Source organism: Streptomyces sp. NPDC050315 (assembly GCF_040655775.1).
In the GTDB taxonomy this organism is placed as follows: Bacteria; Actinomycetota; Actinomycetes; order Streptomycetales; family Streptomycetaceae; genus Streptomyces.
The window spans coordinates 568,689-680,525 of the sequence record NZ_JBFAKN010000005.1; the positions used below are offsets into that span (position 1 = coordinate 568,689).

Annotated in this window: 105 protein-coding genes and 1 riboswitch (1 of these 106 cut by a window edge); of the genes, 61 read left to right on the forward strand and 44 right to left on the reverse strand. The window is 71.7% G+C overall.

The window, feature by feature from the left end:
• Positions 1-54: 54 nt before the first annotated feature.
• Genes AB0I82_RS21525 through AB0I82_RS21535 form a run of 3 tightly spaced genes read left to right on the forward strand, consistent with a single transcriptional unit; the run spans position 55 to position 3,694 of the window.
• On the forward strand, positions 55-360 hold the full coding sequence (locus AB0I82_RS21525) for an SHOCT domain-containing protein (RefSeq protein ID WP_363259087.1): 306 nt from the start codon (positions 55-57) through the stop codon (positions 358-360).
• The gene (locus tag AB0I82_RS21530; protein ID WP_363258917.1) at positions 357-1,127 is read left to right on the forward strand and encodes an ABC transporter ATP-binding protein; all 771 of its coding nucleotides are present in this window, start codon (positions 357-359) and stop codon (positions 1,125-1,127) included. The genes AB0I82_RS21525 and AB0I82_RS21530 overlap by 4 nt, the downstream gene beginning before the upstream one ends.
• Positions 1,128-1,138: 11 nt before the next feature.
• A complete protein-coding gene (locus AB0I82_RS21535; protein ID WP_363259088.1) occupies positions 1,139-3,694 on the forward strand; it encodes an FtsX-like permease family protein in 2,556 nt (851 codons plus the stop codon).
• A gap of 119 nt (positions 3,695-3,813) precedes the next feature.
• Here the strand turns inward: AB0I82_RS21535 and AB0I82_RS21540 are convergent, their stop codons facing one another.
• Together AB0I82_RS21540 and AB0I82_RS21545 are read right to left on the reverse strand one after the other, a co-directional pair.
• Positions 3,814-4,323 carry an ATP-binding protein gene (locus AB0I82_RS21540; RefSeq protein ID WP_363258918.1) on the reverse strand — a complete coding sequence of 170 codons (510 nt, stop codon included), beginning with the start codon at positions 4,321-4,323 and terminating at the stop codon, positions 3,814-3,816.
• Between the two features lie 309 nt (positions 4,324-4,632).
• Positions 4,633-4,917, reverse strand: coding sequence for a hypothetical protein (locus AB0I82_RS21545; RefSeq protein ID WP_363258919.1), 285 nt, complete (start codon positions 4,915-4,917; stop codon positions 4,633-4,635).
• A gap of 337 nt (positions 4,918-5,254) precedes the next feature.
• Here AB0I82_RS21545 and AB0I82_RS21550 point away from each other — a divergent pair, with 337 nt between their 5' ends.
• Positions 5,255-6,352: a PLP-dependent cysteine synthase family protein gene (locus AB0I82_RS21550; protein WP_363259089.1), complete on the forward strand. Its 1,098-nt coding sequence runs from the start codon at positions 5,255-5,257 to the stop codon at positions 6,350-6,352.
• 99 nt (positions 6,353-6,451) lie between these two features.
• Here AB0I82_RS21550 and AB0I82_RS21555 read toward each other — a convergent pair whose 3' ends face one another.
• Both AB0I82_RS21555 and AB0I82_RS21560 read right to left on the reverse strand, forming a co-directional pair.
• A complete protein-coding gene (locus AB0I82_RS21555; protein ID WP_363258920.1) occupies positions 6,452-6,925 on the reverse strand; it encodes an SRPBCC family protein in 474 nt (157 codons plus the stop codon).
• Positions 6,926-7,009: 84 nt separating this feature from the next.
• Positions 7,010-7,852 carry a DeoR/GlpR family DNA-binding transcription regulator gene (locus tag AB0I82_RS21560; RefSeq protein ID WP_363258921.1) on the reverse strand — a complete coding sequence of 281 codons (843 nt, stop codon included), beginning with the start codon at positions 7,850-7,852 and terminating at the stop codon, positions 7,010-7,012.
• A gap of 318 nt (positions 7,853-8,170) precedes the next feature.
• Here AB0I82_RS21560 and AB0I82_RS21565 point away from each other — a divergent pair, with 318 nt between their 5' ends.
• Entirely contained in the window at positions 8,171-10,486 is a 2,316-nt protein-coding gene (locus AB0I82_RS21565) for a hypothetical protein (RefSeq protein ID WP_363259090.1), read from the forward strand.
• On the opposite strand, the gene AB0I82_RS21570 is transcribed toward AB0I82_RS21565, so the two are convergent.
• The 6 genes from AB0I82_RS21570 to AB0I82_RS21595 all read right to left on the reverse strand — a co-directional run bounded on the left by AB0I82_RS21570 (position 10,456) and on the right by AB0I82_RS21595 (position 16,783).
• A complete protein-coding gene (locus AB0I82_RS21570) occupies positions 10,456-12,897 on the reverse strand; it encodes a right-handed parallel beta-helix repeat-containing protein (protein WP_363258922.1) in 2,442 nt (813 codons plus the stop codon). The two genes, AB0I82_RS21565 and AB0I82_RS21570, sit on opposite strands and share 31 nt — an antisense overlap.
• 199 nt (positions 12,898-13,096) lie before the next feature.
• A complete protein-coding gene (locus AB0I82_RS21575; protein WP_363258923.1) occupies positions 13,097-13,690 on the reverse strand; it encodes a hypothetical protein in 594 nt (197 codons plus the stop codon).
• Between the two features lie 270 nt (positions 13,691-13,960).
• Positions 13,961-14,401 carry an ATP-binding protein gene (locus tag AB0I82_RS21580; RefSeq protein WP_363259091.1) on the reverse strand — a complete coding sequence of 147 codons (441 nt, stop codon included), beginning with the start codon at positions 14,399-14,401 and terminating at the stop codon, positions 13,961-13,963.
• On the reverse strand, positions 14,398-15,294 hold the full coding sequence (locus tag AB0I82_RS21585) for an MEDS domain-containing protein (RefSeq protein WP_363258924.1): 897 nt from the start codon (positions 15,292-15,294) through the stop codon (positions 14,398-14,400). The genes AB0I82_RS21580 and AB0I82_RS21585 overlap by 4 nt, the downstream gene beginning before the upstream one ends.
• A gap of 157 nt (positions 15,295-15,451) precedes the next feature.
• On the reverse strand, positions 15,452-16,276 hold the full coding sequence (locus AB0I82_RS21590) for an MOSC N-terminal beta barrel domain-containing protein (RefSeq protein ID WP_363258925.1): 825 nt from the start codon (positions 16,274-16,276) through the stop codon (positions 15,452-15,454).
• A gap of 66 nt (positions 16,277-16,342) precedes the next feature.
• Entirely contained in the window at positions 16,343-16,783 is a 441-nt protein-coding gene (locus AB0I82_RS21595) for a DUF6643 family protein (protein WP_363258926.1), read from the reverse strand.
• 260 nt (positions 16,784-17,043) lie between these two features.
• Here AB0I82_RS21595 and AB0I82_RS21600 point away from each other — a divergent pair, with 260 nt between their 5' ends.
• The gene (locus AB0I82_RS21600) at positions 17,044-18,318 is read left to right on the forward strand and encodes a TerD family protein (protein ID WP_363258927.1); all 1,275 of its coding nucleotides are present in this window, start codon (positions 17,044-17,046) and stop codon (positions 18,316-18,318) included.
• Between the two features lie 7 nt (positions 18,319-18,325).
• Here the strand turns inward: AB0I82_RS21600 and AB0I82_RS21605 are convergent, their stop codons facing one another.
• Positions 18,326-19,594 carry a glycosyltransferase gene (locus tag AB0I82_RS21605; RefSeq protein WP_363258928.1) on the reverse strand — a complete coding sequence of 423 codons (1,269 nt, stop codon included), beginning with the start codon at positions 19,592-19,594 and terminating at the stop codon, positions 18,326-18,328.
• A 95-nt stretch (positions 19,595-19,689) separates the two neighbouring features.
• Between AB0I82_RS21605 and AB0I82_RS21610 the strand changes: the two genes are divergently transcribed.
• From AB0I82_RS21610 to AB0I82_RS21620, 3 genes are all read left to right on the forward strand, one after another.
• On the forward strand, positions 19,690-20,502 hold the full coding sequence (locus AB0I82_RS21610; RefSeq protein WP_363258929.1) for an aspartate/glutamate racemase family protein: 813 nt from the start codon (positions 19,690-19,692) through the stop codon (positions 20,500-20,502).
• Between the two features lie 222 nt (positions 20,503-20,724).
• Positions 20,725-21,396 carry a hypothetical protein gene (locus AB0I82_RS21615; RefSeq protein WP_363258930.1) on the forward strand — a complete coding sequence of 224 codons (672 nt, stop codon included), beginning with the start codon at positions 20,725-20,727 and terminating at the stop codon, positions 21,394-21,396.
• A 94-nt stretch (positions 21,397-21,490) separates the two neighbouring features.
• Entirely contained in the window at positions 21,491-21,970 is a 480-nt protein-coding gene (locus AB0I82_RS21620; RefSeq protein ID WP_363258931.1) for an NUDIX domain-containing protein, read from the forward strand.
• 38 nt (positions 21,971-22,008) lie between these two features.
• Here AB0I82_RS21620 and AB0I82_RS21625 read toward each other — a convergent pair whose 3' ends face one another.
• On the reverse strand, positions 22,009-23,232 hold the full coding sequence (locus AB0I82_RS21625) for an acyltransferase family protein (protein ID WP_363258932.1): 1,224 nt from the start codon (positions 23,230-23,232) through the stop codon (positions 22,009-22,011).
• A gap of 168 nt (positions 23,233-23,400) precedes the next feature.
• The gene (locus tag AB0I82_RS21630; protein ID WP_363258933.1) at positions 23,401-23,985 is read right to left on the reverse strand and encodes a carbonic anhydrase; all 585 of its coding nucleotides are present in this window, start codon (positions 23,983-23,985) and stop codon (positions 23,401-23,403) included.
• A 326-nt stretch (positions 23,986-24,311) separates the two neighbouring features.
• On the opposite strand from AB0I82_RS21630, the gene AB0I82_RS21635 reads away from it, so the two are divergent.
• Positions 24,312-24,695 (forward strand): BlaI/MecI/CopY family transcriptional regulator, encoded by a 384-nt coding sequence (locus AB0I82_RS21635; protein ID WP_363258934.1) that lies wholly within the window; start codon positions 24,312-24,314, stop codon positions 24,693-24,695.
• 9 nt (positions 24,696-24,704) lie between these two features.
• Positions 24,705-25,670, forward strand: a complete 966-nt coding sequence (locus tag AB0I82_RS21640; protein WP_363258935.1) for a M56 family metallopeptidase — start codon at positions 24,705-24,707, stop codon at positions 25,668-25,670.
• Between the two features lie 35 nt (positions 25,671-25,705).
• Here AB0I82_RS21640 and AB0I82_RS21645 read toward each other — a convergent pair whose 3' ends face one another.
• The 6 genes from AB0I82_RS21645 to AB0I82_RS21670 all read right to left on the reverse strand — a co-directional run bounded on the left by AB0I82_RS21645 (position 25,706) and on the right by AB0I82_RS21670 (position 32,158).
• A complete protein-coding gene (locus AB0I82_RS21645) occupies positions 25,706-27,010 on the reverse strand; it encodes an MFS transporter (protein WP_363258936.1) in 1,305 nt (434 codons plus the stop codon).
• 95 nt (positions 27,011-27,105) lie between these two features.
• Positions 27,106-27,882 (reverse strand): SDR family oxidoreductase, encoded by a 777-nt coding sequence (locus AB0I82_RS21650; protein WP_363258937.1) that lies wholly within the window; start codon positions 27,880-27,882, stop codon positions 27,106-27,108.
• Between the two features lie 58 nt (positions 27,883-27,940).
• Entirely contained in the window at positions 27,941-28,729 is a 789-nt protein-coding gene (locus AB0I82_RS21655; RefSeq protein ID WP_363258938.1) for a glucose 1-dehydrogenase, read from the reverse strand.
• Positions 28,730-28,776: 47 nt separating this feature from the next.
• Positions 28,777-30,294: an FGGY family carbohydrate kinase gene (locus tag AB0I82_RS21660; protein WP_363258939.1), complete on the reverse strand. Its 1,518-nt coding sequence runs from the start codon at positions 30,292-30,294 to the stop codon at positions 28,777-28,779.
• Positions 30,291-31,265, reverse strand: a complete 975-nt coding sequence (locus AB0I82_RS21665; protein WP_363258940.1) for a transketolase C-terminal domain-containing protein — start codon at positions 31,263-31,265, stop codon at positions 30,291-30,293. Before AB0I82_RS21665 ends, AB0I82_RS21660 begins: the two co-directional genes overlap by 4 nt.
• On the reverse strand, positions 31,262-32,158 hold the full coding sequence (locus AB0I82_RS21670; protein WP_363258941.1) for a transketolase: 897 nt from the start codon (positions 32,156-32,158) through the stop codon (positions 31,262-31,264). The genes AB0I82_RS21665 and AB0I82_RS21670 overlap by 4 nt, the downstream gene beginning before the upstream one ends.
• Positions 32,159-32,311: 153 nt before the next feature.
• Between AB0I82_RS21670 and AB0I82_RS21675 the strand changes: the two genes are divergently transcribed.
• Positions 32,312-33,265 (forward strand): sugar-binding transcriptional regulator, encoded by a 954-nt coding sequence (locus tag AB0I82_RS21675; protein WP_363258942.1) that lies wholly within the window; start codon positions 32,312-32,314, stop codon positions 33,263-33,265.
• Positions 33,266-33,271: 6 nt separating this feature from the next.
• Here AB0I82_RS21675 and AB0I82_RS21680 read toward each other — a convergent pair whose 3' ends face one another.
• Together AB0I82_RS21680 and AB0I82_RS21685 are read right to left on the reverse strand one after the other, a co-directional pair.
• A complete protein-coding gene (locus tag AB0I82_RS21680; protein ID WP_363258943.1) occupies positions 33,272-33,661 on the reverse strand; it encodes a VOC family protein in 390 nt (129 codons plus the stop codon).
• Positions 33,662-33,711: 50 nt separating this feature from the next.
• On the reverse strand, positions 33,712-34,293 hold the full coding sequence (locus AB0I82_RS21685) for an XRE family transcriptional regulator (RefSeq protein ID WP_363258944.1): 582 nt from the start codon (positions 34,291-34,293) through the stop codon (positions 33,712-33,714).
• Positions 34,294-34,410: 117 nt separating this feature from the next.
• Between AB0I82_RS21685 and AB0I82_RS21690 the strand changes: the two genes are divergently transcribed.
• From AB0I82_RS21690 to crcB, 11 genes are all read left to right on the forward strand, one after another.
• On the forward strand, positions 34,411-35,247 hold the full coding sequence (locus AB0I82_RS21690; RefSeq protein WP_363258945.1) for a DMT family transporter: 837 nt from the start codon (positions 34,411-34,413) through the stop codon (positions 35,245-35,247).
• Positions 35,248-35,292: 45 nt separating this feature from the next.
• A complete protein-coding gene (locus AB0I82_RS21695) occupies positions 35,293-35,940 on the forward strand; it encodes an FMN-binding negative transcriptional regulator (RefSeq protein WP_363258946.1) in 648 nt (215 codons plus the stop codon).
• Between the two features lie 47 nt (positions 35,941-35,987).
• The gene (locus tag AB0I82_RS21700) at positions 35,988-36,695 is read left to right on the forward strand and encodes a phenylalanine--tRNA ligase beta subunit-related protein (protein WP_363258947.1); all 708 of its coding nucleotides are present in this window, start codon (positions 35,988-35,990) and stop codon (positions 36,693-36,695) included.
• A gap of 159 nt (positions 36,696-36,854) precedes the next feature.
• A complete protein-coding gene (locus AB0I82_RS21705; protein ID WP_363258948.1) occupies positions 36,855-40,325 on the forward strand; it encodes a phosphodiester glycosidase family protein in 3,471 nt (1,156 codons plus the stop codon).
• A 106-nt stretch (positions 40,326-40,431) separates the two neighbouring features.
• Positions 40,432-41,538, forward strand: a complete 1,107-nt coding sequence (locus AB0I82_RS21710; RefSeq protein WP_363258949.1) for a YihY/virulence factor BrkB family protein — start codon at positions 40,432-40,434, stop codon at positions 41,536-41,538.
• 172 nt (positions 41,539-41,710) lie between these two features.
• Positions 41,711-42,088 (forward strand): phage holin family protein, encoded by a 378-nt coding sequence (locus AB0I82_RS21715; RefSeq protein WP_363259092.1) that lies wholly within the window; start codon positions 41,711-41,713, stop codon positions 42,086-42,088.
• A complete protein-coding gene (locus AB0I82_RS21720; RefSeq protein ID WP_363258950.1) occupies positions 42,078-42,497 on the forward strand; it encodes a DUF3618 domain-containing protein in 420 nt (139 codons plus the stop codon). The genes AB0I82_RS21715 and AB0I82_RS21720 overlap by 11 nt, the downstream gene beginning before the upstream one ends.
• A complete protein-coding gene (locus AB0I82_RS21725) occupies positions 42,494-42,760 on the forward strand; it encodes a DUF4235 domain-containing protein (protein ID WP_363258951.1) in 267 nt (88 codons plus the stop codon). The genes AB0I82_RS21720 and AB0I82_RS21725 overlap by 4 nt, the downstream gene beginning before the upstream one ends.
• A 125-nt stretch (positions 42,761-42,885) precedes the next feature.
• Positions 42,886-43,077, forward strand: coding sequence for a DUF6381 family protein (locus AB0I82_RS21730; protein WP_363258952.1), 192 nt, complete (start codon positions 42,886-42,888; stop codon positions 43,075-43,077).
• Positions 43,078-43,170: 93 nt separating this feature from the next.
• Positions 43,171-43,656, forward strand: coding sequence for a CrcB family protein (locus tag AB0I82_RS21735; protein ID WP_363258953.1), 486 nt, complete (start codon positions 43,171-43,173; stop codon positions 43,654-43,656).
• The gene (gene crcB / locus AB0I82_RS21740) at positions 43,653-44,027 is read left to right on the forward strand and encodes a fluoride efflux transporter CrcB (RefSeq protein ID WP_363258954.1); all 375 of its coding nucleotides are present in this window, start codon (positions 43,653-43,655) and stop codon (positions 44,025-44,027) included. The genes AB0I82_RS21735 and crcB overlap by 4 nt, the downstream gene beginning before the upstream one ends.
• Before the next feature lie 27 nt (positions 44,028-44,054).
• Here the strand turns inward: crcB and AB0I82_RS21745 are convergent, their stop codons facing one another.
• Entirely contained in the window at positions 44,055-46,112 is a 2,058-nt protein-coding gene (locus tag AB0I82_RS21745) for a phosphocholine-specific phospholipase C (protein WP_363258955.1), read from the reverse strand.
• 307 nt (positions 46,113-46,419) lie between these two features.
• Here AB0I82_RS21745 and ctaD point away from each other — a divergent pair, with 307 nt between their 5' ends.
• The 3 genes from ctaD (at position 46,420) to AB0I82_RS21760 (ending at position 49,331) form a co-directional block, all read left to right on the forward strand.
• A complete protein-coding gene (gene ctaD / locus AB0I82_RS21750) occupies positions 46,420-48,078 on the forward strand; it encodes a cytochrome c oxidase subunit I (protein ID WP_363259093.1) in 1,659 nt (552 codons plus the stop codon).
• On the forward strand, positions 48,075-48,461 hold the full coding sequence (locus AB0I82_RS21755; RefSeq protein ID WP_363258956.1) for a cytochrome c oxidase subunit 4: 387 nt from the start codon (positions 48,075-48,077) through the stop codon (positions 48,459-48,461). Before ctaD ends, AB0I82_RS21755 begins: the two co-directional genes overlap by 4 nt.
• Before the next feature lie 49 nt (positions 48,462-48,510).
• Positions 48,511-49,331, forward strand: a protein-coding gene (locus AB0I82_RS21760) for an IS5 family transposase (protein WP_363258957.1) whose coding sequence is annotated in 2 segments (ribosomal slippage) — positions 48,511-48,858 and positions 48,861-49,331 — 819 coding nt in all. Because the reading frame shifts where the segments join, the coding sequence is not laid out codon by codon here.
• Here the strand turns inward: AB0I82_RS21760 and AB0I82_RS21765 are convergent.
• Positions 49,321-49,674, reverse strand: coding sequence for a hypothetical protein (locus AB0I82_RS21765; RefSeq protein ID WP_363258958.1), 354 nt, complete (start codon positions 49,672-49,674; stop codon positions 49,321-49,323). The two genes, AB0I82_RS21760 and AB0I82_RS21765, sit on opposite strands and share 11 nt — an antisense overlap.
• A gap of 376 nt (positions 49,675-50,050) precedes the next feature.
• Between AB0I82_RS21765 and AB0I82_RS21770 the strand changes: the two genes are divergently transcribed.
• From AB0I82_RS21770 to AB0I82_RS21790, 5 genes are all read left to right on the forward strand, one after another.
• A complete protein-coding gene (locus AB0I82_RS21770) occupies positions 50,051-50,644 on the forward strand; it encodes a TetR/AcrR family transcriptional regulator (RefSeq protein WP_363258959.1) in 594 nt (197 codons plus the stop codon).
• A 258-nt stretch (positions 50,645-50,902) separates the two neighbouring features.
• Positions 50,903-51,154 (forward strand): hypothetical protein, encoded by a 252-nt coding sequence (locus tag AB0I82_RS21775; RefSeq protein ID WP_363258961.1) that lies wholly within the window; start codon positions 50,903-50,905, stop codon positions 51,152-51,154.
• Positions 51,155-51,240: 86 nt separating this feature from the next.
• Positions 51,241-51,942: a nitroreductase gene (locus tag AB0I82_RS21780; protein WP_363258962.1), complete on the forward strand. Its 702-nt coding sequence runs from the start codon at positions 51,241-51,243 to the stop codon at positions 51,940-51,942.
• A 185-nt stretch (positions 51,943-52,127) separates the two neighbouring features.
• Positions 52,128-52,616 carry a flavin reductase family protein gene (locus AB0I82_RS21785; RefSeq protein ID WP_363258964.1) on the forward strand — a complete coding sequence of 163 codons (489 nt, stop codon included), beginning with the start codon at positions 52,128-52,130 and terminating at the stop codon, positions 52,614-52,616.
• A gap of 371 nt (positions 52,617-52,987) precedes the next feature.
• Positions 52,988-54,313 carry an NtaA/DmoA family FMN-dependent monooxygenase gene (locus AB0I82_RS21790; RefSeq protein WP_363258966.1) on the forward strand — a complete coding sequence of 442 codons (1,326 nt, stop codon included), beginning with the start codon at positions 52,988-52,990 and terminating at the stop codon, positions 54,311-54,313.
• A 217-nt stretch (positions 54,314-54,530) separates the two neighbouring features.
• Here the strand turns inward: AB0I82_RS21790 and AB0I82_RS21795 are convergent, their stop codons facing one another.
• Both AB0I82_RS21795 and AB0I82_RS21800 read right to left on the reverse strand, forming a co-directional pair.
• Positions 54,531-56,168 carry a ubiquinol-cytochrome c reductase cytochrome b subunit gene (locus AB0I82_RS21795; protein WP_363258968.1) on the reverse strand — a complete coding sequence of 546 codons (1,638 nt, stop codon included), beginning with the start codon at positions 56,166-56,168 and terminating at the stop codon, positions 54,531-54,533.
• 199 nt (positions 56,169-56,367) lie between these two features.
• Positions 56,368-56,709, reverse strand: coding sequence for a DUF6479 family protein (locus tag AB0I82_RS21800; RefSeq protein WP_363258970.1), 342 nt, complete (start codon positions 56,707-56,709; stop codon positions 56,368-56,370).
• A 365-nt stretch (positions 56,710-57,074) separates the two neighbouring features.
• Between AB0I82_RS21800 and AB0I82_RS21805 the strand changes: the two genes are divergently transcribed.
• The 4 genes from AB0I82_RS21805 to AB0I82_RS21820 are packed head-to-tail and all read left to right on the forward strand — an operon-like array spanning position 57,075 to position 59,842.
• Positions 57,075-57,863 (forward strand): SigB/SigF/SigG family RNA polymerase sigma factor, encoded by a 789-nt coding sequence (locus AB0I82_RS21805; RefSeq protein ID WP_363258971.1) that lies wholly within the window; start codon positions 57,075-57,077, stop codon positions 57,861-57,863.
• A gap of 55 nt (positions 57,864-57,918) precedes the next feature.
• Complete coding sequence (locus AB0I82_RS21810; protein WP_363258972.1) at positions 57,919-58,932, forward strand: iron-containing redox enzyme family protein; 1,014 nt, start codon at positions 57,919-57,921, stop codon at positions 58,930-58,932.
• A gap of 51 nt (positions 58,933-58,983) precedes the next feature.
• Entirely contained in the window at positions 58,984-59,637 is a 654-nt protein-coding gene (locus tag AB0I82_RS21815) for a HemK2/MTQ2 family protein methyltransferase (RefSeq protein ID WP_363258973.1), read from the forward strand.
• Positions 59,618-59,842: a CDGSH iron-sulfur domain-containing protein gene (locus AB0I82_RS21820; RefSeq protein ID WP_363258974.1), complete on the forward strand. Its 225-nt coding sequence runs from the start codon at positions 59,618-59,620 to the stop codon at positions 59,840-59,842. The genes AB0I82_RS21815 and AB0I82_RS21820 overlap by 20 nt, the downstream gene beginning before the upstream one ends.
• 54 nt (positions 59,843-59,896) lie before the next feature.
• On the opposite strand, the gene AB0I82_RS21825 is transcribed toward AB0I82_RS21820, so the two are convergent.
• Entirely contained in the window at positions 59,897-62,002 is a 2,106-nt protein-coding gene (locus AB0I82_RS21825; protein WP_363258975.1) for a catalase, read from the reverse strand.
• A gap of 389 nt (positions 62,003-62,391) precedes the next feature.
• On the opposite strand from AB0I82_RS21825, the gene AB0I82_RS21830 reads away from it, so the two are divergent.
• From AB0I82_RS21830 to AB0I82_RS21845, 4 genes are all read left to right on the forward strand, one after another.
• Complete coding sequence (locus tag AB0I82_RS21830; RefSeq protein ID WP_363258976.1) at positions 62,392-63,528, forward strand: Vms1/Ankzf1 family peptidyl-tRNA hydrolase; 1,137 nt, start codon at positions 62,392-62,394, stop codon at positions 63,526-63,528.
• 472 nt (positions 63,529-64,000) lie between these two features.
• Positions 64,001-65,005: an SDR family oxidoreductase gene (locus AB0I82_RS21835; RefSeq protein ID WP_363258977.1), complete on the forward strand. Its 1,005-nt coding sequence runs from the start codon at positions 64,001-64,003 to the stop codon at positions 65,003-65,005.
• A 12-nt stretch (positions 65,006-65,017) separates the two neighbouring features.
• A complete protein-coding gene (locus tag AB0I82_RS21840) occupies positions 65,018-65,974 on the forward strand; it encodes a TIGR03557 family F420-dependent LLM class oxidoreductase (protein WP_363258979.1) in 957 nt (318 codons plus the stop codon).
• Between the two features lie 224 nt (positions 65,975-66,198).
• A complete protein-coding gene (locus tag AB0I82_RS21845) occupies positions 66,199-66,543 on the forward strand; it encodes a hypothetical protein (protein WP_363258980.1) in 345 nt (114 codons plus the stop codon).
• Positions 66,544-66,616: 73 nt separating this feature from the next.
• On the opposite strand, the gene AB0I82_RS21850 is transcribed toward AB0I82_RS21845, so the two are convergent.
• Complete coding sequence (locus AB0I82_RS21850) at positions 66,617-67,489, reverse strand: polysaccharide deacetylase family protein (protein ID WP_363258981.1); 873 nt, start codon at positions 67,487-67,489, stop codon at positions 66,617-66,619.
• 360 nt (positions 67,490-67,849) lie between these two features.
• On the opposite strand from AB0I82_RS21850, the gene AB0I82_RS21855 reads away from it, so the two are divergent.
• The 4 genes from AB0I82_RS21855 to AB0I82_RS21870 all read left to right on the forward strand — a co-directional run bounded on the left by AB0I82_RS21855 (position 67,850) and on the right by AB0I82_RS21870 (position 72,548).
• A complete protein-coding gene (locus tag AB0I82_RS21855) occupies positions 67,850-69,385 on the forward strand; it encodes a putative glycoside hydrolase (RefSeq protein WP_363258982.1) in 1,536 nt (511 codons plus the stop codon).
• 63 nt (positions 69,386-69,448) lie between these two features.
• Positions 69,449-69,557, forward strand: a riboswitch (cobalamin riboswitch).
• Positions 69,558-69,694: 137 nt separating this feature from the next.
• Positions 69,695-70,777, forward strand: coding sequence for an iron ABC transporter permease (locus tag AB0I82_RS21860; RefSeq protein WP_363259094.1), 1,083 nt, complete (start codon positions 69,695-69,697; stop codon positions 70,775-70,777).
• Positions 70,777-71,556, forward strand: a complete 780-nt coding sequence (locus tag AB0I82_RS21865; protein WP_363258983.1) for an ABC transporter ATP-binding protein — start codon at positions 70,777-70,779, stop codon at positions 71,554-71,556. The genes AB0I82_RS21860 and AB0I82_RS21865 overlap by 1 nt, the downstream gene beginning before the upstream one ends.
• A gap of 2 nt (positions 71,557-71,558) precedes the next feature.
• On the forward strand, positions 71,559-72,548 hold the full coding sequence (locus AB0I82_RS21870; RefSeq protein WP_363258984.1) for an ABC transporter substrate-binding protein: 990 nt from the start codon (positions 71,559-71,561) through the stop codon (positions 72,546-72,548).
• A gap of 74 nt (positions 72,549-72,622) precedes the next feature.
• Here AB0I82_RS21870 and AB0I82_RS21875 read toward each other — a convergent pair whose 3' ends face one another.
• Together AB0I82_RS21875 and AB0I82_RS21880 are read right to left on the reverse strand one after the other, a co-directional pair.
• Positions 72,623-74,065, reverse strand: a complete 1,443-nt coding sequence (locus AB0I82_RS21875) for an MFS transporter (RefSeq protein ID WP_363258985.1) — start codon at positions 74,063-74,065, stop codon at positions 72,623-72,625.
• A complete protein-coding gene (locus AB0I82_RS21880) occupies positions 74,062-75,048 on the reverse strand; it encodes a nucleoside hydrolase (protein ID WP_363258986.1) in 987 nt (328 codons plus the stop codon). Before AB0I82_RS21880 ends, AB0I82_RS21875 begins: the two co-directional genes overlap by 4 nt.
• Before the next feature lie 225 nt (positions 75,049-75,273).
• On the opposite strand from AB0I82_RS21880, the gene AB0I82_RS21885 reads away from it, so the two are divergent.
• From AB0I82_RS21885 to AB0I82_RS21915, 7 genes are all read left to right on the forward strand, one after another.
• Positions 75,274-76,278 (forward strand): LacI family DNA-binding transcriptional regulator, encoded by a 1,005-nt coding sequence (locus AB0I82_RS21885; RefSeq protein ID WP_363258987.1) that lies wholly within the window; start codon positions 75,274-75,276, stop codon positions 76,276-76,278.
• 86 nt (positions 76,279-76,364) lie between these two features.
• Positions 76,365-76,760: a hypothetical protein gene (locus AB0I82_RS21890; RefSeq protein WP_363258988.1), complete on the forward strand. Its 396-nt coding sequence runs from the start codon at positions 76,365-76,367 to the stop codon at positions 76,758-76,760.
• A gap of 448 nt (positions 76,761-77,208) precedes the next feature.
• A complete protein-coding gene (locus AB0I82_RS21895; protein ID WP_223736544.1) occupies positions 77,209-77,436 on the forward strand; it encodes a type A2 lantipeptide in 228 nt (75 codons plus the stop codon).
• Between the two features lie 321 nt (positions 77,437-77,757).
• Positions 77,758-78,564, forward strand: coding sequence for an HlyD family efflux transporter periplasmic adaptor subunit (locus AB0I82_RS21900; RefSeq protein ID WP_363258989.1), 807 nt, complete (start codon positions 77,758-77,760; stop codon positions 78,562-78,564).
• Positions 78,561-80,840, forward strand: coding sequence for an NHLP family bacteriocin export ABC transporter peptidase/permease/ATPase subunit (locus tag AB0I82_RS21905; protein ID WP_363258990.1), 2,280 nt, complete (start codon positions 78,561-78,563; stop codon positions 80,838-80,840). The genes AB0I82_RS21900 and AB0I82_RS21905 overlap by 4 nt, the downstream gene beginning before the upstream one ends.
• A gap of 1 nt (position 80,841) precedes the next feature.
• Positions 80,842-83,727, forward strand: coding sequence for an NHLP bacteriocin export ABC transporter permease/ATPase subunit (locus tag AB0I82_RS21910; protein ID WP_363258991.1), 2,886 nt, complete (start codon positions 80,842-80,844; stop codon positions 83,725-83,727).
• 73 nt (positions 83,728-83,800) lie between these two features.
• Entirely contained in the window at positions 83,801-84,463 is a 663-nt protein-coding gene (locus AB0I82_RS21915) for a trimeric intracellular cation channel family protein (RefSeq protein WP_363258992.1), read from the forward strand.
• A 6-nt stretch (positions 84,464-84,469) separates the two neighbouring features.
• Here the strand turns inward: AB0I82_RS21915 and AB0I82_RS21920 are convergent, their stop codons facing one another.
• Positions 84,470-85,207, reverse strand: coding sequence for a hypothetical protein (locus AB0I82_RS21920; protein ID WP_363258993.1), 738 nt, complete (start codon positions 85,205-85,207; stop codon positions 84,470-84,472).
• A gap of 92 nt (positions 85,208-85,299) precedes the next feature.
• On the opposite strand from AB0I82_RS21920, the gene AB0I82_RS21925 reads away from it, so the two are divergent.
• A complete protein-coding gene (locus tag AB0I82_RS21925; RefSeq protein ID WP_363258994.1) occupies positions 85,300-86,667 on the forward strand; it encodes an aminotransferase class III-fold pyridoxal phosphate-dependent enzyme in 1,368 nt (455 codons plus the stop codon).
• Here the strand turns inward: AB0I82_RS21925 and AB0I82_RS21930 are convergent.
• The 4 genes from AB0I82_RS21930 to AB0I82_RS21945 form a co-directional block, all read right to left on the reverse strand.
• Positions 86,662-88,467 (reverse strand): TIM barrel protein, encoded by a 1,806-nt coding sequence (locus tag AB0I82_RS21930; protein WP_363258995.1) that lies wholly within the window; start codon positions 88,465-88,467, stop codon positions 86,662-86,664. The two genes, AB0I82_RS21925 and AB0I82_RS21930, sit on opposite strands and share 6 nt — an antisense overlap.
• A gap of 10 nt (positions 88,468-88,477) precedes the next feature.
• Entirely contained in the window at positions 88,478-89,347 is an 870-nt protein-coding gene (locus AB0I82_RS21935) for a shikimate dehydrogenase (protein ID WP_363258996.1), read from the reverse strand.
• Between the two features lie 116 nt (positions 89,348-89,463).
• Positions 89,464-90,825 (reverse strand): MFS transporter, encoded by a 1,362-nt coding sequence (locus AB0I82_RS21940; RefSeq protein ID WP_363258997.1) that lies wholly within the window; start codon positions 90,823-90,825, stop codon positions 89,464-89,466.
• A 172-nt stretch (positions 90,826-90,997) separates the two neighbouring features.
• Positions 90,998-91,660, reverse strand: a complete 663-nt coding sequence (locus AB0I82_RS21945) for a TetR/AcrR family transcriptional regulator (RefSeq protein WP_363258998.1) — start codon at positions 91,658-91,660, stop codon at positions 90,998-91,000.
• 156 nt (positions 91,661-91,816) lie between these two features.
• Between AB0I82_RS21945 and AB0I82_RS21950 the strand changes: the two genes are divergently transcribed.
• The gene (locus tag AB0I82_RS21950) at positions 91,817-93,163 is read left to right on the forward strand and encodes an acyltransferase (protein WP_363258999.1); all 1,347 of its coding nucleotides are present in this window, start codon (positions 91,817-91,819) and stop codon (positions 93,161-93,163) included.
• Positions 93,164-93,223: 60 nt separating this feature from the next.
• Here the strand turns inward: AB0I82_RS21950 and AB0I82_RS21955 are convergent, their stop codons facing one another.
• The 7 genes from AB0I82_RS21955 to AB0I82_RS21985 are packed head-to-tail and all read right to left on the reverse strand — an operon-like array spanning position 93,224 to position 98,616.
• Positions 93,224-94,030 carry an alpha/beta fold hydrolase gene (locus AB0I82_RS21955; RefSeq protein WP_363259000.1) on the reverse strand — a complete coding sequence of 269 codons (807 nt, stop codon included), beginning with the start codon at positions 94,028-94,030 and terminating at the stop codon, positions 93,224-93,226.
• Complete coding sequence (locus tag AB0I82_RS21960) at positions 94,027-94,674, reverse strand: CoA transferase subunit B (RefSeq protein WP_363259001.1); 648 nt, start codon at positions 94,672-94,674, stop codon at positions 94,027-94,029. The genes AB0I82_RS21955 and AB0I82_RS21960 overlap by 4 nt, the downstream gene beginning before the upstream one ends.
• Complete coding sequence (locus AB0I82_RS21965; RefSeq protein WP_363259002.1) at positions 94,674-95,429, reverse strand: CoA transferase subunit A; 756 nt, start codon at positions 95,427-95,429, stop codon at positions 94,674-94,676. The genes AB0I82_RS21960 and AB0I82_RS21965 overlap by 1 nt, the downstream gene beginning before the upstream one ends.
• A gap of 11 nt (positions 95,430-95,440) precedes the next feature.
• On the reverse strand, positions 95,441-95,722 hold the full coding sequence (gene catC / locus AB0I82_RS21970; protein WP_363259003.1) for a muconolactone Delta-isomerase: 282 nt from the start codon (positions 95,720-95,722) through the stop codon (positions 95,441-95,443).
• Between the two features lie 2 nt (positions 95,723-95,724).
• A complete protein-coding gene (gene catA, locus AB0I82_RS21975; protein WP_363259004.1) occupies positions 95,725-96,585 on the reverse strand; it encodes a catechol 1,2-dioxygenase in 861 nt (286 codons plus the stop codon).
• A 17-nt stretch (positions 96,586-96,602) separates the two neighbouring features.
• Positions 96,603-97,706 carry an enolase C-terminal domain-like protein gene (locus AB0I82_RS21980; protein WP_363259005.1) on the reverse strand — a complete coding sequence of 368 codons (1,104 nt, stop codon included), beginning with the start codon at positions 97,704-97,706 and terminating at the stop codon, positions 96,603-96,605.
• Positions 97,687-98,616, reverse strand: a complete 930-nt coding sequence (locus tag AB0I82_RS21985) for a LysR substrate-binding domain-containing protein (RefSeq protein ID WP_363259006.1) — start codon at positions 98,614-98,616, stop codon at positions 97,687-97,689. Before AB0I82_RS21985 ends, AB0I82_RS21980 begins: the two co-directional genes overlap by 20 nt.
• Positions 98,617-98,849: 233 nt before the next feature.
• Between AB0I82_RS21985 and benA the strand changes: the two genes are divergently transcribed.
• The 8 genes from benA (at position 98,850) to AB0I82_RS22025 (ending at position 108,999) form a co-directional block, all read left to right on the forward strand.
• The gene (gene benA, locus AB0I82_RS21990) at positions 98,850-100,232 is read left to right on the forward strand and encodes a benzoate 1,2-dioxygenase large subunit (RefSeq protein ID WP_363259007.1); all 1,383 of its coding nucleotides are present in this window, start codon (positions 98,850-98,852) and stop codon (positions 100,230-100,232) included.
• Positions 100,233-100,245: 13 nt separating this feature from the next.
• Positions 100,246-100,749, forward strand: coding sequence for a benzoate 1,2-dioxygenase small subunit (gene benB, locus AB0I82_RS21995; protein WP_363259008.1), 504 nt, complete (start codon positions 100,246-100,248; stop codon positions 100,747-100,749).
• Positions 100,750-100,777: 28 nt separating this feature from the next.
• Complete coding sequence (benC, locus tag AB0I82_RS22000; protein ID WP_363259009.1) at positions 100,778-101,788, forward strand: benzoate 1,2-dioxygenase electron transfer component BenC; 1,011 nt, start codon at positions 100,778-100,780, stop codon at positions 101,786-101,788.
• The gene (locus AB0I82_RS22005; protein WP_363259010.1) at positions 101,785-102,576 is read left to right on the forward strand and encodes a 1,6-dihydroxycyclohexa-2,4-diene-1-carboxylate dehydrogenase; all 792 of its coding nucleotides are present in this window, start codon (positions 101,785-101,787) and stop codon (positions 102,574-102,576) included. Before benC ends, AB0I82_RS22005 begins: the two co-directional genes overlap by 4 nt.
• Positions 102,577-102,606: 30 nt before the next feature.
• Positions 102,607-105,357, forward strand: a complete 2,751-nt coding sequence (locus AB0I82_RS22010; RefSeq protein WP_363259011.1) for an AAA family ATPase — start codon at positions 102,607-102,609, stop codon at positions 105,355-105,357.
• A 50-nt stretch (positions 105,358-105,407) separates the two neighbouring features.
• Entirely contained in the window at positions 105,408-106,040 is a 633-nt protein-coding gene (locus AB0I82_RS22015) for an alpha-ketoglutarate-dependent dioxygenase AlkB (RefSeq protein ID WP_363259012.1), read from the forward strand.
• 83 nt (positions 106,041-106,123) lie between these two features.
• Positions 106,124-106,918: a 3-hydroxybutyrate dehydrogenase gene (locus tag AB0I82_RS22020; protein WP_363259013.1), complete on the forward strand. Its 795-nt coding sequence runs from the start codon at positions 106,124-106,126 to the stop codon at positions 106,916-106,918.
• Between the two features lie 62 nt (positions 106,919-106,980).
• The gene (locus AB0I82_RS22025) at positions 106,981-108,999 is read left to right on the forward strand and encodes a helix-turn-helix domain-containing protein (RefSeq protein ID WP_363259014.1); all 2,019 of its coding nucleotides are present in this window, start codon (positions 106,981-106,983) and stop codon (positions 108,997-108,999) included.
• Between the two features lie 172 nt (positions 109,000-109,171).
• Here the strand turns inward: AB0I82_RS22025 and AB0I82_RS22030 are convergent, their stop codons facing one another.
• A complete protein-coding gene (locus AB0I82_RS22030; protein WP_363259015.1) occupies positions 109,172-110,539 on the reverse strand; it encodes an MFS transporter in 1,368 nt (455 codons plus the stop codon).
• Positions 110,540-110,830: 291 nt separating this feature from the next.
• On the opposite strand from AB0I82_RS22030, the gene AB0I82_RS22035 reads away from it, so the two are divergent.
• A complete protein-coding gene (locus AB0I82_RS22035) occupies positions 110,831-111,214 on the forward strand; it encodes a hypothetical protein (RefSeq protein WP_363259016.1) in 384 nt (127 codons plus the stop codon).
• Between the two features lie 9 nt (positions 111,215-111,223).
• Here the strand turns inward: AB0I82_RS22035 and AB0I82_RS22040 are convergent, their stop codons facing one another.
• Complete coding sequence (locus AB0I82_RS22040) at positions 111,224-111,718, reverse strand: MaoC family dehydratase (protein ID WP_363259017.1); 495 nt, start codon at positions 111,716-111,718, stop codon at positions 111,224-111,226.
• Between the two features lie 73 nt (positions 111,719-111,791).
• A protein-coding gene (locus AB0I82_RS22045) for a PTS fructose transporter subunit IIA (protein WP_363259018.1) crosses the window boundary here: on the reverse strand, positions 111,792-111,837 show its end. It continues 389 nt past the right edge of the window; the window shows 46 of its 435 coding nt (coding positions 390-435); the start codon falls outside the window, past its right edge — the gene reads right to left on this strand; the stop codon is at positions 111,792-111,794.

Below are 111,837 nucleotides of genomic sequence, written 5' to 3' on the forward strand. Positions count from 1 at the left end.
GATCAGGCTCGAAGTGAACGCCGAAACAGCGTGACCTTCGAGGAGCTGATCATCATGGACGTCCTGGCAACACCTTGGTCCGGCGGCGGTCCCGGGCCGTGGATCCTGTTCTTCCCGCTGCTGTGGGCGGTCGCCGTCATTGGTGTGGTCACCTTGCTGCGGCGCACCGTATGGCGCGGGCGGGGCCTCTGGCAGCGGCCCGGCGCGGCCGCTCCTACCGGTGCCGACCCGTCGCCCCTCTCCGTACTCGGCCACCGGTTCGCCTCCGGTGAGATCGACGAGGACGAGTACTGGCGGCGGCTCTCCGTCCTGGAGGAGCAGTTCGGGACGCACCGCAAGGGCAAGGGAGGCGCGGCGTGAGTGTCCCCGCTGCCCGGGTCGTGGACGCCGTGAAGGTCTACGGGGCGGGCGATGCCGAGGTGCGCGCGCTGGACGGGGTGAGCGTCGACTTCCCCGCCGGCCGCTTCACCGCGATCATGGGCCCCTCCGGGTCCGGGAAGTCGACGCTCATGCACTGCGCGGCCGGCCTGGACACGCTCACCTCGGGTTCGGCGGCCATCGCAGGCACCGAACTGACCGGGCTGGACGACCGGCGGCTGACGCTGCTGCGCCGGGAGCGCGTCGGCTTCGTCTTCCAGGCGTTCAACCTGCTGCCGACGCTCACCGTGGCGGAGAACATCACCCTGCCGCGGGACCTGGCGGGCGCGGCGGGCGACGCCGAATGGACCGACGCGCTCATCGATGTCGTGGGGCTGCGCGACCGGCTGCACCACAGGCCCAGCGAGCTGTCCGGAGGACAGCAGCAGCGGGTCGCGGTCGCCCGGGCGTTCGCGGGCCGGCCGGAGGTCGTCTTCGCGGACGAGCCCACCGGCAACCTCGACTCGCGCTCCGGTGCCGAAGTGCTGGAGCTGCTGGGCCGGGCGGTGCGCACGATGGGCCGTACGGTCGTCATGGTCACCCACGACCCGGTCGCCGCCGCGCACGCCGACGACGTGATCTTCCTCGCCGACGGGCGGCTGGTGGACCGGATGGCCGGGCCGACCGCCGACGGAGTACTCGACCGCATCAAGGAGCTGGACCGCAAGGCGGCGAGCACCCGGAGCGCGCAGGAAGGGGTGGCGACGTGACCGCGTACCGGGTGCGCACCTCCTTGCGCCTCGCCCGTACATCGCTCCGCACCCGTAAGCGGCGATTCGCGGGCACCTTCACCGCCGTGCTGCTCGCCGTCGCGTTCCTCAGTGGCACGCTCGTCATGGGGGACACCCTGCGCGCCAGTTTCGACAGCCTGTTCGGCAGTGCGACGGCCGGTACGGACGCGGTGGTGCGCAGCGCGGACGTCATCGCCGTCTCCGGAGGCGGCCAGGGGACCCGGGAGCCGGTCGCGGCCTCGGCCGTCCGGGAGATCGAGAAGGTACCGGGCGTCGCCGCTGCCGTGCCCGTAGTCCAGGGCGCGGGGCAGCTCGTCGGCAAGGACGGCGAACCCGTGGGCGGCCAGGGGCCGCCGACCACGGCCGGGAACTGGATCACCGACCCGCAGCTGAACGCCTATCAGCTCGTCGCAGGGCGCGCCCCGAAGGCGCACGGCGAGGCCGTCGTCAACGAGAGCGCGGCGAAGGCCGGAGGGCTGCGCATCGGGGACACGACCGTGCTGCGCACCCCGGACCCGCTGCGGATCACCGTCGTCGGCCTGGCCGCCTTCGGCGGCGAGAGCGGCATGGGCCAGGCCACGTACACCGGCCTGACCCGGGCCGACGCTGAGCGGTACCTTGCTCCGGAGCCGGGGCTGGCGGCCACGATCCAGGTACGGGCCGACGACGGCGTCGGCCAGCAGCAACTCGTCGACCGGCTCGGCCCCGTACTGCCCAAGGGCGCCGAGGCGATCACCGGCCAGCAGTCGGCGGAGGAGAACCTGGACACCGTCACGGGCGCGTTCCTGACCCTGTTCACGACCCTGCTGCTGGTCTTCGCGGGCATCGCCGTGCTGGTCGCCGTGTTCTCGATCCACAACACCTTCGCCATCGTCTGGGCCCAGCGAACCCGCGAGAACGCCCTCCTGAGGACGCTGGGAGCCACCCGCGGGCAAGTCGCCGGGGCCTCGCTCACGGAGGCCGCAGCGGTCGCCCTGGCGGCGTCGCTGGCCGGTCTGCCGGCCGGCATCGGGATCGCCGCGGGGCTGCAGGCGCTCTTCCCCGCCCTCGGGTTCCCCTTCCCGGACGGTCCCTTGGCCATCAGCGCGCTCTCGATGGTGCTGCCGCTCGCCGTCGGCGTCGCGGTCTGCATGGGCTCCGCGCTGCTGCCCGCCGTACGGGCCGGACGCACCGCCCCGATGGCCGCGCTGCGCGACGTCGCCGTGGATGCCTCGGGCGCGTCCACCGGACGTGCCGTACTGGGGGCCGTTCTCGGGGTGGCCGGTATCGCGCTCACGGTGGTGGGCGCGGTCGGCACGCCCGACATCCTGCTCACCGGGACCGGCGCGGCCCTCACCGTGGCCGCGTTCGTCGTCCTCGGCCCCGTGGCGGCCTCGTACGCGGTACGGGCGCTGGGCGGGCCGCTCAGGCGGCTGCGCGGCGTCACCGGCGCCCTGGCCCAGCGCAACGCGCTGCGGTCGCCCAGGCGGACCGCGGCGACCGCCACCGCCCTGATGATCGGCGTCGCGGTGGTCGGTGTCTTCACGGTCTTCGCCGCCTCGCTGCGGACGACGATGGACCGGGCCGTGGACCGGGCGTTCGCGGGCGATGTCGCGGTGAGCACGCCGGCGTTCGGGTCCGGGGGCAGCGGCCTGAGCCCGCGGCTCGCGCCGGTGCTGGACCGGCTGCCCGAGGTGGACACGGCACTCGGGCTGGGCCGCGGAGTGGCCCGGGTGGACGGGGCCGGGCGCCAGTTGACGGTCACCGACCCCGCGCGGCTGCCTGCTGTGCTGGACCTGGGCGGCGTGGAGGGCTCGCTCGCGGATCTCGGGCCGGCCGGTCTGGCCGTCTCCAAGGACGAGGCGGAGAAGCGGCACTGGAGTACTGGCAGCACCGTGCGGCTCGGCTTCACGGACGGCGACCGGCGCACGTTCACCGTACGCGCCGTCTACAACGAGAACGGGCTCGCGGGCGACTACGTGGTCAGCCGCGCCGCCTGGGAGCCGCATCGCGTCCAGGACGCCGACACGGTCGTGGCCGTCACCTTGAAGGACGGGGTGTCACTCGATACGGGCAAGGCGGCGGTGGACAAGGTGGCGCGGGCGTACGGCGCCCCCGAGGTGCAGACCCGCGCCGAGTACGCCGAGTCCTCCGCGAGCGGCATCGACCAGATGCTCACGCTCGTCTACGCGCTCCTCGCGCTGGCCGTCGTCATCGCCCTGCTGGGCATCGCCAACACGCTCACCCTGGCGCTGCACGAACGGACCAGGGAACTGGGGCTGCTGCGGGCGGTCGGGCAGAGCCGGGCGCAGCTGCGGGCCATGGTGCGCTGGGAGTCGGTCCTGGTCGCCGCCTTCGGTACGGCGGGCGGGCTGCTGCTGGGCGGCTTCCTGGGCTGGGCGCTGGTCCGCGCTTCGGACAGCGCGGGCAACAGCGCCTTCACGCTGCCACCTGAGCAGCTGGCCGTGGTGGCACTGGTGGGCGTGACAGCGGGCGCACTGGCAGGGCTGCGGCCGGCCCGCCGCGCGGCCCGGCTGGACGTCCTGCGGGCGATCGCCACGGAGTGAGCCCTACGGACGGGCGCAGCTCTCGGCCATACGGACAGGGGCAGCTCGCGTCCATACAGGCGGGCGCAGCTCGTGTCCGTACGGACGGCTGAGCGCCCGGCCCCTCGGGGACCGGGCGCTCAGCCCACTCGTGCGCCGCGTGCGGGTGCGCGCACTCCGCTGCTCGCTTCGGCGCGCTCCGTCTCCGGCGGTTCCGGCAGACATGTGAGCGCGTGGCCCGGCTCCTCGAGGCCACGGGTGAGCGCCGGGAGCGTGAACCACACGACCTTGCCGGTGTCCTCCGGGCGGGCGCCCCAGCTCTCGCTCAGCTCCGCGATCAGGGTCAGCCCGCGGCCCCCGGTATCCAGAGGCCCGGCCACCGCGGGCTTCGGCAGCCGGGGATCGAGATCGCGCACCGACACCGTCAACTGGTCCAGCAGGACCGACAGTTCGACCGTGCACTGCTTGCTGGGCAGGGCGTGCTGGTGGACGTTGGCCAGCAGCTCCGTCACCCCGAGCGTCGCGGGGTCGATCAAGGCGTCGAGGCGCCAGTAACGAAGCTGTGCCGATACGATTCTGCGCATCTGGCCGATGCGTGCCGGCAGGGCTTGGAGCTCCACCGCGCAGTGCCTGCTGGGCTGCCTGATCACGACCGCGACTCCCCTGATGAGGCCGGGCGCGCCCGCCGCTACGGAAACGCGAGGACCGGGTCCGGCGATGTCCCGTTCACCTCGAGTCACCAGTGGCGAACTCTCGGTGATGCGAGTCAGTCCAGGGTCGGCCCGCTCCCGTACTCCCGCAACCGCAGAGGGTCCGCAACCCCAGCGCGTCCCACCGGTCTTCACCCGAATGCAGTCGCCGTGCCGCCGACCGCCGACCCGTACGGTCCCCGCGCCGGCTCCTGTACGGTCCGCAGGCGCGGCCGTCCGGGCGTATCCGTCCGTCGCTCCGGTACGGCGTCAGGTGCGGGCGCCGGCGGCCCGGACGGCGTCCAGGAAGCGCTCGGGGGCGCCCATGGTCAAGGAGTAGCGATGGCCGTTGAGCGTGGCGAACGCGCGGTCACGGGCCAGCAGCCACGGCCGGTGGGCCTGGACCGACGTCAGCGGTGCGCTGTCGATCTCCGTGCCGTAGCTCGTCAGCAGTGCCAGCCTGCCGTCCTTGATGATGACCTGACCCGCTCGGGTCAGCGACCGCAGCCAGCGCTCGATGCGCACACCGGTCGCGTTGAACTCCGGCTCCCTCATGGAGCACCGCCTCCTCACGCACCTGGCGACGGGAAAGGCCCGCGCCCTTCCTGAAGTCTGCCCGGATCGCGGCCCGGGCACCAGTTCCCCTGGTCGCGAGCCTGCGAACACCAGTACCCCGAGGGCTCCTTGGGGGTTCTCAAAGGGTCGTTTATGCAGGTGAGGAGCGTGTGGCGGATGGTTATGATCGAGCTGGGCCCGGCGGTCACGGCGGGCCGGGACGACCGCGAGGAGCACGTCGATGAGTACCGCACAGCACACGGACGGGCGGGACGACGGCCTCGCGGGTGCCGGCGACCGGTCCTGCGACCTCCCGGCGCCCCCCGGGGGCGCGCCCCTGCCGACCCTTGATGTCGACCGCACCGACCCCGATTACCGTGGCTGGCTCAAGGAAGCCGTGCGCAAGGTCCAGGCGGACGCCAACCGCAGCGCCGACACCCACCTGCTGCGCTTCCCGCTGCCCGAGCAGTGGGGCATCGATCTGTACCTGAAGGACGAGTCGACGCATCCCACCGGCAGCCTGAAGCACCGCCTCGCCCGCTCCCTCTTCCTCTACGGGCTGTGCAACGGCTGGATCCGCCCCGGCAAGCCGGTCATCGAGGCGTCCAGCGGCTCCACCGCCGTCTCCGAGGCGTACTTTGCGAAGCTCATCGGGGTGCCGTTCATCGCGGTGATGCCCGCGACGACCAGCCGCGAGAAGACCCGCCTGATCGAGTTCCACGGCGGCACCTGCCACCTGGTCGCCGACCCGCGGACCGTGTACGACGTCTCCGCCCGGCTCGCGGCCGAGACCGGCGGGCACTACATGGACCAGTTCACCTACGCCGAGCGGGCCACGGACTGGCGCGGCAACAACAACATCGCCGAATCGATCTTCCAGCAGCTGCGCCTGGAGCGGTACCCGGACCCGGCATGGATCGTGGCCACCGCGGGCACCGGCGGTACCTCGGCGACCATCGCCCGCTACGTGCACTACATGCAGCGCGACACCCGGGTGTGCGTCGCCGACCCGGAGAACAGCTGTTTCTTCGACGGCTGGCTGAACGGCGACGCCGAGACGGACTGCCGCACCGCCTCCCGTATCGAGGGCATCGGGCGGCCGCGGATGGAGCCCAGCTTCGTGCCCGGCGCGATCGACCGGATGATGAAGGTGCCGGACGCGGCGAGCGTGGCGGCCGTACGGGCGCTGGAGACCGCCATCGGGCGCAAGGCGGGCGGCTCGACGGGCACGGGGCTGTGGAGCGCGCTGAAGATCGTCTCCGAGATGGTCGCCGCGGACCGTACGGGCTCGGTGGTCACACTTCTGTGCGACCCCGGCGACCGTTACCTCGACAAGTACTACTCCGACGCCTGGCTGGCCGAGCAGGGGCTGGACATCACGCCGTACGCCCGGACCCTGGAGACCTTCCTCGCCGAGGGCACCTGGCCGGCGTGAGGCGCCCGCTGCGGGGCTCGCCGGCGGCCGGACCGCCCGAGCCCCGACGCGTCGCTCACACGCCGCTGAGGCGCCGCTCAGCCGTCGCCGAGGCGCCGTTCACACGCCGACGAGGCGCCGGTCCAGCTGCCGCATCGAGTCGCGGAACACGCGGCCCAGCATCGGGCGGCTCAGCTGCATCAGCGAGCGGAACGGCGCCGGGCCGTCGGCGGCGAACGTCCAGCGCACGAGCGTGCCGCCGGGCGCCGGAGTGAGCCGCCAGTCCTCCAGAAGGGCGCGCAGGCCCGGCGCGTTGGTCTCGTCGACGCGGTAGGCGTAGTGCTCGGGGCGCTCGGCGGCCAGGATGCTCTCGAGGAAGCGGGTGCCGCCCGTCAGCCGGACCGAGCGGCCCTTCCCGCCGTCGGTCGGGGTGATCCGCGAGACCCCGGTGAACCATACGCACCAGGAGCCGACGTCGTCCGCGAGCGCGGCGTACACCGCTTCGGGGGGCGCGGAGAGCTCGGCCGCGAAGACCATCCGCAGCGGCGCGGACTCGGCGAAGTCGAGCCCGACAGGGCTCAGTCGGTGCGTCATGGGACGAGCACCCCCTACACACAGTGATGGGATCAGGACCGACCGTCGAACAATCCGGCGTCGCACACCATAGCTGGGGCCTCGTCAGATGTCTGCGTCGTCTTCCGGCTCACCGGCCACCACCAGCCGCGGGGGCAACTCCGCGAACTCCGCCCGGACGTGCGCCGGCAGACCGGGATCGGTGACCAGCACGTCCACCTGGTCCAGCGAAGCGAACGAACTCAGGCCCACGGTCCCCCACTTCGTGTGGTCCGCGACCACCACGACCCGCCGCGCCGACCGCACGAAGTGGCGGTTGGTCTCCGCCTCGGCGAGATTCGGCGTCGACAGCCCGGCCTCGACGGATATGCCGTGCACCCCGAGGAAGAGCGCATCGAAGTGCAGCGAGCGGATCGCGGCGTCGGCCACCGGGCCGACCAGCGTGTCCGAGGGCGTACGAACGCCGCCTGTGAGCACGACTGTCGCCGCTCCGGGGCGCGGGCCGCCGGAGCCGGCCGCCGCCCGCTGCGCGGCGTAGAACACATCGGCCACCCGGACCGAATTCGTCACCACGGTCAGGTCCGGCACGTCCAGCAGCTGATGGGCCAGCGCGAACGCCGTCGTGCCGCCCGCCAGCGCGATCGCGCTGCCCGGGGCCGCCATCTGGGCCGCCGCCTCGGCGATGGCCTCCTTCGCCGACAGCTCCAGAGAGGACTTGGCCTCGAACCCCGGTTCGTGCGCGCTCGGCTCGCTCACGGGGACGGCGCCGCCGTGCACCTTCTCCACGACGCCCTGGCGGGCCAGCGCGTCCAGGTCCCGACGGACCGTCATGTCCGAGACGCTCAGCTTGCGGGTCAGCTCATTGACGCGGACACCGCCGCGGCGCCGCACTTCGTCGAGGATCAGGGCACGCCGCTGCTCGGCGAGGAGGTTCTGGTTGTCACTCACCCGGCCTGTCCCTTCGTCCCGGCTCACGGCGCGCCCCAGGTCACAAGAGCGCTGCTGTTCGGGGACATCCTCGCACGAGGCACTGACAGTGACTGCCCGGACCGTGTGGGGTGGATGCAGCGCTCCGGCGGGCAAGAAAGAATCCGGGACGCACATCGACGTACGGACATCGGGGGAAGCACAGTGGACACTACGTACCGGTCCTCACCCGCAGCCACGACGGATCCGGGCGGAGACGAGGGCGCCGCCGCGCACAGACCACGCCGGATCGCTCTCGAACTGCTGGTGCACGGTGTCGGCGGCACCACACCTGCGGAGATGCTCGACGACCCCCGGGTCGTGCGCGTCACCGGTGACGACACCGCCGCCATCTACCGCCGCGCCACGGACGCGTACGCCGAGGAGCGCCCCGTTGAGGAGCGCGACGGCGACCCCGAGGAGCCGGTCCGCGAGGCGTACTGCTGGTCCAACCTCACCTCGGGCAACGGCAGCCGCGCCCTCTGGCTGATCCTGCTGCCCTTCATGGTCGCGAACCTCGCGCACTGGATGCGCCCCGCGGCCCCGCGCGGCCACCCTGCCCAGCGCCTCTACGACGTCCTCGTACGCATCCTGGCGCTCACCCTCACGGTGCTGCTCGCCGCCGGTGCCTGCGAGGTGGCGCTGGACCTGCTCGCCTGGCAGTGCGCGGGCAGCCTCTCGTGCTCGGCGGACCGCTCCTGGCTCGGTTTCCTCAGCACCGCGCACGACGGCTGGTGGAGCCTGCCGGGCCGCCGCCTCGTCGTCGCGAGCGCCTTTCCGCTGCTTCTCGTGGGCCTGCTGTGGTGGCTCTCGCACCGCACCTGGAGCGCGTACGAGTCCGCTTCACCGCCGCCGCGCCGCCCCGGCACCTCCCGCGACACGCCGCCCTCCGAGCGCCCCACGCTGTGCCTGGACGGCTTCTGGTACGGCCGCCGGGTCGTCGCCCGGCTGCGTTCCGCGCACGCCGCGGCGGGGCTGCTCACCATCGCCACCGCGCTGCTCCTGACCGCGCACGACGCCGACGGTCGGCCCGGCTCCGACGCGTGGCTGCGCTGGACCGGGTACGCGCTGGCCACGCTGGTCGCCGCCCTTGCGGTACTCAGCGTGGTCATCGTCTGCCGCACCGCGCGCAGCGAGGCGGAGCCCGACGTGGAGACCGACCGGCCGATCGTCAGGTGCCTCCCGTACGCCGCGCTCGGCGCCCTGGCCCTGACGGCCCTGCACACCGGCTGGGTGCGCCCCGGCTGGACCTCCGCCGGGCATCTCCCGGGCGACGGCATCTTCGGGGTGCTCGCCGTCCTCCAGGGCGCGCTGGTCGTCGGGCTGCTGCTGACTGCTCAGGTGCTCCAGCGGGCCGCGCGGGGCACGGAGCGCACCGCGCTCGCGGGCCTGGCCGGCGCGTCCGTGGCGCTGCTGGCCTGCGCACTGGGCGGCGTGTTCACCGGGGGAGTGGCGCAGCGCACCGCCGACTGGCTGGACCGCGGTGCCACCCCGGGCGACGCGCACGCCCCGATGGCGGGCCCGCCCGTACTGCTCTCCTGGCAGGCATCGGTCATCCCGGTGCTGCTGATCGTCGTCGTATTGCTGGTCGTCGCGGCCGGCTTCCAGGTGCTCGCCGTCCGCCGCCAGGTCCTCTCCGACATCCCCGGGCTGTACGAGGACGAGGAGAAGCCCGACGCGCAGCGCACCAAGGGCATCGCCGGCACCATTGCCCGCGCGGGGCTCACCGACCGGGCGCCGGTGCTGATCGGCGTGATCACGGCCGTCACCTTCGTGCTCGGCACGGGTGCGGTGCTCGGTGCCCGGCTCACGGGCCTGCCGCCCGGCCGGGCGCTGGACGGCGCGCCCGCCTTCGTGGACGCCGTCGCCGAAACGGCACAGGCGCTCGGCTCCTGGCTGATGGGCGCCGGCGTCGTCCTCCTGCTGGCCATGGGGCGCCGCGCCTACAAGGACGCCTCGGCCCGCCGCACCATCGGCATACTCTGGGACGTCGGCACCTTCTGGCCGCGCGCCGCGCACCCCTTCGCGCCTCCGTGCTACGCCGAGCGGGCCGTCCCGGACCTGACCTGGCGGATGGCCACCTGGACCGAGACCCACGACGGGCGCCTGGTCCTCTCCGGGCACTCGCAGGGCAGCGTCCTCGCGGCCGCCGCCGTCTGGCAGCTGGACCCGGTGACGCGCAGCCGGGTCGCGCTGCTCACGTACGGGTCGCCGCTGGAGCGGCTGTACGGACGCTGGTTCCCGGCGTTCTTCGGGCCCGCCGCGCTCACCGGGCTGCACCGCGAGATGGGCGCCTGGCGCAACCTGTGGCGGTTCACCGACCCCATCGGCGGCCCGGTCCGCCTCACTTGTGAGGACGGTGCGGCGATCGACCGGGGGCCGCTGCGCGACCCGCTGGTCTTCGGGCGCACCCTCCAGTACCCGCTGCCCGCCCAGACCCTCGGGCACGGCGACTACCAGGCCGACCCGGAGTTCGGCACGGCCCGCGCCGAACTCCTCGCCCATCTGGCGCCCGGGATACCGCAGCAACCAGGCGAGCCGGACGCCGAGCGGGACGCCGGCCCCGGAGAGCGGCCCGCCGCTTCTCAGGGCAGCGCCGGCAGGTCCTCGGAGTAGAGGTGCGTGAGGTCGTCGGTGCTCGGGTCGGGGAGCTGCGCCACCCGGCCCGCGTGCCGTTCGACCATCGCCTCGAACGTCTGCCGGGCGGTGCGCCCGTTGCCGAACGACGGCCCCTTCGGGAGCTCGGTGAAGTACTTCAGCAGCGCCTCGGAGGTGCCGTCGGCGAGGTGGTACTCCTGCTCCTCGGCCTGCTGCCCGACGATGCGCAGCAGCTCCTCGGGGTCGTAGTCGCCGAACCTGATGGTCCGCGAGAAGCGGGAGGCGACACCGGGGTTGACCGCGAGGAAGCGCTCCATCTCGGCGGTGTAGCCCGCCACGATGACCACCACCGCCTCCCGGTGGTCCTCCATCAGCTTCACCAGGGTGTCGATCGCCTCGCGCCCGAAGTCGCGCCCGGAGTCCTCCGGGGACAGCGCGTACGCCTCGTCGATGAAGAGCACCCCGCCGCGCGCCCGGTCGAACGCCTCCTGGGTACGGATGGCCGTCGACCCGATGTGCTCACCGACCAGGTCCACCCGGGAGACCTCCACGAGGTGGCCGCGCTCCAGTACGCCCAGTGACGCCAGGATCTCGCCGTACAGCCGCGCGACGGTGGTCTTGCCCGTGCCGGGTGAGCCGGTGAAGACCAGATGGCGGCGGACCGAGGCGGCCTTCAGGCCCGCCTGCTGCCGGCGCCGCCCCACCTCGATCATGTTGATCAGGCTGCGCACCTCGCGCTTGACGCTGTCCAGGCCGACGAGCGTGTCCAGTTCGCCGAGGACCTCGTCCGACGGTCGGGTGTCCGGGACCGGCTCGGCGGCTGCCTGAGGCGGCGTGGGCGGCGCGGGGACGCCGCCCAGCAGCCCGGCCGTGCCCGCGGGCTGCGCGGCCGTCACAGGCGCCGCAGCGGCCGCCGGCGAGGGCGCGCCGGACGGGGCCGCCGCGGCCGCCGGCTGGGGCATCCGGCTCTCGTCGCTGGTGCAGTCCACCGCCGTCGGCCCGTCCTCGGCGAACTCGTAACCGCCGCGCGCGCACCGCTCCGTACGGCACCGTGTCAGCGTCGTACGGCAGCCGTCGATCACATGGAAGCCGTAGCCGGAACTGCCCGTGACCCGGCAGTTGTGGAAGGTGCCGCGGCCCTCGGCGGACACGTAGAAGCCCGCTTCGGCCGGCGTGCTGACCGTGCACCGCTCGACGTTCGGGTCGGCGCCCTTGGTGACGATCACGCCCGTCTGGGTGTCCTCGATCGTGCAGCCCGAGAGCGTGCCGCCGCTGCCGTGGTCGCGGAACCACGCGCCGGTCGCGGCCTCCCGGATGCGGCAGTCGTCGAGCTGTACGGTCGCGCCGTCGCTGACCGAAACGGCGGTGTTCCGTACCTGCGCGAGATCGGAATCGACCACATCCGCCCGCGAGCCGCGATCCAGCACGAAGAGCGCGTCCGGCACGTCGTGCACCCGGGTCGAGTCCAGGACGGCCGTCGCGCCGTCGCTCACCCACACCGCCGGGTAGTCGCCCGTACTGTCGTGGATCTCGCACTGGTTGGCGTCCACCCGGGTGCCCGGGTCCCATACGGACAGGCCGTTGCGCCCGAAGTGCCGCACCCGGCTCCGGGTCAGCGTCAGCACCGAACGCGACCTCAGGTCCAGCGCGTTCTCCGGTATGTCGTGGATGTCGCAGTCGGCGACCGTGAGCACCGCGTCCGTGTCCAGAGTGACGCCGTCCGCCGAAGTGCGGTGCACCGTGCACTCGGTGAGGTGCCCGGTGGCGCGCGAGGCGACCTGCACGCCCGCGCCCTTGATCTCGTACAGCTCGCAGCCGACCGCCTCGACCGCGCTGCCCTCGCCGTTCACCGCCAGGCCGGCGCCGCTCGTGTGGTGCACCCGGCAGCGCTCCAGCCGTGGATGCGCCCCGCCGCGCACCGCCACGCCCGTCTGTCCGGCAGCCAGTACCTCGCACTCCTCGAAGACGCCGCCCGCCCCGTCCAGCACGCTGATGCCCACGCCGCCCGGATTGTCGACCGTGCAGCGCCGCACCGTGGGCCGGGCGCCGCCCCGCACCTCGATGCCGGTCGCGGACCGCGTCACCACGCGCAGCCCCGTGAGCTCCGGTGCGCCGTCCTCCACCAGGAGTGCGGGCGCCGCCGAGTCCTGCGCCTCCACGTGCAGGTCCTGCAGGGTCGCCGAGGCCCGTACGGTCAGCGCCACGCCGTCGGCGGGCGCGATCCGCACCGAGCCGCGCGCCCCGTCGGGCCCGCGCAGCGTCACCGCCCGGCACAGCACGAGGTTCTCCCGGTACGTGCCCGCCGCGACGGTCAGCACATCGCCGTCCCCGGCTGCTTCGAGGGCGGCGGCCAGGGAGCTGTACTCCCCTGTGCGACGCCGCCAGCGCGACGTCCCGGAGTGCGTGACCTGGACCGAGCCCTGTGCCATGGCGATGTCGTGTCCCCACCTCGTGCGGCTGATTCCGGCCCGCGGTGGTACGCGCGGATATGTCCGCGTACGGGCTGCGCAGGCCCCAGCCGATCGGCTGGCTGCACCACCGTAGCGCGCTCGGCGTACGGCAGTTGACGTGGTTGGTACCTCGTCCTACGGGCGGTGGCGCACTCCGCGCCCTGTGGGCGGCGCGTGCTCAGCTGCCGGCGCCGGCCCGTCCCCAGTCCTGGCCCGCGCGCTCCCACGCCTCGTCCCAGCGGCGGTACCGGTGGTGCATCAGCCGCCACAGCACCAGCCTGCGGCCGCCCTCGACCGCGGCGCCGGCCAGCGCCGCCGCGCCCAGGCCGGCGAGCACCGCGTGGGAGTTCGCCGTCGAGATGTCCATCGGACGGGGCATGACCCGGCCGCGGCCGTCGGTCCAGATCCGGAAGCGGTCGCCGGGCACCACCGGACGCGGCGCCGCGACGATCCCGATGTGCCGGCTGCCGTCCACGCCGCGCCAATTGGCCAGAACCTTGCGGTGCGCGTCGCGCTGTGTGGCCGTCTCGGGGTCGGGGTCCACGGGGGGATGCGGCAGCAGCCGGTCCACCTGGACCCGCACCAGGTGCCGTTGGGCGTGCTGGGTCCGTACGGTGTCCCGGAGCGTGTCACCGGCCGTCCGGGCGGTCGCCCAGCCGGCGGCCGAGGCCCCGAACGCGATCAGGAGGGCGGCGCCCAGCGCCAGCCACGCCTCGGCGAGATCGGTCCTGCGCCGCAGCGGATTGCGCCGCCAACGCCACAGTCCACTCATCGCTCGCACGGTCCGGCACCCCCTTCCGTGTCCGTAACTACCTCATTGCGGGCCCTTCATGCGCGGTGTTCATGAAGCGCGAGCAAAATCACGGACTCGTACGGACCGCCACTCTATCGCCGCCGCGTGCACCTGCCGCGGGCCGCCATGGGTGATGGGTGCGCGGCGGAGAGGCCGGGAGAGGGCCGCCGGCGTGCGCGAGGTGGCCTGGGGTGCCGGAGGTCGTTCAAGAGCGTCCAGCGGCCGTCCAGGGGCCTTCCCGCGGGTGTTTCAGTGGACCCGTACCGCCAGTGTGACCACCGCGCCGGCCGCCGCGCCCGCGGCGATCGTCAGCCGGTCGGCGACCAGCCGCGCCATCCACAGCCCACGCCCCGTGGGCGCGCCGTCCAGGCCCGGCAGCAGCTCGGGGATCACGGCCTCCGTGAAGCCCGGGCCCGAGTCGATGACCAGGCACTCCAGTTCGTCGCCGACCCGGCGCAGGACCAGCCGGCCGCTGCCGCCCGCGTGCTCGACGGCGTTACCGGCCACCTCGTCCACCGCCAGCACGAACTCCCCGCGCCGCGGCTCGGCCAGGCCCTCACGGGCCGCGCACTCCTCGACGAGCAGCCGCACCTGCGGGAGCAGCCGGGCGGTGAAGCGCCGCTGCAGCAGGTACTTGACGCTCGGTTCGTCGTCGGCGCCGCCCTGGGAACGAGCGGACTCGGGGATCAGCACGGTCGCGTCACCTCCGACAGCGTCAGCCGCGAAATCGATGCCGCTCCCAGCCGCTGGAGCGTGCGGAGCTGTACCGGGTCGCCCCGGACCTCGACCCGGGAGAGGCCGTTCGCCCCCTGGACGAGCGTGAGCAGGCCCGCGGCGCAGCCGACCGACAGGAAGTGCAGCCGGCTCAGGTCGAGGGTGAGTCTGCCCGCAGCCGCGGCCTGCGCCAGGGCGAGCTCCAGGGCGGTGAGGAACGGCTGCTTCGTCGCGGCGTCGGCCTCACCGACGAAGCGCAGCGCGCCGTCCGGTGCCCGCTCCGAGTGCAGCGCGCCGAGCTGTTCAAGGAGGTTGCGGGGGTGCGCCTCAGCCATGGCGGTCAGCACCTCCGGCGCGAACCAGCGCCGGTCGTACGCGCAGATCTCGCTGTACGGGCGGCCCTTGAAGAGATCGTCGGCGTTCGACTCGCGGTGCATCATCGTGTGCACGTCCGCGCCGAGGTCCGGCACCCAGTGCATGTCGATGAACGCCCGCAGGCCCGTGTACCCCTCCGCGACGGCCTGCGCGGTCTCCTCGCGCAGCCGGCTCCACTGCCGGTCGGCCGTGAAGGCCGGGTCGGGACTGATGAGCCGGCGCATGCTGCTGAGCACCAACTGGCCCCTGATACGGGCCGTCGCCGTCGTGCGGTTGGGGAAGTCCAGCCGCGCCAGGACCTCTTCCTCGGGCAGGCCGGGGCGCGGGAAGACGATCACCCGCTCGCCGCGGGCCAGGCCGAGCCGGGTGAAGGCCGTGAGGACGTCCCAGCGGATCTCGTCGTCGTCGTAACTGACGAAAGCGTGATCGCCGGGGCGCATCTGATGCACCGGGATGACGCGGTCGCGCGTCGAGTCCCCGGCAGGAATGGGCACGTGAATCTCCCTGTCGCCACCGCAATGCGGTCACCTTATGCAGCCCGGACAGGGCCCCGCAACGCGCTGGACGGGGGCAGCACCGCCGGGACGGCGGGAGCGGGGCGCGGCGGTGCGCGGAAACGGGGTGGCGGCTGCGTAAGAACACGTGCTGACGTCAGCTCAGGACCTCGAAGGGGTCGCCGGCACGGAGTGTGCCGCGCGACTCCGGTATGAGGTTCTGCCCGAACACCAGGTCGTCGCCGAAGCGGCGGTGGCGGGCGAGCGTGCGCAGCGGCTCCTTGCCGCGCTCGGCGGTGCGCTGGTCGGTGGTGGTCACCACGCAGCGGCCGGACGGCTTGGCGACCCGGAAGGTGATCTCGCCGATCCGCACCCGCTGCCAGCCGTCCTCGGCCCAGGGGGCGGTGCCCTCGATGACGACGTTCGGCCGGAAGCGGTCCATGGGCAGCGGGCCCTCGTCGGCGTGGTCGCCCTGGGCGATGAGGGAGTTGAGCGCGTCCAGCGAGGACGACGTGGTGAGCAGCAGCGGGAAGGCGTCGGCGAAGCTCACCGTGTCACCGGGCTGCGCGAAGTCCTGGTCCACGGACCGGCGCACGGCCGGGTCGTCCATGTGAACCAGCGTGACCTCGGTGCCCAGGTACGTACTGAACCACTCGGCGGCCTCCGCGGACGCGGGCACGGCGTCCACCTTGTCCCGCCAGACCTGCACCGGCACGGTCGCGCCGGGGGCAGGAACCTCCACGGACAGGTCCTGCATCCCCGGCGCGCTGAGCCCGATTCCCCCGTCGGGCCGCGCCTCCGCGACGGCCAGCGCCAGCCGCGGCCGGGACCGCTGCGTGACATGCCGCCGCTCCTCGTCGACCAGCAGCCAGCGCCGGTCCCCGGCCAGGCCCCATGGCTCCACGGCGGCCGAGCCGGGGGAGGTCCCCGCAAGAGACTTCACCGGATACAGCTGGAGGGCACGGAGGCGCGAGTTCGGCATGTGCCCATCCTGCCAGCCGGGTCGGACATTTGACCGGGCGGCCGGACACTTGGCCGAGCGGGCGGGTCAGTAGCCCCGCGGATGCTGCGGGCGGCCGTACGGATCCTCGTACGGAGCGGGGCGCGGCGCGACCGGGGCCGCCGGGCGCATCGCTTCGTACCCCGTGCTCATCGGGCGCCGCGGCTGCTGCTGGCCCGGGTAGCCCTGAGGGCCGGCGGCCTGCTGCGGGATGTAGGGCGTGGGCGCGGACTGCATCGGAGCCTGCTGGCCCGGGTAGCCGTGCTGGGCGGGAGCCGCGGAGGGGCCGGAGGGGAGCGCGGGCAGCGCCGGAAGGGCCGGCGACGAGTAGGACGAGGAGGACGAGCCGACGTCGTAAGGGGGCTGGACCCTGATCGGCGCGATCTGGGGTGTGCCGCGCTCGGCGACGAGGCTGTCGTAGATCGGGGTGTCCGGGAAGGAAGGCGAAGCGTAGTAGCCGCCGCCGTAGGTAGAGCGGGGGGAGGTCATGCCTCTTAAGTTAAGCCCACGATGTGCTGGTTGGGGAGCCTGAAAAGAGGGTTGTTTTACGTGTCGGTAGTGGTTGCGGTTCACCAATGTGAGCGAACTTGGGAAAATCGGTCGCCAACGCCCGTTTGAATCGTGTAAAGGGCGGCTCACTGGGAGGTGAAATCTTGCCTTCTCCGAGGCGTCCAAGGGCCGTCGGGAACCCCCTAGGTTGGGAGGGCGACGCGCCGCGAAGCGGGAGCGCGAATCCGAAGGAGGCGGCCATGTCGATGCCCAAGGGGGGCAACGCTCCGGTGGATGCCGGAGCGGTACGGATCGAGCTGAGCTGGCGCACCGGAAGCGGCGTCCCGGACGTGGACGCCTCGGCGCTGCTGCTGAGCGGCGGGAAGGTGCGCGACGACGGCGACTTCGTGTTCTACAACCAGCCGGTGCACGCTTCGGGCGCCGTGCGCCACGAGGGCAAGCGGGCCGAGCACGGTACGGGGGCCGACACCCTCTCCGTCGACCTCGCCACCGTGGAGCCGGCGGTCGAGCGGGTGATCATCGCGGCCTCGGCGGAGGGCGGAACGTTCGGGCAGGTACCCGGGCTGAGCGTCCGCGTCCTCGACGCGGCGGCCGGCGACGAGCTCGTACGGTTCGACAGCCAGGACGCCACCGTGGAGACCGCCTTCGTCCTCGGCGAGCTCTACCGGCGGCAGGGCGGCTGGAAGTTCCGCGCGGTCGGCCAGGGCTACGACAGCGGGCTCGCCGGGCTGGCCACGGACTACGGGATCAGCGTGGACGACCCTGGTACGACACCCGCGGCACCGGCGCACGATGCGTCTCAAGGTCAACCCGGTGCGTCAACTCCCGCGCCCCCGGCGCACGGCACAGGCGCGCCCGCCCCCGCCCCAGTACGCCTGTCGAAAGTCACCCTGACGAAGGAGGCGCCCGCCGTTTCGCTGACGAAGCAAGGGGGCACCTCGGGCGCGATGCGGGTGAACCTCAACTGGCAGACCCGCCCGGCGCCCTCGGGATCGGGGTGGGGCCGCAAGCTCAGCCGGGCGCTCGCCGGCCCCGCGGCCCTCGACCTCGACCTGTGCGCGCTGTACGAGCTGACCGACGGCAGCAAGGGCGTCGTACAGGCCCTGGGCAACGCCTTCGGGTCCCTGGACGCCCCGCCGTACATCCACCTCGACGGCGACGACCGCACCGGCGCCGTGGCCGCCGGCGAGAACCTCACGGTCAACCTCGACCACCAGCGCCTCATCAAGCGGATCCTGTTCTTCGTCACCATCTACGAAGGCGCGCGCAGCTTCGCCGACCTGAACGCCACGGTCACCCTCACCCCGCAGCGCGGCGCCCCCGTCGACTTCTCCCTCGACGAGTGCACCGTCCCGTCCAACGTCTGCGCCCTGGCGCTGCTCATCAACACCGGCAGCGATCTGGTCGTCCAGCGCGAGGCCCGCTATCTCGTCCCCGAGCGGGGCTTCAGCCCGCAGCGCACGGTGGACCAGGCGTACGGGTGGGGGATGCGGTGGGCACCGGGACGGAAGTAGGGCGCGCTCACGCGCCCTCGGACGCCTCTCCTGGGGCGGTGGCCCCCGCGCCCGTAGGCGGCGCCCCGTATGTCCGCCCCTTCCAGGCGGCGCCGCGCCCCCGGTAGTGCTGCACGGCCGAATCGACCGTCATCAGGAGGTACAGCAGTGCGGTGAACGGCAGCAGGGGCGCGGTCCACGGCGGCTGCCCGTAGTAGCGCAGCATCGGCAGGTACGTCCCGGCCATTACGGCCCACGCCGCGCCCCCCAGGAGCGCGGTCGGCGCGCTGCCGCCCACCGCGCCCGTGATCAGCGCGACGGGCGGCACCAGGTAGACCAGCGCGAGGCCCAGCACCGTGCCCGCCAACAGCAACGGGCTGTGCAGGAGTTGCGCGTACGCGCTGCGCGCCACCATCCGCCAGAGGTCGGCCAGGCGCGGGTACGGGCGCACGCTGTCCACGTGGTCGGCGAGTCCCAGCCAGATCCGCCCCGTGGACGGCCCCGCCCGGCCCCCGGAGCGCTTGACGGCGCGGGCCAGTGTCACGTCGTCGATCACCGCGTGCCGGATGCTCGCCGGAATCCCGGCCCGCTCGGCGGCGTCCCGGCGCAGCAGTACGCAGCCGCCCGCCGCCGCTGCGGTGCGCGCGCCCGGCCGGTTGACCCAGCGGAACGGGTACAGCTGCCCGAAGAAGTACACGAACGCCGGGACGATCAGCCGCTCCCAGAAGTCCGAAACCCGCAGTCGCGCCATCTGCGACACCAGGTCCAGATCGGCCGCGCGGGCGGCGGAGACGAGCGCGCGCAGGCTGTCCGGCCCGTGCGCGATGTCGGCGTCGGTCAGCAGCAGGTACTCCGCGTCCGTACGCTCCCGGGCGAGCGCCATGCCGTGCCGGACGGCCCAGAGCTTGCCGGTCCAGCCCGGGGCCGGCTCGCCGGGCGAGGTCACGGTCAGCGGCAGCCCGCCGTGCTCGGCGGCCAGCGTCCGGGCCAGCTCCCCGGTCCCGTCCGTACTGCCGTCGTCGACGAGGAAGACCTCGACCCGTCCCGGATACGCCTGCGCCAGCACGGACGGCAGACTCACCGGCAGTACCTCGGCCTCGTCCCGCGCGGGGACGACGACGGCCACGGAGGGCCAGGGCGCGGACGCCTCGGGGAGTCCCTGTGCGGGCCCTGGGCGGCCGTTCGGCGGCCGTTGCGCCGTGCCGGGTGGCAGGCGCACGTCCGTCCGCCAGAAGAAGCCCTGGCCCGCCAGGAGCCAGATCCACGCCACCAGAGACGCCCCAGTGATCCACGCCATCACAGCCACTCCGGCAGTCTGCCCCATGGCGCGGCGGGCCCCGGGGAACCGGCCCGGTGCGGCCCGTACCGGGGCCCGCTGAGTAAGGTGTCCGGGTGAAGATCGCACTCATGGACTCCGGCGCGGGTCTGCTCGCGGCCGCCGCGGCCGTGCGGCGGCTGCGCCCCGACGCGGGCCTCGTCCTCTCCTGCGACCCCGACGGTATGCCCTGGGGCCCGCGTACCCCCGCCGACCTCACGGAGCGCGCGCTCGCCGTCGCCAGGAACGCGGCGGCGCACAAGCCGGACGCCCTGATCGTCGCCTGCAACACCGCCTCCGTCCACGCGCTGCCCACCCTGCGCGCCGAGCTGGAGCCGGACCTGCCGGTCATCGGGACCGTCCCCGCGATCAAGCCGGCGGCGGCCGGCGGTGGCCCCGTGGCGATCTGGGCCACGCCCGCCACGACCGGCAGCCCGTACCAGCGCGGCCTCATCCAGGCCTTCGCGGCGGACATCGACGTCGCCGAGGTGCCCTGTCCGGGCCTTGCGGACGCGGTCGAGACGGCCGACGACGCGGCCATCGCCGCCGCGGTCGCCGCCGCCGCGGCGCTCACCCCACCGGACGTACGGACCGTCGTCCTCGGCTGCACGCACTACGAGCTGGTCGCCGACCGCATCAGGGAGGCGCTGCAGCGCCCGGAGGGGCCGGCGCTCACGCTGCTCGGTTCGGCCGAGGCCGTCGCCGCCCAGGCGCTCCGCCGCATCGATGCCCAGCCGGCGCCCGCGGCCACGCCCAGCGGCGAGCTGACCGTGATCCTCAGTGGGCGCACCGCCGCGCTTCCGGAGGCGGCGCTCGCCTATGAAGAGGGCAGGCTGCTCTCCGGTATCCCCGCGACCGGTGAACCGGCGGCCGCGGGACCGGCCTACTAGGAGGCGACCCCGGAGCCGCGCCGCAACGGAGTCGGCCCTCAGAGCCGCGGCGCAACGGAGTCGGCCAGGGTCGCGGCGCAACGGAGTCGGCCCGTTACGGAACGCCTCATTCGAACGATCGGCTCCGTCTCTGAACGGGCAGTCGGCGGCTCCTGTCTCATGCGTCACAGAGAGTCGCGCTGCCCGCTGCCGGGCGGAGCCGGTACGCGTACGCTGCCAAGCATGAGGGACCACCCCCAGGAGGGGGCAGCAGCCCCCGACAGCAGTGACGCCCGCCCGGCACGGCACGCCGAGCACGGTGACGGCGGTGCGCCCGCCCCCGACCGGCCGTCCGCAGGGCCTCATGACGCGCGGGACGACTCACCGTGCGCCTCCGTGCCCGAGGTGTGGCACGGGCGCGCGACCAATCGCCTCCAGTGGCTCCTGGCCGCCATCGGCGCGGCCTGTATGGCCCTGGGCATCGAGCTGGCGGTCGACAATGCCTGGTCGGCGGGGCTCGCACCCCTGGTGATGGCCGTCGTCGGCTGTGTCGCCGCCGGCCTGCTCGTCCTCTTCGGCACGCTCGCCTTCGTGCACGTCGCCGTACGGGTCGACAAGGACTGCCTGGAAGTGCGCTGCGGGCACATGGGCCTGCCGCGCCGCCGCATCCCGCTCTCGCACGTCGTCGACGTCGACTTCGCGCCCCGCGTCACGCCCTGCCACTGGGGCGGCTGGGGCTACCGCTGGCGCCCGGAACAGGGCACGGGGGTGATCGTGCGCCGCGGTGAGGCGGTGATCCTGCGGCTCGGCGACGGCCGCACCTTCACCGTCACCGTCGACGACGCGGAGGCCGCTGTGCGCTGCATCCGCGCCCGCCTCGGCCTCCAGTCGAAGCCGGCCCGCGGGGCGGCGTAGCCGGAGGGCGCGGCCCTGCTCCCGAAGGGGCGCGCAGCCGCAATGCCCCGGAAGCGTTTCGTCCCCTCCCGGGGTGCTCGCTAGGGTGCGGGGCATGGCTACACCCGACTTCATCCGCGAAATCCGCGCGACCGCCGGCCACCAGCTGCTCTGGATGCCCGGTGTCAGCGCCATCGTCTTCGACGACGAGGGCCGGGTGCTGCTGGGACGCCGCGTCGACAACGGCCGCTGGTCGATCATCGGCGGCATCCCCGAGCCGGGCGAGCAGCCCGCCGCCACCGCCGTACGCGAAGTCCACGAGGAAACCGCCGTCCACTGCGTCCCCGAGCGCCTCCTCCTGGTCGAGGCGCTGGAGCCGGTCACGTACCCCAACGGCGACCGCTGCCAGTTCATGGACATCTGCTTCCTGTGCCGCGCCACCGGCGGTGAGGCGCGGGTGAACGACGACGAGTCGCTGGAGGTGGGCTGGTTCGAGCTGGACGCGCTGCCTCCGATGGAGGACTTCGCCGTCAGCCGGATCAAGCAGGCCACGGAGGAAGCGCCGACCTGGTTCGCGGGCATCGGCCAGGGCTGAGAGCCGGTGTCCGAGGACCGCTCGACCCGGCCGGGCGCTCACCGGATGAAGCGTGCCGGTTTCGTCGCGGCGTGCAGTACGTATTCCAGCGGACCGCGCCGGAACAGCCGGGTCCATACGACAGCCAGCAGCATCGTGACCGCGAAGAACAGGAAGAGCTCCCGCAGCGAGCCCGGCAGCTCGTCCTTCCACACGGCCCGGATGACCAGGATGTGCAGGACGTAGGCGGACAGCGACACCATGCCGACCGCCGTGACCGGTGTCGCCAGGCGGCGGAACCGCGGCAGCCGCTCGACGGCGATGACGCAGCCGGCCAGCACGGCCAGCGCGACGCCGGTGGCACCCACGATCGACGGCGTGGTCTGGCTGTGCGGCGCGGCCACCAGCAGCCACTCGCCGAAGTTGTCCGTGGGCTCACCGACGGCGTGGGACCACCAGGCCGACAGCGGCGCATCGCCGTCCGTGTTCGCGGCGACGGCTGCGAACGCACCCGGGACCAGGTGCAGCGCCAGCCAGGAGCCCCCGTAACCGAGCACGGCGAGCGCGACGCCGGTCACGGCCAGTCGGGTGCGTACCGCGGCCCGGGAGAGGTCGAGCCGGGCCACCGCCATGCCGGCCAGCAGGAACGGTATCCAGGTCAGGACCGGATAGGGGCCGGTGAACAGCAGGTCGAGGACACCGTCCGAATCGGTGAGCCCGGCCAGCGGATCGGCGGCGATCACGGTGTCGGACCAGTTGCCGCCGTCGATGGAGAGCCGGATGAGGTACAGCACCTGGGGCATCACCAGCGCCGTGGCGGCGGCCGCGGCGGCGAGGGAGGAGGCGCGCAGCCGGTACAGCGGCAGGACGAAGACGAAGAGGAGCGCGTAGTAGGCGAGAATCACGTCGACCGAGGTGCCCATGGCCATCAGCGCGATCCCCAGGGCGAAGAGCACGACGGAGCGGATGAGCAACTTGCCCACGGCCTGGCGTCCGGCTCGTCCCGTCCGGGGTTCCCGGCGGCCGGTGATGAGGATCAGCGTGAAGCCGGCGAGCAGGGCGAAGAGCGCGGACGAACGGCCGTAAGTGGCCTCCACCAAGGGGCCCAACGGCCCGGCGTCCGACGGTTCGGGGCCGGCGTGGACGGTGAACATGCCCAGCACCGCGAGGCCACGGGCGAGGTCGACACCGATGAGCCTGCGGGTGGGCGGAGCAGTGGCTTGAGGGGACGGTTGAGCCGGTGCGGTGGCGATGCCACCGGCCGGTGAGGTCTTGTACGCCATTGCTCCAACGTGACCGTTTCGGTTGAAACAGGAAATGATCCCCCGGGCTTCGACTGGATGCGGCACGCCTCGGCACTCTTTCTGTGTCGAGAGGGGTTGGTTGCATCAGTTGAGATCCCACTGAGCCCGTGTATTGCGGACCTGGGCGCCGGTGGCGAAGGGAATCGGTCACAGCGGGCGGAACATGCGCTCCCGGGCCTCGTAGGTGAAGACCTCACCCGAGGTGATCTCGTAGAACCAGCCGTGCAGGCGCAGTCGCCTCTCCCGGAGGCGACGCGCGACGCATGGATAGGAGCGCAGATGCTTGAGCTGCGTTTCCAAGTGGCGTTGCGTGGCGGCGCCCTTGCGCGGGGCGGCGGACTGGGAGTGGTACTCGGCGCGCTGCAGCCAGCGGTTGAAGAGCGCCATTCCCGGGACCTGCTTGTCGGTCACCATGCCTTGCACGGCGTCGCAGCACGAGTGTCCGCAGACGACGATGTTGGGAACTTGCAACGCGATGACCGCGAATTCCAGGGTGGCGCCGACGCCGCAGTCGGCCTCGGACCTGTGGCGCGGGACGATGTTGCCGGCCGTGCGCAGTTCCAGGATTTCGCCCGGCCGCGCACCGGTGATCAGCGACGGTACGACGCGTGAGTCCGAGCAGGCGATGAAGAGTGCTTCCGGGCGCTGGCCGTCCGCGAGTGCGGCGAGATCGTCGCGGCGCTCCGCGATGCTCGACGGGAAGGCGCGGGCATTCTCGATGAGTGACTGCATGGTGGCCTGCCTTCCGCTGCGGGCAATTGCTGGCAGGGGTGCGGTGAGCGGCTGCTGGGCCGCGCGGGACGAGGAATTCGGCGTGACGTACGAGGCATACGCCACAGGCGTGCGGGATTGCTCCGCTGCCGTGCTTACCTGCGAGCCGACCGCGTTGTGCGGCCGGGGTGGCGACACCGACGATGAACTCGGAGCCGCTGCGGCAGGTAGGTCGACGTCCACCCCTCTAAGCTACTACGCGGCGTAGAAGTTCACGCTGTCGCAGCGCTGCGCCCGGAGTCGGCAGCGCCGGCGGCTCGCGCAGCGATGAGAGAGAAGGCAGGTCAGTGGCGTTGAGACCATTCGGTGAACTGGAATCGGACATCATGAGTGTGGTGTGGGCGAGCGAGGAATCCCTCAGCATTCAGCGCCTCACCGATGTCCTCAACGAGCAGCGTCCGCTGGCCTACACGACGGTGATGACGGTCACCGAGCGCCTGCGCGCCAAGGGTTGGCTGGAGCGGACCAAACACGGCAGGTCCTACCGCTACAGCGCGTTGCGGTCGGCGGACGACTACACGGCCGAACTCATGGAACAGGCCCTGGCCTCCTCGGCCGACCGCGCGAACGCACTGCTGCACTTCGCCGGCCGTCTCGACGCCGACGAGGCGGTTGCCCTGCGCAAGGCACTGGACGCCATGCCTCCCGACTCCCATACCGCCGACCACTGAGGGCCCACTGTGTTAGTCATCGCAGCGTTGTTCGCCTACGCGGTACTCCTCGGCGGGCCCGTCGCTCGTCTGCTGACCCGTGCGCGTTGGGTCACCCGCTTCCCGCAAGCCGCCCTGCGCAGCTGGCACGCCTGCGCGCTGAGCCTGCTCGCCTCCGTAGTGGGTTTTCTCCTCCTGGTCGCGCACGACCTGTGGGAGCACGCCATGGTGTGGCTCTTCCGCGCCGACGAGCCGCTGGTGCACGAGGCGTACGGCGGTTCCTGGCTGGTGGCGGACATTCCGCGGGCCGCATTGGCCGTGCTGTTTCTCGGTGCCATGACGCTCCTCGGTCTTACGTTGCGCAGCCTGCTGCGCCTTCGCCGGGAACGGAACCGGCACCTGCTCACCGCCGACGCCCTGGGGAAACACCACCGGATCCACGACCCGGACGTGCGCGTACTGGAGCACACGGCCCCGGCGGTCTTCTGCATCCCCGGAACACGCAACGGCGCACGCATCGTTGTGACCACAACGGCCCTGGAGATGCTGTCCGACACCGAACTCGCCGCCGCGCTCGAACATGAGCGGGCGCACCTGAAGTACCGCCACCACCGCGCGTTCCTTGCCGCTGACGTCCTGACCTCGGCATTCGGCTGGAGTGGGCTGTCGCGCGGGTACGCGCAGCAGGTACGCCGCCTTGCGGAGATGGCCGCGGACGACCAGGCGGCGCGGAAACACGGCCGGCGCGCCGTGGCCTCGGCACTGCTGGAGATGTGTGCCGCAGGTCCCACTGCCACGGTCGCCGGGCTGCCCGCGATGACGGGAACCGACCCGGCCGAGCGCATCCGCCGGCTCATCAGGGCGGCGCCGGCACAGGCGAGGGCACTGGCACCTGCCCTGAGCCTGGCCGTCCCGGCCCTCGTCCTCGCGCTCCCCGTGGCCCTGGCACTGGCCCCGGCAGCACTCCTCGCCGGCACCGCGCATTCCGGCTGCTGAATGCGCGATGCCGACGCGGGCCGGGTGGGTGGTGATCAGCCGGCTATGGGCTGCCGGTTCTCCGTCGCCGGTTCGGCCGGTGTGTCCTCGCGGTACTGCGGGTCCGATGGACTCTTGAGGAAGTGGGACATCACCGCTGCGGCCAGGTACAGCAGGGTGAAGACCCAGACCAGGCCGTGCACGCCGACCAGTGGGCGGAAGACCGCGACCAGTGCCGGGCCGACGAAGGCGGCGAGGCCGGCGCCGAGGCTGTACACGGCGAAGGCACTGCCCCGGTCCTCGGGGCGGCCCATGGACAGCAGCAGGGCGGGGATCGGGGTGAAGCCGGAGAGGATGAAGCCCCAGAACATGGCGCAGACCGTGGCGACCCAGAAGTTGTCCTTGAACGCCATCGGCCCGTAGTAGATCGCGAGAGTGGCGATCGCGCAGCCGACGCAGCCGAACCACGTCACCGTACGCCGCCAGCCGATCCGGTCGCCCAGCGCGCCGAAGATCAGGCCCGCGGGCAGGTTGGCGGCGAACATCAGCGTGACCATGAGCAGGTACTGCTGCAGCGTCAGCCCGATGGTCTTGGTGAAGAAGATCGGGAGGAAGACGAAGAAGCCGTACTGCGGTGCGGTGTTGATGATGCGGACGATGCCCGCCAGCGCGACCTTGGGGCTGCGCCACAGGATGTCGATGCCGCCGATCATCTGGCCCTTGAACGTGGCGTTCTCGACCATGGGCCGGCTGCCCGTGGGCTCCTTCAGGCCGAGGCAGGCGACCAGCGATCCGGCGACGACGATGACCAGGGCCACCCACAGCGTGCCGTACTCGCCGACCAGCGGGATCGAACCGCTCGCGACGAGCGAGCCGAACGTGGGCAGGCCGCCGGTGAAGCCGAACCAGAACCAGCCGATGGCCGTACCGACGCGCTTGACCGGGGCGACGGCGATGACCCAGATGAGGAAGCTGAAGGCGAAGAGCGGGTAGCCGAGGCCGCGGATCGCGTAACTCAGCATCACCACGGTGTAGTTGTCGGTGGGCAGCGCGGCGGCGAGGAAGACGATCTGGAAGACGGCCCAGATGCCCGCACCCAGCCACATGACGCGCTTGGGGCCCCAGAGGGCTGACAGTGTGCCGGAGAACCACGCGGCGATGGCCGCGGCGACGCCGTACGCGGTGATGACCGAGGCCGCCTGGCCGTCGGTGAATCCGCGGTCGGTGAGGAAGGGCGAGAGGTAGTTGGATTCCACCCCGTCGCCGATCATGAAGAGCAGAAGGCCGACATAGCCCAGCAGGAGGGGGCGGGGTATGCCGAGGCGGGTGGTCCAGTGGGGGCGAGCGGTAATAGGGGACATGCGCGCTCCTTGCGGCCAGAGCGGGGGAGGGGAGGAGTGTTTTGGTGGCGTGTCTCAGGTGGCCGCCGGTCGTCACCAACGGCAGCCGCCGGCCGTCACCAGCAGACGTAACCGCCGTCGACGATCAGATCGACACCGGTGCAGTACGCCGCCGCGTCCGAGGCGAGGAAGACGGCCGGGCCGACCAGGTCGGTGACCTCGGCGTTGCGCCCGAGCGGGGTGTCGCCCGCGTACTGCTCCATGCGCTCGATGATCTCGGGACGGGTGTTCATCGGGGTGTACGTGTTGCCGGGGCTGATCGCGTTGACGCGTACGCCGCGCCGGGCCCACTCGGTGGCCAGGCTCTTGGTCAGATGCGCTACACCGGCCTTGGAGGAGTTGTAGTGCGCCTGAGTGAGGCCGCGGTTGGCGATGGTCCCGGACATCGAGGCGATGTTCACGATGGAGCCGCCGCCGTGCGCGAGCATCACCCGGGCCTCGGCCTGGGCGCTGAGGAAGACGCCGGTGAGGTTGACGTCGATGACCTTGCGGAAGTCGGCCGCGGCCATGTCCTCGGCGGGAGTGGCACCGGCGATGCCCGCGGAGTTGACGGCCGCGCGGAGCGGCCCGAGGGCCTCGACGGCCTGCCCGACCGCGGCGGCCAGGGCATCGGCGTCGGTGGTGTCGGCGCTGACGGCGAGCGCGCGGCCGCCCTTGGCGGCGATCTCGTCGGCGGTGGCCTGCGCGGCCTCGAGGTTGAGGTCGAGACAGGCGACCTCGGCGCCACAGGCGGCGAAGCCGAGGGCGATGCCCCGGCCGATGCCACTGCCGGCACCGGTGACGAGGGTGGGCTTGCCGTTCAGGGAGAACGCGTCGGGGGTGAAGGTGCTCATGAGGAATCGCTTTCGTACGAGTACCGGAGTACCAGGGGCCAGGAAGGGTGACGTTGCGTCAGCTCATGAACATGCCGCCGTCGATATTGATCGTCTGGCCGGTGACGTACTCGGCCGCGTCACTGGCGAGGAAGAGCAGGACATTGGCGATGTCGTCGGGCGTGCCCGGACGCCCGGCGGGAATGCCGGCCACCCACTCCTTCATCAGCTCACCGGGACCGTAATCGCCCAGCAGCTCGCCCCAGACGCGGTCGTTGTAGTCCCACATGTCGCTGCCGACGATGCCGGGCGCGTACGCGTTGACCGTGATGCCCTCGGGCGCCAGCTCCTTGGCCAGGCTCTGGGTGATGCCCATGACACCGAACTTGGACGCCGCGTAGTGCGGGGTGTACACGAAGCCCTGCCGGGACTGCCCGGAGGCCGCGTTGAGGATCCGGCCGCGGATCCTGTGGCGGCGCATGGACGCCACGGCGGCCTGGGCGCAGAGGAAGACGCCCTTGGTGTTGACCGCCATCACGCGGTCCCAGTCCCGCTCGGTGAGGTCGGCGAGTCGGTGGATGCTGATGACGCCGGCGTTCTGTACGGAGACATGGACGCCGCCGAAGGTCGACTCGGCCGTCTCGTACAACGCGTTGACCTGCGCCGGGTCGGTGACATCGGTGGGGACGGCGAGCGCGCTGCCGCCGCCGGAGGTGATCAGGTCGGCCGTCTCGTGGACCGCCGGGTCCAGATCGGCGAGTACGACATGCGCGCCTTCGCCGGCGAAGCGTACGGCGATACCGCGTCCGATGCCGCGGGCGGCGCCGGTGACGACCACCGTCTTTCCCGCGTAGCGCTGTTCGGTCATGGGTAAGTCCTCCAACTTCCTTGTTGTGAGGGGGTGTTAAGGGCAATTCAGTGGACGGGGCCGCGTGAGCGCGCGACCGCGTCCCGCCAGCCGCGCAGCCGCGCTTCCCGCCAGTACTCGTCGTGGGTGGGCGCGAAGAGGGCGGGCCCGGCCCCGAGGGACGCGAGATCCGCTTCGTCCCACATCCCGAGGGTGAGCCCCGCGAGGTGGGCGGCGCCCAGCGCGGAGATCTCCGGGCGGCCGGCCCGGCGTACCGGGCAGCCGATCAGCTCGGCCTGGAAGGACATCAGCCGGTCGTTGGCAGTGGGGCCGCCGTCCGTTCGCAACTCGGCCACCGAGCCGCCGAGCGCGGTCCCGAAGCGGGAGAACGTGTCCGCGACCTGGTACGCGAGGGACTCCACGGCGGCGCGGGCGATCTCGGCGGGGCCCGTGTTGGCGCCGATGCCGATGAGCAGCGCGCGTGCCGAGCGGTCCCAGTAGGGAGCGCCGAGACCGTGGAAGGCCGGTACGAGATAGAGCTCCTCGTCGCGTCCCTCGGCGGCCAGTTCGGCGATCCCGGCCGGGTCGGTGCCGAGCAGCCGGGCCGCCCAGCGGACCGCCGTACCGGCCGAGGCGATATTGGCCTCCAGCGCCTGCTCCGGGGCCCGCCCGGCCCGCTGCCAGGCGAGCGTACGGCTGACCCCGTCCGGCGTCGGTGTACCGGGAGGGCAGAGCGCCATCAGCGAGGAGCCGCTGCCGTACGTCGCCTTCACCACGCCGGGGCGCCCCTGGCTCTGCGCGAAGAGCGCGGCGTGCGAGTCGCCGAGCACCGCGCCGACCGGCACGCCGTCGGGCAGTATCGGCAGGCCACGGGTGTGACCGAGGGGGCCGGTGGAGGGCACCACGCGCGGCAGCGCCTGCACCGGTACGCCGAACAGCTCCAGCAGGTCGGCGTCCCACTCCCCGGTATCGAGGCCGAGCAGCTGCGTCCGGGAGGCGCAGCCCACCTCGGTCACCTCGCCGTCGCCGTAAGGCCCGGCCGCACCTTGCGTGAGGCAGCGCAGCAGCCAGGCGTCCAGCGTCCCGATGCGCAACTGCCCGGCACGGGCCCTGCTCCGGTCCGGGTCCAGGTCGTCCAGCAGCCACGCGGCCTTCGTCGCGGAGAACATCGGGTCCACGGGCAGCCCGCTGCGCTCGGTGATCAGCGCGGCGAAGGGCCCCTCGGCCAGCGTCCGGCAGCGGTCCGCGGTGCGCCGGTCCTGCCAGCTGATCAGCCGGCTCAGCGGCTTGCCGGTGGCCGGGTCCCAGGCCAGCACGGCCTCCCGCTGCACGCTCAGCGCGAGGCCCGCGACCCGGGCCCCGGGGCGCGCCTCGGCCAACTCGCCGAGTACGCCCAGTACGCCGCCCCAGATGGCGGCCGGGTCCTGCTCGACGTGCCCGGGGTGCGGGCGGTGTTCGTCCAGCGCTCGGTACGCGGTGGCGATCACCTGCCCGGCGGCGTCGACGAGCAGGGCCTTGGTGCCGCTGGTGCCCTGGTCGAGGGCGATCAGGCAGTCGGCGGAGGCGGGCTTGGGCGCGTTGTTCACGAGGTCGCAGCTCCTGGGGTGCCGGTTGCCGACTCCAGCAGGTCGTCCGCGGCACGCAGGACACCCTCGGCGGTGATGCCGAAGTGCTCCGCGAGGAAGGACGCGCTGCCGGTGGGCGTGAACTCGTCCGCGACACCGAGCAGCCGCATCGGTACGGGGTGGTGCGCGACGACCGTTTCGGCGACGGCGCTGCCGAGGCCGCCGTGGACGTTGTGCTCCTCGACGGTGATGATGCGGCCGGTCTCCCGGGCCGCCGCCAGTACGGCGTCCTCGTCGAGCGGCTTGATGGTGGAGAGGTTCAGGACGCGGGCGCTGACGCCCGCGGCGGTCAGCTTGTCCGCGGCCTCCAGCGCGGCCGGAATGGTGGTGCCCGCGGCGATCACGGTCAGATCGGTGCCCTCGCGGAGGGTGGCGGCCTTACCGACCCGGAAGGGCACACGCGGCGCGACATCCGGGACGCCCGTACGGCCGATACGGATGAAGACCGGCCCGTCGTACTCGTGCGCCCACAGCAGCGCCTCCCGGGTCTCCGCCGGATCGGCGGGCACCAGGATGGTCATCTCGGGGAGGGTACGCAGCCAGGCGAGGTCCTCGACGCTGTGGTGCGTCGGGCCGAGCTGGCCGTACGCGAAGCCGGGGCTCATCGCGCACAGCTTCACATTCGTCCGCGAGTAGGCGACATCCGCCTTGATCTGCTCCAGCGCCCGGCCGGTGAGGAAGGGCGAGGCGGCGCACACGTACGGAATGCGGCCGCCGTTGGCGAGGCCCGCACCGGCGCCGACCATCGTCTGCTCGGCGATGCCGACGTTGATCAGCCGGTCGGGGAAGCGCCCGGCGAACTCCTTGAGGTTGCTGGAGCCGACCGAGTCGTTGCAGACGGCCACGGTGCGCGGGTCCTGCTCGGCCAGTTCGACGAGGGTCTGCGCGAAGACCTTGCGGCAGTCGTGCAGGGCGGGGGCGGCGGTGGTCATCGTGCGAGCTCCTGGAGGGCGGCGGCGGTCTGGTCGGCGGTGGGGACCTTGTGGTGCCACTCCGCCCGGTTCTCGATAAAGGACACTCCCTTGCCCTTGACGGTGTCGGCGATCAGGCACACCGGGCGGTCCGCGTCCGGGCCGTCCGGATGGGCGGACAGTGCCTGGTAGAGGGCCTCGTGGTCGTGCCCGTCCACGTGCTGGACGGCGAATCCGAAGGCGGCCCACTTGTCGGCCAGCGGCTCCAGGCCCGAGGTCTCCTCGGTGCCGGCGCCCTGCTGGAAGCGGTTCCGGTCGACGATCACGGTGAGGTTGGCGAGCTTGTGGTGCGCGGCCGACATGGCGGCCTCCCAGTTGCTTCCCTCCTGCAGCTCGCCGTCGCCGGTGAGGACGACCGTACGGCGGGCCGAGCCGTCGAGCTTGGCGGCGAGCGCGGTGCCGACCGCGACGGGCACGCCGTGGCCGAGCGGGCCCGTGTTGGTCTCCACGCCCGGGATCTTGCGCCGGTTGGGGTGGCCGTTGAGCGCGGACAGCGGCTCCATGTACGTGTCCAGCTCGGCGTCGGCGAAGAAGCCGGCGTACGCGAGCGTGGCGTACAGGGCGCCGGAGGCGTGGCCCTTGCTCTGGATGTAGCGGTCGCGCTCGGGCGCCTCGGGGTGCTCCGGGTCGAGGTCGAGCACGGCCGTGTACAGCACGGCCAGGATGTCGGTCGCGGAGAAGTCGCCGCCGATGTGGCCCTGCCCCGCCCGGCTGATCATCGCCAGGTTCCGGCGGCGGATCGCGGTGGCGGCGTCGCGCAGCGTACGAGCCCTGTCCTCGGCGGTGGCGGCGCGGAGCGCCTGCCGGGTGGCACGGAGCCGGGAGGTCGCTCCGGGCACTGCAACGAGTGGCATGTGAATACCTATTCAGGCTAGAGTTTCTATTCAGCAGCAGTAAAACCGTGCGCCCTCGGGCCGTCAACCCCCTGATGGGTGGCGAGGTGACTCCCGTACCGTTGCCGTAGTCGATCAGCGCCCGCTGGGCGGCGCTGGGGGAAAGGAAGGCCGATGAGTTCTCGCGAAGAGCTGCGAGTGATGACCCGTGTAGCGCGCATGTACTACACGGAGGGCGTCCGGCAGCCCGAGATCGCGGCCCGGCTGGACCTGTCCCAGGCGAAGGTCTCGCGCCTGCTCAAGAAGGCCCAGCAGCAGGGCATCGTGCGCATCACCGTCGCGCCCGCGCCCGGCACCAACCCGGACCTCGAAGACGCGCTGCAGCGGCAGTACGGCGTCAAGCTCGCCCTCGTCGTGGACACCGATCCCGAGGACGAGAAGAGCCTCATGGCGGACCTCGGCTCGGCCGCCGCGTACTACCTCGAAACCACCCTGCGCTCGGGCGATGTGGTCGGCCTGTCGTCCTGGAGTGCCACGCTGCTGGCCACGGTCGACGCCATGCAGCCCGTGCCGGGTCTGCGTGACATCCGTATCGTCCAGGCGGTCGGCGGCGTCGGCGACCCCGCCGCGTCCGGGCACGCCTCACGTCTTACGGGGCGCCTCGCCGATCTCGTACGCGGCGAAGCGGTGTACCTCACGGCGCCGGGTCTCGCGGGCTCCGCCGAGAGTGCCCGCGCCCTGCGCGAAGACCCCTTCACCGCCTCGACGTTGGAGCTCCTGGACCACCTCACCCTCGCGCTCGTGGGCATCGGTGAGGTGGAACCCTCCAGCACCCTCGCGCAGAGCGGCAACGCCTACTCGCCCGCGGAGTTGAAGACCTTGGAGCGGCAGGGTGCCGTGGGCGACGTATGCCTGCACTTCTACGACGCCCACGGCACCCCCATGAACTCCCCGCTGGACGACCGGGTGGTGGGCATCACCGCCGATCAACTCCGCGCGGTACCACGGACGGTGGGCATCGCCGGCGGCCGCCGCAAGCGCGACGCCATCCGGGGCGCCCTGCGCGGCGGCCTCGTCGACGTCCTCATCACGGATCACGCCACGGCGAGGTCGCTGCTCGGGAGTTGAGCGTTCTTACTTGGTGCGCACGATCTGGATCAGGTTGCCGCAGGTGTCGTCCAGGACCGCGGTGGTGACCTCGCCCATGTCCAGCGGCTCCTGGGTGAACCGCACCCCGAGTCCGCGCAGCCGGTCGAACTCCGCCTGTACGTCGTCCACGGCGAAGGAGGTGGCCGGGATGCCGTCCTTGACCAGTGCCGTCTTGTACGGCGGCACCGCGGGGTGGCCGGAGGGCTCCAGCAGCAGCTCGGTCCCCTCGGGGTCTTCCGGCGAGACCACGGTCAGCCAGCGGGCCTCGCCGCCCAGCGGGATGTCGTGCTTCTTCACGAAGCCCAGCGTCTCGGTATAGAAACGCAGCGCCTTCTCCTGGTCGTCGACGAAGACGCTGGTGATGTAGATCTTCATGGGGTCCAACATAGGCACGTCGCGTTGCCCGATCGAAGAGGCGCGTACGCCTACGCGGGGGCGGGGCCGGGCGGGAGGTGGACCGTCATGATCAGGTGACAGGTGTCGGTGCCCGCGCCGCGGTAGGTGTGGGCGGTGTCGCCGTCGAAGGTGGCGGTCCGGCCCGCTTCGACGGGGTGCTCGGTGCCGTCGACGATCAGTGTCATGCGGCCGGAGGTGACGCTGACGGTCTCCACGACGCCGGCCTGGTGCGGGTGGCTCGGGTACTCCTCGCCCGGCTCCAGCTTCCAGCGCCAGACCTCGACCGGGGCCGGTCCCGAGGTGGTCAGCATGAGGCGGGCCTCGCCGCCGTGCGGGCCGGTCCACAGCGGGGTCAGCGTGTCGGCGGACACGACGCGTACACGTCCTTCGGTCCGGCCCTCCATCAGGGCGGAGACCGAGACGCCGAGGGTGTCGGCCAGCCGCACGAGGGTGGCGAAGTTCGGGTTTCCCTGGGCTTTCTCCAGTGCTACCAGGGCGCCCTTGCTGACCTGGGCGCGCCGGCTGAGCTCGTCCAGCGACAGGCCCGCGCGGGTGCGGGCCGCCCGGACGTTGTGTGCGAGCGTCCGCAGGGCTGCCTCGGTCTCTGCCATCCGATCACCATCCTGGCCGGTGGACCACTGCAATGCACCGCGCGGTCGTTTGGTTGACACGCGGCGGTCGGTCCGTTGTACGGTTCAGTCGTTCCATTGATAGTAAGGGATGGCACTGTGATTGCTCTACTGCTGGCCTTGGGCAGCTCCCTCGCGTACGGATGCGCCGACTTCCTCGGCGGTCTCGGCGCCCGCAAGGCGCATGTGCTGCGTACCGTGACGGTCGCGGCGCCGGCCTCGCTCGCGGTCGAACTGCTGCTGTGGCCGGTGCTCGGCGCCTCGTTCGACGCCGCCACCCTCGGCTGGGGCGCCGCCTCCGGTGTCGCCTCGGCCACCGCGTTCGCGCTGCTGTACAAGACTCTGGCGATCGGCCCGATGAACGTGCTGTCGCCGGTGACCGCGCTGGTCTCCGCCGCGCTCCCGGTGGGTGTGGGACTGCTGCAGGGCGAGCAGCTGGCGCTCGCCGGGCTGATCGGCCTGCCGCTCGCGCTCGTCGCGGTCGTCCTGGTCAGCGCCGGGCACGGCGCCGGTTCCGTGCGGCCTTCCCGTACGGCGCTGCTACTGGCCTTCGGCGCGGGCGCCGCCATCGCCCTTCAGCTGGTCTTTCTGCACCAGGCGCCTTCCGACAGCGGGGTGGGTCCGCTGATCGTGGGCCGGGCGGTCTCCTCGGCGGTCACCCTGGCCGCGGCGGGAGTGATGTACCGCAGGCTCGGCACGGAGAAGCCCGCGTACGCGATCTCGGCCGCCGCCGGTGTGCTGGACTCGGTGGCGAACCTGCTGTTCCTGCTCGCCGCCCGCAGCGGCGACCTCACCGTCGTCGCCGTGATCACCGCCCTGTACCCGGCCGGTACGGTCCTGCTCGCGCGTGGTGTCCTCGCGGAACGCATCCACCGCGGCCAGCTCGTCGGCCTCGGCACCGCCGCCGTGGCCGTCAGCCTCCTCGCCCTGACCTGAACCGCCGTACCGCCGTACCGCAGCACCGCCGCCAAGGAGAACCGCATGTTCATCCAGCCCTGGGACGCCACGCTGGACGATGCCGAATGGCAGTCCTGGATCGCCGAAGGCCATGACTTCGGTCAGCTGAGCGTCAACGGCCTGCCCGGCCGGCCGCCCGCCGTCGTCCCCACCCACTTCACCACCGACGGCAACCACCTGCTGATCCACCTCGCCCGGCCCAACCCGGTCTGGCAGGCGATCGAGCAGGACCCGAACGTCACCTTCACCGTCATCGGCGATTACGCCTTCATCCCCGGCCCCTGGCGCGCCAAGCCCGACGTTCCGCCCACCGACGGCGTGCCCACCAGCTACTACGCGGCCGTTCAGTTCGCCTGCCGCGCGCACATCATCGACGACCCGGAAGCCAAGGCGGAACTGCTGCGCCGTCAGCTCGCCCACTTCCAGCCCGACGGTGATCACGGCCCGGTCGCCGTCGACCAGCCGCCGTACGGCCGGATGCTGCCCGGCATCCGCGGGCTGCGCCTCGAAGTCACCGACGTGCGGGCCAAGTTCAAGTACGACGACCACAAGCCCGTCGAGCAGCGCGCCGCCGTCGCGGACCGGCTGAGCGAGCGCGGCCGGGGCCTGGACGTACCCACCGCGCGCCAGCAGCTGCGCCGCCTGGACCGCATCGGTCCCTGGAAGCCCTGACCGCCCGCACCCGCATCCGCACTTGCACAGGAAGCAGAATCCCGCCCATGCCCGCCTTCCGCATCGCCCCCGCCGTCGCCGACGCCTTCCCCGACACGCTCATCGCCCTGGTCACCGCCGCCGGACTGCGCGGGCACGAGCCCTGGCCCGAGACCACCGCCGCCCTGGGGGACCTGGAGCAGCAGCTCGCCGACGGTGCCTGGCAGCCCGCCGACGAGACCGACCCCCGTATCGAGGCGTGGCACACCGCCTACCGCTCCTTCGGTACCAACCCGCGCCGCATCCGCCCCAGCGTCGACGCACTCGGCCGCCGCATGGCCAAGAAGGGCACCCTGCCGCGCATCAACCCGGCCGTCGACTCCTACAACGCCGTCTCCGTGCGCCACGGGCTGCCCGCCGGCGCCTTCGACCTCGGTCAGGTCACCGGTGACGTCGAGATCCGGTACGCGGAAGGCAGCGAGTCCTTCACCCCGCTCGGCGAGCCCGACACCGTGGAGACCCCCAAGCCCGGCGAGATCATCTACGCCGACACCACCGGCGTCCTGACCCGCCACTGGAACCACCGCGACGCCCACCGCACTCGCGTCACCGAGGATTCGACCCATGTCGCCTTCGCCCTCGAAACCCTCCACGCCACCCGCGACGGCCACCTCCTGAAGACCGCGGCGGACGAACTCCAGACCCTGCTCACCCCGCACGCCGACCGGACCGCCGTGCACTTCCTCGGCCCGGCCCAACCCCACGTCGGCGTCTGAGAGTCGGTAAGAGCGCGCGGGAGCGGGCTGCTGAAGCCGGGCCTCTGGTGGGGCGTCAGCCGCACCGGGATGCTGGGCGGTTGAGTGCGTGCAGAGCGCACGTGCCGTCCGTCCACAGGAGTTGCCGTGCTCCCTGTTGTGTCCGTGAGACCCGCGGCGGTGCTCGCAGCAGTCTCCGCGCTGCTGCTGGGCGCCGCCGTCCCGGCCGTCGCCGCTGCGCCGCCCGAACCGCTGCCCCGTACTTCCGCCGAAATGCTCCGGCCCATCGCGCCACCGGCCGCGACCGGAGCCCCCTCGCCCACGTCCGTCGCCGACGGCGACGGGCTGGAGACCGCCCGCACCGCCCGGCCCGTCGCCCCCGGCGTCCGGCTGTCGTCGTACGACCGGCTGGAGTCCGACAAATGGCTCCGCGTCGACTCGCTCTCCGTCGATCTGACCGCGGGCGCCACGGCCGACTATCTGTCGCCCGGAAAGGTCGCCGCGCGCGCGTCGGTGTCGCAACTCGCCGCCGCGCACGACGCCGGGCCCGGACGCCGTACCGTCGCCGCGATCAACGGCGACTTCTTCGACATCAACCAGACCGGCGCCCCGCTCGGCCCCGGCATCGCCGACGGCCGCCCGACGCATTCGCCCGCCGCCGGTAGCCATCGCGCCGTCGGCATCGGCCCGGCGGACGCCGGCCGCGTCCTCCAGCTCTACTTCGACGGCACCCTGACCCTCCCGGACGGCACCCACCCGCTCGGCGCCCTCAACGCCGCCAACGTCCCGGCCGACGGCATCGGCGCCTACACCGACCGGTGGGGCGAGGCGGACCGCGCGCTCACCGTGGACGGCGCGCGGCGCGCTGTCGAGGTGACCGTGGCCGACGGCAGGGTCACCGCCGTGCGCGCCGAGCCCGGCAAGGGCCCGATTCCGGCCGGCAGTACCGTACTGATCGGCCGTGACCAGGGCGCGGACCGGCTCGCCGGGCTCGCGGTCGGCGACCCGGTCGGCATGGAGTACCGGCCGCGCACGGACAGCGGACCGGTGCCGCGCACTGCCGTCGGCGGCCGCGAACTCCTCGTCGTCGACGGGCAGCCGGTCGGCCACGAGGGCGAGGGCAACAACACCGCGGCGCCGCGTACCGCCGTCGGCTTCTCCAAGGACGGCCGCACCATGCAGATCATGACCGTCGACGGCCGGCAGGCCGACAGCGGCGGCGTCACCCTCACCGAACTCGGCCTCATGATGCAGCGGGCCGGCTCCTACAGTGCTCTCAACCTCGACGGCGGCGGCTCCTCCTCGCTGGTCGCCCGGGAGCCGGGCAGCGACACGGTACAGGTGGAGAACAGCCCGTCCGACGGCAGCGAGCGCACGGTGCCCAACGGCCTGGCCTTCACCGCGCCCGACGGCAGCGGCGAGCTGACCGGCTTCTGGGTGGAGACCGCCATGGACCCCGGCGGCGCGCCGGGCGTGGACCCCGTACGGGGCGGGCACCCGGAGCGGGTCTTCCCCGGGCTGACGCGCCGTCTGACGGCCGCCGGACACGACGAGACGTACGGCCCGGCGCAGGGCGCGCCGCGGTGGCGGTCGTCCGGCTCCCACGTCGGCGAGGTGAGTGCGGACGGTGTCTTCACGGCCGGGCGGAGTGGCAGTACCGAGGTCACCGCACAGCGCGGTGCGGCGCGCGGCAGTGTCCGGCTGACCGTCCTGGACGATCTCGACCGGGTCGTGTCGACCACCCGGACGGTCGGGCTCGCCGACGAGCGCGCCACCGGGCACTTCGGGCTGGTGGGGCTGGACGCGCACGGCAGCAGCGCGCCCGTCGAGCCCGCCGATGTCACGCTCGATTACGACCGGTCCCTCTTCGCCATCACGCCGGATGCCAAGACCGGGACGTTCACCGTGAAGGCGCGTGGCGCGCGGGTCGCCGGGCAGGTCAAGGCCACCGTCGCGGGCCGCAGTACGGTACTGGCGGTCACCGTCGGCCTGACGGAGAAGTTGCTGGCGTCCTTCGACGACGCCGCCGACTGGAAGTTCAGCCAGGCCCGCGCCGCCGGTTCGCTCGCCGCCACCCCGGACGGGCACACCGGCACCGGCCTGAAGATGACGTACGACTTCACCAAGTCGACCGCCACCCGCGCCGCGTACGCCACGCCGCCGCAGCGGATCGCCGTCGACGGGCAGGCGCAGTCCTTCGGGCTCTGGATCAAGGGCGATGGGCGCGGCGCCTGGCCGACCCTCCATCTCAAGGACGCGGCGGGCTCGGACGTCCTGCTGCGCGGCCCGTACGTCACCTGGACCGGATGGCGACATGTCGACTTCGCGGTACCGGCGGGCGTCGCCCACCCGCTGCAAGTGCACCGCTTCTACCTCGCGGAGACCGGCGCCGACCGCCAGTACACCGGTGAGATCGCCCTCGACGATCTCACCGCGCAGGTCCCGCCGTCCGTAGAGCTGCCGGCCGAGCCCGCCGGGCCGGACCCGCTCATCGACCCGGCCGCGGAGACCGAGGGCCGGGACTGGCGGTTCGCGGTGATGTCCGACGCGCAATTCGTGGCCCGCGCCCCGGACAGTCCGATCGTCGCCCAGGCGCGGCGCACCCTGCGGGAGATCAAGGCCGCCCGCCCCGACTTCCTGGTCATCAACGGCGACCTGGTCGACGAGGGCTCGCCCGAGGACCTGCGGTTCGCCCGCAAGATCCTGGAGGAGGAGCTGGGCGACGCGCTGCCCTGGTACTACGTGCCGGGCAACCACGAGGTGATGGGCGGCAGCATCGCCAACTTCACCGCCGAATTCGGCGCGGCGCAGCGGACCTTCGACCACCGCGGGACCCGCTTCGTCACCCTGGACACCTCCGGCCTCCGGCTGCGCGGCGGCGGGTTCGCGCAGATCAAGGAGTTGCGCGCACAGCTCGACCGGGCGGCGCGCGATCCCCGTATCGGCTCGGTCATGGTCATCGAACACGTACCGCCGCGTGACCCCACCCCGCAGCAGGGAAGTCAGCTCGGCGACCGCAAGGAGGCGGCACTGCTGGAGAACTGGCTCGCCGACTTCCGGCGCACGACCGGCAAGGGCGCGGCGCTCATCGGCTCCCACGTCGGGGTCTTCGCCGCCTCGCACGTGGACGGCGTGCCGTACCTGATCAACGGCAACTCGGGGAAGACGCCCGCGGCACCGGCCGGCGAAGGCGGGTTCACGGGCTGGTCGATGGTCGGCGTGGACCGGGTGCCGGAGGAGGACCGGGAACGGAACCGGGCCCGGCCGTGGGAGGGCGGCCCGGACTGGGTCTCCGTCCAGACACGCGCCCACGTGGACGGCCTCACGCTCACCGCTCCGGCCCAGCTGCCCGTGGGGAGTTCCGACGCGGTACGGGCGACCGTGCTGCAGGGCGAGGGGCCGGGCGCGCGCCGCGTACCGGTCGGCTTCCCGCTCAGCGCGGACTGGACCGGCTCGCCGAACCTGTACCTCGGTGATCCGTCCGATGCCAAGCGGCGCCATGTGGCGGCCTACGACCCGGCGACGGGGCGGCTCACCGCCCTGCGCGCGGGCACGGCCACACTGGCCGTCACGGTGAACGGGGCCACGGCGAAGGCCACTTTCACGGTAGCGGCCGCGGCACGGCCCGCCACCGGGCAGCAGGTCGGCTGAGCAGCGCTTTCCCGCCCGCCCCAGGCCGTTTGCCGGTGAAATACCCGGTGCGTAGACCGCGGCGCGGAATCCGTTTCGGTTCGGGGCGGGCGGTAACCCACGACGTATGGCACGGACAACGCGACCGGGGGGCCGGGAGGGCCCCGCTCGCCGCGCCGGTGCGGGCTCCGGGGAACCGACGGCCCGGATACCGGAGGCGCGGCAGGAAGCAGGTGCGGAACCGGCCTCGCGCCCGGAACCGGCCTCGCGCAAGGCGCCCGACGAGCCGACCGAACTGCCGAAGAAATCCTGGTGGGCCGTGCTGCGCGGCACGGTCAAGGAATTCAAGGACGACGAGCTGGCCGACCGGGCGGCGGCGCTGACGTACTACGGCGTGCTCTCGCTGTTCCCGGCGATGCTCGTCCTGGTCTCCCTGCTGGGCATCGCGGGCGAGTCGGCCGTCCGGCAGACGATGGACACCATTCAGCAGCTGGCGCCCGGTTCCGTCCGGCAGGTGCTCATCAACGCCGTGGAGCAGCTGCAGGGCAACGCGGGCATCGGCTCGCTGGTGGCGGTCGTCGGCCTGCTGGTCGCCCTGTGGACCGCCTCGGGGTACGTCGCGGCGTTCATCCGCAGCTCCAACGTCGTCTACGACGTCGCCGAGGGCCGCCCGATATGGAAAGTGCTGCCGCTGCGGCTCGCCCTGACGGCGGTGCTCATGTTGCTGGCCGTCGTCAGCGCGCTCATCGTGGTGTTCACGGGCGGGCTCGCGCAGCAGGTGGGCTCGGCGCTGGGCGTCGGCGACACCGCGCTGACGGTCTGGGCGATCGCCAAGTGGCCGGTCCTCGTGATCCTGGTCACGACCATGATCGCGTTCCTTTACTGGGGCGCGCCCAACGCCAAGGGCCGCGGCATACGGTGGGTGACCCCGGGCAGCTTCCTGGCCCTGGTCATCTGGCTGCTCGCCTCCGCCGGCTTCGCGGTGTACGTGGGGAACTTCGCCTCCTACAACAAGACGTACGGGACCCTCGCCGGCGTGATCGTCTTTCTCGTCTGGCTGTGGATCACCAATCTGGCCATCCTGCTCGGCCTGGAATTCGACGCCGAACTGGCGCGTGAACGGGCGGCGGCCGGTGGCCATCCCGACCACGAGGAGCCGTACGTGGAGCCGCGCGACACGACGAAGTGGAGCGAGGAGGAACGCCGGCGGGCCGAGACCCCCGACGAAGCGTGATCCGCACCGGACGCGGCCACGGAAAGGCAGATGATCGGTGATGAGTACTGCTGAGAAAACGGTGACGAGCACTTCCGGGACGACGCGGTCCGCCGGGGAGCGGACGGCGGCACGCGGCACGCCGCCCACGTATCCGGCCACGGCGCAGCGGCCGCAGCACACCGAGGAGTCGGTGGGCGAGCTGGTCTCCCGCGCCTCGCAGCAGGTCTCGCAGCTGGTACGCGAGGAACTGCAGCTGGCGCAGGCGGAGATGACGCGCAAGGGCAAGCGGTTCGGGCTCGGCGGCGGGCTGTTCGGCGGCGCCGGCATGCTCGGCTTCCTCGGGCTGGAAGCCCTGGTGGTCGCCGTGATCGCCGCCCTCGCGCTGGTACTGCCGGTCTGGGCATCGGCCCTGATCATCACCGGCGCGCTGCTCGCGCTCGCCGGAATCCTGGCGCTGGTCGGCAAGAAGGAGATCGCCAAGGCGACCCCGCCGACGCCCGAGCAGGCGATCGCCGGCGTCAAGGCCGATGTCGCCGAGGTGAAGGAGAAGGCCCACCATGACCGCTGAACCCAAGAACAGGCATGCGTCCGATTCCCCCACCCCGGAGCAGCTGCGGGAGCGGGTGGAGCACACCCGCGAGGAGCTGGGCCGGACCGTCGAGGAGCTGGCCGCCAAGGCGGACGTGAAGGCGCGCGCCAAGGAGAAGGCCGGCGACGCCAAGGCGAAGGCACAGGAGACGGCCGAGGACGCCAGGGCCAAGGTGCAGGACGCCGTCGGCCACTCGCGGGCCCGGCTCCAGGACAGCACCGCCCACGCGGCGCAGAAGGGGCCCCTCCCGGCGCTGGTCGTGGCCGCCGCCGCGGTCCTCGTCTGGCTGCAGGTGCGCCGGCGTCAGCAGGGCGGCAAGGCCGCGCAGAGCGTTCGTCGCCTCCAGGGGGCCGCCCGTTGCAGCACCCGTGGCAGGAGGAGCCGATGAACGCAGCGAAGATCGCGTACACGCCCGTCGGGATCGCGCTGGGCGCCGTCAGCGGCATGATCGCCGGGGCGCTGTTCAAGCAGGCGTGGAAGCGGATCGGGCACGAGGAGGACACCCCGAACGCCAGAGACGAGGACCGCACCTGGAAGGAAGTGCTGCTGGCAGCGGCGCTGCAGGGCGCCATCTTCGCCGTCGTCAAGGCCGCCATGGACCGCAGCGGCGCCACCGCCACGCGGCGCATGACCGGGACCTGGCCGGGCTGACGCCGCCGGGATGTGGCCGGCCCTCCGGATGCGGACGGCGCGGAGAGCTGGTTCGCTGGGAGGGCCCGCCCGACTACTGGGACGGGTGTCTCGGACGTGGTGTCTCGGACGCGCAAGGAGTGATCATGGGCATGGACGGTGAGGTCGGCGGCCGGATCCGGCAGATGCGGGAGAAGGCCAAGGAGCTGTCCCAGGCCGCCGAACGGACCAACGACCCGCAGGACCGCAAGCGGCTCGAGGAGAAGGCCCGCAAGCTGGAGAGCCAGGCGGAGCAGGAGTCGAGCATGGGCAGCGGGGACATCTTCCCGATGCAGTAGGGCGGCTTCCCCTCCTCTACAGTCACGTCCGTCCGCCACACCCGTGGCGGACGGACGTTTGAGAGCGCGCACGTGTCAGAGGCCCACCCCTCCATGCTGAACGAACCGGTCGACTCCGATGTCGATCTGCACCACCCCCCGCCGCCCGCCGCACGGCCGGAACGCCAAAGACCCGTCGTCGCTGCCATCGCACTCGGCGGCGGCGTCGGGGCCGCGGCGCGCTACGGCGCCTCGCTCCTGTGGCCCACGCCGCCCGGCGCCTTCCCGTGGACGACACTCGCCGTCAATGTGCTCGGCTGCGCTCTCATCGGCGTCCTCATGGCCGTGCTCGGCGGGGCCCGGTCACCGCACTACCTCGTCCGGCCCTTCCTCGGCACCGGCGTGCTCGGCGGCTTCACGACCTTCTCCACGTACGCCGTGGACATCCAGCGCCTGCTCCGGAACGGAGCGGCCGCCACCGGCCTGGCGTACCTGGCGCTGACCCTGCTCACCGCGCTGGCCGCGGTGTGGGCCGCCGCGACCGGCACCCGCCGCGTCCTCCGGGGCGGCCGGCGCGGAGAAGGGGGCCGTACGCGGTGAACTGGCTGCTCGTGATCGCCGGGGCGATGGTCGGTGCCCCGCTGCGCTACCTCACCGACCGGGCCGTCCAGTCCCGCCACGACACGGTGTTCCCCTGGGGCACGTTCACCGTCAACGTCGTCGGCTGCCTGGTACTGGGCCTGCTGACCGGCGCGGTCACCGCCGGCGCCGTCTCCTCTCAAGTACAGCTGCTGCTCGGTACCGGCCTGTGCGGCGCGCTGACCACGTACTCGACGTTCTCGTACGAGACGCTGCGGCTGGCCGAGGGCGGCGCGCGCTTCTTCGCCGTGGCCAACGCGGCGGCGAGCGTGGTGGCGGGCCTCGGCGCCGCGTTCGTGGGCGCGGCGGTGGCGCAGTCCCTTTGGCACTAGCGCCACCGCCGCGTCTCGGTCAGGCCGTCAGACCGTGTGGATCGCCGGGTCGCTCACGCCCGCCTCGCCGGTCTCGACATGGCCGGCGAAGCGGCGCAGGAACGCCGCGTCGGCCTCGGAGGTCACCGTCAGGTCGTACCAGCGCTTACTGGGACGCAGGTCGACGGTGTGGGTGACCGTGGCACCGGCCCGCACCCGGAAGGTCTCGTCGGGACCGCCGTAGGCGTTGGCCAGCGTGAGGTCCACGTCGGAGCGGCCGGCGTTGGTGAACGTCAGCTTCACATTGCCGGTGGTGCCGTCGTGGCGGGCCGTCACCTCCGGGCCCGCGGTCCTGCCCGGCCCCTTGAAGACGCGCAGGAAGCCGTTCGGGCCGAAGACCGAGAGGTCGTAGACGCCCTTGGAGTAGGCGGTGTTCCAGGTGTCGGTGACCGGCTTGCCGGCCGCGGCGGTGTACGTCCAGGGGCCGTCGCCGCGGTTCCCCGCGGTCACGTAGAAGGCCGCGCCCGTCTTGTCGCCGCCGCCGAGGGTGAGCGTGTACTTCCCGGCTGCCGGGTCGGCCTTGCCGTCGACGTGCGGGGCGTAGGGCAGCGCGCGGGACGGGCGGGAGCCCTTCTCCTGGCGGGGGAGGGAGGGGTTGGCCGGGGGCTTGGGGACGTAGTCGTCGTGCCGGTCGCCGTCCGGCGGGCGGTAGCCCTCGGTGTCCGGGAGGGAGACGGCCGCGGTGTCCGGCTTCGCGAAGTCGAAGGCCGAGGTCAGGTCGCCGCAGATGGCGCGCCGCCAGGGCGAGATGTTCGGCTCGTGGACGCCGAAGCGGCGCTCCATGAAGCGGATGACGGAGGTGTGGTCGAAGGTCTCGGAGCAGACGTAACCGCCCTTGCTCCAGGGCGAGAGGACCAGCATCGGCACCCGCTGGCCCAGCCCGTACGGGCCCGCCGCATAGCCCTTGCCGCCCTTGTAGAGGTCCGGGCCGACGTCCACGGTGGAGCGGCCCTGGGAGTCGGAGGACGGCGGGTACGGCGGCACGACGTGGTCGAAGAAGCCGTCGTTCTCGTCGTAGGTGAGGAAGAGGGCGGTCTTGCTCCACACCTCCGGGTCGGAGGTGAGCGCGTCCAGGACCTGCGAGACGTACCAAGCGCCGTAATTCGCAGGCCAGTTGGGGTGCTCGGTGAACGCCTCGGGGGCCACGATCCAGGAGATCTTGGGCAGCTTGCCGCCCTTGACGTCGGCCTTCAGCCGGTCGAACAGCCCGTCGCCCTGCTTGACGTTCGTGCCGGTGCGCGCCTTGTCGTACAGCGGGTCGCCGGGCTTGGCGTTGCGGTACTGGTCGAAGTACAGCAGCGAGTTGTCGCCGTACGTGCCCCGGTACGCGTCGTCGATCCAGCCCCACTTGCCGTCCGCGTCGAGCCCGTCGCCGATGTCCTGGTAGATCTTCCAGGAGACGCCGGCCTTCTCCAGCCGCTCGGGGTAGGTGGTCCAGCTGTACCCGGCCTCCTCGTTGCCGAGCACCGGGCCGCCGCCGCTGCCGTCGTTGCCGGTGTACCCGGTCCACATGTAGTAGCGGTTGGGGTCGGTGGAGCCGATCAGCGAGCAGTGGTAGGCGTCGCAGATGGTGAAGGTGTCGGCGAGCGCGTAGTGGAACGGAATGTCCTCGCGCGTCAGATACGCCATGGTCGTCGCCGACTTGGCGGGTATCCACTGGTCGTACTTGCCGTCGTTCCAGGCCTTGTGGCTGCCGGCCCAGTCGTGGTTGAGGTCCTGGATGAACTGCAGGCCGAGGTTGTCGGCCTCCGGGCGGAACGGCAGGACTTCCTTCGTGCCGTCCGGCTGGTGCCAGACCGACTTGCCGCTCGCCAGGTTCACCGGGCGCGGGTCGCCGAAGCCGCGTACGCCGCGGAGCGAGCCGAAGTAGTGGTCGAAGGACCGGTTCTCCTGCATCAGTACGACGATGTGTTCGACGTCGTCGATGGTGCCGGAGCGGTGCTGGGCCGGGATCGCGGCGGCGCGGGCGATGCTGCCCGAGAGCGCGGTGAAGGCCGCGGTGCCTCCGGCGAGTTGCAGGAAGCGGCGGCGGTCCAGATGCGGCATGGGCGGATGTCCTCTTATCAAGTGGGGGGCAAGAGTGGCGCATGGTGCGCGAGGTAATTCTCGCGGCGTCCGCGCATGCAGCGAAACCCCGTCTCGCGATCATTACGTGACCAAGGGGTGCCGATGACCCGACCGGGAGCCGAACCGCGGGTGCTCCTTACGGGTGGCGGCCGGCCGCAGGGCGGTGCGGACCGCGGGAAACGCCGCCGGTGATGTCAGGCTGGCGGATGTCGGACCGGTCGGACGGAGGCTATCGGTGGTCCACGTTGAGCGGCAGGCGCGTGCGGCAGCCGCCGCGAGGCGCCGGATCGAGACCGGCAGCCGGATCCGCGGCTGGCTGACCACCACCGACCACAAGGTGATCGGCAATCTCTACCTGGTGACCGCCTTCGCGTTCTTCCTGTTCGCGGGGTTGCTGGCCATGCTGATGCGGACCGAACTGGCCCGCCCCGGACTGCAGCTGGTCACGGCGGAGCAGTACAACCAGCTGTTCACCATCCACGGCACGATCATGATGCTGCTCTTCGCGACGCCGATGTTCGCCGGCTTCGCCAACGCCGTCATGCCGCTGCAGATCGGCGCCCCGGATGTCGCCTTCCCCCGGCTGAACGCGCTGACGTACTGGCTGTTCCTCTTCGGCGGCCTGATGGTCGTCGCCGGCTTCCTGACCCCGCAGGGCGCGGCGTCCTTCGGCTGGTTCGCGTACGCGCCGCTCAACGGGCCCGTCCGCACGCCGGGGGAGGGCGGCGACCTGTGGGCGATGGGGCTGATCCTGTCCGGGCTCAGTACGACGCTGGGCTCGGTGAACTTCGTCGCGACCATCATGACCCTGCGGGCGCCCGGCATGACGATGTTCCGGATGCCGATCTTCACCTGGAACATCCTCTTCACCTCGATCCTCGCCCTGCTGGCCTTCCCGGTCCTCACCGCCGCGCTCTTCGCGCTGCTCGCGGACCGCAAATTCGGGGCGCACGTCTTCGACGCGGCGTTCGGCGGGTCGATCCTGTGGCAGCACCTGTTCTGGTTCTTCGGGCACCCCGAGGTCTACATCGTGGCGCTGCCGTTCTTCGGCGTGATCACCGAGATCGTGCCGGTCTTCAGCCGCAAACCGGTCTTCGGCTACGTCGGCATGGTCGGCGCGACCATCGCCATCACGATGCTCTCGGCCGTGGTCTGGGCGCACCACATGTTCGCCACCGGCATGGTGCTGCTGCCGTTCTTCTCGCTGATGTCCTTCCTGATCGCCGCGCCCACCGGCGTGAAGTTCTTCAACTGGATCGGCACGATGTGGCGGGGCTCGCTGTCCTTCGAGACGCCGATGCTGTGGGCCGGCGGCTTCCTGGTGACCTTCCTGCTCGGCGGGCTGAGCGGGGTCCTGATCGCCTCCCCGCCGCTGGACTTCCACGTCACCGACTCGTACTTCATCGTCGCCCATCTGCACTACGTCCTGTTCGGGACGGTGGTCTTCGCGATGTTCGGCGGCTTCTACTTCTGGTGGCCCAAGCTGACCGGCCGGATGCTCGACGAACGGCTGGGGAAGATCCACTTCTGGACGCTCTTCGTCGGCTTCCAGCTCACCTTCCTCGTCCAGCACTGGCTGGGGTCCAACGGCATGCCCCGGCGGTACGCCGACTACCTCGCGGCCGACGGCTTCACCGCCCTCAACACCGTCTCCTCCCTCGGTTCCTTCCTCCTCGGGCTGTCCACGCTGCCGTTCCTGTACAACGTCTGGCGGACCACCAAGTACGCGGCGAAGGTCGGCGTGGACGACCCCTGGGGCTGGGGCCGGTCGCTGGAATGGGCCACCTCCTGCCCGCCGCCCCGGCACAACTTCCATGCGCTGCCCCGCGTCCGCTCGGACTCGCCCGCCTTCGACCTGCACCACCCCGAGGCGTACCGGCTGACCTCCGGAGCGCACGGGTCGGTGGAGCCGACCCCCGACACCCACGGAGAGCAGAGCCGATGAAGGCCGAGGCATACCTTTTCGGCGGGGTCGCGGGGTTCTTCTTCGTCGTCGGACTCGGCTACGCGCTGTCCTCCGGCCCGGAGCCGGCGGGCGTGGCGGCGCTGACCGTGTCCTGCATGATGGCCGCGGTGGTGTCCTTCTTCTGCGCGATGAACCACCGGCGCAGGGGAGCGCGGCCGGAGGACGACCGGCGGGCGGAGATCATGGACCGGGCGGGCCGGCTGGACTTCTTCCCGCCCAAGAGCGGCTATCCGGCGCTGACCGCGCTGGGCGCCGCGGTCGCCGGCCTGGGCATCGTCTTCGGGCTGTGGCTCTTCCTCATCGGCTTCGGCGTTCTGATCGCGGGCGCCTTCGGGATGGTCTTCGAGTTCAACGACCGCTGACAGGTCTTGGACCTCGTTTCTTATGGCGTGATCGTTCGTTGATTCGTGCATGACGGATCTTGTGAAGCGCCTGGTGCCGGACGAGTTGTGGGTGCTGTTCAGGAGGGTGGTGCCACCGACTGAGGTGATACGTCCGCAGGGCGGTGGCCGACGCCGGGCGGGAGACCGCGAAGCCCTGGCCGCAATCATCTTCGTGGCGGCCTCGGGCTGTACGTGGCGGCAGGTCCCACCGGTGTTCGGTCCCGCCTGGCCCACGGTCTACCGCAGGTTCGCCCAGTGGAGCCGGGACCGAGTCTGGGCCCGGCTCTACCGGGTGATCCTTGACGAACTCGGAGCGCGGGGGGAGCTGGACTGGTCGCGGTGCGCGATCGACTCGGTCAGTCTGCGGGCCGAAAAAGGGGGCCGTTGACGGGACCGAATCCGACCGACCGTGGGAAGCCGGGGTCGAAGATCCACCTGATCTGTGACCGGAACGGACTGCCACTGTCCCTGGGCATCTCCGGCGCGAACATGCACGACAGTCAAGGTCTGGAGCCGCTCGTGCGTGGCCTCCCGCTTGTCCGGTCCCGCCGCGGTCCCCGGCGCCGACGCCCGGCGAAACTGCACGCGGACAAGGGCTACGACTACGACCATCTGCGTCGCTGGCGCCGCAAGCGCGGCATCCGCCCCCGCATCGCCCGCAAGGGCGTCGAGTCCTCTCAACGGCTGGGCCGACACCGCTGGGTGGTCGAGAGAACTGTGTCCTGGCTGGCCGGCAGCCGAAGGCTCCACCGCCGCTACGAACGCAAAGCCGAACACTTCCTCGCCTTCGTCGCCATAGCCGCAGCCCTCATCGGCTACCGCCGTCTGGCTCCTCTCCTCACGGCCTGAGCCGGTTCTGCTGCACGTCGAAGCAGACCAGCCCCATGGACTCCGCCACGGCTGCAGCGTAGGCGGACGCCTCCTCGGCCATGCTCCAGCGCATGGGAAAGTAGATCAGCGGACCACTGGCCTCGCCGATCAACGGCCCGGTCGACCAGGGCGAGGTGTCCTCCTCGTCCTCGGAGAGGTCGCACCACCGCTCAAGCAGCGCGGCCACGTAGGCCGCGATGCGTGCGGACGGAGGCTCCATCTCGCCGTCGATGTAGCGGTCGTACAGGTCACTGAAGACCCGGGCGGCGGTCTTGTCGTCCGCCAGCCTCTCGCCTTCCCAGACAGCAAGGTCGTAACTCATGCCGGGAGGCTCTCGTGCCGCTCTGCCAGCCATAAGCACGAGGTCTTAACCCGAACTCACACCTACAAGGACGTGAACCGAGCCATAAGGCCAGCGGCTCCGCGGAGTTGCTGCAACCTGCCGAGACTCCGGCGGCTGAGCGTGCTCGCTCGCTCCTGAAGCTCACCATCACGTGTTGCTGCTTCTCACCGACACGAATCATCGTGGCTCTCCGGGTCGGCCAGGCATGTCCACGGGACGTCGCCCTGGGCCGCTTGCTGTTGCGTGGTCCAGGCACCGGGTTGACCGGATGCTGCCTCCGTTTTAATGTTGATGCATACGGAGGAAGCATCCGTTTTGTATGAGCCTAGGGACCGCAGCGGTCAGGGAGAAGTGTATGAGCGTGGAGGGTCCGGGCCGCAGGCCTCGTGCGGACGTTCGGCGTAACCGGGCGGCCCTTCTCGAAGCGGCGCAGCGCCACTTCCTGAAGTACGGGGTCGGCACGTCCCTGGAGGCGGTGGCCAAGGAGGCGGGCGTCGGGCCCGGCACGCTGTACCGGCACTTCCCCACCCGGGAGGCGCTGCTGGCGGCCGTGCTGCAGACGCGCTCGGAAGAGCTGGTCGCCCGCCGGGAAGAAATCGCCCGGCTCGGCGATGCCGGCGAGGCGTTGCGGCAGTGGCTGCGGGCCGTCGAGGAGTACTTCAGCGCCTTCAACGGGCTGCCGGAACCGCTCATCGCCGCCGCCAGGGCGCAGGAGCCGGGCAATCCGCTCACCCTTCCCTGCGACCACCTCATCGCCACCACCGATGAGTACGTGCGGGCCGCACAGCGCGCGGGGCAGGTACGCCCCTCGGTGACGGGCTTCGATCTGTTTCTCGCGGCGTCCTCCGTCGCCTGGCTGATGGGCACCGACGCCACCGACGCAGAGTCGCTCGGGCGGTTGCGCGGGCTCGTCGAAAACGGATACCGCCAGCCCGACGACGCGGAGTAGACCACCGGCCCGGTCCCGCCGGCGGACTTCTGCCAACCACTCGCCCTCGCCGGGAACGTCCTGGCCGCCTCTGCGGGTGTGCCCGCAACGGTTGTCACACCTCACCGCTCTGCCTCCGTGACACGGCGCACCCCCTGGAGGGACAAAGCATGAAACTTACCATTATCGGAAAAGGGGTGATCGGGACGACGCCGGCCCCCGGGGCCGCATCGCGCGCTCCCGGTCGCCGCCGACTGCGAGAAAGCACGACGGCCGGGCATGCGCCTGGTGGACGACAGCGGCCTCGACGCCTATGACACCGGCGTGCCGGCCGACTCCTGGCGCCGGCAGCCGATGACGCCCGCCTACTGCACCGAGCCGATCCTGAAGGACCTGGCACCGGCCCTCGCAGCGGCCGGCCGGGACGAGGCCTCGCACAACCGCGACCGGCAGATGAAGCGTCCCGCCGCTCTCCCCACCGTGCCCGCGCCGGACGAGGCAGTCGAGCTCAACCGCTCCCTCCACCACTGACCCCCGGCCCAGGCCCTGGCGCTGCACTCCGCAGCCGTGCGGCAAGGCCGCGACCAGGGCAAGTGAACACCCTCGAAAGGAATGTTTTGTCCACCCCCAAGGCTTCGTTCTTCACCGACCTCGCGCGTGCCAGGTACTCCCCCCGGCAGTTCCAGCCCACCCCGCTGCCCGCCGCGGACATCCGCGGTGTGCTGGAGGACGCGCAGACCGCCCCCTCCAACAGCAACACCCAGCCGTGGACGGTGCACGTCGTCTCCGGCGCGGCGCGGGACGCCCTGAGCAAGGAACTGCTCAAGGCCTACGAGGAGGACCGGCCCTCCCTCGATTTCACCGCCGACTACGGCCAGGGCATCCACCTCGAACGGTCCTTCCAGCACGGCGCGAAGCTCTACGGAACCCGGGGCATAGCGCGCGCGGACCATGAGGGCAGGAAGGAAGTGATCCGCGAGAACCTGCGCTTCTACGACGCCCCCCATGTCGCCCTGCTGTTCATGCCGATGCTCGGCGACGGCGTACGGACGGCCGGCGACCTCGGCATGTACGCCCAGAACTTCCTGCTCTCCCTGACCGCCCGCGGATACCGCGGCATCCCCCAGACCATCCTGGGCATGTACGCCGACACCGTCCGCCAGACCCTGGGCGTGCCCGAGGACCTCAAGCTGCTGTTCGGCATCTCCTTCGGCACCGACGACCGCACCTCCCCGATGCACAACATCGGCATGGGCCGCGTCCCGCTGCACGAGAGCGTCGTCCTGCACGACACCCCCGGCGTCCTCGACCAGCAGTAGCCCCTCCACCGGCAGACGCACGCCCGGCGACCGGCGACGTCTCCGGCGGCCCCACGCCGGGCCGGCCGCTGCCCCGGCCCTCTTGCCGGCCGGGGCCGCACAGAAGACAGAAGCGGCACCGCGTCCTCGAACCGTGCCGCACGGTCCGCTTCATGTATTCCAGCGCGCACCAGAAGAGAAGCTCGATGCAGACCCCACCGCTCGCCGACGTACGTCACACCTTCGCCGCCTACCCCACCGGACTGGCACTGATCGCCGCCGAGGTGGACGGCCACGACGAAGCCATGCTTGCCAACTCCTTCACCAGCGTTTCCCTCGACCCGCCGCTGGTCTCCCTGGCGTTCACCCACACCTCGACCACCTGGCCACAGCTACGGCAGGCGCAGGAACTGGGCATCACGATCCTGGGCGAGCCCCATGCGGCCCTGGTGCCACAGCTGCGCAGGTCGGGGCCCGCCCGGCTCGACGGCATCGCCCTGGACCGCGCCACCGCCCAGGCGCGCACCCTGCCCCGGGCGGCGGCCACGCTGATCGTCCGGCCCTACCGGCACATCCCGGCGGGCGACCACGAACTGGTCCTGTTCGAGGTCGTCGACCACCGACGCGACGACGATGCCGCTCCGCTGACGTATCACGACCGCCACGTCGGCGCACTCCACCACGAACGGAAGTAGACCGGTGCCCCGCAAGCAGATGCGCTTGGCTGCCATCGTCTCCAACGGCCTGGGCGGCAGCGCATACGGGTGGCTCGCGCCCCAGGTCGATCCCCTCGGCTACGGCGATATTCGCCCGAGGTTGTCGCCGACCACATGCACATGAAAGGCCGCCGCAGCGGCGGCGGCACCGATGGGGCAGTGAGCCCTCGCCGATCCTCAGACGGACTGCACGGAATCCTCGTGCGGCGTAGCCGGCGGCAGCACTCGCGTCCTTGTCGCCGCTGCAGTCAAGCGGGCGCATCTTCCGCAAGGCGGCGAACTTGCCGCTCGCACGTTCACCGTCGCGACCCGCCCGGGTCGATCACCTACGACGTAAGGACATGACTGTTATGAGTAAGAGCTCGTTCCTGCTCGGAGCGGTACTGGGAGAGATGCACGGCAACCACCCAGGAGCGTGGCGGATGCCGGCGGCTGATCCGAATGCCTACACCGACGTGACGGCCTTCGTGCGCGCCGCTCAGACCGCCGAACGCGGCGGACTGGACTACCTCTTCTTCCCCGACCGGGTCTTCATCTGGGGGGACCTCGAGTCGCGACCGCCCATCGTGACGATGGAGCCGACCATGACACTGGCTGCGATTGCCCCCGCCACACGACGAATCGGCCTGGTCACCACGTTGTCGACCTCTTTCGTCGAGCCGTACACACTTGCCCGACAACTCAGGGCGCTGGACGTGATGAGTCATGGTCGCGCCGGCTGGCAGGCCATCCCCAGCTACGAACCGGAGGCCTTCGCCAACTACGGACGCCCCGTTCCGTCGCGTACAGAGAAGTACGAACGCTTCAATGAGGCCATCCAGATCACTCAGGCGCTGTGGGGAAGCTGGGGCAGAGCCGCGGGCACCCCCGACAAGGCCACCGGACGGTTCGCTGACACCTCACACATCCGCCCCATCAATATGCAGGGTCGTCACGTCGGATCACGTGGGCCACTGCAGATCCCGCCGTCCGAGCAGGGGCAACCGGTGATCTTCATGCCTTTCGCCAGCGGTCTCGGTGTGCAGGCCGCCAGCATGTACGCCAACGGCATCATCGCCCACCCCTCCTCCATGGAAGAGGCCAAGGCCCAACGCGACATGATGCGATCGATGACTGTGGAAGCCGGCCGGGAAGCGGACGAGGTGAAGTTCCTCTCCTTCTTCGCCCTCACCGTCGGCACCACCCTGCAGGAGGCTGTCGAGCGGCGCATGGTGCTGGAGGAAGCTGCTGGGATCGAGAAGCGCTTGGCTCACCTGTCGGCCATCCTCGGACTGCGCCTGGACCCAGCCGATCGTGACAAGCCACTCACCAGCGCCCAGGTCGCGGCCCTGCGCCCCCATCCTGGAGCTGCTCAAGCAGTCCACGCCCTCGAGCTCGCTCGCCAAGGGCGGACACCCCACGAAATCCTCGGCCACGGGGTGCTCGACCAAGCTCCCTCCCTGGTCGGAACCGCCGAACAGATCGCCGACACGCTGCAGGAATGGATGGAGGCAGGTGCCGCCGATGGCTTCTCCGTCGTCATCGATGACCTGCACGACGGGATGGACGCCTTCGTGGACCAGGTCGTACCTGTCCTGCGTCAGCGCGGCCTACGCCCCGACGACTACGAGGGCGCGACGCTGCGCGACCACCTCGGCCTCCCGGAACAGCTCGGCCTGGACCCGCGTCTAACTTGAGTTCTATCCGGCGCGGCGTGGCCGGGGGGTGCTCGATAGCGGGAACGGCAACGCCGACTGGAGACGCGGCTGCCCGCGGCGGACTGGCAGCTGGAGGCCGGCATCGGCGACGGCCCGGCGGTCTACGTCCAGCACCCACAACTCGTCCGGCACCAGGCGCTTCACAAGATCCGTCATGCACGAATCAACGAACGATCACGCCATAAGAAACGACGTCTTACTGAGCGGTGTCCGGCGCCTTCGCCGGCTCGCGGTCCGGGCTCGCGGTGCGCTCGGTGATCTCGCGGCGCTGCTCCGGGTCGGCCGGCAGCGGCACATGATCGCGGTAGTACCAGCCGTTCAGCGCGATCCGCAGCCGCTGCCCGCGTGAGGTGAGCCCGGCCGCCGGGCGGGGCAGCGGCTCGGGTACGTCGCGGACGAGGATGACGTACTTCCGCTCGGCGGAGATACCGGTGTGCCCCTCGCCCAGCGCCCCGTAGACGCTCTGGGTCACCTCGCCGGTCTCCTCGCCCTCCGTCAGCAGCTCCCGGTCCGCCGCCTGCAGGGCGAGGCAGAGCCGCTTGGTGAGCCAGAAGGCGACGACCGGGCCGAGGACGAGGGCGATCCGCAGCACCCACGTGAGCGCGTCGACCGAGATCCGGAAGGAGTAGGCGATGACGTCGTTGCCGCCTGCCAGCAGCAGTACGGCATAGAAGACGAGCGCGGCCACGCCGAGCGCCGTACGGGTGGGGCGGTTCCGCGGCCGGTCGCACAGATGGTGCTCGGCGCGGTCCCCGGTGACCCAGCGCTCGAAGAAGGGATAGACGTACAGCGAGGTGAAAAGCAGGCCCGGGAGCACGAGTGTGGGAATGAAGACGTTCCACATGACCGTGTGGCCCCAGAGGTTCGTCTCGAAAGGCGGCATGAGCCGCAGGCCGCCCTCCAGGAATCCCACGTACCAGTCGGGCTGAACGCCGGTGGACACCTGATCCGGGCGGTACGGACCGTAAGCCCAGACCGGATTGATTTGCGCCAGCGCGCCGAGGAAGGTCAGTACGCCGAAAATCAGCAGGAAGTAGCCTGTGGTTTTCACGGTGAAGTGCGGCACCATCGGCTGTCCGACGACGTTCCTGTTGGTGTGGCCGGGCTTGTTCCAGTGCGTGTGTTTCAGGACCACCACGAGCAACAGGTGCAGGCTGACCAGCGCGATGATGATTCCCGGGATGAGCAGGATGTGCAGCACGTAAAGGCGCGGAATGATGGCCGTTCCGGGATACGACCCGTCCCAGAGGAAGAAATTGAGATAGCTGCCGACGAGGGGAATGGAGGTCACGATGGCATTGGCGGTGCGCAGACCGGTCCCGGAGAGCGAATCGTCCGGGAGGGAGTAACCGGCGAAGCCCTCCAGCATCGCCAGCATGAAAAGCGTGACGCCGACCATCCAGTTCAGCTCGCGCGGCCGCCGGAAGGCCCCGGTGAAAAAGACCCGGAACAGATGGGTGCCGATCGCGGCCAGGAAGACCAGGGACGCCCAGTGATGAATCTGCCGGATGAGCAGCCCGCCGCGCACCTCGAAACTGATGTCGAGGGTGGAGGCGTACGCATGCGACATCCGCGTGCCGTCCAGCGGAAGGTGCCGGCCGTGGTAGACGGTTTCCGCCATGCTCGGGTCGAAGAACAGCGTCAGATAGGTGCCGGTGATCACCAGCACGACAAAGCTGTAGAGCGCGATTTCCCCGAGCAGGAAGGACCAGTGGTCGGGGAATGCCTTGCGGAGCAGAGCCTTGGCTCCCTCGGCGAGGGGAAGCCGCCGGTCAAGGGCGGTGAACACCTGCACCGAACTCCCTCCGGGGCCCGTGGCCCGGCCGCCGCTCATGACTTCCTTGCATGGCTAACCGGTACGGGTCGGAGACAATCCGGACCGCGACCTCGCGGCCCGTTGTTCAGTCGTTCGGCGGATCAGGCGGACGAGGGCGTGCGGGCGGAAATGGGCATGCCGAAATGCGGCCGGTCGCGTTCTCCGCGCCCGGTCGCTTCACGGGCGGGCGGCGGCCCGGCGTCGCCCGCCCCGGACCTCAGCCGTTACCGAAGGAGCCGCTGTGGCCCTCCTGCCATTTCCCCGGCTTTTTGCCTTCCTCGTCGGGGCGGGTGCCGCGGGTGCCGTCGAACTCGTACGGAGTACGGCGGTGACCGTCCGGCGTGACCTCATCGCCCGTGCGCATTCCCGTTTCGTATCCGCGCGGGTCCTTGGGCACCTTGGGCTGTTCTTCGGGGGAGGCCGGCCGCGACCGCTTGCGCCGCAGGCCGAGGGCCACGGCACCGATGAGCAGGAGCACGACGGCGATGCCGACGACGAACGGACCGATGCCGACGAGCAGATCGCGGTTGGGAGCCGCCAGGGACTCATAGCTGGTCATGTCGGCCGGGTACCCGCCAATACCGGAAACGACACGTGTCACACATTCGGCGGAGCGTGGATTTCCGGGCCGTACCGGGGGCTGAGCGCAGTGCTGCCAGGGCGCATACGCCGCACCCGCCCTGTGAACGTCGGCGGAAAGCGGCGCCCACGGTGCGCCGGGCGGCGAAGTGAGAAAATGTGGACAGTGAGCCGAAGGATTCGCCGCCGGGCGGTGCTCGTATGTCCGGGTACCCCGCCGGTGGTTTGCGAAACAAGTGTTTCAGCCGGAAAGTAAAAACTGGCCGGCAGCCGGTAATGGGGCGGCAAAAGCCGCTGTTCCCGGCGACTGCGCCGGTGCCGGAATCCCGACGGAAGGGAAGGGCCATGGCCGCCACCACCGCGCTCCGCCGCCATCAGGATGCTCCGGACACCGACGCCGCCTTCGCCCAGCTGGCCGAGCTGGCGGACGGACCGCTCAGGAAGAAGGTCCGCGAGGAGATCGTCTGCGGCTGGCTGCCGATGGCCAACCGCCTCGCCCGTCGCTACAGCGGGCGCGGCGAGACCGAGGAGGACCTGCGGCAGGTCGCCGCGGTCGGCCTGCTCAAGGCCGTCGACCGGTTCGACCCGACCTCGGGTACCCCTTTCCCCGCGTACGCGATCCCGACGATCCTCGGTGAGCTGCGGCGGCACTTCCGGGACGACCTGTGGGCCGTCCACGTGCCGCGCCGCACACAGGAGCTGCGGGCCACCGTCCACCAGGCACGCGAGGCGCTGGAATTCCGCAATGGCTCCGCCTCCCTCACCATCGGCGACCTGGCCGAGCACACCGGCCTCTCCGAGGAGGACGTGGTGCTGGGCCTGGAGGCGCAGGGCGCGTACACCGCGCTGTCGCTGGAGTGCCCCATGAGCACGGACGCGGGCCACTCCTTCCACCTCGCCGACTTCCTGGGGGACGAGGACCCGGAGCTGGAGCTGGTCGAGGAGCGGCTGTGTGCCGCGCCGGTGCTGCGGGCCCTGCCGCCGCGCGACCGGGCCATCCTCTACCTGCGGTTCTTCCGCGACATGACGCAGAGCCAGATCGCCGAGGAGGTCGGCATCTCGCAGATGCACGTCTCCCGCATCCTGCAGCGCTGCTGCCGCCTGGTGCGCGTCGAGGTGACACCGCAGCCGTGACGGGCACCCGGTGGCCGTGAGAGTCACCGACGACGTCCAGGGGTGGAGAACAGCGATGAGTGACGAGCCGACCGGTCCCGAGCTGCCGCGGGACCGGGGTCCGGTCTCGGCGGCCGTGATCGGCGCGCTGCGCGGCGGCGGCCCGCCGGCCGCCGGCGACGCGGCCGCCACCGCCGACCCGTACGGCGAGGACCTGCAGCTGGCGCTGTATGTGGCGTACGAACTGCACTACCGCGGCTTCGCCGGGGTGGACCCCGGGCTGGAGTGGGACCCCGATCTGCTGCGCCTCCGCGCCGTACTGGAGCGGCGCTTCCTCGACGCGCTGCGGGCCGACGCCACCCGGCACGAGAGCGCGGCGGAAGCGCTGGACGAGCTGCTGGTCGAGCCGGCCGAGGGGGACGGCGTCCCGCACGTGCTGGAACGCTCCGGCACCCGCGCGCAACTGCGCGAGTACGCCGCCCAGCGCAGCCTGTACCACCTGAAGGAGGCCGATCCGCACGCCTGGGTGCTGCCGCGGCTGTGGGGGCGGGCCAAGGCGGGGATGGCGGCGGTGGAGTTCGACGAGTTCGGCGGCGGGCGCGCCGAGCGGGTGCACGCGCGGCTCTTCGCCGACCTGATGACGGACCTCGGCCTGGACACCACGTACGGGCGCTATCTCGACGCGGGCAGCGCGGAGATGCTGGCCCTGGTCAACCTGATGTCCCTCTTCGGGCTGCACCGGGCGCTGCGCGGGGCGCTCGTCGGGCACTTCGCCGCGGTCGAGGTGACGTCCTCGCCCGCGTCCCGCCGGCTGGCCGCGGCGATGCGGCGCGCGGGTGCCGGCCCGGCCGCCGAGTTCTTCTACACCGAGCACGTCGAGGCCGACGCGGTGCACGAACAGGTCGTACGGCACGAGGTCGTCGACGGGCTGCTGGCGGCCGAGCCGCACCTGGAGCGGGACGTGGCCTTCGGCGTCGACGCCACCGGCTTCCTGGAGGACCGCTTCGGAGAACGGCTGCTCGCGGCCTGGCAGGCGGGGGAGTCGTCACTGCGGGTGGCGCTCGGCCCTGACCTCGTGCACGTACCGTGAGCCTCCCGCGCACCGGCCGCTGAAAGTGATTTATCCGGGTACTTCTGCTTTGTGCCTCTGATAACGCTTCCCGGGGTCTACGCCCCACAGGACGACACGGCGCTGCTGGCCGACGCGCTGCACCACGAGCCGCTGATGCCGGGCGCGCGGGTGCTGGACATCGGTACCGGCACCGGCGCGCTGGCGCTCGCGGCGGCCCGGCGCGGCGGCGAGGTCACCGCCGTCGACATCTCCTGGCGCGCGGTCCTCGCGGCCCGGCTCAACGCCCGGCTGGCGCGGCTGCCGGTACGAGTACTGCGCGGCAGCCTCTTCGCGCCCGTGGCCGACCGGTCCTTCGACCTGATCCTGACGAACCCGCCCTACGTACCGGCGCCCGAGGCGGTGCTGCCCCGGCGGGGCAGCGCGCGGGCCTGGGACGCGGGCCACGACGGGCGGCTGGTGCTGGACCGCATCTGCCGGGAGGCGCCGCGGCTGCTGGCGCCCGGCGGCGTCCTGCTGCTCGTGCACTCGGCGCTCAGCGGTACCGGGCCCACGCTGCGGCTGCTGCGGGAGGCGGGGCTGAACGCCGTGGTGGTCGAGCACCGCTATGTGCCCTTCGGGCCGGTCCTGCGGTCGCGGCAGGGCTGGCTGCACGGCCAGGGCCTGGTGGCCCCCGACGAGGAGAAGGAAGAGCTGGTGGTGATCCGTGCCGAGCGCAGCGTCTGAGAACGAACCGGCGGACCCCCGCGCCGTACGCCGCCTCACCCTCGAGAAGGACGGGCCGCTGCTGGTGGAGGGCCCGGTCGAGGTGCGGCTGGAGGACGGCACCGTCGTCTCCTCCGACCGCTTCTGCGTGGCCCTGTGCCGGTGCCGGCGCAGCAAGCGTTACCCGTGGTGCGACACGAGCCACCGGCGCCGCACGCGACGCTGAGCGCGCGTACGACGCCGGTGGTCGTGCACCGGAATCAGAGTCGAGGGCCGGCGATCAGCGGCGCAGCGGCGGCCGGTTCCAGTGCCGGTGTGCGCCGACCGCCTCGATGAACGCCTGCGCGAACTGCTCGCTCGCCGGGCCCACCGGGTGGTGCGTGACGACGCCCTCGTCGGAGACGGTGTGCTGGTTCTCATCGGCGGTCCGCAGCCGGGTCGGCTCCAGCAGCTTCAGTACCTCGATGCCGGTGCCCAGCGCGGCGATCGCCTTGCCGTGCCGGTAGGCGTCCCGTACGAACTTCAGTACCGCCGGGTCCTGGGCCGTGCGGGGCGCGGACGAGGGGTCACCGGGCAGCACGACCGCGTCGTAGAGGACCGAGGCGACGGTGGGCAGCGCCCGGTCCACGGGGTGGGTGACGCCGTCGGAGCCGGTGAACTCGCCGTCGTGCGGCGCGAGGACCTCGACGTTCGCGCCCTTGGCCGCGAGCGCGGAGCGGATCGTGTCGACCTGGTCGGCGTCCACGCCGTCCGAGACCAGCACGGCGATCTGGCGGGTGGCGATCGAGCCGTCGCCCTTCAGGCTTTCGAAGCTCAGCGCGGGGGAGGGCGTCACGTTCGGCGTCTCCTGCCGCTCCGGCGGGGCCACGCCGACACCCTCTGCGACCGAGACGGCCAGCGTCCGGTCGACCCGCGCGAGCTGCTCGACGACCCGCGCGCGGACCTCCTTCGACTTCACCTTGCCCAGCTCGAAGCGGTACGCCTCGACGATGTGCTGCTGCTCCCACTCGGCCATGCTGTGCCAGAACATCGCGGCCTGGCTGTAGTGGTTCTGGAAGCTGTCGCTGCGCCTGCGGATCTTGTGGCCGTCGACCCGCTCGGTCAGATGCCGGAAGGCCGTCTCGTCCGCACCGGCCACCGCGGGGCAGCCGCCGGCCAGGGAGTTCTTGGTGTAGCTGGTGGTGCCGCGGTGGATCCTGCTCTGGTGGAAGCCGTCGCGCTGGTTGGTGCGTACCGGGGCGACCGGCAGGTTGACCGGGATCTGCGCGAAGTTGGGCCCGCCGAGGCGGAGCAGCTGGGTGTCCAGGTAGGAGAAGTTACGGGCCTGGAGCAGCGGGTCGTTGGTGAAGTCGATACCGGGGACGACGTTGGCCGTGTGGAAGGCGACCTGCTCGGTCTCGGCGAAGAAATTGTCGGGGTTGCGGTTGAGCACCATCCGCCCGATGGGCTGTACCGGCACCTGCTCCTCGGGAATGATCTTCGTGGCATCGAGCAGGTCGAAGTCGAAGCTGTGCTCGTCCTCCTCCGGTACGAGCTGCACGCCGAGCTCGTACTCCGGGTAGTCACCGGCCTCGATGCAGTCCCACAGGTCGCGGCGGTTGAAGTCCGGGTCGCGGCCCTGCGCCTCCTGCGCCTCGTCCCACACCAGCGAGTGCACGCCCAGCGTGGGCTTCCAGTGGAACTTCACGAACGTGCCCTTGCCCTGCGCGTTCACGAAGCGGAAGGTGTGCACGCCGAAGCCCTGCATCATGCGGTAGCTCCGCGGGATGGCGCGGTCCGACATCAGCCACATGATCGTGTGCAGCGTCTCGGGCTGCAGCGAGACGAAGTCCCACAGCGTGTCGTGGGCCGACGCGCCGGTGGGCATCTCGTTGTGCGGCTCCATCTTCACCGCGTGCACGAAGTCGGGGAACTTGATGCCGTCCTGGATGAAGAAGACCGGGAAGTTGTTGCCGACCAGGTCGTAGTTGCCCTCGGAGGTGTAGAACTTCGTCGCGAACCCGCGTACGTCCCGCACCGTGTCGGCCGAGCCGCGCGGCCCCTGGACGGTGGAGAAGCGGACGAACACCGGCGTCTTCACGTCCGGGTCCTGGAGGAACGCGGCACGGGTGAACTCCGCGCAGGACCGGTACGGCTGGAAGTAGCCGTACGCGCCCGAGCCGCGCGCGTGCACCACGCGCTCCGGGATGCGCTCGTGGTCGAAGCGCGTGATCTTCTCGCGGAAGTGGAAGTCCTCCATCAGCGTGGGCCCGCGCTCGCCCGCCTGCAGGGAGTCATCGGTGTGGTCGACCGGCACACCCTGGTCGGTGGTCAGTGGCCCGCCGCTCGGGTCGTCCGCGTAGAACCCCTCCCGTTGCTCCTGCTTCTTGTCCGCCATCTCCGACATCTCCGGAGGCTCCTTCCCGCTCCGCGCCGTGCTGGAGTCGCCGACGAGGGCGCCTGGGGGCATGTGTCTCGGCTCGCCAGGTAACCGTTATCCGAGGTGGAGAAACCTCGGCTGGCCCAGAAGGGCGAGCCCCGAAATCCCCGTGATTCCAGGGCTGTGACGGCCTTGGAGAGGGTCGTCGGACCGGCGGGGCGCGGCGAACGCGAACTGCATGAACAGTGGCAAAGAGGGCACCCCGGAGAGTGATGGAACCACCGCTTCGGCCACCGATTCCGTCACCGCTTCAGCCACCGCGGCGACGACGCCCCTGAAGAGCGGAATCCCGGCCTGCGAAGCCCTCCTTCCAGGCCCTGTAACCGGTGATCGCCCCATTCCGAGGAGGAAGCGCCATGCGACTCTCGCTCCTGCAACCGCTCATCGAACGACCGGGACCCTGGGCGTCCGTCTACGCCGATGTCTCGCACGGCACGGAGGACGCGGCCAAGCAGCAGGAGCTGGCGGCGCAGCACGCCGCCGACCAGCTGTCCGGCCAGGGCGCCGACGCCGCCACCTGCCGCGCCGTGCACGACGCCCTGATCACCCTCAACAGGCCGGGCGAATCGCTGGCCCACGCGGGCCGCGCCGTCTTCGCCACCGGCGGCGAGGTCGTCCTGGACACCCCGCTCGCCGGGCCGCCCACGGCGCGAGGCGCCACCTGGTCACCCGTGCCCCGGCTGGCCCCCCTGCTGGACGCGCTCGGCGAGAACCCCGTCTGCCTCGTGGTGTACGTGGACCGGACCGGCGCCGACTTCGAACTGCGCAGCGACACCGCGCACGAGAGCGCGGGCAAGGTCAGCGGCGCCGACTACCCGGTGCACCGGACGAGCACCAGCGACTGGTCCGAGCGGCACTTCCAGCTCAAGGTCGAGAACACCTGGGAGCAGAACGCCGGGGAGATCGCCGAGGCGGTCCAGGAGGCGTTCGCGCACGCGGGCGCCGACCTCGTCCTGCTGGTCGGCGACGCCCGCGAGCGCCGTGCGGTGCGCGACCGGCTCCCCGAGCGACTGCGCGACGTCGCGTACGAGAGCGAGCACGGCGGCCGGGCCTCCGGCGCCGACAGTACCCGGCTGGACCGGGACATCGCACAGGTACGCGCCGGGCTCGAACATGACCACGTCATGGACGCGGTCGAGCGCTTCCAGACCGGTGCGGGCCGCAGCGACGGCGAGTCCTCGGTGACCTCCGGCGTGCCCTCCCTGGTCGAGGCGGCCCGTGAACACCGCATCGACACGCTGCTGATCAGCCCCGACGGTGGCGACGCGGGCCGCGAGGTCTGGGTCGGCCCCGACCCCGACCAGCTCGCCGTGCGCGGCACGGAGATGCAGTACCTGGGCGAGCTGCACCCCGCGCCGGCCCGCGCCGACGACGCGCTGCTGCGGTCCGCCGTGGCCAATGGTGCGCAGGCCGTACTGCTGCACCACAGCGACCCGGTGCCCCCGGGCGGCCTCGGCGCGGTGCTGCGCTGGTCGACGCCCGTGACCCACTGAGGTATCCGCCCGGACGGACCGCCGCCCGGGCGTTACGCCCAGGCTCCGGCGGGCACCCGGGATGTGCCGGCGGGTCGGCGGGCAGGCGCACTGCCCCCGCCCCCGCCCAGGCGCCGGCCGCCCGCACCACGCACCTCTTCCTGGAGGATCCGTGACCACGCCGCAGCCGCCGGGACGCCCCGGCCCCACGCACCCCGACCCGGTGCCGCCGACGCCGGGACCGGGCCCGGGATCGCCCGGTCCGGAACCGGGGCCGGGGCCCGGTCCGGTGCCCGCGCCCGGGCCCGACCCGGTGCCCCCGGCGCCGAACCCGCGGCCCGAACCCGACCCGGTACCGCCCAACCCGGCACCCCCGACGCCGGGCCCGGCGCCCGGCCCCGCACCCGATCCCGTAGCGCCGCCGCACACCCCCGAGGAGTCCGGCCCGGCCGGCTGACCGGCCGGGCTCCGGCACCGTCCGAGGAGACCGCCGATGAGCCAGACCGTCGTCGTCACCGGAGCGAGCGCGGGCGTCGGCCGCGCCGTCGTCCGGGAATTCGCCCGCCGGGGCGCGAACATCGGGCTGGTGGCCCGCGGCCGGGCCGGGCTCGACGCGGCCGCCGGGGAAGTGGCGGAGGCCGGCGGCCGGGCGCTCGCGCTGCCCACCGACGTCGCCGACCCGGCCCAGGTCGAGGCCGCGGCCAACGCGGTCGAGGCGGCGTTCGGGCCCATCGACGTCTGGGTCAACTGCGCCTTCGCCGGGGTCTTCGCGCCCTTCACCGACGTGCGCCCGGCGGAGTTCAAACGGGTGACGGAGGTGACGTACCTCGGCTTCGTGCACGGTACGCAGACGGCGCTGGCCCGGATGGTGCCGCGCGACGCGGGCACCATCGTGCAGGCCGGCTCCGCGCTGGGCGAGCGGTCCATCCCGCTGCAGTCCGCCTACTGCGGTGCCAAGCACGCGATCCTGGGCTTCACCTCCTCGGTGCGCACGGAACTGATGCACGACAAGAGCAACGTACGGATCACCGTCGTCCAGCTGCCGGCCCTCAACACCCCGCAGTTCTCCTGGGTGCTCTCCCGGCTGCCGCGGCGGCCGCAGCCGGTCCCGCCCATCTACCAGCCGGAGGTGGCCGCGCGCGGCATCGTGTACGCCGCCGATCACCCCCGGCGCAAGCAGTACTGCGTGGGCGGCTCCACCACGGCGACGGTGCTCGCCAACCGGCTCGTCCCCGGCCTGCTCGACCGCTATCTGGCGCGCACGGGCTTCGACTCGCAGCAGACCGACGAGGAATCCCGTCCGCCGTACCCGGACAACCTCTGGAAGCCGGTCGACGGCATGGACGGCCGGGACCACGGGGCCCACGGCTCCTTCGACGACGCGTCGCACGGGCGCTCCTGCCAGCTGTGGGCCACCGAGCACGCCCCCGCCCTGGCCGCGCTGGCGGCCGCCGGGGCGCTGGCCGCCGCCGGCCTCGCGCGGCGGACCAGGACCTGATGAGGAGCTTTGATGACGGAATACGGCTATTTCCTCTCCTGTGAGGAGCACGACCCGCGTGCACTGGTGGAACAGGCACGCATGGCGGAACAAGCCGGATTCACTTCCCTGTGGATCTCCGACCATTTCCATCCGTGGAATGACGAACAAGGGCAGGCGCCCTTCGTCTGGTCGGTGATCGGAGCGCTCGCCGAAGCCACATCGCTGCCCGTCGAGACCGCCGTGACCTGCCCGACCAAGCGGCTGCACCCGGTGATCACGGCACAGGCGGCGGCCACCAGCGCGGTACTTCTCAACGGCCGTTTCCGGCTCGGGGTGGGCAGCGGCGAAGCGCTCAACGAGCAAGTCGTGGGCGGCGAATGGCCGCAGACCTCGGTCCGGCTGGAAATGCTGGAAGAAGCGATACAGGTGATGCGGTCGCTCTTCGAGGGAAAGGAAGTCAGCCACCACGGAAAGCACTACACCGTGCAGAACGCGCGGCTGTACACCGTTCCCGAGGAGCCGGTACGGATCGATGTCTCCGGCTTCGGGCCGACCGCCACGGAACTGGCCGCGCGGATCGGCGACGGATTCATCACCGTCGCGCCGGACGCGGATGCGATCGAGCGGTTCCGGCGGGGCGGCGGCGGAGGCAAGCCGGTGCACGGCGGCCTGAAGGTCTGTTACGGAACCGACCGCGAGGAAGCCGTGCGCACCGCGCACCGGCTGTGGGCGAACGAACAACTGCCGGGCGAACTGGGACAGGTACTGCCGACCCCGCGCCATTTCGAGCAGGTCTCGACCCTCGTTACTCGCGATCAGGTGGCGTCCGCCGTGACCTGCGGCGACGACGTGGAGGCACATGTCGCGGCGGTGCAGGAATATGCCACTGCCGGATTCGACACCGTCTACGTGAACCAGATCGGCCAGGATCAGCGCGGTTTCTTCGACTTCTATCGGACGAAGGTATTGCCTCAGCTGAAGGACTGAACACACCGGCCGCCGGGAAGAAAACCCGCGGGGCGCATACGCAGCGAATGCCGTGTGGCGGCGGGCCCTGCGGTGGCGGGGCCTCGGCCCGCCGCCCTACCGTGGAATTTCCCCGAGCCCGAGTGACCGGATATCCGAACGGCACGTCAATGCTGCGGACCTCGTGACGGGCACATGAATTCCCCGCCGGTGCGGCGCGCCGGCCCGGCCGTTCAGGAGAAGCGATGCCCAGTCCTCCCCGGAGCCCTTCGTGCAGTCAGTCGGGCGGCGGTGCCGTGGTGCTCCGCCCGCCGGAGTTCGACTGCGCCCGCGTCACCCAGGCCCGCGAGGAGATGCTCATCCTCCTCAACCGGGGCGCCGCGAGCCTGCTGGTGGACCTCGGTGCCTGCTCCACTGTGTGCGCGTGCTGCGGCGTGCCCGCGCTGGTCCGGGTCTTCCGGCGGGCCCGGGCCCTGGGCACGGCCTTCCATGTCATCGCGCCGCGGAGCGCGCAGGCCCGCAGGCCGCTGGAGGACGCGCAGCGGGTGAGCCGGGAGCCGTTCCCGCTGGTGACCGGGAGCGAGGCGTAGGTGTACAGCAGTGAGCCGGGGCGCGCACGACATCGTGCGCGCCCCGGCTCACTGCTATGCGCCCAAGGGTGGATCAGTACGGCTTCGCCTGCTCCCGGAACTCCTTCGCCGGCCGCGCCGAGCCCGACTCGGGGTAGGAGACGCGGTCCGGATCGCCGTCCGAGGTGTACCGCGCGACCGCCCCGTCGCGCAGCTCGTCCAGCCAGTGCGCGGAGCCGAATTGGGCGTCCTGGACGTGCGCGCCCGCCGAGCGGATGCGGGGGATTCCCACCGGGTCGAAGGCGGTGGCGTACGGCGAGGGGGCCGGGCCCGCGCCGACGAGGTAGGCCCCGTCGTACGCGTACCGCTTCCCGTCCGCCGCGCCCTTGATGTCCAGACCGGGCGGGTTGGGCTGGACGCCGAACGGCAGGGCCAGCGAGGTCACCTTCGCGCCCGGCGCGCTCTCCTCGATGACCTGCTGGCCCGCGACGATCTGCTGCTGCGCCTCGCCCGCTGAGATGTCACGGAGGTTGGCGTGGTCCCGCGTGTGGTTGCCGACCTCGAAACCGTGCGCGTGCAGCCAGCGCAGCGCCTTCTTCGTCCCCGTCGCGGCGAACGCGTCACCGTTCACGAAGAGCGTGGCGGTGGGCTTGAACCCGGGGTGCCGCCGGGCCACGTCCCGCAGGATGCCGACCGCGGAGTCCGCGACCGGTTCGCCGTCGTCCCCGAGCGCGAACTGGCTGTCGGTGGAGTCGTCGAAGGTCAGCACGACCGGGTGGCGCCCGGCCGGTATGTCGATCTTCCCCGTGCTGTACGCGGCAGCGGTCACCGGCACATAGCCCTCCTTCGCCAGCCGCTCCAGCTCGGCGCGGAAGTCGGCGGGCCTGCGGTCGTAATCGCTACGCGGCTTGTCCACGATCTGGTGGTACATCAGCACCGGCACCGCACCGAGCTCGTTGGCGTGCACCGAGGCAGGCGACTTGGACCGTGACGGGTGTTCGGGCCGGGCCGAGGGGGAATCCTGCGGACCACTGGCGCTTTTCGGAGCCGAGGGTTCCGGCGGTGGCGCACCACCGCGGGACTCGGCGCAGGAGACGGCCGAGGCGGCCAGCGTCAGCAGGGAGAGCAGGACGAGGCCGGGACGGCGGAGAGGGACAGGGCGACGGCGACGGAGATGCACGAGACCTCCTGGAAGGGGCGTGGGCCAATGCGGCTCAACTGGAAGACTTTTTTCCTGAACGCATCCGAATCCTCTACTTCCACTGATTCCTCTCGTACTCGTTCCCCGCGCAGAGCGCTCGTCATTCTTCTGGCCGGTGTCCTGGCCATGGCCCTGGTCGTCGGCGGCGTCCTCCTCGTACGGCAGTACCGCGCGCCCGCCTTCCGCTTGGCCGGGCTGCCCGCGGGCGGCGTGGTGAACGCCGCCGCGCTGCAGAAGGGCGGGGTGGCGGTGACCGCGCCGAAGGGGGAGCGGCTGCACGGCGCCGAGGTCACCGTGGACGGCAAGCGAATACCGGTGGAGGGCTCCGGGCGGCAGCTGACGCTGGGTCTGGACGGCCTCCGCGACGGCACGCACGAACTGACGGTCGCCACCGAGGGCTCGATGCTCGGCGGCGGCTCCGAGCTCACCCGCCGGCTGACCGTCGACACCACACCGCCGAAGCTGGCGGTCGCCGACCCCGAGGGCCGCAGCCTGCGCGGGCCGGTCACGGTCAAGGGCCAGGCGCAGGGCGCCACCGCCGTGACGGTCGCGGGCCGGAAGGCGGACGTGGACAAGGACGGCCGCTTCGCCGTCGAGCTCCCGCGGCCGCCCGCTAAGGCCACCGCCGTCGCCACCGACAAGGCCGGGAACACCACCCGGGAGGACGCCGTCGTCACCGTACGGCGGCCGCTGCTGCGCGCCGTCCACGTCAGCGGCCAGGCATGGGCCTCCGACCAGCTCCGCGAGCCGGTGCTGAGGCTCCTCAAGGAAGGCAAGCTGAACGCCGTCCAGCTCGACATCAAGGACGAGCTGGGCGAGGTCTCGTACGACTCCAAGGTGCCGCTCGCGAAGAAGATCGGCGCGGTCAAGGGCTACTACGACGCGAAGAAGGCCATCAAGGAGATCCACGCGGCGGGCGGCGCGGTCGTCGGCCGCATCGTCGCCTTCCGCGACCCGATCCTGGCCTCCGCGTCCTGGAAGGACGGCCACCGCGACCGCGTCGTCCGCACCCCCGACGGCGGCCCGTACGGCGCGGACTCCAAGTACGGCTCCCTCTCCTTCACCAACTTCGCGAACAAGGATGTCCGCCAGTACCACCTCGACCTCGCCGCCGAGGCCGCGAAGCTCGGCTTCGACGACCTCCTCTACGACTACATCCGCCGCCCGGACGGCAAGCTGAGCGGCATGTCCTTCCCCGGCCTCGGCAAGACCTCGCCGGAGGACTCGATAACCGACATGGTCGCGCAGACCCGCACGGTCGCCCGTGAGCACGGCGCCTTCCTCGGCGTCTCCGTCTTCGGCATAGCGGTCACCCGCCCGAAGGAGATAGCCCAGGACATCGGCGCGCTCGCCGAGCAGTGCGACTACATCGCGCCGATGATCTACCCCTCGCACTGGGCCCCCGGCGAGTACGGCGTCTCCGACCCGAACTCCGAGCCGTACCCCATCACCAAGAAGTCCCTCGCCGACTTCGTCAAGAAGACCCGGCACACCGACGCCCAGATCGTCCCCTGGATCCAGGACTTCTCCCTCGGCGTCTCCTACGGCGACGCGGAAGTGGCCGCCCAGATCCGCGCGGCGGCGGACAACGACATCCCCTCCTTCCTCCTGTGGAACCCGGGCGTGCGGTACCACGGCGGGGCGCTGAAGCCGATGAAGTGACCGGCCGGCCGAGCCCGTGTTCGGTCGGTTTGGGGCGCTGTTAGGCTGCGCGTGTGTCCCGTGGGGGAAGTCCGGTGAGAGTCCGGCGCTGACCCGCAACGGTGTGCGCGAGCGTGTCGGACGGGCCCGTCGTAGGGGTCCGTGCGGAGCGCTCGCGTGAGTCCGATGACCCGCGGGGTGGCATATCTCCCGACTGCTCGCCGCGGACTGCGAGAGGGATGACGCACGGACGCCCGCCCTGCGCGGGGTGCGCCGCCCCCTGTGTGTACGGACGCGGCCCGAGGCGAAGGACGCCCGCCCGTGCCCGCCATGACCACCGCCCCGGCACCCGCCGCGGCCGGACCGCCCGCGCTCCGCCGGCTGCCGGTTCCCGCGACCGCCGCCGTGCTCGCCCTGCTCCTGCTCGTCTCCCTGGTGTGCGGAGTCGGGCTGGGCGCGGCCGGGGTGACGTGGGGCGAGACGGTGCACTTCCTGCGGGCCGGGCTGACCGGCGGGACGATACGGGCCGACGAGACCGGCGCGTACACCATCGTCTGGGAGATACGGCTGCCGCGCGCCGTGCTCGCGGCCGTGGTCGGCGCGGGGCTCGCCTCGGTCGGCGTGGCTGTGCAGGCCATGGTGCGCAACGCGCTCGCCGACCCCTTCGTACTGGGCGTCTCCTCCGGCGCCGCGGTCGGCGCCAACGCGGTACTGCTGCTCGGCGCGTTCGCCGCGCTGGGCGTGTGGGCGCTGTCGGTATCGGCGTTCGTCTCGGCGCTCGCCGCGATGGTGCTCGTCTACGCCGCGGCGCGCACCGCGTACGGCCTGCCGCCCCTGCGGCTCGTCCTCGCCGGTACCGCGCTGTCGTACGGGTTCTCCGCCATCACCACGCTGATGGTCTTCCGGGCCGAGCGCGGTGAGGCGGCCAGGGCCGCGATGATGTGGCTGCTCGGCAGCCTGGGCGGGGCGACCTGGGGCTCGGTGCCGCTCGCCGCGGCCACCGTGCTGATCGGCATCCTGTACCTCGGTGCCCGGGCCGGGAACCTCAACGCGCTCGCGATGGGCGACGAGACCGCGGCGGCCCTCGGCGTGCGCGCGGGCCGGCTGCGGACCGAGCTGTTCGTGGTGACCGCCGCCGTCACCGCCGCGGTCGTCGCCGTGTCCGGCGCGATCGGCTTCGTCGGGCTGATGGTGCCGCACGTCGTACGGATGCTCGTCGGCGCCGACCACCGGCGGGTGCTGGCCCTCGCGCCGCTCGCCGGTGCCGTGCTGCTGGTCTGGGCGGACATCGTCTCGCGGCTGCTGCTCGCACCCGCCGAGATACCCGTCGGCGTGGTCACCGCCGTGCTCGGCGTGCCGTGCTTCCTGATGCTGATGCGGCGCGGCGGCTACACGTTCGGGGGCGGCCGCTGATGCGCGTCGACGTGGCAGGAGTGACGGTCGAGCTGGCGGGGGCCCGGATCGTCGAGGACATCGCGTTGCGGGCCGACAGCGGGCAGGCCGTGGGGGTGGTCGGCCCGAACGGCAGCGGCAAGTCCACGCTGCTGCGGTGCGTGTACCGGGCGCTGCGGCCCACGGCGGGCACGGTACGGCTGGACGGCGACGACCTGCACGCGATGGACGCGCGCGCGGCCGCCCGCCGGCTGGCCGCGCTGCCCCAGGAGTCCGCCGCCGAATTCGACTTCACGGCGGGCGAGGTGGTGGCGATGGGGCGGCTGCCGCACCACCGGGGCTCCCCGTTCAGCGGGCGGTCCGCCGCCGACGACGCGCTCTGCGCCGAGGCGCTGGACCGGGTCGGCGCGGCCCACCTCGCCGGGCGCGGCTTCCGCTCCCTCTCCGGCGGCGAGAAGCAGCGCGTCCTGATCGCCCGCGCCCTCGCCCAGCAGCCCCGGGTCCTCGTCCTCGACGAGCCGACCAACCACCTGGACATCGCCCACCAGTTGGAGGTGCTGTCCCTGGTGCGCCGCAGCGGCCTCACCGTGCTCGCCGCGCTGCACGACCTGAACCTCGCCGCGAGCCACTGCGACCTGCTGTACGTGCTCGACGGCGGCCGCGTGGTGGCCTCCGGCCCGCCGCACGACGTACTGCAACCCCCGCTGCTGGCCGAGGTGTTCGGCGTACGGGCGCATCGCGTCACGCACCCGGTGACCGGCGCCCTCCAATTGCTCTTCGACCTCACCGACCAGGAGTGACCATGCCCGTACGACGCCCGGCGACCGCGTTCGCCGCCCTGCTCGCGCTGACCCTGACCGGGTGCGGCGCGCAGGTGGAGAAGGCCGCACCGGATGCCCGCGGGTCCGCGGTCACCATCGAGAACTGCGGCAAGAAGATGACCTTCGACAAGGTGCCCGAGCGGGTGGTCACCAACGATGTCGGCATCACCGAGATCATGTTCGCGCTGGGCCTGGAGGACCGGATGGCCGGCTTCGTCATGCCGGACGACAAGGGCGACCTGCACGACGTGCCCTGGAAGGACGGCTACAAGAAGACGAAGTGGCTCTCGAAGCACCAGATCACCAAGGAACTGGCCGTCGACGCCCGCGCCGACCTGGTCTTCGCGGGCTGGAACTACGGCTTCGGTGAGGGCGGCCTCACCCCGGCGTCCCTGCGCAAGCTCGGCATCGACTCGTACGTCCTCACCGAGTCCTGCCACAACGGCCGCGGCTCGGCCCGCGGCATCATGCCGCCGCTGGAGGCGCTGTACACCGACCTCACCCAGCTCGGAAAGCTCTTCGGCGTCGAGGACCGGGCACGGAAGCTGATCGCGGACTTCAAGGCGCAGGTCGCCGAGGTGCAGCGAAAGGCACCGAAGGGCGCGGACCGGCCGAGCGTGTTCCTGTACGACAGCGGGCAGGACAAGCCGTTCACGGCGGGCCGGTTCGCCGCGCCGGACGACATCATCGCCAAGGCCGGCGGCCGCAGCATCACCCACGACCTGGCGGACTCCTGGACGACGGTCGGCTGGGAGACCGTGGTCGAGCGGAACCCGGAGGTAATCGTGATCTGCGACTACGGAGACACGACCGCCGAGCAGAAGAAGCGGTTCCTGCTGAACTACAAGCCGCTGGCCAACGTCTCCGCGATCAAGCACGAGCGCGTTGTCACGCTGGACTATGCGGACCTGGTGGAGAGCCCGCGAAACCCCGCGGCCATCGAACACCTGGCCACGCACCTGCGCCCGTAGGGGCGCGGGGAACTGCGCGCCCAGCCACAACGGCGGGTGCGCGAGGCAACAACCTCACGCACCCGAACCGTCGATCATCCGTCCGCTTCAGCGGACACCGGCTTGGGGATAAGGAACGACGTCGCAAACGCCGCAGCGATGATGACGACCCCCGCGATCATCGCGGCCCTGTAGTCCGATGTCGACGCAGGGTTCGCCGGAACGGCGGCCGTCTTCACCGCGTACAGGACCGCAAAGCTCAGACCGGCCCCCAGGTTGAACGCACCCGCGTTCAGGCCCGGCAGGAAGCCCGGGTTCTCGCGCGGCGAGAGGACGATCCCGAGCCCGTTGAGCACGATGTTGGCCACGCCCGCATAGGCGATGCCGACCAGGATGGACAGCACCAGGAGCAGCACCCGGGAGTGGCTGTCGCCGGTGACGATGAGCAGCACGATCGCCACCACCGTGCCGACGAGCCCGAACCGCAGGATGCGTCCGTACCCGAAGGTGGCGGAGAGCCGGCCCGCCACCGGGCCCATCGCCAGCCCGGCAAGCGCGTACGGCGTGAGCGTCCACCACGCCGACGCCTCCGCCGACATGCCCAGCCCCGCCTGCGCGTCCTGGGCGAACGCCGGGATCAGCCCGTTCATGACGGCGAAGACGCCGGTCATCGTGAGGACCGTGGTCAGCAGCAGGGCCCAGGTCGAGCGCTGCTTGAGGTGGTGGGTGGCGACCAGCGGGTGGTCGCTGCGGCTCTCCGTACGCCAGAACAGCGCGAAGGCAATCGCGGCGACCACGACGAGCACGGCGATCAGCGGCCAGTTCGCGGCGGCCAGCTTGCCCGCCTCGTTGAACGCGGTCAGCAGGGTGCCGACCGAGATGACGAGGAGGAGTACGCCGGGCCAGTCCATCCGGCTCTTCACGGGCGCGGTGGACTCCCGGGTCATCGTGGCGACCAGGATCGCGGCGAGCGCCGCGACGACGGCCATGGCCCAGAAGACCGCGCCGAAGCCGTACTGGTCGGCGAGGTAGCCGCCCGCGAGCGAGTCCACGCCCGCGATGCCGCCGTTGACCGCGGTGATCACGCCGAGCAGGGTGCCGTACCGCTTCGGCTCGGTGACCTCGACCCGCAGCATGATCAGGCACAGCGGTACGGTCGGGCCGCTCACGCCCTGGAGGACGCGGCCCGCGAACAGCATCGGCACGCTCGTCGCCAGCGCGGCGATGACGCAGCCGATGACCATCAGGGCCATCATTCCGGCCAGCACCTTGCGGCGGCCGATCACATCGCCGAGCCGCGGCAGGAACAGCGAGAAGAGCGCCGCCGCGGTGAAGAACGCGGTCTGGGTGAGGCCGATCTCCGCCGAGGTGGCATGGAGGCTGTCCTCGATGCTCTTCAGCGCGGGGCTCAGCATGGACGCGTTGAGCTGGAAGGCGAAGCACGCCGCCAGCAGCGCGGTGAGCAGTACGCCGACCCGGACGCCGGGTCTCTCCGTCAGGCCGCCCTCGGGCTGCCCCGTCGTGGTGGATGCGCTCATGCCAGTACGTCTCCGGGCTTCTGCGGGTTCTCGCCGATCAGCTCGGGGTCGCCGATCCGCTCCAGGGCGTCCACGACCAGGTCCCAGAAGCGGCCGTGGTCCAGCTTCACCGCGACCTGGGTCTTGCAGTCGGCGGGCGCGGGCGCGCGGAAGTCCGTCACGGTCATGCCCTTGGTCAGGGTGCCGGTCAGCTCAATGTCCACCGGGGCCCGGCGGACCGTCATCACGTCCGGGTCGATCACGTACGCGACGGCGCACGGGTCGTGCACCGGCGGCGACTCGAAGCCCTGGTGATCGCGGTAGGTGGTGCCGAAGAACTCCAGCAGCTCCTCGACGAACTTGGCGGGCTTGGTGCCCAGCGCGGCGATCCGCTCGGCCACCTCGGGCGTCGCGAGCGCCTGGTGGGTGAGGTCCAGGCCGACCATGGTGACCGGCCAGCCCGCGTTGAAGACGATGTGCGCGGCCTCGGGGTCGATGATGATGTTGAACTCGGCGACCGCGCTCCAGTTGCCCTCGTGGTAGCCGCCGCCCATCAGGACGACCTCGCGGACCCGCTCGACGATGCGCGGCTCCTTGCGTGCCGCCAGCGCGATGTTGGTGAGGCCCGCGGTCGGGACGATGGTGATCTCGCCCGGCTCGTGGGACATCACGGTGTCGATGATCAGGTCGACGGCGTGCCGCTCGTCCAGGACGCACGTCGGGTCGGGCAGCACGGGGCCGTCCAGCCCCGTCTCGCCGTGGATGTCACCGGCGGTCTCGATGTTCCGTACGAGGGGACGCGGGCAGCCGGCGGCGAACGGTACGTCGGTGATCCCCGCGATGCGCGCCACGGAGAGCGCGTTGCGGGTGACCTTCTCCAGCGTCTGGTTGCCGACCACGGTCGTCACGGCCACGAGCTCGATGTCGGGGTTGCCGTGGGCCAGGAGCATGGCGATCGCGTCGTCGTGCCCCGGGTCGCAGTCGAGGATGATCTTTCTGGCCAACGGTCGAGCCCCTTTGCCCTGTTGAACGGTGGTGCGGTGACCCCTCCGGGAGAGCGTGGGAAATCGTTCTCCCAAGGGCCGCGAAGAGTTCACCCGCATACCGGGGTGCTTGTCAATGATTCATCCCACAGTGCCCGGCGGCTGCCCGGTGATAACGTTTGCCCGCCGTTGCCGCAGCGCACGCCGCTCGCAGGCGCGCAGCCGAGCCGAGCGAAGGGCACGACCGTGGCCGAAGTCACCCTGAAGGACGTCGCCCGAGCCTCGGGCTGCTCCGTCGCCACCGTCTCCCGCGTGCTCGCCGGCACCCGCCCGGTCGGCGCCGAGACCGCCCGTACGGTACGCGAGGCCGCCGCACGGCTGGGGTACCGCCCCAATCACGTCGCCCGCGCGCTGCGCCGCCGGGCCACCGGCACCGTAGGCCTCGTCCTGCCGCAGATCACCAACCCCTTCTTCCCCGCGCTCGTGCGCGAGCTGGAACACGCGCTGCACGCCGCGGGGCGGGCCGTACTGCTCGCCGACTGCGACGACGACCCGGCGACCGAGGCGGCCCGGATCGCGGAGTTCCTGGACCGGCAGGTGGACGCGCTGGTGCTGATACCGGTCGATGAGCGGCTCAGCCGGGAGGCGGTCGCGGACGCCGCGCGGCGGGTGCCGGTGGTGCTGGTGGACCGCGGCTGCGGCCCGGGCGTCGCCGACTCGGTCGCGGTGGACAACGCGGCCGGGATGGCGCTCGTACTGGATCACCTGGCGGCTACGGGCCGCCGCCGGCCGTGGTTCGTGGGCGCGGCCGGCACGGCCTCGGCGGCGGCCGAGCGGCGCGCCGCGTACGAGGCGGGCGCGGCGGCCCTGGGCCGGGAGGCCCCCGGCCGGGTCGAGCTGGGCGACTTCTCCGTGGCGTGGGGGCGGGAGGCGGTCGACCGCATCTGGCCGTCCCGCCCGGACGCCATCGTCTGCGCCAACGACCTCATCGCGGTCGGCGCGCTCCAGCGGCTGCGCCAGCTGGGTGCCGAGGTGCCCGGCGAGGTCGCGGTCATCGGCTTCGACGATGTGCCCTTCGCGGGCCTGGCCGACCCGGCGCTGACCACGGTCCGTCAGCCGGTCGGCGAACTGGCGGCGGAGGCCGCGCGGTTGCTCGCAGAGCGGTCGGGGGACCGGGCGCCGGGCCCGGCCGCCGGCCCGAGCCGCGCCCTCCGGCTCACGCCGGAACTGCTCGTACGAGCCTCCGGCTGACCGCACGCGGGGAGCGGTCCGCTTCCCCGCATCCTCCCGCGCGTCGCTCCAGAGCGGTTTCAGCATGATCGCCGGATAATGTGCATATGACGGACGAAATGCTGGATCCCGTGACATTGGCCGTACGGCCCGTGGTGTGCCCGGTGTGGTGCCGGCGTGTGCACACGGCCGCCGAGGCCGGTGGCCGCGACGGGATCATGCATCTGGCGGAACCGGTCGGCTGGAACCTCTCGGCGCAGCCGGAGCGGGGCTTCCCGCAGTTCCACTTCCGCATCATGTGTGAAGAAGGTGCGTCCGGCCGGACGTCGCCGGTGGTCGAGGTGGGCGTGATCGAGGCCGAGGGTCGGCTGCCGTACTCCTGCGACGCGCGCACCGCCGGCGAGCTGGACCGCATCGTCGGCGAGCTGGAGCGGGTACTGGAGACGCTCCGGGGCTGGCGCGCCGCGCTGCCCGGCGGAGTCTCGACGCCACTGGGGCCCTGAGGACGCCGCTGCGGCCCTGAGGTTGAGTCGCGCAGGCGGGTTTCAAGGAATCTGCACATCGCCCGCGCATCGGCGGCACAGCGTGTGCCGTCCGGCGCGCGTTGCCGCGCGGCCGTTCGGGGCTTGGCGCGGGTATGTCCGGATGGGCCCGGCGTGTGCGCGTCGCCGTCGGCGCACGGGTAAACGTTCTTGTGAAGGAGTCGTCACCAATGCGTGCACAAAACTGCACGCGATCGTCCGGAGCTCGTGGAATGTGCCGACCGGCTGCCGCAAGCGGGTTGGCCCGGCTGCCAGTTGGCGTGCTTGGATCATTTCGACGCGGGAGTTGTGCGAATGCCTCCCCGGTTTCCCTTCGGTAAATGACCGTTATGGCCGCCGGGTTATGTTCTGCCACTGACTTCCGTGTTATTCGAGTATGACCCACAGTAATTGAAGGGAAACGCAAGTCATGGACTTCACCCCCCAGGTCGAGACCGCTGAGATCGCCGACGCCGAGCTGGACGCCATCGCCGGTGGCCTCGGCGTGTCGGGCACCGTCAACCAGGTTGTCGGCACCGTCGACGGTCTGACCGGTGGCGCCGTCGGCAGCACCCTCGGCCAGGTCAACGGCACCGTGCAGCAGACCACCGGCGTCAACGCCGTGGGCACCGTCGAGGGCCTGACCCAGGGCCTCTGAGTCTCGCCACTGTCGTCGGTCGTACCGCCGCAGGCATGACTCGACCTATCGGTACATGTCCGTACCCATAGGTTTGCCGTGAGCCCCGGAGCATTTGTTCCGGGGCTCACGGATGCCATCGGCCGCCGCCTTCGCCCGTCAAGTGCGGGCTTTTCCGCCTGTGTTACGGTCATGCCTTGGTGTGCCCGAACAGCGGGTATTTTCATGGATCATTGGTGCGCCATGTCGCGCGTGTCCCATTGGGTCGCCTTTTCGCCCGCGCTGCCCTTTGGTGTATGCGTCGGCGCCGAATGAGACAAAAGCAGTCGAGGGAAAAGTTCCGTGCAGTTCCGGCAAAAGGCGCTGGCCAAGCTCCAGTCGCCTGAAGAGCTCGACCTGCCCGTGCGCTACGCCCGGCCGCAGGGCGGCCTCGTCCTCGCCGTCACCGTCGTCGTGATGGCCGCAGCCGCCTTCTGGGCGTTCACCGGGTCCGTGTCCTCCAAGCTGACCTCGCCCGGCATCCTCACCCACCCCCAGGGCAGCTACGTCCTGCAGAGCCCGGTCGCCGGCCAGGTCACCGAGGTCTTCGCCAAGGAGGGCCAGACGCTCCGGGCCGGAGCGCCGGTCCTGAAGGTACGCACCGCACAGGGCGACCGCGCCGTCCGCGCGGTGGCGCCGGGCCGCGTCACCAGTCTGGTCGGCAAGATCGGCTCGGTGGTCACCATGGGCGCCGACGTCGCGAGCGTCGAGCGCGTCAGCAGTGCACACGAGCCGCTGGTGGCGATGGTGTACGTACCCAGCCGCAGCGCCGCCACCGTCCCCGTCGGCGCCGACGTCGACCTCACCGTCCAGTCCGTGCCCACGCAGCAGTACGGCGTGCTCCGCGGCAAGGTCAAGGCCGTCGGCCGGGCGCCGCAGAGCAGCCGCCAGATCGCCGCCTTCCTCGGCGACCGCGAGCTCGGCGAGCAGTTCACGGCGGACGGCCAGCCGATCGCGGTCCTCGTCGAGCTGGAGCGCGCCGAGGACACCAAGTCCGGCTACAAGTGGTCCACCGCCGACGGCCCGCCGAACGCGATCGGCTCCATGACGCCCGTCACCGGTGCGGTCCACCTCACCGCGCAGCGCCCGATCGATTGGCTTCTCCCGTGACCGCGCAGCCCGAAGCCCCGGCGCCGCCCCCGCTGCCGCCCGGCGGCCGCGGCCGGCACCGCCCGAACGCCAAGCCCGACCGGCGCCGCTCCGGCCGGAGCGGGACCGGACCCGCCAAGGGCGCGGGCAAGACGGTCCGTACGCCCACCATCCTCCAGATGGAGGCCGTGGAGTGCGGCGCCGCCTCGCTCGCCATGGTCCTCGGCCACTACGGCCGGCACGTCCCGCTGGAGGAGCTGCGCATCGCCTGCGGCGTCTCCCGCGACGGCTCCCGCGCCTCCAACGTCCTCAAGGCGGCCCGGTCCTACGGCCTGAAGGCCAAGGGCATGCAGATGGAGCCGGCCGCGCTCGCCGAGGTCCGCACCCCGGCCATCCTCTTCTGGGAGTTCAACCACTACGTCGTCTTCGACGGCATGGGGCGCCGCTTCGGCCGCAAGGGCGCGTTCATCAACGACCCCGACCGGGGCCGCCGCTTCGTGCCCGCCGAGGACTTCGACACCAGCTTCACCGGCGTCGTGCTGACCTTCGAGCCCGGCGAGGACTTCCGCAAGGGCGGCCGCAAGCCGGGCGTCCTGGGCGCCCTGCCGCCCCGGCTGCGCGGCACCTCCGGCACCATGCTCGCCGCCGTCCTCGCCAGCTTCCTGCTGGTCCTGGTCGGCGCGACGGTGCCCGCGCTGAGCCGTACGTACATCGACATGTTCCTGATCGGCGACCAGACGTCGCTGCTCGGGGTGCTCTTCGCGTCGATGGGCACCACGCTCGTCCTGACAGCCGCGCTCACCGCGTTGCAACAGGCGAACCTGCTGCGCGGCCGCATCATCTCCTCCACCCTGAGCAGCGCCCGCTTCCTGCGCCACCTGCTCCGGCTGCCGGTCACCTTCTTCGCGCAACGCAACCCCGCCGACCTCGTGCAGCGTCTGCAGTCCAACGACACGGTCGCGGAGACCCTCGCCAGGGACCTCGCGGCGGCCGGTGTGGACGCGGTCGTCGTCATCCTCTACGCGTTCCTGCTGTGGTCCTACGATCCGCAGCTCACCCTCATCGGCGTGGCCGTCGCGCTGCTCAACGTCGCCGCCATGCGCATCGTCGTACGGCTGCGCGCCACGGGCACCCAGAAGCTGCGCGCCGACACCGCCCGGCTGACCAACACCTCGTACAGCGGTCTGCAGCTCATCGAGACGATGAAGGCCACCGGCGGCGAGAACGGCTACTTCCGCCGCTGGGCCGGACAGCACGCGACCACCCTGGACGGGCAGCAGCGGCTCGGCGTGCCCAGCGCCTGGCTCGCCGTCGTCGCGCCCACCCTCGCCGCCCTCAACAGCGCGCTGATCCTGCTCGTCGGCGGTCTCAGCGCCGTCGAAGGCCATATGTCGGTAGGTCTCCTTGTCGCCTTCCAGGCGCTGGTCACCAACTTCACGGCCCCGATCACCCGGCTCAACGGCATGGCGGCCCGCATCCAGGACTTCGCCGCCGACGTCGCCCGCCTGAAGGACGTCGAGTCCTTCCCGGTCGACTCGCTCTACACCCGCCCCGAGCCGGTCGCGTCCACCCGCCGCCTCAAGGGCCATGTGGAGCTGACGGCCGTCACCTTCGGCTACAGCCCGCTCGACAAGCCGCTGCTCACCGAGTTCTCGCTGACCGTCGGGCCCGGTCAGCAGGTCGCCCTCGTCGGCGGCTCCGGCAGCGGCAAGTCCACCGTCTCCCGCCTGATCTCCGGCCTGTACAGCCCGTGGGAAGGCACCATCCACATCGACGGGCAGCGGCTGGAGGACATCTCCCGCGGCGCGCTCGCCTCCTCGGTCTCCTTCGTCGACCAGGACGTCTTCCTCTTCGAGGGCACGGTCCGCGACAACGTCGCGCTGTGGGACCCCTCGCTCCCCGACGAGGCCGTCATCGAGGCGCTGAAGAACGCCGCCGCGTACGACATGGTGGCCCGCCGCCCCGGCGGCATCCACAGCCGCGTCGAGCAGGACGGCCGGAACTTCTCCGGCGGCCAGCGGCAGCGCCTGGAGATCGCCCGGGCCCTGGTCCGGCGCCCCTCCATCCTCGTCCTGGACGAGGTCACCTCCGCGCTGGACGCGGAGACCGAACAGATCATCATGGACAACCTGCGGCGCCTGGGCTGCGCCTGCGTCGTCATCGCCCACCGCCTCAGCACGGTGCGCGACAGCGACGAGATCGTGGTCCTGGACCACGGCACGGTCGTCGAGCGCGGGCGGCACGAGGACCTGGTCGCCGCCCAGGGCGCGTACGCAGAGCTGGTCAAGGAGTCCTGAGGTGACAACCCCGCACCCCGCGGCGACCGGTGCGGCCGCCGACGACACCGTGCTGCACGCCCTCGGCGGGCTCGGCACCGAGGTCGACTGCACGGGCCTGCGCAGCCTGCCGCTCGAAGGGCCGCACGTGCTGTGGCTGGTCACCGGCGGTGCCATGGACCTCTTCGCGGTCGACGCGGCCCAGCAGGGCCACTGGTACTTCCTCGGCCGGCTCGCGCCGGGCACCCTGCTCCTGGGCCCTGTCGAGGGCCCGCAGCACACCCTCGTCGCCCGGCCGCTGCAGGGCTGCGCGGTCCGCCGCATCCAGCTGCGCGAGCTGTTCCGGGCCGAGTACGCCGGCGCGGAGTACGACGCGTACGGCAGGTACGTCGGCCCGGCCTGGGAAACCGGCGAATACGCCTACGACGCCGGGCTCAGCCCGCTGGAGGACGCCTTCGCGCGCGGCGTCGGCCGCAGCCAGCGCGTGCTCTTCGAAGCGCCGCTGGACGGTGAGTACGGGGCGGGCGAGAGCGTCGGGACCGACGGGGTGGCCGACGAGAACATCCTCTGGATGCCCGTCGAGCCCGGCAGCCTCCAGTACGGCGCCCACTACAGCGCCGAGGCCGCCGCCGACCTGCTCATCGACGCCACGATGTGGCAGCGGATGGTCGACCAGCAGTACCGGCTGCTGTCCGCGCTGGACCGCTGGATCGAGCGGCTGGAGCGCGCGCACGAGGACCGCACCGCGGCCGGCATCAAGGCCGGCGAGGCCGCCCGCTCGCAGGCCGACCAGACCCTGCTGTCCTCCATCGGCTCCAGGGGCCCCGGTGGCGGAAGGACCGGCGCCACCGACGACGCCACCCTCGCCGTCTGCCGCAAGGTCGCCGACGCCGCCCGGATCACGCTGATCTCGCCGAAGGAGGGCGGCACGGCGAACGACCGGCTCAGCCCCGTCGAGCGGATCGCCGTCAGCTCCCGCATCCGCACCCGCGTCGTCAAGCTCGACGGCCGGTGGTGGCGCGAGAACAGCGGCCCGCTCGTCGGCCACCGCAGCGAGACCGGCGAGCCCGTGGCGCTGCTGTGGCGCCGGGGCCGGTACGAAGCGGTCGCGGCCGACGGCACCCGCACCCGGCTCGACCAGGAGCAGGCGGCGGCGCTCGAACCGCGCGCGGTCATGCTCTACCCGCCGCTGCCCGACCGCCCCATGGGCCCCCTGCGGCTGGCCCGCTTCGCCATGCGCGGCACCCGGCTCGACGTGCGCAACCTCGCCATCGGCGGGCTGGTCGCCGTGGTACTCGGCGCGCTCGTGCCGATCGCCACCGGCAAGGTACTGGGCGACTACGTGCCCAACGCCGAGCGCGGCCTCATCATCCAGACGGCCATCGCGCTGATCGTCACCAGCCTGGTCTCCGCCGTCTTCATGCTGCTGGAGAACACCTCCATCCTGCGTGTCGAAGGGCGCATCGAATCCACCCTCCAGCCGGCCGTCTGGGACCGGCTGCTGCGGCTGCCCACGAAGTTCTTCAGCGGGCGGTCCACCGGAGAGCTGGCCAGCGCCGCGATGGGCATCAGCGGCATCCGCCGCATCCTGTCCGGCATCGGCTCGGTCGTCGTGCAGGCGGGCACCGTCGGCACGATGAACCTCGTCCTGCTGCTCGTCTACAGCCCCAAGCTCGCCGTCGTCGCGATCGCCATGCTGCTCTGCATCGCCGCGGTCTTCCTGCTCCTGGGCCTGTGGCAGCTGCGCTCCCAGCGCCGCCTGATCGAGCTGACCAACAAGCTCAACAACCAGGCGTTCCAGACCCTGCGCGGGCTGCCGAAGCTGCGCGTCGCCGCCGCCGAGAGCTTCGCGTACGGGGCGTGGGCCGGGGAGTTCGCCCGCAGCCGGGAGCTGCAGCAGAAGGTCGGCCGGATCAAGAACCTCACCACCGTGCTCAACGCGGTCTACCTGCCGCTCTGCACCCTGGTGATGTTCATGCTGCTCGCAGGGCCGGCCCGCGGCACGCTCTCGGCCGGCGCGTTCCTCACCTTCAACACCGCCGTCACGATGATGCTGACCTCGGTGACCCAGCTGACCGGCGCCTGCCTCCAGGCGTTCGCCGTGCTGCCGATGTTCGAGCAGATCAAGCCGGTGCTCGACGAGCGCCCCGAAGTACGCGGCGGCTCGACCCAGCCCGGCACCCTCAGCGGCGGCATCGAGGCCCGCGGCCTGTCCTTCCGCTACTCCGACGACGGGCCGCTGGTCCTGGACGACGTGTCCTTCCAGGTACAGCCCGGCGAGTTCGTCGCCGTCGTCGGCGCGAGCGGCTGCGGCAAGTCCACCCTGCTGCGCCTCCTCATCGGCTTCGACCGCCCCTCCACCGGCAGCGTGCTCTACGACGGCCAGGACCTGGCGGCGCTGGACCAGGCCGCCGTGCGCCGCCAGTGCGGTGTCGTCCTCCAGAACGCGCAGCCCTTCAACGGCTCCATCCTGGAGTGCATCTGCGGCGCCGAGATGTTCACGCAGGAGGAGGCGTGGGCGGCCGCGGAGATGGCGGGCCTGGCCGAGGACATCAAGCGGATGCCGATGGGCATGCACACCATGCTCTCCGACGGCGGCGGCTCGATCTCCGGCGGCCAGCGGCAGCGGCTGATGATCGCCCAGGCGCTGATCCGGCGGCCGCGCATCCTCTTCTTCGACGAGGCCACCAGCGCGCTGGACAACGAGACGCAGCGGGTGGTCACGGAGAGTACCCGCACGCTCAACGCGACCCGTGTCGTCATCGCCCACCGGCTCTCCACGGTCATGGACGCCGACCGGGTGATCGTCATGTCCGACGGCCGGGTCGCCCAGCAGGGCACCCCCGCCGACCTGCTCGCCGACACCGGCGGCCTCTTCCACGAGCTGGTCCGCCGGCAGATCAGCTGACGGCGCGGGCGCGCGGCCGCCCGCAGTGTGGAACGTCACGGTCCGCATCGCCGTCCGCGCGTAAGAATGCCGTGTGCTCCAGCAACTGTTCACACCCACCGTCCAGCACACGCTCGAACTCATCGGGATCTTCGTCTTCGCGATCTCCGGTGCGCTGCTCGCCGTGCGCAAGAACTTCGACATCTTCGGCATCGCCGTGCTCGCCGAGGTGACCGCGCTGGGCGGGGGACTGGTCCGGGACCTGATCATCGGGGCCGTGCCGCCGGCCGCCTTCACCGACCTCGGGTACTTCCTCACCCCGCTGGTCGCGGCCGTCCTCGTCTTCTTCCTCCACCCGCAGGTCCAGCGGATCCAGAACGGGGTGAACGTCTTCGACGCGGCCGGGCTCGGCCTCTTCTGCGTCGCCGGCACCACCAAGGCGTACGAGTACGGGCTCGGCCTCACCGCCTCCGCCACCCTCGGCATGGCCACGGCCGTCGGCGGCGGCGTGCTGCGCGACATCATCGCCAACGAGGTGCCCTCGCTCGTGCGCTGGGACCGTGACCTCTACGCCGTGCCCGCCATCGTCGGCGCGGCCATCGTGGTGCTGTGCATCCGCTTCGAGGCCCTGAACCCCGGCACCAGCGCCGCGGCGGCCCTCGTCGCCTTCGTCGTCCGCCTGCTCGCCCTCCGCTACCACTGGCGCGCGCCCCGCGCCTGGAACCGCCGCTCCTCGACGGCGGAGGTGGACGAGTGAGCGACGCTATGGGGCGGTGGCCGGCTCCGTGAAGGAGTTCCACAGGGCCGTGAGCGTGGCGCCGAGCAGCTCGGACAGCGGGGCGGCGGGATCCTCGACCCGGCCGCGCAGCGAGAACCCCTCCAGGACGGCCAGCAGCGCGACGACGAAGTCCCCGACGGTGCGGCCCGGGGCCATCCGCCGCGCCTCCCGCGCGAGCAGCCGCTCGACGGCCGTCGTGTAGCCCAGGCCGATCGCGCGGTACCCCGCCTGCGCCGCCTCGCGCACTCGGGGGTGCTCGCCGAGCACGTAGAAGGTCAGATACACGTACGTGAGCGGGTTGGCCCTGACCCGCTCGAAGTACGCCGCGGCGACCGCGGCCAGGATCGACTCGACCGGCGCGGTGGTGTCCGCCAGCGCCAGCAGCTCGGCCGCCGCGTCGCGGTCCTCCGGGTACGCGTCCGGGCCGAGCAGATGGAACATCAGGTCGGCCTGGTAGTCGGCCTGGGTGGGCCAGAGCGGGTAGATCGCGCCGGTGGTGATCGGCTGGGCGGGGCCGGTGCCGGGCTGCCGCTCCGCGGCGATCTCCGTGGCCAGCCTGGCGACCTCGGTGAGCCTGATGTGTGCGAGGGGGCCCGACAGTGCTTGGTCGGTGGTGTCCTCGGCGTGCCGACGGACCAGTTCGAGGCCCGCTTCGAGCATCAGGGCGCGGGTCTCCTCGGGTGAACGGCGCCGCCGTCGTGGTCGGTTGACGTTTCCCGGCATCCCCGCAGCCCCTCTCAGCGGCCCCATTGTATCCGTAGGAAATCTACCGTAATTTTTCTACGAAACTGCCGCTCGCCGAGGAGGACATCCCGATGAAGCAGCTCGACCGCCTGATCGAGGAGCAGGAGAAGCTCCTCATGGACCGCACCACCACCTCCGCCCGGCTCCGCGAGGAGGCCAGGGAGTCGCTCGCCGGCGGGGTCGCCTCCGCCTGGCAGGACGGTCCGCCCGTCGCCGTCTGGATCGAGGAGGGACACGGGGCGCACGTCCGCGACGTGGACGGTACCGACTACGTCGACCTGCACGGCGGCTTCGGCGTCGGCCTCGCGGGCCACGCCCACCCGGCGATCGTCGCCGCGGTCACCGAACGCGTGCGGCACGGCACGCACTTCGCCCAGCCCACCCGCGACCTGATCCCGGTGACCCGGCTGCTCGCGGACCGCTTCGGGCTGCCGCAGTGGCGCTTCACCAACTCCGGTACGGAAGCCACCATGGACGCGGTCCATCTGATGCGGGCCGCGACCGGACGCCGCAAGATCCTCAAGGTGGAGGGGAGTTACCACGGCCACCACGACTCGGTGCAGGTGTCGATCTACGCGCGCGGGGAGGGCGACATCGGCCCGGACGACCGCCCGCGCTCGGTACCGTACGGCCCCGCCTACCCGACCGCGGTCACGGACCTGACCCTCGTCGTCCCGTTCGGCGACCTCGGCGCCGTGGAGCGGGTACTGGCGGAGCACGGCGACGACATCGCCGGGATGATCATCGAGCCGATCATGATGAACATCGGCCTGATCATCCCGCCGGACGGCTACCACGCCGGGCTGAAGCAACTCCTCCACCGGCACGGCGCATACCTCGCCTACGACGAGGTCAAGACCGGCTTCGCGGTCGCCCCCGGCGGCGCCACCGAACTCTTCGGCGTCACCCCGGACATCATCTGCCTCGCCAAGTCCATGGGCGGCGGCATCCCGTGCGGCGCGGTGGGCGCCACCCGGGAGCTGATGGCCAAGGTCGCCGACAACACCTACGAGCAGGTCGGCACGTTCAACGGCAACCCGATGATGCTGGCCGCCACGCACGCCGTACTCACCGAGGTACTGACCGCCGACGCCTACCGCCACTTCGACGCGTTACGTCAGACCATGGTGTCCGGCGTCGAAGCGGCGATGGCGCGCTACGGCCTCCCCGGATACGTCGCCGCGCGCGGCGCCAAGGGCTCGGTCATCTTCACCGAACGGCTGCGCAACTTCCGGGACTTCCTCGCCTACGACGACCGCTGGGGCCATCTGCACTGGCTGTACCAGCACAACGGCGGCGTCTTCCTGCCGCCGTGGGGCAAGACGGAACAATGGACGCTCTCGGTGCAGCACACCGCCGAGGACGCCGAGCGCTTCGTCCGCAACTTCGAGCGGTTCGCGGCCGCGGTGCACACCGCGCTCGACGCCCCGGTCTCATGACCGACGACTGCCCGCGTCCGCCGTGTGCTGCGCCGCCAGCCGTACGGTGGCGTTGGCCGCGCCGTATCCCTGATAGCCGCCGCGCCGCTCCACGAGCTCGAAGAAGACCCGGCCGACGGTGACCGTGTAGCAGTGCAGGAACTCGCCGCCGTCCGCGTCCCGTTCGTAGAGGACGCCCAGCTCCCGGAAGGCCGCCAGGGTTTCGGGATCGAGGCCGTACCGCGCGTCGAGGTCGTCGTAGTAGTTGTCCGGGATGGGCAGCAGGGCCGCGCCGTTCTCCTTGATGCGGCGCGCGGTCGCGAGCAGGTCGTCGGTGGCCAGCGCGATGTGCTGCGGCCGCACCTCCTGCTCGCCCGGTACGGGCGCGACGTTCAGCGCGATACGCAGCGTGCCGTCGGCGTTGGCGACGGCACGGCTGCGGAAGAGGCCGTACGGATCGGCCAGGTCCAGGCTCTCGTTCGGCTGCAGACCCAGCACGCTCGCGTAGAAGAGGGACGCCTCGTCGAAGTGGTGCCAGGGCTGGGTGAGCGCGACATGGTCGATGCGGGTGATCCCGGCCGTGCCGGCCTGCGCCGCCGGGGCGCCGAAGTCCGCCGTCCAGCTCGGGTGGCCGTCCCGGTCCGTGGCGCAGAAGAACAGCTCGGTGTCGTCCGGCGCGGCCACCGCGTCCAGCGGTACGTCCCCGGGCGCGCGGCGGCGCGGCACGACCGGCGCCCGCAGCGACTCGGCGCGGCGTACAGCGGCGGCCGGCTCCGGGCTCTCCAGCCCGAGCGCGACCAGCCCCGGGCCCTCGCGGCGGGCGCCGCTCACGGTGTTGAGCAGTACGCGCGCGTCGTTCTGCTGCCACAGCTCCACCGGCTTGCCGCCGGTGTGCCGGCCGGCGCGTACGAAGCCGAGGGCGCCGAGCAGGGAGCGCAGCGGTTCGGTGTCGGCGGCGGCGAGTTCGGCGAAGGCGACCCCGTCCGGGACGACCGGCGCGGGCAGGCTGCTGAGCCCGGCGGCCTCCTCCAGGGCGATCAGCGAGCGCATCGCGTCGACGGCCGTCCGGCCCGCGTCCGCCTGCCGGAAGACATCGTTGAAGATCTCCAGCGAGAGCGGCCCGGAGTAACCGGCGCGCAGTACGTGGCCGAGCATCCCGGCGAGGTCGAAGCCGCCCTGCCCGGGGAAGCAGCGGTAGTGCCGGCTCCACTGCAGCACGTCCATCGCCAGCTTCGGCGCGTCGGCCAGCTGCAGGAAGAAGATCTTCTCGCCGGGGATGTCTTCGATGCCCTTGGGGTCGGACCCGCGCGAGAGGATGTGGAAGCTGTCCAGGCAGGTGCCGAGCGCCGGGTGGTCGGCCTGCTCGACGATCCGCCAGGCGTGGTCGTACGTGTTGACGTGGCGGCCCCAGGCCAGCGCCTCGTACGCGATGCGGATGCCGTGCTCGGCCGCGCACTCGGCGAGGGCGCGCAACTGCCGGGCCGCCAGCGCGTCGTCGTCGGCGGCGTCCGGCGAGACGCTGGAGCACACCAGCATCAGGTCGGCGCCGAGCCGCTCCATGACGGCGAACTTCCGCTCCGCGCGCCGCATATTGCGCGCGAAGACCTCCTCCGGGACCGCCTCGAAGTCGCGGAACGGCTGGTAGAGGTCGATCGACAGGCCGAGGTCGGCGGCGCGCAGCCGGATCTCCTCGGGGCTGAGCGGGCTGGCCAGCAGGTCGTTCTCGAAGATCTCGACGCCGTCGAACCCGGCCGCTGCGACGGCGCTGAGCTTCTCGGAGAGCGAGCCGCTCAGCGACACCGTGGCGATGGACTTGCGCATCAGGGCCTCCTCAGACCGCGGCCGCGCCGACCAGGTCGGCGAGGTCGGCGAGCATCTCTTCGGCGTGCGGTTCCCGGCCGGTGAAGAGCCGGAAGGCGTCGGCGGCCTGGAAGACGGCCATGCCGCCGCCGTCCAGCGTCCGGCATCCCAACTCCCGTGCCGTACGGATCAGTTCGGTCTCCAGCGGGCGGTAGACGACCTCGGCGACCCACAGGTCGGGACGGAGCAGCGCGGCGGGGAGCGGGAGGCCGGGGTGGGCGGCCATGCCGATGGGTGTGGCGTGCACCAGGCCGTCGGCGCCGGGGAGTACGGCGGCCAGCTCGTCCGGGGTGGCGGTGGCGGCGCGGCCGGTGCCGAAGCGGGCGTTCAGCGCGTCGGCGAGCGCACCGGCGCGTACCGCGTCGGTGTCGACAAGGACGAGCCGGTCGGTGCCGAGCGAGAGCATGGCGTGCGCGACGGCGGAGCCGGCGCCGCCCGCGCCGATCTGTACGACCTCGCGGGTCGCGGCGCCGGGCAGGCCGCGCGCGAAGGACTGGGTGAAGCCGGTGACGTCGGTGTTGTGGCCGATCGCCCGGCCCCCCGAGAAGACGACGGTGTTGACCGCGCCCAGCTCGGCCGCGCCGGGCGAGAGCTCGTCGAGGTGCTCGATCACCAGCTGCTTGCAGGGGTGCGTGATGTTGAGCCCGTCGAAGCCGAGCGTGCGGGCCGCGCGGATCAGCTCGCCGACGTCCGTCGCGTCGACGCCCAGCGTGTCGAGGTCGAGCGTCCGGTACAGCAGCCGCAGACCGTGCCGGTCGGCCTCCCGCTCGTGCAGGGCCGGGCTCAGCGAGGGGCCGATGCCGGAGCCGATGAGGCCGGTGAGATACGAGGGCGTGGACAACGCGACTCCCTGGAGGTGCGACGTGGTGCGCTATGAACGTACTAGATAGTTAATTATGACGGCGGAGGGCCGCGGAGCAAAAGGGCGGGCCCGCGGCCCTCCGGGACCGGAGCCGGTCAGGCGGAGGTGGCGCCGGCCAGATCGCCGTCCCGCGCCCCGTCCGACTTCTCGCCGAGCAGCGCGGTCGGCACGCGGTACGTCTCCCGGCCGGTCAGCACGGCGAGGGAACAGATCACGCAGGTACCGGCGGTGAAGGTGGCGACGCCCACCCAGTTGCTGCCGTCGGACCCGGCGATCCGCTCGGCGAGGCTCACGGCGAAGCCCGCGACCGCGAAGCCGATCTGCGTGCCGATGGCCATGCCCGACAGCCGGACCCGGGTCGGGAACATCTCGCCGTAGAACGAGGGCCAGATGCCGTTGGCCGCGCTGTAGACCACGCCGAAGAAGACGATGCCGGTGAGGAAGACCAGCGGGTAGCTGCCGGTCGAGACGGCCCACAGGTACACGAAGATCATGACGGCCGAGCCGAGCGAGCCGATCAGGAAGACCGGCTTGCGGCCGATCCGGTCCGAGAGCTTGGCCCACAGCGGGATCGCGAGCAGCGCGACCGCGTTGGCGAGCACGCCGACCCAGAGCATCGCCGACTTGTCCATGCCGACCGCGTCGCTGGTGGCGTACGCCAGCGCCCAGACCGAGAAGATCGTGCTGACGGTGGCGATCAGGGCGGCCGCGATCACGCGCAGCACATCGGCCCAGTGGTTGCGGAGCAGGTCCGCGAGCGGCAGCTTGGCCACCGCGTCCTCGGCCGCGGCCTGCTCGAAGACCGGGGTCTCCGTGAGCTTGCGCCGGATGAGGTACCCGGCGGCCGTGACGGCCACGCTGACCAGGAACGGGAGGCGCCAGCCCCAGGTGTAGAGCTGTTCCTCGGGGAGCGCGGCGACGGGGATGAAGACCAGGGTGGCGATGATCTGGCCCGCCTGGGTGCCGTTGAGCGCGAAGCTCGTGTAGTACCCCCGCCGGTGCTCGGGCGCATGTTCCAGCGTCATGGAATTGGCGCTGGCCTGCTCGCCGGCGGCGGAGAGGCCCTGCAGGACGCGCATCAGCACGAGCAGCACCGGCGCTGCGGTCCCGACCTGCGCATACGTCGGCAGACAGCCGATCAGGAAGGTCGACAGGCCCATCAGCATGAGGGTGAAGACCATGATCTTGCGGCGGCCGAGCCGGTCGCCGTAGTGGCCCAGGAAGAGCGCGCCGATCGGGCGGGCCGCGTAGGCGACACCGAAGGTCGCGAGCGAGATCAGTGTCGCGGTCGCCGGATCGGACGGATCGAAGAAAATCTTCGGGAACACCAGCGCCGCGGCGCTGCCGTAGATGAAGAAGTCGTAGTACTCCAGCGCGCTGCCGATCCAGGCGGCGACGGCGGCCTTGCGGGGCCGGGCGGGGGGCGGGGCCCCGGCCTCGGACGAGAGAGCGGACATGCCTGCTCCACGGGGGGATGGCCACCCGCGTCTTCGACGGGTGGCGGCGGGCTGCGGGTTAACTCACTAGGTAGTTAATTGCAGCGATCCTGAATCCCCCGCAGGACACTGTCAAGACATCTGGCGGAAACAATTTCCGCACGTGGCGGTGGGTGAGGGAGCGGTCACCCGGTCAGCGGGTGTGGTCGCCCGTCAGATAGCCGAGCACCATGTCGCCGAGCATCGTGCGGTAGTGCTCCCGGCGATCCGCCGCCGTCAGATCGCGCGCGAAGAGCGCGCCGAAGGTGTGCCGGTTCGCGACCCGGAAGAAGCAGAACGCGCTGATCATCGCATGCAGGTCCACCGCGTCCACGTCCGCCGTGAACACACCCTGCGCGCGGCCCTCGTCGAGGATCCGCCCGATCACCTCGATCGCGGGCGAGTTGAGCCGGCCGATCGTCTCCGAGGCGGTGATGTGCTCCGCCTCGTGAATGTTCTCGATGCTCACCAGGCGGATGAAGTCCGGGTGCGCCTCGTGGTGATCGAAGGTCAGCTCGGCCAGCCGGCGGATGGCCGCCACGGGGTCCAGATGCTCGACGTCCAGCTCTTGTTCCTGCTGCCTGATGCCCGCGTACGCGTGCTCCAGCACGGCCGTGAACAGCTGCTCCTTGCTGCCGAAGTAGTAGTAGATCATCCGCTTCGTGGTGTGGATGCGGGCCGCGATCTCGTCCACCCGCGCGCCCGTGTACCCCTGCCGCGCGAACTCCTCCGTCGCGACCTTGAGGATCTCCGCCCGCGTCCGCGCCGCGTCGCGCTGCCGCCCTGCGGCACGGGCCGGCGGATGAACGGCGGTCATACGGCTGGCTCCTCGCGAACGGTCCACTGGTCGGGCCAGTCTAGGCAGAGCCGTCCGGTGCGTGGCGAGGGGCCCGGGCGGCCGCCCATGACCCGTACGACTGATGCAGCGTCAGCTCGACGTGCGGTCGCCACGCAACGTACGTACGGTGTGACGATGAGTGATGTGGCATGGCTGCAGTCCTCCCATTCGTCCCGGCCGGCACACGTGCCCGACCTGCCGGGCGCGGGACCGGGACCGGACCCGGACCGGCGGCTGGCTTGGCTCGACGCGCTGCGGGGCATCGGGGCGCTGATGGTCGCGCTGCACCACGCGGGACCGCGCTATCTGCCCGAGCTGTCCGCCACCGTACTGCGGTACGTCAACCCCGGTACGTACGGCGTCATCGTCTTCTTCCTGGTCAGCGGCTACATCATCCCCGCCTCCCTGGAGCGGCGCGGCTCGCTGCGCCGCTTCTGGGTCGGCCGGATCTGCCGCCTCTGCCCGCTGTTGTGCGTCGCCCTGGCGGCCACGGCACTGCTCGTCCTCTGGGGGCCGGGCCGGCTGCGGGAGGGGCTGGGGGAGCGCGATCCGCTGAGCGCCCTGGTCGCGCACGGGACGATGCTGCAGGATCTGCTCGGGGTGCCCAGCGCGATCAATGTGCTGTGGACCCTCTCGTACGAGATGGTGTTCTACTTCCTGGTCGCGGCGCTCTTCGCGCTGCGGCTGCACCGGCGTTCCGCGCCGGTGGCCCTGGGCCTGGCCGCGCTCGGCATCGCGGCCGGCGGGGCGCTGCCCGTCGCGGCGCTGACGCGGGGGCTGGGCGGCACGACGGTGATCGCGGCGACCGCGCTCGGGGTGGCCGTCGCACTGTGCGCCGTGGCCTTGGGGCGGGCGCCGTGGAACAGGGCCGGTGCGCTGCTCGGGGGCGCGCTGGCGGGCGTCCTGCTCCTCTTCAACGGCCGCATCCCGCCCTGGCAGGGGCTCGCGCTGCTGTCTCTGATGTTCACCGGGACCGTGCTGTACCGGATGGAGCGCGGCCGGCTCGGCCGGGCCGCCGGGCTGTCCGTGGCGGGCACGGTGCTCGCGGCCGCTGTGCTCTCCGCCGCGCTGCACATCGGACCCCGTCCGAACTCGGTCACCGGTGGCGGCGACCCGGCCTCCGCGGTGCGGATCTGGGCGGTCACGGCCGGGCTCGCGCTGCTCACGTTCGGGGCGGCGATGGCCCTGCGGCGGCACCGCGTACCGCGCTGGCTCGCCCACTGCGGGGTGCTCAGTTACTCGCTCTACCTCCTGCACCCGCTCGTCCTGGAGGTGTGCGACCTGGCCGTGCCGTGGCAGCAGCACGACACGCCGCTGCTGATGGCCGCCTATCTGGCACTGCTGCTGCCACTGGCCATGCTCGCGCACCGGCTGGTCGAACTGCCGGGGCAGCGGGTGGGGCGAGTACTCACGGGGCCGCTGGGCGGGCTGCCGCTGCCCCGGGGCGAGCGGGGCGGAGCGCGACCGGCTGCCCTCGGGTGACGCGTGCGGCGTCGGGCCGTCGGTGGCGTGCGGTGACGGCCCGCGTGAAGTGACGCACCGTCAGTGTCCGCGGGTCGCCGCGTCCAGGTGCACCCGCAGTGCCGCGTTCACCGCGTCCGGCCGTTCGACGCCCGCCAGATGGGCGGCGCCCGCGACCTCCGCGAGCGCGGCGCCCGGGATGCCGTCGGCGATCTCCCGGGCGTGCGCGGGCGGCGTCGCCGGGTCCTGGCGCCCCGCGACCACCAGCGTCCGGGCCGCGACGGACCACAGCCCGGACCGCACGTCGTACCCCGCCAGTGCATCGCAACAGGCCGCATACCCGGCCCGGTCCGCGGCTGCGAGATCGCCCAGCAGGGCGGCGCCGCGCGGGCCCGCCGCCGTACCCGGATCGGCGAACCAGCGCCCCGGCGTCGGCTGCAGCAGCGCCGCCGTACCGTGCGCGCGCACCGTGGCGGCGCGCTCCCGCCAGCCCGACGGTTCGCCGAAGCGGGCCGAGGAGCAGACCATCGCGAGCGAGGCGAGCCGGTCGGCATGATGCACCGCCAGATACGCGCCGATCGCACCGCCGAGCGAGATGCCCGCGTAGTGGAAGACGCGCCAGCCATGGTGATCGGCCACGTCCAGCACGAGCCGGGTCAGGTGGGCGACGGTCGTACTGCCGGGAGCCGGGTCCGGCAGCACGCCGACGGGCGAACCACCGTGCCCCGGCAGGTCGAACCGGAGCACCCGGTGGGTCCGGGTGAGTTCGGTCAGCTGCGGCTCCCACACGGTGAGCGAGGTGCCCAGCGACGGGCCGAGCACGAGCGGCGGCGCGCCTTCGGGACCGTCCAGCCGGTGGTGGAGCAGCGCGGGCGCCGGCGCGGTCATGAGCGCTCCAGGGCCGGTACGCGTACCGGCGCCGCGGTACGGGCGACGAGCTCCTCGGGCAGCACGCCCGGCGCGGTTTCCACCAGTACGAGACCGCCCTCGGTGACGTCCAGGACGCCGAGATCGGTGATGATCCGGTGGACGCAGGCCCGGCCGGTCAGCGGCAGCGAGCAGTCGGCGACGATCTTCGGGCTGCCGTCCTTGGCGGTGTGGTCCATGACGACCACGACCCGGCGGGCGCCGTGGACCAGGTCCATCGCGCCGCCCATGCCCTTGACCATCTTCCCCGGGATCATCCAGTTCGCCAGGTCGCCACGGGCCGATACCTGCATGGCGCCGAGGATCGCGGTGTCGATGTGGCCGCCGCGGATCATCCCGAAGGAGAGCGCGGAGTCGAAGAACGCCGCGCCGGGGAGGACCGTGACGGTCTCCTTGCCCGCGTTGATCAGATCCGGGTCGACCTCGTCCTCGGTGGGGTACGGGCCGACGCCCAGCAGCCCGTTCTCGGACTGCAGGACGACATCCACGCCCTCGGGGAGGTAACTGGGCACCAGCGTGGGCAGTCCGATGCCGAGGTTCACATAGTCGCCGTCGCGCAGCTCGCCCGCGGCCCGGGCGGCCATCTCTTCCCTGGTCCAGCCCATCAGGCGCGCACCGTCCTTCGTTCGACCTTCTTGTCCGCCGCCTGAGCGGGCGTCAACTCGACGACCCGCTGGACGAACACGCCCGGCAGGTGCACCTCGTCCGGGTCCAGCGCGCCCGGCTCGACCAGCTCCTCCACCTCCGCGATCGTGACCTTGCCGGCCATCGCCGCGAGCGGGTTGAAGTTGCGCGCCGCCTTGCGGAAGACGAGGTTGCCGTGCCGGTCGCCCTTCGCCGCCCGGACGAGCGCGAAGTCGGTGGTGATGCCGCGCTCCATCACGTACGGCACGCCGTCGAACTCGCGCACCTCCTTGGGCGGTGACGCCTTCGCCACGCCACCGTCCGGCCCGTACCGCAGTGGCATTCCGCCGTCCGCGACGTCCGTGCCCACCCCGGCCGGGGTGAAGAACGCCGGGATGCCGCAGCTGCCGGCCCGCAGCCGCTCGGCGAGCGTGCCCTGCGGGGTGAGCTCCAGCTCCAGTTCCCCGGCGAGGTACTGGCGGGCGAATTCCTTGTTGTTGCCGACGTAGGAGCCGGTCACCCGGGCGATCCGGCCGGCGGCGAGCAGGATGCCCAGGCCGCCGCCGTCCACACCGCAGTTGTTGGAGACCACGCCCAGCCCGCCGGCGCCGCTCTCGTACAGCGCCTGGATCAGCACGTCGGGGACGCCGCTGAGCCCGAAACCACCGACGGCGAACGAGGCGCCGTCCCATGCGTCCGCCACCGCTTCAGCGGCGGTGGCCACGACCTTGTCCATGAACCGCTCCGTCAGGCGTTGATGTCGGAGGGGTGCACGGCCAGTGGCGTCACCTCAAGGGACATGTACGGGAAGAGCGGCAGGCCCCAGAGGATGTCGTGCAGCTCGTCGTTGGATTCCACGTCGAAGACACTGAGGTTGGAGTACTGGCCGACGCACCGCCAGATGTGCGGCCACTTACCGGACTTCTGGAGCTCCTGGGAGTACGCCTTTTCGCGGGCGATCGTGTCGGCCCGCACCTCGGGATCGAGGTCCGCGGGGATGTTCACGTCCATCTTCACTGCGAACAGCATGCTCAGGCCTCCGCCCGGTCCATCACGAAGTTGTAGGTGACCTCGTTGCCCGTGCCGCTCGCGGCGGGCTTCGGGTCGAGGATCAGCTCGGGCTTCACGGCCGAGGCGATGTCGTCCTCGACGTGGCTGCCGCCCCGGAAGTACAGCTGAGTGGTGATCAGCTGGTGGCCGGGCGCGGACACCTTCAGGTGCAGGTGCGCGGGGCGCCAGGCGTGCCATCCGGCGGCGGCGATCAGCTTGCCGCAGGAGCCGTCGGTGGGGATCTGGTACGGCGCGGGCTGAATGGTGTGGATCTTGAAGTCGCCCTGGTCGTCGGCGACGACGGTGCCGCGCAGGTTCCACTCCGGCAGGTTCGGCGCGTACTGCGAGTACAGCCCGTCGTCGTCCGCGTGCCACATCTCCACGTGCGCGCCGGCCAGCGGCTTGCCCTCGACATCGGTGACCCGGCCCTGGAAGAGCAGCGGGGTGCCCGCCTCGTTCTCGCGCATCGGCAGGGTCGTCTCCGCCTCGTGCTTCGGCGAGTCGGGGACGTAGTAGGGGCCCTCGATGGTCCCCTTGCTGCCCTGGCGGTTCTCGTTGGCGACCTCCTCGACGACGTGCTCGATCCACACGTCGAGGAAGAGCGGCCACTCGCCGTCCTGGCCGACGCCGATCAGCCACGCCTTCAGCGCGTCGTACTCCTCGTACGTCACCTTGTGGCGGCGGATGACGTCGTGGACCGCCGAAATGACTTCGGTGGCAAGGGTGTTGACGCGTTCCTTGCTGCTGGCGGCCTGCGTGCGCTGCTTCTGCCGGAACGCCTCGGTCGCCGAAGCGCCGGATGCCGCGGCGGTGGCCTGCTCCTGCGTGGTCGTCTCACTCATGATCATGCTCCTGTCTCTCAGGTGTCCTGGCGGTAGCGGGCGAGCTTCTCGGGATCGAGCTCGATGCCCAGGCCCGCGCTCTCGCGGACCCGCAACGTGCCGTCCTCGATCCGCAGCGGCTCGGCCAGCAGGTCGTCGCTCATGTCGAGGAAGTTGGACAGTTCACCGGCCCGACGGGACGTCAGTTCGTACGCCGATCCGAAGACCGCCGTGCACAACGTGCCGATCTGACCGTCGATCTGATTGCCCATCACGGCTTCGACGCCCAGCCCCTCGCAGAGGTGGTGCACGCGCTGGGAGTACGTGAAGCCCGTACGGGCCGTCTTGATGCTGATGGCCGTCGCCGAGCCGGACAGCAGCTCGCGGGTCACCTCGCCGGGGCGGGTGGCGCTCTCGTCGGCGACGAACGGGATGTCGGTGTGCGAGACCAGCCAGCGGCGGCCCATGACGTCGTCGGCCGGGCACAGCTCCTCGGCGAGGGTGAGGTCCAGGCCGTCCATGGCGCGCAGCGCGCGGGCCGACTCCGACGCGGTCCAGCCGCGGTTGCCGTCGATGTACAGCTCGACCTCGTCGCCCAGCCCCTCGCGCAGCGCCCGGCACGCCTCGACGTCCCGCATGAACGGGCGGCGGCCGACCTTCACCTTGAAGGTGGTGATGCCGTATGTGTCGCGGATGCGTTGCGCCTCGGCGACCATCTGTTCCGGCGGCGCGAAGCCCACCATGTGCGAGACCCGCATCCGGTCGGTGAAGCCGCCGAGCAGTTCGGTCACCGGCAGCCCGACGGACTGCCCGATGATGTCCCACAGGGCCATGTCCACCGCGGACTTGGCGGCCGGATTGGCCACCGTGCGGTTCAGCCGGGCATGGACCGCCTCGCGGGCGGTCGGCGACAGGCCCAGGAGCTGCGGGGCGAAGACCTTCTCGATCACCGCGACGATGGACTCCTGGGTCTCGCCGTAGGTGAAGGGCCGGGGCGGCGCCTCGGCGGTGCCGGTCAGTCCGTCGTCGGTGTGGATCCGTACGAGCACATGCTCGGCGGCCTGCACTTCCCCGCTCGCGAAGCGGAGCGGTTTGGCGTACGGAATGGCGAACGGTATCGCCTCAACTGCGGTGATTTTCACGTGAGTCCTCAATGGGTGGTGCCGAGACGAAGACGTCGTGCGAGGCAAGGACGTCGAGCAGGGTCTGCAACAACGGGGAGTTGTCGTTCTCGCGCCAGGCGAGGGCGAGTCCGACGGTCTCCGCGTCCCGGACGGGCTTGAAGACGACGCCGTCGCGCGAGACCGAGCGGACGGAGTCGGGGAGCAGGGCGATGCCCAGCCCGGCGGCGACGAGCGCCAGCGCGGTCGAGGTCTCGGTGACATCGTGTGCGCAGTGCGGGTAGTAGCCCGCCGCGAGGCAGCTCCTGGTGACCGCGTCATTGACGACGGAGCGGGAGCTCGCCGCGTACATGATGAAGTTCTCGTGGCGCAGCTGGGCGACCTCGGCGGTCTCCGCGTCGCTCAGCCAGTGGTCCTCGGGAACCGCCAGGACCAGCGGCTCCCGGGCGACCTCCCGGCAGACGATGCCCTCCTGGCGGACCGGCGGCCGGAGCATGCCCACGTCGAGGCGGTTCTCGCTGAGGGCCAGCTCCTGCGCCGGGGTCAGCAGCTCGGTGTGGATCTCCAACGCCACCCCCGGCATCTCCTCCTTGACCAGCCGGGCGATCTCCGGGAGCTGCTTGTAGCAGGCGGTTCCGGTGAGTCCCAGCCGCAGGATGCCCTCCGCGCCCTTGGCGAAGCGCCGCACGCGGGAGGTCGCCTCGTCGACGGACTGCAGGATGCGCAGCGCGTCGGTACGGAACACCTCGCCGGCCCCGGTCAGGGCCACCTGGCGGGTGGTGCGGGTGAAGAGCTCGACCCCGAGATCCGCCTCCAGCTGCCGGATCGCCTGCGACAGCGGGGGCTGTGCCATGTGCAGGTTCTCCGCGGCCCGGCCGAAGTGACGGGTCTCGGCGACGGCGACGAAATAGCGCAGGTGGCGCAGTTCCATGAGGGCCTCCTTGGCTCACTGGCCGCCGGATGCGGCTCATCGTAGGCAGCCGTTCTCAGACGAGAGAAATACTCTTTTCCCGCCGATTGATATGCAAGGAATATGGATGAGGCCCTGGGTGAACCCTAGGGAAATGCCCGGGGTGGCGGCGGCACCCCGCTGCCATGGTGCTGAAAAGCGTTCGTAAGGACCCCGACGGGACGACGGGGACCGGGCGCAGGTTTGGAGGGACCATGACGCAGACGTCGGCCGGTACCCGGGCGATCCTGGACGACGCCCTGGTGGAGGACGAGGAGAACGGCATCCACCGGGCGCGCCGGAAGATCTTCACGGACGAGGAGATCTTCGAGCTGGAGATGAAGCACATCTTCGAGGGCAACTGGGTGTACCTCGCCCACGAGACGCAGATCCCCGAGGTCGGCGACTACTTCACGACGTACATCGGCCGCCAGCCCGTGGTGCTCTCGCGGAGCAAGGACGGCGAGCTCAACGCCCTGATCAACGCCTGCAGCCACCGCGGCGCGATGCTCTGCCGCCGCAAGACGGACAACCGCACCACCTTCACCTGTCCGTTCCACGGCTGGACCTTCAACAACTCCGGCAAGCTGCTGAAGGTCAAGGACGGCCGCGGCGCCGGCTACCCGGAGCAGTTCAACAAGGACGGCTCGCACGACCTGACGAAGGTCGCCCGCTTCGAGAACTACCGCGGCTTCCTCTTCGGCAGCCTGAACCCGGACGTGTTGCCGCTCACCGAGCACCTCGGCGAGGCCACGAAGATCATCGACATGATCGTGGACCAGTCCCCGGAGGGCCTGGAGGTGCTGCGCGGCTCCTCCACCTACACCTACGACGGCAACTGGAAGGTCCAGGCGGAGAACGGCGCCGACGGCTACCACGTCTCCGCGACCCACTGGAACTACGCGGCCACCACGGCCCGCCGTTCCTCCGGCGAGTCCGCCAACGACACCAAGAACATGGACGCCGGCAGCTGGGCCCGCCAGAAGGGTGGCTACTACTCCTTCGAACACGGCCATCTGCTGCTGTGGACCCGCTGGGAGGACCCGTCCAACCGCTCGCTGAACGAGCGCCGGGACGAGCTGGTCGCGGAGTTCGGCGAGGACAAGGCCAACTGGATGATCGAGTACTCGCGCAATCTGTGCCTGTACCCGAACGTCTATCTGATGGACCAGTTCAGCTCCCAGATCCGGCACTTCCGGCCGATCTCCGTGGACAAGACCGAGGTCACCATCTACTGCATCGCCCCCAAGGGCGAGAGCGCCGAGGCCCGCGCCAACCGCATCCGCCAGTACGAGGACTTCTTCAACGCCACCGGCATGGCCACCCCGGACGACCTGGAGGAGTTCCGCTCCTGCCAGAAGACGTACCTGGCCGAGGCCGCGCCCTGGAACGACCTCAGCCGCGGAGTGGCCCACAAGATCGAGGGCCCGGACGAGGACGCCAAGAAGCTCGGCATCAACCCCATCGCCAGCGGCGCGCGCACCGAGGACGAGACCCTCTACCCGATCCAGCACGGTTACTGGCTGGACACCATGCGCCGCGCGGTGGCGGCGGAGGACGCGACGGCCCCGCAGCAGGACGACGACCAGAACCGGTAAGGACGGAGAGACCATGACGACCACCACAGATGTCTCCGTCGAGGACATCCGCCAGTTCCTCTACCGCGAGGCCCGCTACCTCGACGACCGTGAATTCGAGAAGTGGCTGGAGTGCTACCACCCGGACGTCGAATTCTGGATGCCGGCCTGGGCGGACGACGACGAGCTGACCCGCGACCCGCAGACCGAGATCTCCCTCATCTACTACGCCAACCGCGGCGGCCTGGAGGACCGGGTCTTCCGCATCCGCACGGACCGCTCCAGCGCCACCAGCCTTCCGGAGCCGCGAACCGGTCACCACATCGCCAATGTGGAGGTCGTCGAGCGCCGCGGCGCCGAGATCGACATCCGCTTCAACTGGCACACGCTGTACTACCGCTACCAGCACATCGACCCGTACTTCGGGACCTCGTTCTACACGGTGGACTTCTCGGGGGAGACGCCGCTGATCACCAGGAAGAAGGTCGTGCTGAAGAACGACTGCATCCACCACGTGGTCGACATCTACCACATCTGATCCCCCCTTCCCCCGAAGCGAGTTCACCATGAGCAGTTATCAGGTCGCCCTGGCCTTCGAAGACGGCATCACGCGGTTCGTCAGCTGCGGACCGGACGAAACCGTCGCCGACGCCTCGTACAAGGCACGCATCAACATCCCCCTCGACTGCCGCGACGGCGCCTGCGGCACCTGCAAGTCCCTGTGCGAGAGCGGGAGTTACGACGGCGGCGACTACATCGAGGAGGCGCTGACCGACGAGGAGGCCGCGCAGGGGTACGCGCTGCCCTGTCAGATGACCCCGCAGAGCGACCTGGTGCTCCGCATCCCCACCACGTCGGACGCCGCGAAGACGGCCGCCGCCGCTCATCGGGCCACCCTCGTCGCGCTGGAGCACCTGTCCGGGACGACCGTCGCCTTCACGCTCGAACTCGACGACCGCGACGCGCTGGCCTTCCTCCCCGGCCAGTACGTCAACATCGCCGTGCCCGGCACGGACGTCACCCGGTCCTACTCGTTCAGCAACGGACCCGCCGAGGGCCTGGTCTCCTTCCTCGTCCGCCTCACCGAGGACGGCGCGATGTCGAGCTATCTGCGGGACCGCGCCCGGGTCGGCGACCGGATCGACTTCACCGGCCCGATGGGCAGCTTCTACCTTCGCGAACTCGCCCGCCCCGCACTGCTGTTGGCGGGCGGCACGGGACTCGCCCCGCTGCTGTCGATGCTGGAGAAGCTGACCACACAGCCGCCCGGACACCCCGTCCACCTGGTGTACGGCGTCTCGTCCGACCGCGACCTGGTTCGCCTGGAGACGCTCGCCGATTACGCCGCGGTGATCCCCGGCTTCACGTACGACTACTGCGTGAAGGAGTACGTGACCGAGCGGCTGGAGCCGAAGCATCTCCACGACGGTGACGTGGACGTGTACGTGTGCGGGCCGCCGCCCATGGTCGAAGGTGTGCGGACGTATCTGCGGGAGCAGGGCGTCACGCCCGCCCACTTCCACAACGAGAAGTTCGCTCCCACCGGAGCCGCCGAACTCGCGGGCGCCGCCCGATGACCCACTTCCCCGGCCGGTTCGCCGGCAAGAAGGCCGTGGTCACCGGCGCGGCCCAGGGCATCGGCGAGTGCGTGGCCCGCCGGCTGGCCGCCGAGGGCGCCGAGGTCGCCCTCGTGGACCGCGCGGAGCTCGTGCACGAGGTGGCGGCGGAGCTGGTCAAGGACGGTGCCACCGCTTACGGGATCACCGCCGACCTGGAGCAGTACGAAGGCGCCGAGCAGGCCGTCACCGAAGCGCACCGCGCGCTCGGCGGCCGGATCGACGTCCTGGTCAACAACGTCGGCGGCACCATCTGGGCCAAGCCGTACGAGCACTACACGCCCGAGCAGATCCGGGCCGAGGTGCAGCGCTCGCTCTTCCCGACGCTGTGGACCTGCCACGCGGCGCTCCCGCACCTGATCGCGCAGCGCTCCGGCACGATCGTGAACGTCTCCTCGGTGGCCACCCGGGGCGTCAACCGCGTCCCGTACGCCGCGGCCAAGGGCGGCGTCAACGGCATCACCTCCGCGCTGGCCCTGGAGGCCGCCCCGTACGGCATCCGCGTCGTCGCCACCGCGCCCGGCGGCACCGACGCACCGCCCCGCCGGGTCGCCCGCGGCCCCGCGGCGGCCGACGAGCAAGAGCGCGCCTGGTACCAGCAGATCGTCGACCAGACGGTGGAGTCCTCGCTGCTCAAGCGGTACGGGAGGCTGGCGGAGCAGGCCGCCGCGATCTGTTTCCTGGCCTCCGACGAGGCGTCCTACATCACCGGATCCGTGCTGCCGGTGGCCGGTGGCGACCAGGGCTGAGCGCCGTGCGAGGCCGCTAATGTGAACACGATGGACGATCACGACGGCGCGAGCTCCCCTCCGGACGGCGCCCGCGAGACGGGCCGGCGGGGCCCCGCGGGCCGGCAGGGCGAGCTGGCCGAGCTGGACCGTCTGCTGGCCGCGGCGCGCGCCGGACACCCCTCGATCGTCCTGGTCGAGGGGGCCTCCGGCATGGGCAAGACCGCCCTGGTCGAGCACTTCCTCGAAGGGCAGGCGTCGGTCCGCGTCGACCGCGCGAACGGGGTCCGCTGGGAGAACGGCCTGGACCTCGGCGTCGCCGAACAGCTCGCCAAGGCCGCGGGCGCCACGCTCGTACCGGAACTCGACCCGGTGGCAGCGGGCCACCGCCTCCACGAGATCTGGAACGCGCGACGCGGCCAGGACACCCTGGTCGTCGTCATCGACGACGCACACTGGGCCGACGCCGCCTCGCTGCGCGCCGTCGCCTCCGCCGTCCGCCGCATGTCCACCGAGCAGGTCCTGGTCGTCCTGCTGGCCGCGGACGACAAGCTGCACAAGCTGCCGGTCGAGGTGCTGGACTTCCTCGCCGCCTACCGGGACAGCGCGCTGCGCCTCGGCCCGCTCACCCCCGAGGACGTGCAGGGCCTCGCCTGGAGCGCCGCCCGGATCGACCTCTCGCTCGCCGCCGCGCGCATCCTGTGCCGCCACACCCGCGGCAACCCCCTGCACATCACCGACCTGCTGCAAGAAGTACCGCCCGGCATCTGGCGGGACTGGCAGCCGGCCCTGCCCGCGCCCCGCCGGTACGCCCACGCCGTACAGCGCCGCCTCGACGGCTGCGGCGCCCAGGCCCGTGCGCTCATCGAGGCGTGCTCGGCGCTGGGGGAGTCGGTGCCGTTCGCGGAGGCCGCCGAGCTGTCCGGCGTCGCGGACCCGCTCGCCGCCGTCGACGAGGCCTGCGCCGCCGGGCTGCTGACCCGCGCCGACGGCCCCGGACTCACCCTCCTCACCTTCCCGCACCCCCTCGTACGGGCCGCCGTGCACGGCGCGCTCGGCCTCGTCGAACGCGGCGACCTGCACCGGCGCGCCGCCGAGACCGTCGAGGACCACGGCCGCCGCCTGATGCACCGGGTCGCCGCCACCCCCGCCGCCGACGCCGAGCTCGCCGACGACCTGGACCGCTTCGCCGCCGACCGGGCCGCCGAAGGCGCCTGGTCACAGGTGGCCGGCGCGCTGGTGGCCGCCAGCCGGCTCAGCCCGGCCCGCGCCACCCGCAGGGACCGGCTGCTGCGCGCCGTGGACGCGCTGGTCGGGGCGGGGGACCGGCCGCAGGCCGAGACCTTCGCCGCCGAGCTGGAGAGCTTCCCGCCCAGCGCCCTGCGCGACTCCGTGCTCGGCTATCTGGCGATCACCCGCGGCCGCCCCGAAGAGGCCGAGGTGTATCTGACGCACGCCTGGGAACGCTGCGACCCGGCCCGCCACCCCGCGCTCGCCGCCGCCATCTGCCAGCGCCGCGTCCTGCACTCGCTCGGCCGCGCACACCCCGCCGAGCTCGTCCACTGGGCGCGCAAGGCCGTCGACCTGGTCGGCCCGATGGAGCCCTCGGCCGTGGAATCGGAGGCCATTCTCGGCCTCGGGCTGGCCGCCATGGGCCGCCCCGAGGAGGCCGCACACGCCTACGACGACGTCCTCGCCCGGATCTCCAGCGGAGCCCAGTCCCAGCGCGTACAGATGGGCCGCGGCTGGATGGACCTGGCCCTCGACGACCCCGAGGCGGCGCGCCGCGAACTGGAAGGCGCGGTACCGACCGGCATCCGCGGCGGCTCCCTGCGCATCTCCCTGTGGGCCCAGGCCTGGCTCGCCCGTACCCAATTCGCGCTCGGCGCCTGGTCCGACGCGCTGCGCACCGCCGACCGGGCCGCAGCGCAGGTCTCCGAGGCCCGCATGGAGCTGCTGCGCCCGCTCGTGCACTGGACCGGCGCCCAGATCCACGCGCTGCGCGGCAACTGGCCCACCGCCCACCACCACGCCCGCCAGGCCACGGCCGACATGCAGCACTACGAGGCGATGGTGGTACCGGCCTGCCTGGCCCGCGCCCAGGTCGCCGAGGCCCGCGGCCAGTACGAACGGGTGACCGCGGCGCTGGAGCCCGTCCTGCGCCTCCGCCACCGCGCGGGCATCGACGAGCCCGGCTTCTGGCCCTGGCAGGACGTCTACGCCAACGCGCTGGTGATGACCAACCGCGTGCCCGAGGCCGATGCGTTCCTGCGGCCCTTCGAGGAGCTGGCCGCCGACCGCGGCCAGCGCTCCACGATGGCCAGGCTCGGCTACGTACGCGGCCGGATCGCCGGCACCGAGGGCGATTTGGACACCGCGCGCGCCCACTTCGAAGGCGCGCTGGCCCACCTGGAGCACCTGCCGCTGCCGTACGACCGGGCACGGGTGAGCTACGCGTACGGGCAGACGCTGCGCCGGGCGGGCAAGCGCAAGGAGGCGGACGCGCTGCTGCAGAACGCCCGGGAGGCGTACGTACTGCTCGGCGCGCGCACGTATGTCGAGCGCTGCGAGCGGGAGCTGCAGGCGGGCGGGCTGAAGCGGGACGGCACGGAGGACTTCTCCCGGCTCACGGCGCAGGAGCGGGCGGTGGCCCGGCTGGTCGCGCGCGGGATGAGCAATGGGCAGGTCGCCTCGGAGCTGTTCCTGTCGGTGAAGACCGTGCAGTACCACCTCACGCACGTGTACGCGAAGGTCGGGGTGCGGTCGCGGGGGGAGCTGGCGGCGGTGTTCCGCGATAGCTGACCGGTAGACGGTATTCGTACAAAAATTCGAACACGGCGTACGCTGGTCACATGGCCACCACGCATCTCCAGAGTTCCCTCTTCGCCGGGACCGACGAGATCGGCCTGCGCTCTCTGGCCGGACTCGCACGCACGGAGCTCGGACTCGGCGCCTGGATCGATGTCCTGCCCGGCTGGCTGACCGGCGCCGACGCGGTCTTCGACGAGCTGGTCGGCACGGTCCCCTGGCACGCCGAGCGGCGCCAGATGTACGAGCGCGTCGTCGACGTGCCACGGCTGCTGTGCCACTACGGCGAGGACGAGGAGCTGCCGCACCCGGTGCTCGCCGAGGCCCGCGACGCGCTCAGCGCCCACTACGCCGCCGAGCTCGGCGAGCCCTTCCGCACGGCCGGACTGTGCTACTACCGCGACGGCGAGGACAGTGTCGCCTGGCACGGCGACCGCATCGGCCGCGGCCGCAACCAGGACACCATGGTCGCGATCCTCTCCGTCGGCGAGCCCAGGGCGCTGGTCCTGCGGCCCCGGGACGGCGGCGCGGCAACCGTCCGCCGCCCCCTCGGGCACGGCGACCTGATCGTCATGGGCGGCTCCTGCCAGCGCACGTGGGACCACGCCATCCCCAAAACGGCCCGCCCGGTCGGCCCCCGCATCAGCATCCAGTTCCGCCCCCGAGGCGTCCGCTGAGGGGCCCGCGCACATGCTCAGGTGGCGTCTTGTGGTCCCGCCCCACATCGGTACGGGGCACCGCCCTGCTTAGGGTGGCGCCCATGAGCGCCATCTCTGCACCAGGCCCCGCCCACGCGCCCGACCTCGGGGGCCGCACCGCACTCGTCACCGGCGCGGCCAGCGGCATCGGCGCCGCCTGCGCGCTGCGGCTGGCCGCGGCCGGCGCCACCGTCCGCGCGCTCGACCGGGACGGCGACGGGCTCGCCCGGCTCGCGAAGCAGGCGGCGGACCTGCCCGGCACGCTCCAGCGGATCACCCTCGACCTCACCGACCTGGACGCCGCCGAGGAGACCGCGGCGGGCGCCGACATCCTCGTCAACAACGCCGGAATCCAGCTCGTCCGCCCCATCGAGGAATTCCCGCCCGACGTCTTCGCGACCGTACTGAAGGTCATGCTGGAGGCGCCCTTCCGCCTGGTGCGCGGCGCCCTGCCGCACATGTACGCCCAGGGCTGGGGCCGCATCGTCAACATCTCCTCCGTGCACGGCCTGCGCGCCTCGCCCTACAAGTCCGCCTACGTCGCCGCCAAGCACGGCCTGGAGGGCCTCTCCAAGGTCGCCGCCCTGGAGGGCGCCGAGCACGGCGTCACCTCCAACTGCGTCAACCCCGGCTACGTCCGCACCCCGCTCGTCGAGAAGCAGCTCGCCGACCAGGCCGAAGCACACGGCATCCCCGCCGAGCGGGTGCTCACCGAAGTACTGCTCGCCGACTCCGCCGTGAAGCGGCTGGTCGAGCCGGCCGAGGTCGCCGACGCCGTCGCGTACCTCTGCAGCCCGCAGGCATCGTTCATCACCGGCACCTCGCTGGCCATGGACGGCGGATGGACGGCGCACTGACCTCGGGGGATGCCGCCTCCGGCGCTGGCGCGTCGCGGCGTACCGGAGGTATCCCTGGAGCCATGCCACCTCAGCAGCCCGCCGAGCCGTCCGCCGAACCGGCCGAGACCCCCTTCCTCGACCTGCTCGCCACCGGCGCGCCCGCCGAGGACTTCGAACGCGCGGTGCTGCGGGCCCGCGCCGCCGGCGCCTCCGCCGAGCGGCTGGCCGCCCTGGAGCACGCCAAGCTGCTCGCACTGCGCGTCCGTACGGAGCTGGAGGGCCGGCGGCGGCGCGAGGCCGAGCTGTCCGCGCTGTACGAGACCGCGCACGACCTGGCCGGACTCCGGGACCTGGACGCCGTACTACGCGCCATCGTCCAGCGGGCCCGCTCCCTCCTCGGCACCGAGACCGCGTACATGACCCTCAACGACCCCATCGAGGGCGACACGTACATGCGGGTCACCGACGGCTCGGTCTCCGCGCGCTTCCAGCAGCTGCGGCTGGGCATGGGGGAGGGGCTCGGCGGCCTGGTCGCGCAGACCGCCCGCCCCTACGTCACCGACAGCTACTTCGACGACCCGCGCTTCCAGCACACCCGGGCGATCGACACGGGCGTACGGGACGAGGGGCTGGTCGCCATCCTCGGCGTGCCGCTGAAGCTCGGCAGCGGCGTCATCGGCGTACTCTTCGCCGCCGACCGCCGGGTCCGCGTCTTCGACCACGCCGAGATCGCCCTGCTCTCCGCGCACGCCGCACACGCGGCCGTCGCCATCGACACCGCCAACCTGCTCGCCGAGACCCGCAAGGCGATGACCGAGCTGGAGGCCGCCAACGAGATCATCCGCGACCGCAGCGGCGTCATCGAGCGCGCCTCGGACATCCACGACCGGCTCGCGGAACTGGTGCTGCGCGGCGGTGGCGTACAGGACGTGACCGCCGCCGTCACCGAAGTACTCGACGGCACGGTCGAGTTCACCGACGCCGAGCGGGTGCCCGCCGAGGCCCTGGAGCGCTGCTCCCGCGCCGACGGCCACGCGGTGCGCGACGGCGACGACTGGGTGGCCGCCGTCCGCTCCGGCAGCGAGGTGCTCGGCGCGCTCGTACTGCGCGGCCACCCCCGCCTGGACCCCGTCGACCAGCGCACCCTGGAGCGCGCCGCCATGGTCACCTCCCTGCTGCTGCTCGCCCGCCGCACCGCGGGCGAGGCCGAGCAACGAGTACGCGGCGAACTCCTCGACGACCTGCTGGAAGCCCCGGACCGCGACCCCCGACTGCTCCGCGAACGCGCGGCACGGGTCGCCGCCGACCTGGACGTACCGCACGTGGTGCTCGCGGCACGGATTGAGGACCCGTCTTGCGAGGGCGGGGGCGGGCCGGGGCCGGTAGCGGGCGATGGCGCTGGTCGGTCCGGTGGCCCGGGCGTCCCGGCGGGCCCGGAAGGTGCTGGGGCCACTGCCCGGCAGCGCTTGTGGTCGGCCGCCTCCCACCTGGCCGCGACCCGGCACGGCCTGGCCGCCGCCCGGGACGCGGGAGTGGTCCTGCTACTGCCGCTGGACCAGGGCGGCGGTGGTGACCAGGGTGGTGGCGAGCCCGGCCAGGCGGCCCGGCGCGCCGCCCGCCAGCTCGGCGCCGCCGTCCAGGCGCCGGTCACCGTCGGCGCCTCCGCGCCCGTACCGGCCCCGGCGGCGGCGCCCGCGGCCGTCGCCGCCGCCTACGCGCAGGCCCGCCGCTGCCGCGAGGCGCTGCGGGTCCTCGGCCGCGCCGGACAGGGCGCCGCCGCCGAGGACTTCGGCTTCCTCGGCCTGCTGCTGGCCGACGGCCGGGACGTGGACGGTTTCGTCCGCCGCACACTCGGGGAGGTCGCCGACTACGACGCCCGCCGCGGCACGGACCTGCTGCGCACCCTGCGCGCGTACTTCGACAGCGGCATGAGCCCGGCTCGTACGAAGGACGCCCTCCACGTACACGTCAACACGGTCGCCCAGCGTTTGGACCGCATCGGGCGGCTGCTGGGGCCGGACTGGCAGTCGCCTTCGCGGGCGTTGGAGATTCAATTGGCGTTGCGGCTGCATGAGTTGTCGGCGGCGCTCGGAGATTAGATTCCCTGGCAGGGCCCCTCCCTCTCCCCATCCACTGGGAGAGCTCCCCACCGGTGGCGAGGCCCCTCCCCCACCTCCACCACACACCCCCCGAAAGTACCGCGCCCCCCTGACAGCCGCCCGGTTATCCACAGCCGGGAGGCGGCACAGACACCGCCTCCCACCCCACCGCTCAGCCCGCCTCCGCCCCCTCCTCCACCACTGACCGCCCCGGCTCGATCGCCCCCAAGTCCCGCTCCCGAGTCTCCTTCGCCGCGTACAGCGCGATCAGCGTCAGCACCGCCGCGCCCATGACGTACAGGGAGATCGGCGTGGAGCTGCCGTAGTCCGCGAGCAGGGCGGTGGCGATCAGCGGGGCCGGCGCGCCGGCCGCGACCGACGCGAACTGGGCGCCGATCGACGCGCCCGAGTACCGCATCCGCGTCGCGAACATCTCCGCGAAGAAGGCCGCCTGCGGCGCGTACATCGCCCCGTGGAAGACCAGCCCGACCGTCACCGCGAGCAGCAGCAGCCCGAAGTTCCGGCTGTCGACCAGGGCGAAGAAGGGGAACGCCCAGGCCGCCACGCCCAGCGCCCCGATGAGGTACACCGGGCGCCGCCCGATCCGGTCCGAGAGCGCGCCCCACGCCGGGATCACCGCGAAGTGCAGTACGGAAGCGAGCAGTACGGCATTGAGCGCGGTCTGCTGGGACAGCCCGGAGTGGGTGGTGGCGTAGACCAGGACGAACGCCGTGATCACGTAGTACGAGATGTTCTCGGCCATCCGCGCGCCCATCGCGATCAGTACGTCCCGCCAGTGGTACCGCAGGACGGCGACGAGCGGCAGCTTCTCGGCCGCCCGCTCCTCGCCCTTGCGCGCCGCCGCCTGCGCCAGCGCCGCCTTGAACACCGGCGACTCGTCCACCGACAGCCGGATCCACAGCCCGACCAGCACCAGCACGCCCGACAGCAGGAACGGCACCCGCCAGCCCCACGACACGAACGCCGCGTCCGGCAGGAGCGCGGTCAGCGCCGCCAGTACCCCGGTCGCCAGCAGCTGCCCGGCCGGCGCGCCCGTCTGCGGCCAGGACGCCCAGAAGCCGCGCCGCCGCGCGTCCCCGTGCTCGCTGACCAGCAGTACGGCGCCGCCCCACTCGCCGCCCAGCGCGAAGCCCTGGATCAGCCGCAGCAGCGTCAGCAGCAGCGGCGCCGCCGAGCCGATCGTGGCGTGCGTGGGCAGCAGCCCGATCGCGAACGTCGCCCCGCCCATCATCAGCAGGCTCAGCACCAGCAGCTTCTTACGGCCGAGCTTGTCGCCGTAGTGCCCGAAGACCAGCGCGCCGATGGGCCGCGCGACGAACCCGACCGCGTACGTCAGGAACGACAGCAGCGTCCCCACCAGCGGATCGGATTCCGGGAAGAACAGCTTGTTGAAGACCAGCGCGGCGGCCGACCCGTAGAGGAAGAAGTCGTACCACTCGACGGTGGTGCCGATCAGGCTGGCGGCGACGATGCGCCGCAGACCGGCTGGGGTGGGTGGAACGTGCGCTGTGGCGGACATGGTCTCACTCCGGACCGGGAAGGCGGACGGGACAGGCGGTGCGATGTCGCCACACGGTAGGAAGCCCTGCCCACGCCGCGTATGTGGCCGCGCCCCACACTTCCCGGGCGGGGTGTGCGGCCCGCGGCCATGCCGGGCAGCACGCCCGGGAGCGCGGGGTGTTCGCCCTCGTACCGCTGGGCGAGTGACAATGCGAGAGCCACCCTCCCCTTCCGGTCGCACACGCGATGCCGCGGGGTGAGCCTGGAAGGGGACGGTATCCGCGTACGGCTCGAACAGGAAGGTTGCACAGTGGACAGCGCGCACCAAGAGACGCAGGCGGAACACGCGGCGGAGGTCACGGTCGAGTGCAGCGGATGCAGGCCGGAGGACGCAGCGGCCATCTTCGGCGCGCTGCGGACGTCCTTCGCCTCCGACCGGGCGGCCGACGACGTGCCCCACGAGACGTCCGGGGCGGGACCGAGTGTGTGGACCGCGACCTTCGAGGTGAAGCACCCCCGCGACATGCCGGGACCCACCCAGCTCTCCGCCCCCTGCATGATCTCGCTGCAGGGCGGCTACCAGGCGGTGGACGAGCTCCGGAAGGCCCTGCTGCCCGCCTTCGTCGTCTCGGTCGCCGGTACGGCGGCGGGTGACCAGGAGGAGGAGGTCACGCTGCGTCTGGAGAGCCGCTAGTGCCTGCCGTCAGGCCCTGGGCCGACGGGCGAAGAAGTTCATCGCCGTCATCGTCAGCACGGGCTCGCCCCGCTGGTTGAGCACCTCGATCCCCGTCCGCACGATGCCCCGGTCCGGCTTGGACCGGGACACCCGTGCGTCCAGGATCGTCGTACGGATCGACAACGCGTCCCCCGGCCGCACCGGCTGCACCCAGCGCAGCTCGTCCACCCCGGGCGACGCCAGGCTCGCCACCTTGCTCACGAAGTGATCGGCGTAGAGCCGCATCATCACCGCACTCGTGTGCCAGCCACTCGCGATCAGCCCCTTGAACGGCCCGTCCGCCGCCGCGTCGGCATCCGTGTGAAAGCTCTGCGGATCGAACCGCCGCGCGAAGTCGAGGATCTCCTCTTCGGTGAGCGTGATGCTCCCGTACGTGTACACCGCCCCCGGCACGTAGTCCTCGAAGTACCGCTCCGTGCTCGGCGCCGCAAAGTCCGCCCCACCCGTCACCGTCGTCGTCATGCGAGCACGGTATGACGCTCCTGACAGCCCTGTCAGGCGAGTCGCGTGACAGGGCCGTCAGGTCCACGGCCGCTCACTCCTTGCGGTACGAGTACGCCTCTCCCGCGGCCGTGGCCACC

What these genes read in the sequence shown, in the direction of transcription:
- AB0I82_RS21525 (WP_363259087.1), top strand. Translation starts at nt 55, where the DNA reads ATGGACGTCCTGGCAACACCTTGGTCCGGCGGCGGTCCCGGGCCGTGG.
- AB0I82_RS21545 (WP_363258919.1), bottom strand. Translation starts at nt 4,917, where the DNA reads ATGAGGGAGCCGGAGTTCAACGCGACCGGTGTGCGCATCGAGCGCTGG.
- AB0I82_RS21555 (WP_363258920.1), bottom strand. Translation starts at nt 6,925, where the DNA reads ATGACGCACCGACTGAGCCCTGTCGGGCTCGACTTCGCCGAGTCCGCG.
- AB0I82_RS21565 (WP_363259090.1), top strand. Translation starts at nt 8,171, where the DNA reads ATGCTCGACGACCCCCGGGTCGTGCGCGTCACCGGTGACGACACCGCC.
- AB0I82_RS21570 (WP_363258922.1), bottom strand. Translation starts at nt 12,897, where the DNA reads ATGGCACAGGGCTCGGTCCAGGTCACGCACTCCGGGACGTCGCGCTGG.
- AB0I82_RS21575 (WP_363258923.1), bottom strand. Translation starts at nt 13,690, where the DNA reads ATGAGTGGACTGTGGCGTTGGCGGCGCAATCCGCTGCGGCGCAGGACC.
- AB0I82_RS21590 (WP_363258925.1), bottom strand. Translation starts at nt 16,276, where the DNA reads ATGCCGAACTCGCGCCTCCGTGCCCTCCAGCTGTATCCGGTGAAGTCT.
- AB0I82_RS21595 (WP_363258926.1), bottom strand. Translation starts at nt 16,783, where the DNA reads ATGACCTCCCCCCGCTCTACCTACGGCGGCGGCTACTACGCTTCGCCT.
- AB0I82_RS21600 (WP_363258927.1), top strand. Translation starts at nt 17,044, where the DNA reads ATGTCGATGCCCAAGGGGGGCAACGCTCCGGTGGATGCCGGAGCGGTA.
- AB0I82_RS21605 (WP_363258928.1), bottom strand. Translation starts at nt 19,594, where the DNA reads ATGGCGTGGATCACTGGGGCGTCTCTGGTGGCGTGGATCTGGCTCCTG.
- AB0I82_RS21615 (WP_363258930.1), top strand. Translation starts at nt 20,725, where the DNA reads ATGAGGGACCACCCCCAGGAGGGGGCAGCAGCCCCCGACAGCAGTGAC.
- AB0I82_RS21620 (WP_363258931.1), top strand. Translation starts at nt 21,491, where the DNA reads ATGGCTACACCCGACTTCATCCGCGAAATCCGCGCGACCGCCGGCCAC.
- AB0I82_RS21625 (WP_363258932.1), bottom strand. Translation starts at nt 23,232, where the DNA reads ATGGCGTACAAGACCTCACCGGCCGGTGGCATCGCCACCGCACCGGCT.
- AB0I82_RS21630 (WP_363258933.1), bottom strand. Translation starts at nt 23,985, where the DNA reads ATGCAGTCACTCATCGAGAATGCCCGCGCCTTCCCGTCGAGCATCGCG.
- AB0I82_RS21645 (WP_363258936.1), bottom strand. Translation starts at nt 27,010, where the DNA reads ATGTCCCCTATTACCGCTCGCCCCCACTGGACCACCCGCCTCGGCATA.
- AB0I82_RS21650 (WP_363258937.1), bottom strand. Translation starts at nt 27,882, where the DNA reads ATGAGCACCTTCACCCCCGACGCGTTCTCCCTGAACGGCAAGCCCACC.
- AB0I82_RS21655 (WP_363258938.1), bottom strand. Translation starts at nt 28,729, where the DNA reads ATGACCGAACAGCGCTACGCGGGAAAGACGGTGGTCGTCACCGGCGCC.
- AB0I82_RS21665 (WP_363258940.1), bottom strand. Translation starts at nt 31,265, where the DNA reads ATGACCACCGCCGCCCCCGCCCTGCACGACTGCCGCAAGGTCTTCGCG.
- AB0I82_RS21670 (WP_363258941.1), bottom strand. Translation starts at nt 32,158, where the DNA reads ATGCCACTCGTTGCAGTGCCCGGAGCGACCTCCCGGCTCCGTGCCACC.
- AB0I82_RS21675 (WP_363258942.1), top strand. Translation starts at nt 32,312, where the DNA reads ATGAGTTCTCGCGAAGAGCTGCGAGTGATGACCCGTGTAGCGCGCATG.
- AB0I82_RS21680 (WP_363258943.1), bottom strand. Translation starts at nt 33,661, where the DNA reads ATGAAGATCTACATCACCAGCGTCTTCGTCGACGACCAGGAGAAGGCG.
- AB0I82_RS21685 (WP_363258944.1), bottom strand. Translation starts at nt 34,293, where the DNA reads ATGGCAGAGACCGAGGCAGCCCTGCGGACGCTCGCACACAACGTCCGG.
- AB0I82_RS21695 (WP_363258946.1), top strand. Translation starts at nt 35,293, where the DNA reads ATGTTCATCCAGCCCTGGGACGCCACGCTGGACGATGCCGAATGGCAG.
- AB0I82_RS21700 (WP_363258947.1), top strand. Translation starts at nt 35,988, where the DNA reads ATGCCCGCCTTCCGCATCGCCCCCGCCGTCGCCGACGCCTTCCCCGAC.
- AB0I82_RS21710 (WP_363258949.1), top strand. Translation starts at nt 40,432, where the DNA reads ATGGCACGGACAACGCGACCGGGGGGCCGGGAGGGCCCCGCTCGCCGC.
- AB0I82_RS21720 (WP_363258950.1), top strand. Translation starts at nt 42,078, where the DNA reads ATGACCGCTGAACCCAAGAACAGGCATGCGTCCGATTCCCCCACCCCG.
- AB0I82_RS21725 (WP_363258951.1), top strand. Translation starts at nt 42,494, where the DNA reads ATGAACGCAGCGAAGATCGCGTACACGCCCGTCGGGATCGCGCTGGGC.
- AB0I82_RS21730 (WP_363258952.1), top strand. Translation starts at nt 42,886, where the DNA reads ATGGGCATGGACGGTGAGGTCGGCGGCCGGATCCGGCAGATGCGGGAG.
- AB0I82_RS21735 (WP_363258953.1), top strand. Translation starts at nt 43,171, where the DNA reads ATGCTGAACGAACCGGTCGACTCCGATGTCGATCTGCACCACCCCCCG.
- AB0I82_RS21745 (WP_363258955.1), bottom strand. Translation starts at nt 46,112, where the DNA reads ATGCCGCATCTGGACCGCCGCCGCTTCCTGCAACTCGCCGGAGGCACC.
- AB0I82_RS21755 (WP_363258956.1), top strand. Translation starts at nt 48,075, where the DNA reads ATGAAGGCCGAGGCATACCTTTTCGGCGGGGTCGCGGGGTTCTTCTTC.
- AB0I82_RS21765 (WP_363258958.1), bottom strand. Translation starts at nt 49,674, where the DNA reads ATGAGTTACGACCTTGCTGTCTGGGAAGGCGAGAGGCTGGCGGACGAC.
- AB0I82_RS21770 (WP_363258959.1), top strand. Translation starts at nt 50,051, where the DNA reads ATGAGCGTGGAGGGTCCGGGCCGCAGGCCTCGTGCGGACGTTCGGCGT.
- AB0I82_RS21775 (WP_363258961.1), top strand. Translation starts at nt 50,903, where the DNA reads ATGCGCCTGGTGGACGACAGCGGCCTCGACGCCTATGACACCGGCGTG.
- AB0I82_RS21785 (WP_363258964.1), top strand. Translation starts at nt 52,128, where the DNA reads ATGCAGACCCCACCGCTCGCCGACGTACGTCACACCTTCGCCGCCTAC.
- AB0I82_RS21790 (WP_363258966.1), top strand. Translation starts at nt 52,988, where the DNA reads ATGAGTAAGAGCTCGTTCCTGCTCGGAGCGGTACTGGGAGAGATGCAC.
- AB0I82_RS21795 (WP_363258968.1), bottom strand. Translation starts at nt 56,168, where the DNA reads ATGAGCGGCGGCCGGGCCACGGGCCCCGGAGGGAGTTCGGTGCAGGTG.
- AB0I82_RS21800 (WP_363258970.1), bottom strand. Translation starts at nt 56,709, where the DNA reads ATGACCAGCTATGAGTCCCTGGCGGCTCCCAACCGCGATCTGCTCGTC.
- AB0I82_RS21805 (WP_363258971.1), top strand. Translation starts at nt 57,075, where the DNA reads ATGGCCGCCACCACCGCGCTCCGCCGCCATCAGGATGCTCCGGACACC.
- AB0I82_RS21810 (WP_363258972.1), top strand. Translation starts at nt 57,919, where the DNA reads ATGAGTGACGAGCCGACCGGTCCCGAGCTGCCGCGGGACCGGGGTCCG.
- AB0I82_RS21825 (WP_363258975.1), bottom strand. Translation starts at nt 62,002, where the DNA reads ATGTCGGAGATGGCGGACAAGAAGCAGGAGCAACGGGAGGGGTTCTAC.
- AB0I82_RS21830 (WP_363258976.1), top strand. Translation starts at nt 62,392, where the DNA reads ATGCGACTCTCGCTCCTGCAACCGCTCATCGAACGACCGGGACCCTGG.
- AB0I82_RS21835 (WP_363258977.1), top strand. Translation starts at nt 64,001, where the DNA reads ATGAGCCAGACCGTCGTCGTCACCGGAGCGAGCGCGGGCGTCGGCCGC.
- AB0I82_RS21840 (WP_363258979.1), top strand. Translation starts at nt 65,018, where the DNA reads ATGACGGAATACGGCTATTTCCTCTCCTGTGAGGAGCACGACCCGCGT.
- AB0I82_RS21845 (WP_363258980.1), top strand. Translation starts at nt 66,199, where the DNA reads ATGCCCAGTCCTCCCCGGAGCCCTTCGTGCAGTCAGTCGGGCGGCGGT.
- AB0I82_RS21855 (WP_363258982.1), top strand. Translation starts at nt 67,850, where the DNA reads ATGGCCCTGGTCGTCGGCGGCGTCCTCCTCGTACGGCAGTACCGCGCG.
- AB0I82_RS21860 (WP_363259094.1), top strand. Translation starts at nt 69,695, where the DNA reads ATGACCACCGCCCCGGCACCCGCCGCGGCCGGACCGCCCGCGCTCCGC.
- AB0I82_RS21865 (WP_363258983.1), top strand. Translation starts at nt 70,777, where the DNA reads ATGCGCGTCGACGTGGCAGGAGTGACGGTCGAGCTGGCGGGGGCCCGG.
- AB0I82_RS21870 (WP_363258984.1), top strand. Translation starts at nt 71,559, where the DNA reads ATGCCCGTACGACGCCCGGCGACCGCGTTCGCCGCCCTGCTCGCGCTG.
- AB0I82_RS21875 (WP_363258985.1), bottom strand. Translation starts at nt 74,065, where the DNA reads ATGAGCGCATCCACCACGACGGGGCAGCCCGAGGGCGGCCTGACGGAG.
- AB0I82_RS21890 (WP_363258988.1), top strand. Translation starts at nt 76,365, where the DNA reads ATGACGGACGAAATGCTGGATCCCGTGACATTGGCCGTACGGCCCGTG.
- AB0I82_RS21895 (WP_223736544.1), top strand. Translation starts at nt 77,209, where the DNA reads ATGGACTTCACCCCCCAGGTCGAGACCGCTGAGATCGCCGACGCCGAG.
- AB0I82_RS21920 (WP_363258993.1), bottom strand. Translation starts at nt 85,207, where the DNA reads ATGCCGGGAAACGTCAACCGACCACGACGGCGGCGCCGTTCACCCGAG.
- AB0I82_RS21925 (WP_363258994.1), top strand. Translation starts at nt 85,300, where the DNA reads ATGAAGCAGCTCGACCGCCTGATCGAGGAGCAGGAGAAGCTCCTCATG.
- AB0I82_RS21930 (WP_363258995.1), bottom strand. Translation starts at nt 88,467, where the DNA reads ATGCGCAAGTCCATCGCCACGGTGTCGCTGAGCGGCTCGCTCTCCGAG.
- AB0I82_RS21940 (WP_363258997.1), bottom strand. Translation starts at nt 90,825, where the DNA reads ATGTCCGCTCTCTCGTCCGAGGCCGGGGCCCCGCCCCCCGCCCGGCCC.
- AB0I82_RS21945 (WP_363258998.1), bottom strand. Translation starts at nt 91,660, where the DNA reads ATGACCGCCGTTCATCCGCCGGCCCGTGCCGCAGGGCGGCAGCGCGAC.
- AB0I82_RS21950 (WP_363258999.1), top strand. Translation starts at nt 91,817, where the DNA reads ATGAGTGATGTGGCATGGCTGCAGTCCTCCCATTCGTCCCGGCCGGCA.
- AB0I82_RS21955 (WP_363259000.1), bottom strand. Translation starts at nt 94,030, where the DNA reads ATGACCGCGCCGGCGCCCGCGCTGCTCCACCACCGGCTGGACGGTCCC.
- AB0I82_RS21960 (WP_363259001.1), bottom strand. Translation starts at nt 94,674, where the DNA reads ATGGGCTGGACCAGGGAAGAGATGGCCGCCCGGGCCGCGGGCGAGCTG.
- AB0I82_RS21965 (WP_363259002.1), bottom strand. Translation starts at nt 95,429, where the DNA reads ATGGACAAGGTCGTGGCCACCGCCGCTGAAGCGGTGGCGGACGCATGG.
- catC (WP_363259003.1), bottom strand. Translation starts at nt 95,722, where the DNA reads ATGCTGTTCGCAGTGAAGATGGACGTGAACATCCCCGCGGACCTCGAT.
- catA (WP_363259004.1), bottom strand. Translation starts at nt 96,585, where the DNA reads ATGAGTGAGACGACCACGCAGGAGCAGGCCACCGCCGCGGCATCCGGC.
- AB0I82_RS21985 (WP_363259006.1), bottom strand. Translation starts at nt 98,616, where the DNA reads ATGGAACTGCGCCACCTGCGCTATTTCGTCGCCGTCGCCGAGACCCGT.
- benA (WP_363259007.1), top strand. Translation starts at nt 98,850, where the DNA reads ATGACGCAGACGTCGGCCGGTACCCGGGCGATCCTGGACGACGCCCTG.
- benB (WP_363259008.1), top strand. Translation starts at nt 100,246, where the DNA reads ATGACGACCACCACAGATGTCTCCGTCGAGGACATCCGCCAGTTCCTC.
- benC (WP_363259009.1), top strand. Translation starts at nt 100,778, where the DNA reads ATGAGCAGTTATCAGGTCGCCCTGGCCTTCGAAGACGGCATCACGCGG.
- AB0I82_RS22005 (WP_363259010.1), top strand. Translation starts at nt 101,785, where the DNA reads ATGACCCACTTCCCCGGCCGGTTCGCCGGCAAGAAGGCCGTGGTCACC.
- AB0I82_RS22010 (WP_363259011.1), top strand. Translation starts at nt 102,607, where the DNA reads ATGGACGATCACGACGGCGCGAGCTCCCCTCCGGACGGCGCCCGCGAG.
- AB0I82_RS22015 (WP_363259012.1), top strand. Translation starts at nt 105,408, where the DNA reads ATGGCCACCACGCATCTCCAGAGTTCCCTCTTCGCCGGGACCGACGAG.
- AB0I82_RS22020 (WP_363259013.1), top strand. Translation starts at nt 106,124, where the DNA reads ATGAGCGCCATCTCTGCACCAGGCCCCGCCCACGCGCCCGACCTCGGG.
- AB0I82_RS22025 (WP_363259014.1), top strand. Translation starts at nt 106,981, where the DNA reads ATGCCACCTCAGCAGCCCGCCGAGCCGTCCGCCGAACCGGCCGAGACC.
- AB0I82_RS22030 (WP_363259015.1), bottom strand. Translation starts at nt 110,539, where the DNA reads ATGTCCGCCACAGCGCACGTTCCACCCACCCCAGCCGGTCTGCGGCGC.
- AB0I82_RS22040 (WP_363259017.1), bottom strand. Translation starts at nt 111,718, where the DNA reads ATGACGACGACGGTGACGGGTGGGGCGGACTTTGCGGCGCCGAGCACG.